Source organism: Streptomyces sp. NPDC059224 (assembly GCF_042754285.1).
Lineage (GTDB): Bacteria > Actinomycetota > Actinomycetes > Streptomycetales > Streptomycetaceae > Streptomyces.
In genome coordinates this window covers 168,845-283,298 of the sequence record NZ_JBHZAN010000001.1, presented here as the reverse complement: position 1 = coordinate 283,298, position 114,454 = coordinate 168,845, and the positions used below count along the sequence as shown (strand labels likewise).

General features: G+C 72.7%; 99 protein-coding genes and 1 pseudogene (2 of these 100 cut by a window edge). 62 read left to right on the top strand and 38 right to left on the bottom strand.

The genetic code is table 11. The features are described 5' to 3' along the window. Positions 1-279, bottom strand: the 5' portion of a protein-coding gene (locus ACFXI4_RS01275; protein WP_362730537.1) for a GDSL-type esterase/lipase family protein. Its footprint begins 405 nt before the window's first position; the window shows 279 of its 684 coding nt (coding positions 1-279); its start codon is at positions 277-279; its stop codon lies beyond the left edge, outside the window. Positions 280-373: 94 nt separating this feature from the next. Here ACFXI4_RS01275 and ACFXI4_RS01270 point away from each other — a divergent pair, with 94 nt between their 5' ends. Both ACFXI4_RS01270 and ACFXI4_RS01265 read left to right on the top strand, forming a co-directional pair. Then, on the top strand, positions 374-1,369 hold the full coding sequence (locus ACFXI4_RS01270; RefSeq protein WP_384987091.1) for a WD40 repeat domain-containing protein: 996 nt from the start codon (positions 374-376) through the stop codon (positions 1,367-1,369). Between the two features lie 130 nt (positions 1,370-1,499). Continuing rightward, positions 1,500-2,030, top strand: coding sequence for a hypothetical protein (locus tag ACFXI4_RS01265; RefSeq protein WP_384987089.1), 531 nt, complete (start codon positions 1,500-1,502; stop codon positions 2,028-2,030). Between the two features lie 144 nt (positions 2,031-2,174). Here the strand turns inward: ACFXI4_RS01265 and serC are convergent, their stop codons facing one another. Continuing rightward, on the bottom strand, positions 2,175-3,293 hold the full coding sequence (gene serC, locus ACFXI4_RS01260; RefSeq protein WP_362730065.1) for a phosphoserine transaminase: 1,119 nt from the start codon (positions 3,291-3,293) through the stop codon (positions 2,175-2,177). A 136-nt stretch (positions 3,294-3,429) separates the two neighbouring features. Between serC and ACFXI4_RS01255 the strand changes: the two genes are divergently transcribed. The 5 genes from ACFXI4_RS01255 to ACFXI4_RS01235 all read left to right on the top strand — a co-directional run bounded on the left by ACFXI4_RS01255 (position 3,430) and on the right by ACFXI4_RS01235 (position 10,953). Further along, a complete protein-coding gene (locus ACFXI4_RS01255) occupies positions 3,430-6,330 on the top strand; it encodes an FAD-binding and (Fe-S)-binding domain-containing protein (protein ID WP_384987087.1) in 2,901 nt (966 codons plus the stop codon). Beyond that, complete coding sequence (locus ACFXI4_RS01250) at positions 6,327-7,157, top strand: metallophosphoesterase family protein (RefSeq protein WP_384987085.1); 831 nt, start codon at positions 6,327-6,329, stop codon at positions 7,155-7,157. The genes ACFXI4_RS01255 and ACFXI4_RS01250 overlap by 4 nt, the downstream gene beginning before the upstream one ends. Positions 7,158-7,215: 58 nt before the next feature. Next, positions 7,216-8,355 (top strand): lipid II:glycine glycyltransferase FemX, encoded by a 1,140-nt coding sequence (locus ACFXI4_RS01245; protein ID WP_384987083.1) that lies wholly within the window; start codon positions 7,216-7,218, stop codon positions 8,353-8,355. A gap of 462 nt (positions 8,356-8,817) precedes the next feature. Then, complete coding sequence (locus ACFXI4_RS01240) at positions 8,818-9,714, top strand: hypothetical protein (RefSeq protein ID WP_384987081.1); 897 nt, start codon at positions 8,818-8,820, stop codon at positions 9,712-9,714. A 201-nt stretch (positions 9,715-9,915) separates the two neighbouring features. Next, on the top strand, positions 9,916-10,953 hold the full coding sequence (locus ACFXI4_RS01235; protein ID WP_384987079.1) for a DMT family transporter: 1,038 nt from the start codon (positions 9,916-9,918) through the stop codon (positions 10,951-10,953). Here the strand turns inward: ACFXI4_RS01235 and ACFXI4_RS01230 are convergent. Next, a complete protein-coding gene (locus tag ACFXI4_RS01230; RefSeq protein ID WP_384987077.1) occupies positions 10,923-11,663 on the bottom strand; it encodes a TIGR03943 family putative permease subunit in 741 nt (246 codons plus the stop codon). The genes ACFXI4_RS01235 and ACFXI4_RS01230 overlap by 31 nt on opposite strands. Then, entirely contained in the window at positions 11,660-12,730 is a 1,071-nt protein-coding gene (locus tag ACFXI4_RS01225; protein WP_384987075.1) for a permease, read from the bottom strand. The genes ACFXI4_RS01230 and ACFXI4_RS01225 overlap by 4 nt, the downstream gene beginning before the upstream one ends. A 205-nt stretch (positions 12,731-12,935) precedes the next feature. On the opposite strand from ACFXI4_RS01225, the gene ACFXI4_RS01220 reads away from it, so the two are divergent. The 8 genes from ACFXI4_RS01220 to ACFXI4_RS01185 all read left to right on the top strand — a co-directional run bounded on the left by ACFXI4_RS01220 (position 12,936) and on the right by ACFXI4_RS01185 (position 23,044). After that, the gene (locus ACFXI4_RS01220; RefSeq protein ID WP_384987073.1) at positions 12,936-13,730 is read left to right on the top strand and encodes a TIGR03084 family metal-binding protein; all 795 of its coding nucleotides are present in this window, start codon (positions 12,936-12,938) and stop codon (positions 13,728-13,730) included. After that, positions 13,727-15,415, top strand: coding sequence for an acyclic terpene utilization AtuA family protein (locus ACFXI4_RS01215; protein ID WP_384987071.1), 1,689 nt, complete (start codon positions 13,727-13,729; stop codon positions 15,413-15,415). Before ACFXI4_RS01220 ends, ACFXI4_RS01215 begins: the two co-directional genes overlap by 4 nt. Next, on the top strand, positions 15,412-17,010 hold the full coding sequence (locus ACFXI4_RS01210) for an acyl-CoA carboxylase subunit beta (protein WP_384987069.1): 1,599 nt from the start codon (positions 15,412-15,414) through the stop codon (positions 17,008-17,010). The genes ACFXI4_RS01215 and ACFXI4_RS01210 overlap by 4 nt, the downstream gene beginning before the upstream one ends. Positions 17,011-17,018: 8 nt before the next feature. Further along, positions 17,019-18,860: a biotin carboxylase N-terminal domain-containing protein gene (locus ACFXI4_RS01205; protein ID WP_384987067.1), complete on the top strand. Its 1,842-nt coding sequence runs from the start codon at positions 17,019-17,021 to the stop codon at positions 18,858-18,860. Positions 18,861-18,943: 83 nt separating this feature from the next. Beyond that, positions 18,944-20,110 carry an acyl-CoA dehydrogenase family protein gene (locus tag ACFXI4_RS01200; RefSeq protein WP_384987065.1) on the top strand — a complete coding sequence of 389 codons (1,167 nt, stop codon included), beginning with the start codon at positions 18,944-18,946 and terminating at the stop codon, positions 20,108-20,110. Between the two features lie 17 nt (positions 20,111-20,127). Continuing rightward, positions 20,128-21,723: a 4-coumarate--CoA ligase family protein gene (locus ACFXI4_RS01195; protein WP_384987063.1), complete on the top strand. Its 1,596-nt coding sequence runs from the start codon at positions 20,128-20,130 to the stop codon at positions 21,721-21,723. After that, positions 21,720-22,454 (top strand): enoyl-CoA hydratase family protein, encoded by a 735-nt coding sequence (locus ACFXI4_RS01190; RefSeq protein ID WP_384987061.1) that lies wholly within the window; start codon positions 21,720-21,722, stop codon positions 22,452-22,454. The genes ACFXI4_RS01195 and ACFXI4_RS01190 overlap by 4 nt, the downstream gene beginning before the upstream one ends. Further along, positions 22,442-23,044, top strand: a complete 603-nt coding sequence (locus tag ACFXI4_RS01185; RefSeq protein ID WP_384987059.1) for a TetR/AcrR family transcriptional regulator — start codon at positions 22,442-22,444, stop codon at positions 23,042-23,044. Before ACFXI4_RS01190 ends, ACFXI4_RS01185 begins: the two co-directional genes overlap by 13 nt. Positions 23,045-23,136: 92 nt before the next feature. Here ACFXI4_RS01185 and ACFXI4_RS01180 read toward each other — a convergent pair whose 3' ends face one another. Beyond that, on the bottom strand, positions 23,137-24,237 hold the full coding sequence (locus ACFXI4_RS01180; RefSeq protein WP_384987057.1) for a citrate synthase 2: 1,101 nt from the start codon (positions 24,235-24,237) through the stop codon (positions 23,137-23,139). 131 nt (positions 24,238-24,368) lie between these two features. On the opposite strand from ACFXI4_RS01180, the gene pdxH reads away from it, so the two are divergent. The 3 genes from pdxH (at position 24,369) to ACFXI4_RS01165 (ending at position 27,386) form a co-directional block, all read left to right on the top strand. After that, positions 24,369-25,049, top strand: coding sequence for a pyridoxamine 5'-phosphate oxidase (pdxH, locus tag ACFXI4_RS01175; RefSeq protein WP_384987055.1), 681 nt, complete (start codon positions 24,369-24,371; stop codon positions 25,047-25,049). Between the two features lie 343 nt (positions 25,050-25,392). Then, entirely contained in the window at positions 25,393-25,842 is a 450-nt protein-coding gene (locus ACFXI4_RS01170) for a GNAT family N-acetyltransferase (RefSeq protein WP_384987053.1), read from the top strand. Between the two features lie 128 nt (positions 25,843-25,970). Continuing rightward, positions 25,971-27,386: a PAS domain S-box protein gene (locus tag ACFXI4_RS01165; RefSeq protein WP_384987051.1), complete on the top strand. Its 1,416-nt coding sequence runs from the start codon at positions 25,971-25,973 to the stop codon at positions 27,384-27,386. 7 nt (positions 27,387-27,393) lie between these two features. Here the strand turns inward: ACFXI4_RS01165 and ACFXI4_RS01160 are convergent, their stop codons facing one another. After that, positions 27,394-28,149, bottom strand: a complete 756-nt coding sequence (locus ACFXI4_RS01160) for an SIS domain-containing protein (protein ID WP_384987049.1) — start codon at positions 28,147-28,149, stop codon at positions 27,394-27,396. A gap of 238 nt (positions 28,150-28,387) precedes the next feature. Between ACFXI4_RS01160 and ACFXI4_RS01155 the strand changes: the two genes are divergently transcribed. Next, complete coding sequence (locus tag ACFXI4_RS01155; protein WP_351321325.1) at positions 28,388-29,080, top strand: metal-dependent transcriptional regulator; 693 nt, start codon at positions 28,388-28,390, stop codon at positions 29,078-29,080. Positions 29,081-29,597: 517 nt separating this feature from the next. Continuing rightward, positions 29,598-30,488, top strand: a complete 891-nt coding sequence (locus ACFXI4_RS01150) for an alpha/beta fold hydrolase (protein WP_384987047.1) — start codon at positions 29,598-29,600, stop codon at positions 30,486-30,488. Positions 30,489-30,497: 9 nt separating this feature from the next. On the opposite strand, the gene ACFXI4_RS01145 is transcribed toward ACFXI4_RS01150, so the two are convergent. The 3 genes from ACFXI4_RS01145 to ACFXI4_RS01135 form a co-directional block, all read right to left on the bottom strand. Next, on the bottom strand, positions 30,498-32,090 hold the full coding sequence (locus tag ACFXI4_RS01145; RefSeq protein ID WP_384987045.1) for a transporter: 1,593 nt from the start codon (positions 32,088-32,090) through the stop codon (positions 30,498-30,500). Beyond that, on the bottom strand, positions 32,087-32,860 hold the full coding sequence (locus ACFXI4_RS01140; RefSeq protein ID WP_384987044.1) for an ABC transporter ATP-binding protein: 774 nt from the start codon (positions 32,858-32,860) through the stop codon (positions 32,087-32,089). The genes ACFXI4_RS01145 and ACFXI4_RS01140 overlap by 4 nt, the downstream gene beginning before the upstream one ends. A gap of 124 nt (positions 32,861-32,984) precedes the next feature. Next, on the bottom strand, positions 32,985-33,647 hold the full coding sequence (locus tag ACFXI4_RS01135; protein ID WP_384987042.1) for a bifunctional DNA primase/polymerase: 663 nt from the start codon (positions 33,645-33,647) through the stop codon (positions 32,985-32,987). 274 nt (positions 33,648-33,921) lie between these two features. Here ACFXI4_RS01135 and ACFXI4_RS01130 point away from each other — a divergent pair, with 274 nt between their 5' ends. Together ACFXI4_RS01130 and ACFXI4_RS01125 are read left to right on the top strand one after the other, a co-directional pair. Continuing rightward, complete coding sequence (locus ACFXI4_RS01130; RefSeq protein ID WP_384987040.1) at positions 33,922-35,307, top strand: transcriptional regulator; 1,386 nt, start codon at positions 33,922-33,924, stop codon at positions 35,305-35,307. Between the two features lie 201 nt (positions 35,308-35,508). Beyond that, positions 35,509-37,119: a hypothetical protein gene (locus tag ACFXI4_RS01125; protein WP_384987038.1), complete on the top strand. Its 1,611-nt coding sequence runs from the start codon at positions 35,509-35,511 to the stop codon at positions 37,117-37,119. A 34-nt stretch (positions 37,120-37,153) separates the two neighbouring features. Here ACFXI4_RS01125 and ACFXI4_RS01120 read toward each other — a convergent pair whose 3' ends face one another. After that, positions 37,154-38,458, bottom strand: coding sequence for an ABC transporter substrate-binding protein (locus ACFXI4_RS01120; protein ID WP_384987036.1), 1,305 nt, complete (start codon positions 38,456-38,458; stop codon positions 37,154-37,156). A gap of 171 nt (positions 38,459-38,629) precedes the next feature. Between ACFXI4_RS01120 and ACFXI4_RS01115 the strand changes: the two genes are divergently transcribed. Together ACFXI4_RS01115 and purU are read left to right on the top strand one after the other, a co-directional pair. Further along, on the top strand, positions 38,630-39,076 hold the full coding sequence (locus ACFXI4_RS01115) for a hypothetical protein (RefSeq protein ID WP_362726855.1): 447 nt from the start codon (positions 38,630-38,632) through the stop codon (positions 39,074-39,076). 56 nt (positions 39,077-39,132) lie between these two features. Beyond that, a complete protein-coding gene (gene purU / locus ACFXI4_RS01110) occupies positions 39,133-40,017 on the top strand; it encodes a formyltetrahydrofolate deformylase (RefSeq protein ID WP_362726858.1) in 885 nt (294 codons plus the stop codon). Positions 40,018-40,031: 14 nt separating this feature from the next. On the opposite strand, the gene ACFXI4_RS01105 is transcribed toward purU, so the two are convergent. Next, positions 40,032-41,318 (bottom strand): maleylpyruvate isomerase N-terminal domain-containing protein, encoded by a 1,287-nt coding sequence (locus tag ACFXI4_RS01105; RefSeq protein ID WP_384987033.1) that lies wholly within the window; start codon positions 41,316-41,318, stop codon positions 40,032-40,034. Continuing rightward, positions 41,315-41,893 carry a sigma-70 family RNA polymerase sigma factor gene (locus tag ACFXI4_RS01100; RefSeq protein ID WP_384987031.1) on the bottom strand — a complete coding sequence of 193 codons (579 nt, stop codon included), beginning with the start codon at positions 41,891-41,893 and terminating at the stop codon, positions 41,315-41,317. Before ACFXI4_RS01100 ends, ACFXI4_RS01105 begins: the two co-directional genes overlap by 4 nt. A 428-nt stretch (positions 41,894-42,321) precedes the next feature. Here ACFXI4_RS01100 and ACFXI4_RS01095 point away from each other — a divergent pair, with 428 nt between their 5' ends. Then, complete coding sequence (locus ACFXI4_RS01095) at positions 42,322-42,696, top strand: STAS domain-containing protein (protein WP_384987029.1); 375 nt, start codon at positions 42,322-42,324, stop codon at positions 42,694-42,696. 202 nt (positions 42,697-42,898) lie between these two features. Continuing rightward, positions 42,899-43,411, top strand: a complete 513-nt coding sequence (locus ACFXI4_RS01090; RefSeq protein WP_384987027.1) for an EF-hand domain-containing protein — start codon at positions 42,899-42,901, stop codon at positions 43,409-43,411. Here the strand turns inward: ACFXI4_RS01090 and ACFXI4_RS01085 are convergent. Further along, positions 43,395-44,939, bottom strand: coding sequence for a class I adenylate-forming enzyme family protein (locus ACFXI4_RS01085; protein WP_384987025.1), 1,545 nt, complete (start codon positions 44,937-44,939; stop codon positions 43,395-43,397). The genes ACFXI4_RS01090 and ACFXI4_RS01085 overlap by 17 nt on opposite strands. A gap of 128 nt (positions 44,940-45,067) precedes the next feature. Here ACFXI4_RS01085 and ACFXI4_RS01080 point away from each other — a divergent pair, with 128 nt between their 5' ends. From ACFXI4_RS01080 to ACFXI4_RS01070, 3 genes are all read left to right on the top strand, one after another. Then, positions 45,068-46,198 (top strand): acyl-CoA dehydrogenase family protein, encoded by a 1,131-nt coding sequence (locus ACFXI4_RS01080; protein ID WP_384987023.1) that lies wholly within the window; start codon positions 45,068-45,070, stop codon positions 46,196-46,198. A 6-nt stretch (positions 46,199-46,204) separates the two neighbouring features. Further along, positions 46,205-47,074: an acyl-CoA dehydrogenase family protein gene (locus tag ACFXI4_RS01075; protein WP_384987021.1), complete on the top strand. Its 870-nt coding sequence runs from the start codon at positions 46,205-46,207 to the stop codon at positions 47,072-47,074. A gap of 552 nt (positions 47,075-47,626) precedes the next feature. Then, positions 47,627-48,103 carry an ATP-binding protein gene (locus ACFXI4_RS01070; protein ID WP_384987411.1) on the top strand — a complete coding sequence of 159 codons (477 nt, stop codon included), beginning with the start codon at positions 47,627-47,629 and terminating at the stop codon, positions 48,101-48,103. 325 nt (positions 48,104-48,428) lie between these two features. On the opposite strand, the gene ACFXI4_RS01065 is transcribed toward ACFXI4_RS01070, so the two are convergent. Beyond that, complete coding sequence (locus ACFXI4_RS01065) at positions 48,429-49,355, bottom strand: cyclase family protein (RefSeq protein WP_384987019.1); 927 nt, start codon at positions 49,353-49,355, stop codon at positions 48,429-48,431. Positions 49,356-49,440: 85 nt separating this feature from the next. Here ACFXI4_RS01065 and ACFXI4_RS01060 point away from each other — a divergent pair, with 85 nt between their 5' ends. From ACFXI4_RS01060 to ACFXI4_RS01050, 3 genes are all read left to right on the top strand, one after another. Continuing rightward, positions 49,441-50,355, top strand: coding sequence for an SDR family NAD(P)-dependent oxidoreductase (locus tag ACFXI4_RS01060; protein ID WP_384987017.1), 915 nt, complete (start codon positions 49,441-49,443; stop codon positions 50,353-50,355). 190 nt (positions 50,356-50,545) lie between these two features. Continuing rightward, positions 50,546-51,700 (top strand): acyl-CoA dehydrogenase family protein, encoded by a 1,155-nt coding sequence (locus ACFXI4_RS01055; RefSeq protein ID WP_384987015.1) that lies wholly within the window; start codon positions 50,546-50,548, stop codon positions 51,698-51,700. Continuing rightward, a complete protein-coding gene (locus ACFXI4_RS01050; RefSeq protein WP_384987013.1) occupies positions 51,700-52,749 on the top strand; it encodes a Zn-dependent alcohol dehydrogenase in 1,050 nt (349 codons plus the stop codon). The genes ACFXI4_RS01055 and ACFXI4_RS01050 overlap by 1 nt, the downstream gene beginning before the upstream one ends. A 9-nt stretch (positions 52,750-52,758) precedes the next feature. Here the strand turns inward: ACFXI4_RS01050 and ACFXI4_RS01045 are convergent, their stop codons facing one another. Next, entirely contained in the window at positions 52,759-53,754 is a 996-nt protein-coding gene (locus ACFXI4_RS01045) for a GlxA family transcriptional regulator (protein ID WP_384987010.1), read from the bottom strand. Between the two features lie 71 nt (positions 53,755-53,825). Between ACFXI4_RS01045 and ACFXI4_RS01040 the strand changes: the two genes are divergently transcribed. After that, positions 53,826-55,136 carry an MFS transporter gene (locus ACFXI4_RS01040; protein ID WP_362725987.1) on the top strand — a complete coding sequence of 437 codons (1,311 nt, stop codon included), beginning with the start codon at positions 53,826-53,828 and terminating at the stop codon, positions 55,134-55,136. A gap of 13 nt (positions 55,137-55,149) precedes the next feature. Here the strand turns inward: ACFXI4_RS01040 and ACFXI4_RS01035 are convergent, their stop codons facing one another. After that, positions 55,150-55,776: a flavin reductase family protein gene (locus ACFXI4_RS01035; RefSeq protein WP_384987008.1), complete on the bottom strand. Its 627-nt coding sequence runs from the start codon at positions 55,774-55,776 to the stop codon at positions 55,150-55,152. Between the two features lie 81 nt (positions 55,777-55,857). Here ACFXI4_RS01035 and ACFXI4_RS01030 point away from each other — a divergent pair, with 81 nt between their 5' ends. Beyond that, entirely contained in the window at positions 55,858-56,784 is a 927-nt protein-coding gene (locus ACFXI4_RS01030; protein WP_384987006.1) for a hypothetical protein, read from the top strand. 26 nt (positions 56,785-56,810) lie between these two features. Here ACFXI4_RS01030 and ACFXI4_RS01025 read toward each other — a convergent pair whose 3' ends face one another. The 3 genes from ACFXI4_RS01025 to ACFXI4_RS01015 form a co-directional block, all read right to left on the bottom strand. Continuing rightward, positions 56,811-57,596 (bottom strand): enoyl-CoA hydratase/isomerase family protein, encoded by a 786-nt coding sequence (locus tag ACFXI4_RS01025; protein WP_384987004.1) that lies wholly within the window; start codon positions 57,594-57,596, stop codon positions 56,811-56,813. Continuing rightward, the gene (locus ACFXI4_RS01020) at positions 57,596-59,824 is read right to left on the bottom strand and encodes an acetate--CoA ligase family protein (protein ID WP_384987002.1); all 2,229 of its coding nucleotides are present in this window, start codon (positions 59,822-59,824) and stop codon (positions 57,596-57,598) included. Before ACFXI4_RS01020 ends, ACFXI4_RS01025 begins: the two co-directional genes overlap by 1 nt. Positions 59,825-59,943: 119 nt before the next feature. Further along, complete coding sequence (locus tag ACFXI4_RS01015) at positions 59,944-61,101, bottom strand: flavin-containing monooxygenase (protein WP_384987000.1); 1,158 nt, start codon at positions 61,099-61,101, stop codon at positions 59,944-59,946. Positions 61,102-61,355: 254 nt separating this feature from the next. Between ACFXI4_RS01015 and ACFXI4_RS01010 the strand changes: the two genes are divergently transcribed. The 3 genes from ACFXI4_RS01010 to ACFXI4_RS01000 are packed head-to-tail and all read left to right on the top strand — an operon-like array spanning position 61,356 to position 63,460. Then, the gene (locus tag ACFXI4_RS01010) at positions 61,356-61,781 is read left to right on the top strand and encodes a Zn-ribbon domain-containing OB-fold protein (RefSeq protein WP_384986998.1); all 426 of its coding nucleotides are present in this window, start codon (positions 61,356-61,358) and stop codon (positions 61,779-61,781) included. 58 nt (positions 61,782-61,839) lie between these two features. Further along, positions 61,840-62,445 carry a GNAT family N-acetyltransferase gene (locus ACFXI4_RS01005; RefSeq protein ID WP_384986996.1) on the top strand — a complete coding sequence of 202 codons (606 nt, stop codon included), beginning with the start codon at positions 61,840-61,842 and terminating at the stop codon, positions 62,443-62,445. 40 nt (positions 62,446-62,485) lie between these two features. Beyond that, positions 62,486-63,460: a GNAT family N-acetyltransferase gene (locus ACFXI4_RS01000; protein WP_384986994.1), complete on the top strand. Its 975-nt coding sequence runs from the start codon at positions 62,486-62,488 to the stop codon at positions 63,458-63,460. 11 nt (positions 63,461-63,471) lie between these two features. Here ACFXI4_RS01000 and ACFXI4_RS00995 read toward each other — a convergent pair whose 3' ends face one another. Continuing rightward, complete coding sequence (locus ACFXI4_RS00995; RefSeq protein WP_384986992.1) at positions 63,472-64,143, bottom strand: pyridoxal 5'-phosphate synthase; 672 nt, start codon at positions 64,141-64,143, stop codon at positions 63,472-63,474. A gap of 151 nt (positions 64,144-64,294) precedes the next feature. On the opposite strand from ACFXI4_RS00995, the gene ACFXI4_RS00990 reads away from it, so the two are divergent. Further along, positions 64,295-64,762 carry a hypothetical protein gene (locus ACFXI4_RS00990; RefSeq protein WP_384986990.1) on the top strand — a complete coding sequence of 156 codons (468 nt, stop codon included), beginning with the start codon at positions 64,295-64,297 and terminating at the stop codon, positions 64,760-64,762. Between the two features lie 8 nt (positions 64,763-64,770). On the opposite strand, the gene ACFXI4_RS00985 is transcribed toward ACFXI4_RS00990, so the two are convergent. Next, a complete protein-coding gene (locus ACFXI4_RS00985; protein ID WP_384986988.1) occupies positions 64,771-65,280 on the bottom strand; it encodes an expansin EXLX1 family cellulose-binding protein in 510 nt (169 codons plus the stop codon). A gap of 551 nt (positions 65,281-65,831) precedes the next feature. After that, the gene (locus ACFXI4_RS00980; protein ID WP_384986986.1) at positions 65,832-67,001 is read right to left on the bottom strand and encodes an acetyl-CoA acetyltransferase; all 1,170 of its coding nucleotides are present in this window, start codon (positions 66,999-67,001) and stop codon (positions 65,832-65,834) included. Positions 67,002-67,100: 99 nt separating this feature from the next. Between ACFXI4_RS00980 and ACFXI4_RS00975 the strand changes: the two genes are divergently transcribed. Continuing rightward, the gene (locus ACFXI4_RS00975) at positions 67,101-68,285 is read left to right on the top strand and encodes an acyl-CoA dehydrogenase family protein (RefSeq protein ID WP_384986984.1); all 1,185 of its coding nucleotides are present in this window, start codon (positions 67,101-67,103) and stop codon (positions 68,283-68,285) included. After that, positions 68,282-68,746 (top strand): nitroreductase/quinone reductase family protein, encoded by a 465-nt coding sequence (locus tag ACFXI4_RS00970; RefSeq protein WP_384986982.1) that lies wholly within the window; start codon positions 68,282-68,284, stop codon positions 68,744-68,746. Before ACFXI4_RS00975 ends, ACFXI4_RS00970 begins: the two co-directional genes overlap by 4 nt. 71 nt (positions 68,747-68,817) lie before the next feature. Here the strand turns inward: ACFXI4_RS00970 and ACFXI4_RS00965 are convergent. Then, positions 68,818-69,419, bottom strand: a pseudogene (locus tag ACFXI4_RS00965) (LysE family translocator); the annotation flags it as partial. Between the two features lie 82 nt (positions 69,420-69,501). Here ACFXI4_RS00965 and ACFXI4_RS00960 point away from each other — a divergent pair. Beyond that, positions 69,502-69,954, top strand: coding sequence for an Lrp/AsnC family transcriptional regulator (locus ACFXI4_RS00960; RefSeq protein WP_384986980.1), 453 nt, complete (start codon positions 69,502-69,504; stop codon positions 69,952-69,954). Positions 69,955-70,029: 75 nt separating this feature from the next. Here ACFXI4_RS00960 and ACFXI4_RS00955 read toward each other — a convergent pair whose 3' ends face one another. Further along, positions 70,030-70,677, bottom strand: coding sequence for a TetR family transcriptional regulator (locus tag ACFXI4_RS00955; RefSeq protein WP_384986978.1), 648 nt, complete (start codon positions 70,675-70,677; stop codon positions 70,030-70,032). Positions 70,678-70,822: 145 nt separating this feature from the next. On the opposite strand from ACFXI4_RS00955, the gene ACFXI4_RS00950 reads away from it, so the two are divergent. Both ACFXI4_RS00950 and ACFXI4_RS00945 read left to right on the top strand, forming a co-directional pair. After that, positions 70,823-71,545: a VOC family protein gene (locus ACFXI4_RS00950; RefSeq protein ID WP_384986976.1), complete on the top strand. Its 723-nt coding sequence runs from the start codon at positions 70,823-70,825 to the stop codon at positions 71,543-71,545. A gap of 199 nt (positions 71,546-71,744) precedes the next feature. Further along, positions 71,745-74,087, top strand: coding sequence for a PQQ-binding-like beta-propeller repeat protein (locus tag ACFXI4_RS00945; RefSeq protein WP_384986974.1), 2,343 nt, complete (start codon positions 71,745-71,747; stop codon positions 74,085-74,087). A 42-nt stretch (positions 74,088-74,129) separates the two neighbouring features. On the opposite strand, the gene ACFXI4_RS00940 is transcribed toward ACFXI4_RS00945, so the two are convergent. The 3 genes from ACFXI4_RS00940 to ACFXI4_RS00930 are packed head-to-tail and all read right to left on the bottom strand — an operon-like array spanning position 74,130 to position 76,469. After that, entirely contained in the window at positions 74,130-74,903 is a 774-nt protein-coding gene (locus ACFXI4_RS00940) for an enoyl-CoA hydratase/isomerase family protein (protein WP_384986972.1), read from the bottom strand. Continuing rightward, positions 74,900-75,313: a Zn-ribbon domain-containing OB-fold protein gene (locus tag ACFXI4_RS00935; protein ID WP_384986970.1), complete on the bottom strand. Its 414-nt coding sequence runs from the start codon at positions 75,311-75,313 to the stop codon at positions 74,900-74,902. Before ACFXI4_RS00935 ends, ACFXI4_RS00940 begins: the two co-directional genes overlap by 4 nt. Position 75,314: 1 nt before the next feature. Then, entirely contained in the window at positions 75,315-76,469 is a 1,155-nt protein-coding gene (locus ACFXI4_RS00930; protein ID WP_384986968.1) for a lipid-transfer protein, read from the bottom strand. 120 nt (positions 76,470-76,589) lie between these two features. On the opposite strand from ACFXI4_RS00930, the gene ACFXI4_RS00925 reads away from it, so the two are divergent. Continuing rightward, positions 76,590-78,167, top strand: a complete 1,578-nt coding sequence (locus ACFXI4_RS00925) for a FadD3 family acyl-CoA ligase (protein ID WP_384987410.1) — start codon at positions 76,590-76,592, stop codon at positions 78,165-78,167. Between the two features lie 214 nt (positions 78,168-78,381). Here ACFXI4_RS00925 and ACFXI4_RS00920 read toward each other — a convergent pair whose 3' ends face one another. Both ACFXI4_RS00920 and ACFXI4_RS00915 read right to left on the bottom strand, forming a co-directional pair. Further along, positions 78,382-78,642, bottom strand: a complete 261-nt coding sequence (locus ACFXI4_RS00920) for a hypothetical protein (RefSeq protein WP_362715798.1) — start codon at positions 78,640-78,642, stop codon at positions 78,382-78,384. Between the two features lie 212 nt (positions 78,643-78,854). Continuing rightward, entirely contained in the window at positions 78,855-81,824 is a 2,970-nt protein-coding gene (locus ACFXI4_RS00915; RefSeq protein ID WP_384986966.1) for a BTAD domain-containing putative transcriptional regulator, read from the bottom strand. A gap of 322 nt (positions 81,825-82,146) precedes the next feature. Between ACFXI4_RS00915 and ACFXI4_RS00910 the strand changes: the two genes are divergently transcribed. The 7 genes from ACFXI4_RS00910 to ACFXI4_RS00880 all read left to right on the top strand — a co-directional run bounded on the left by ACFXI4_RS00910 (position 82,147) and on the right by ACFXI4_RS00880 (position 90,595). Next, complete coding sequence (locus ACFXI4_RS00910) at positions 82,147-83,382, top strand: amidohydrolase family protein (RefSeq protein ID WP_384986964.1); 1,236 nt, start codon at positions 82,147-82,149, stop codon at positions 83,380-83,382. Further along, positions 83,364-84,299, top strand: a complete 936-nt coding sequence (locus ACFXI4_RS00905) for an LLM class F420-dependent oxidoreductase (protein WP_384986962.1) — start codon at positions 83,364-83,366, stop codon at positions 84,297-84,299. Before ACFXI4_RS00910 ends, ACFXI4_RS00905 begins: the two co-directional genes overlap by 19 nt. Positions 84,300-84,312: 13 nt before the next feature. Continuing rightward, a complete protein-coding gene (locus ACFXI4_RS00900) occupies positions 84,313-85,083 on the top strand; it encodes an SDR family NAD(P)-dependent oxidoreductase (RefSeq protein ID WP_384986960.1) in 771 nt (256 codons plus the stop codon). A 98-nt stretch (positions 85,084-85,181) separates the two neighbouring features. After that, the gene (locus tag ACFXI4_RS00895; protein ID WP_352220443.1) at positions 85,182-86,300 is read left to right on the top strand and encodes an LLM class flavin-dependent oxidoreductase; all 1,119 of its coding nucleotides are present in this window, start codon (positions 85,182-85,184) and stop codon (positions 86,298-86,300) included. A gap of 86 nt (positions 86,301-86,386) precedes the next feature. Next, the gene (locus ACFXI4_RS00890) at positions 86,387-88,108 is read left to right on the top strand and encodes an amidohydrolase family protein (RefSeq protein WP_384986957.1); all 1,722 of its coding nucleotides are present in this window, start codon (positions 86,387-86,389) and stop codon (positions 88,106-88,108) included. After that, a complete protein-coding gene (locus ACFXI4_RS00885; protein ID WP_384986955.1) occupies positions 88,105-89,574 on the top strand; it encodes an aldehyde dehydrogenase family protein in 1,470 nt (489 codons plus the stop codon). The genes ACFXI4_RS00890 and ACFXI4_RS00885 overlap by 4 nt, the downstream gene beginning before the upstream one ends. Before the next feature lie 109 nt (positions 89,575-89,683). Beyond that, the gene (locus ACFXI4_RS00880; RefSeq protein ID WP_384986953.1) at positions 89,684-90,595 is read left to right on the top strand and encodes an NAD(P)H-binding protein; all 912 of its coding nucleotides are present in this window, start codon (positions 89,684-89,686) and stop codon (positions 90,593-90,595) included. Between the two features lie 7 nt (positions 90,596-90,602). On the opposite strand, the gene ACFXI4_RS00875 is transcribed toward ACFXI4_RS00880, so the two are convergent. Further along, on the bottom strand, positions 90,603-90,998 hold the full coding sequence (locus tag ACFXI4_RS00875) for a nitroreductase/quinone reductase family protein (protein WP_384986951.1): 396 nt from the start codon (positions 90,996-90,998) through the stop codon (positions 90,603-90,605). A 49-nt stretch (positions 90,999-91,047) separates the two neighbouring features. Further along, the gene (locus ACFXI4_RS00870) at positions 91,048-92,559 is read right to left on the bottom strand and encodes a CehA/McbA family metallohydrolase (protein ID WP_384986949.1); all 1,512 of its coding nucleotides are present in this window, start codon (positions 92,557-92,559) and stop codon (positions 91,048-91,050) included. Between the two features lie 154 nt (positions 92,560-92,713). On the opposite strand from ACFXI4_RS00870, the gene ACFXI4_RS00865 reads away from it, so the two are divergent. The 3 genes from ACFXI4_RS00865 to ACFXI4_RS00855 all read left to right on the top strand — a co-directional run bounded on the left by ACFXI4_RS00865 (position 92,714) and on the right by ACFXI4_RS00855 (position 97,027). After that, a complete protein-coding gene (locus ACFXI4_RS00865; RefSeq protein WP_384986947.1) occupies positions 92,714-93,559 on the top strand; it encodes an LLM class F420-dependent oxidoreductase in 846 nt (281 codons plus the stop codon). 185 nt (positions 93,560-93,744) lie between these two features. Further along, positions 93,745-96,330, top strand: a complete 2,586-nt coding sequence (locus tag ACFXI4_RS00860) for a bifunctional FO biosynthesis protein CofGH (protein ID WP_384986945.1) — start codon at positions 93,745-93,747, stop codon at positions 96,328-96,330. A gap of 127 nt (positions 96,331-96,457) precedes the next feature. Further along, complete coding sequence (locus ACFXI4_RS00855; RefSeq protein WP_384986943.1) at positions 96,458-97,027, top strand: hypothetical protein; 570 nt, start codon at positions 96,458-96,460, stop codon at positions 97,025-97,027. On the opposite strand, the gene ACFXI4_RS00850 is transcribed toward ACFXI4_RS00855, so the two are convergent. Further along, positions 97,020-97,520, bottom strand: a complete 501-nt coding sequence (locus ACFXI4_RS00850) for a DUF2165 domain-containing protein (RefSeq protein WP_384986941.1) — start codon at positions 97,518-97,520, stop codon at positions 97,020-97,022. The two genes, ACFXI4_RS00855 and ACFXI4_RS00850, sit on opposite strands and share 8 nt — an antisense overlap. A gap of 118 nt (positions 97,521-97,638) precedes the next feature. On the opposite strand from ACFXI4_RS00850, the gene ACFXI4_RS00845 reads away from it, so the two are divergent. From ACFXI4_RS00845 to ACFXI4_RS00830, 4 genes are all read left to right on the top strand, one after another. After that, positions 97,639-98,094, top strand: a complete 456-nt coding sequence (locus ACFXI4_RS00845) for a hypothetical protein (RefSeq protein ID WP_384986939.1) — start codon at positions 97,639-97,641, stop codon at positions 98,092-98,094. Positions 98,095-98,101: 7 nt separating this feature from the next. Further along, complete coding sequence (locus ACFXI4_RS00840; protein ID WP_384986937.1) at positions 98,102-98,545, top strand: hypothetical protein; 444 nt, start codon at positions 98,102-98,104, stop codon at positions 98,543-98,545. A 114-nt stretch (positions 98,546-98,659) separates the two neighbouring features. After that, positions 98,660-101,056 carry a tetratricopeptide repeat protein gene (locus ACFXI4_RS00835; RefSeq protein ID WP_384986935.1) on the top strand — a complete coding sequence of 799 codons (2,397 nt, stop codon included), beginning with the start codon at positions 98,660-98,662 and terminating at the stop codon, positions 101,054-101,056. 133 nt (positions 101,057-101,189) lie between these two features. After that, on the top strand, positions 101,190-102,302 hold the full coding sequence (locus ACFXI4_RS00830) for an ADP-ribosylglycohydrolase family protein (RefSeq protein ID WP_384986933.1): 1,113 nt from the start codon (positions 101,190-101,192) through the stop codon (positions 102,300-102,302). A 440-nt stretch (positions 102,303-102,742) separates the two neighbouring features. Here ACFXI4_RS00830 and ACFXI4_RS00825 read toward each other — a convergent pair whose 3' ends face one another. Next, complete coding sequence (locus tag ACFXI4_RS00825) at positions 102,743-104,317, bottom strand: sodium:solute symporter family protein (RefSeq protein ID WP_384986931.1); 1,575 nt, start codon at positions 104,315-104,317, stop codon at positions 102,743-102,745. Between the two features lie 230 nt (positions 104,318-104,547). Then, entirely contained in the window at positions 104,548-105,333 is a 786-nt protein-coding gene (locus ACFXI4_RS00820) for an SDR family oxidoreductase (protein ID WP_384986929.1), read from the bottom strand. An 80-nt stretch (positions 105,334-105,413) separates the two neighbouring features. On the opposite strand from ACFXI4_RS00820, the gene ACFXI4_RS00815 reads away from it, so the two are divergent. Then, positions 105,414-106,262: a hypothetical protein gene (locus ACFXI4_RS00815; RefSeq protein WP_362720380.1), complete on the top strand. Its 849-nt coding sequence runs from the start codon at positions 105,414-105,416 to the stop codon at positions 106,260-106,262. A 1-nt stretch (position 106,263) separates the two neighbouring features. Here ACFXI4_RS00815 and ACFXI4_RS00810 read toward each other — a convergent pair whose 3' ends face one another. Both ACFXI4_RS00810 and ACFXI4_RS00805 read right to left on the bottom strand, forming a co-directional pair. Then, on the bottom strand, positions 106,264-108,129 hold the full coding sequence (locus ACFXI4_RS00810) for an MFS transporter (protein WP_384986927.1): 1,866 nt from the start codon (positions 108,127-108,129) through the stop codon (positions 106,264-106,266). 197 nt (positions 108,130-108,326) lie between these two features. Next, positions 108,327-110,708: a serine hydrolase gene (locus tag ACFXI4_RS00805; RefSeq protein WP_384986925.1), complete on the bottom strand. Its 2,382-nt coding sequence runs from the start codon at positions 110,706-110,708 to the stop codon at positions 108,327-108,329. Positions 110,709-110,852: 144 nt separating this feature from the next. Between ACFXI4_RS00805 and ACFXI4_RS00800 the strand changes: the two genes are divergently transcribed. From ACFXI4_RS00800 to ACFXI4_RS00790, 3 genes are all read left to right on the top strand, one after another. After that, the gene (locus ACFXI4_RS00800) at positions 110,853-111,620 is read left to right on the top strand and encodes a GPP34 family phosphoprotein (RefSeq protein ID WP_362720374.1); all 768 of its coding nucleotides are present in this window, start codon (positions 110,853-110,855) and stop codon (positions 111,618-111,620) included. 262 nt (positions 111,621-111,882) lie between these two features. Beyond that, entirely contained in the window at positions 111,883-112,740 is an 858-nt protein-coding gene (locus ACFXI4_RS00795) for a helix-turn-helix transcriptional regulator (RefSeq protein WP_362722648.1), read from the top strand. A 212-nt stretch (positions 112,741-112,952) separates the two neighbouring features. Next, the gene (locus ACFXI4_RS00790; protein ID WP_358916720.1) at positions 112,953-113,144 is read left to right on the top strand and encodes a DUF397 domain-containing protein; all 192 of its coding nucleotides are present in this window, start codon (positions 112,953-112,955) and stop codon (positions 113,142-113,144) included. A 167-nt stretch (positions 113,145-113,311) separates the two neighbouring features. On the opposite strand, the gene ACFXI4_RS00785 is transcribed toward ACFXI4_RS00790, so the two are convergent. Both ACFXI4_RS00785 and ACFXI4_RS00780 read right to left on the bottom strand, forming a co-directional pair. Further along, positions 113,312-114,238 (bottom strand): MerR family transcriptional regulator, encoded by a 927-nt coding sequence (locus tag ACFXI4_RS00785; RefSeq protein WP_384986922.1) that lies wholly within the window; start codon positions 114,236-114,238, stop codon positions 113,312-113,314. A gap of 130 nt (positions 114,239-114,368) precedes the next feature. Next, positions 114,369-114,454, bottom strand: the 3' portion of a protein-coding gene (locus tag ACFXI4_RS00780; RefSeq protein WP_384986920.1) for a glutathione peroxidase. It continues 421 nt past the right edge of the window; only the last 86 of its 507 coding nucleotides appear in the window; its start codon lies off the right edge, out of view — the gene reads right to left on this strand; it ends in the stop codon at positions 114,369-114,371.

Below are 114,454 nucleotides of genomic sequence, written 5' to 3'. Positions count from 1 at the left end.
GTCGGCGCGGCAGGACCGCACCGCTTCCTCGATCAGCGGCGCCATGTGCAGCCAGCCCTCGCCCCAGCCGGCCAGGTGGGCGCGGGGGAAGTCCGGGTCGGCGTAGGAGTACGACACGGGCGCCTCGGCGAGCTTGTCGTACAGCGTCTCGCGCGGGCCGACCAGCCTGAACGGGCCGCCGTAGGTCGCGCACAGGTGCTGCCACATGCGGTACCGCCATGTGTGTTCGCCCGTGCTGCCGATGGTCATCGAGTCGCCGACGGGCATGAACCTGAGCATCCGCTCATGATGGACGATCAGGAGGAGGGGTGGGGTGTGAGGACCGACACGTCCGCCGCGGCCGGACACAGGGCGGGATGGCAGGCTTGGGCCCATGCGTCCACGCTCGCTCGCCCTTCTCGCCGGGATCCTGCTCACGGGTGCCCTCGCCGCCGCACCCGCCTCCGCCGCCGACGGCACCGGCGACAAGGGGTTCACGATCACGGACCCGCGGATCACCGAGTCCAGCGGTCTCGCCGCCTCCCACCTGCACCCCGGCATCTACTGGACGCACAACGACAGCGACGACGGCCCCTACGTCTACGCCGTCGACAGCGCGACCGGGAAGACCGTCGCGACCGTCACGCTCAGTGGTATCGGCAGGCCCCGTGACGTCGAGGCCATCTCCATCGGCCCCGACAACCAGATCTACGTCGGTGACATCGGCGACAACCTCGACGGGAGCTGGCCGTACGTGTGGATCTACCGGCTGCCCGAGCCGAAGGTCCTTCGGAACCAGACGATCAGGGCCACCCAGTACGTCGTCAAGTACGCGAACGGCGCCCGGAACGCCGAGTCGCTGATCGTCCACCCCGAGACCGGCCGCGTGTACATCATCGACAAGAAGGAGGACGGCGGGCATCTCTACGAGGGCCCGGCGACCCTGTCCTCCTCCGGCACCAACGTCTTCAGGCCCGTCGCCCCCGTCGACCTCTGGGCCACCGACGCCGCCTTCTCGCCCGACGGGAAGCAGCTCGCCGTACGCGGCTACTTCGGCGGCATCTACTACGACTGGAACGGCGGGAAGATCAAGCGCGAGGGACGGCTCGACGTGCCGCTGCAGAAACAGGGCGAGTCGGTCAGCTACTCCGCCGACGGGACCAGGCTGATGTACGGCAGCGAGGGCTCCGAAAGCCCTGTGCAGGCCGAGGACGTGCCGGGCGGGCCGGCCGGGAAGGCGCCGTCCGCCGACGGGAGTTCGGCCGCCTCCGGGGACGGCGGCAGTCCGGCGGGCGGCAAGGTCGAGGCCGGCGCGATCGCCGTCGGCGTCGTCGTGCTCGCCCTCTTCGGGCTGCGCCGGATGCGGCGCACGCCCACCCGCCGGCACTGACCCCGGCGGACGTCACCCTTTCGGGTCACCGGAGGGGCGGCCGGGCGCCGGTCCGCGCAGGCTGGGAAGGTCCCGCGGGTCGGGGGCGGAGGTACGCGACCGGTCCCGCCCCACGGAATCTGGAGCACCCATGCGCCGCAACGCCCTGCGCCTGGCCGGGAAGGTCTGCCTGCTCACGGCCGCCCTGGGTCCGACCGTCCCCGCCACCGCCGCCACCGCCGAGCCCACCCGGACCGCACGGGCCGCGGCCGCCCTCCCGCAGTTCCGTACGGTCCGCCTGCCGGTCAGCGGCACGTTCGCCGGCCCGGCCGAGAAGATCCGTGTCACGGGCACCCTCGACGTCACCGTCCTCACCCTCCCCGCCGCCGCCGGCGGCGGCACCGCCCAGATCATCAGCAGCCTGGACGGCACCGGCGGCACCGGCGGGTCCAGCGGCGGTGCGTACGACCTGGTCGGCGCGGGCCGGGACAGCCTGCCCTTCTCCGCGGGGGCCACCACGACCCTCAAGACCCGCCCCTCCTTCGTGCTGGTCTCTCCCGTCGTCCCGCCCCACCCGGTCGTCCCGCCGAACCCGATCCGGCCCGTCACGGTCTCGGTCACCGTGAGCAGCACCGGCGTGATCGGCGCCGTCACCGCCACGGTCGGCACCCCGGCACCCTGAGAAGGGCCGACGGCGGGGCCGGGGAGGACGCGGGGACGGGACCGGGGAGGACGCGGGGGAGACGTCGTACGTCTTGACGTGATGACGGTGTCAGTTTCCTGGGAGGTGCGCGGCGCCTGGCTTGTCGCGGGAGTCGCTACGCCGTCACAGCTTCTCGATGACGTAGTCGACGCACTTCGTCAGCGCCTCGACGTCGGCCGGGTCGATCGCCGGGAACATCGCGACGCGGAGCTGGTTGCGGCCGAGCTTGCGGTACGGCTCGGTGTCGACGATCCCGTTGGCGCGCAGCACCTTCGCGACGGCCGCCGCGTCGATCTCGTCGGCGAAGTCGATCGTGCCGATGACCTGGGAGCGCTGGGCCGGGTCGGCGACGAACGGGGTGGCGTACTTGCTCTCCTCGGCCCAGGTGTACAGGCGGGTCGAGGAGTCCTTGGTACGGGCCGTCGACCAGGCCAGGCCGCCCTGGCCGTTCAGCCACTTCAGCTGCTGGTCGAGCAGGAACAGGGTGGCGAGGGCGGGGGTGTTGTACGTCTGGTTCTTGCGGGAGTTGTCGATCGCCGTGGGCAGGCTGAAGAACTCCGGCACGTGGCGGCCGGACGCGTGGACGCGCTCGGCGCGCTCGATCGCCGCCGGGGAGAAGATGCCGATCCACAGGCCGCCGTCGGAGGCGAAGGACTTCTGCGGCGCGAAGTAGTAGACGTCGGTCTCGCTGACGTCGACGGGCAGGCCGCCCGCGCCGGAGGTGGCGTCCACGAGCACCAGCGCGCCCGGGTCGGCCCCGGCGACCCGCTCGATCGGCATCGCGACACCGGTCGAGGTCTCGTTGTGGGTGAACGCGTACACGTCCACGCCCGCCTCGGCCCGCGGTGCCGGGTGGGTGCCCGGGTCGGCGGCGATGACGGTGGGGTCGGCCAGCCACGGGGCGAGCCGCGCGGCCTTGGCGAACTTGGACGAGAACTCACCGAAGTTCAGGTGCTGCGACTTGGCGTCGATCAGACCGTGGGTGGCGACGTCCCAGAAGGCGGTGGACCCGCCGTTGCCGAGGACCACCTCGTAGCCGTCAGGGAGGGAGAACAGGGCGCTGATGCCTTCGCGGACCTGGCCGACCAGGTTCTTCACCGGGGCCTGGCGGTGGGAGGTGCCCATGAGGGAGGTGCCGGTGGCGGCGAGCGCGTCCAGCGCCTCCGTCCGCACCTTGGAGGGGCCCGCGCCGAAGCGTCCGTCGGCGGGCTTGATGTCAGCGGGGATCTGGATGTCAGCCACGGGGCGAGCGTAGTGGCTGGAGGAAACGCGGTCGAAATGTAGTCCGTCGGGTGAGACGGGCGGGTGTGCGCCGTCGCCGTGGTTCCCGGGCTCGCGTCCCGCGTCACCGCCGGTGCCGGCGGGCAGACTGGGAGGCATGGTCGATCTGGAGGCTGAGCTGCGCAGGGCCGTCCGGGGCGAGGTGGGGTTCGACGTCACGTCCCGGGCGCTGGTCACCATGGACGCGTCCAACTACCGGCGGGTTCCGGCGGGGGTGGTGGCCCCCAGGGACGCGGACGACGTGGCGGCCGTCCTCGAGGTGTGCCGCGCCCACGGGGTGCCGGTGGTCGCCCGGGGCGGCGGCACCTCGATCGCCGGGCAGGCCACCGGCACGGGCGTGGTGCTGGACTTCACCCGCCACATGAACCGCCTGATCGGCCTGGACCCGGCCACCCGTACGGCCGTCGTCCAGCCGGGTCTGGTGCTGGACCGTCTCCAGGAGGCCGCCGCCCCGCACGGCCTGCGCTTCGGCCCCGACCCCTCCACGCACAGCCGCTGCACGCTCGGCGGGATGATCGGCAACAACTCGTGCGGCTCGCACAGCGTGGCCTGGGGCACCACCGCGGACAGCGTCCGGGAACTGGACGTGATCACCGCGCGGGGCGGCAGGCTGCGGCTGGGCCAGGACTGGGCCGGGGCCCCGCGGGGCCTGCGCGAGCTGGCGGCCGGGGAGCTGGCCCGCCTGCGCACCGGCTTCCCCGACCTGCCCCGCCGGATCTCCGGGTACGCCCTGGACGCGCTGCTCCCCGAGCGGGGCGCCGACGTGGCCCGCGCCTTCTGCGGCAGCGAGGGCACGCTGGGGATCCTCACGGAGGCGACCGTCGGCCTCGTCGCGGCACCCCGCGCGCGTGCCCTCGCGGTCCTCGGGTACGCCGACGAGAGCGCGGCCGCGGAGGCGGCGGCCGGGCTGCTCGCCGCCGCCCCGCTGACGGTGGAGGGCATGGCCGCCGACCTGGTGCGCTCCCCGGCCGGGCTGCCGCGTGGCGGCGCCTGGCTGTTCGTGGAGACGGGCGGCGAGTCGGCCGCGCAGGCCCGCGCGCGTGCGGAGTCGGTGGTCCGCGCGGCGGACGCCCTCGACGGGCTGGTCGTCACCGACCCGGCCGGGCAGCGCGCGCTCTGGCGCATCCGTGAGGACGCCTCCGGTACGGCGACCCGGATGCCGGACGGCAGCGAGGCCTGGCCCGGCTGGGAGGACTGCGCGGTACCGCCGGCCCGGCTGGGCGCGTATCTGCGGGACTTCAGGCGCCTGCTGGCCGAGCACGCGTTGCGCGGCACCCCGTACGGCCACTTCGGGGACGGCTGCATCCACGTCCGTATCGACTTCGACCTGCTCGGCGCGGCCGGTGTGGCCCGCTTCCGCCGTTTCTCGCAGGAGCTGGCCGACCTCGTCGTCGCCCACGGCGGCTCGCTTTCCGGGGAGCACGGGGACGGCCAGGCGAGGGCGGAACTGCTGCCGAGGATGTACGGCACGGAGATGGTGGCGCTGTTCGAGCGCGCCAAGGGGATCTGGGACCCGGACGACCTCCTGAACCCGGGGATGCTGGTCCGGCCGGCCCCGCTGGACTCGAACCTCCGCTTCGCCGTCCTCCCCCGCGAACCGCTCCCGGTGGCCTTCGCCTACCCGGCCGACAACGGCGACTTCTCGGCGGCCGTCCGCCGCTGCGTCGGTGTGGCGAAGTGCCGTACGGCCGAGGTGTCCGGCACCTCCGTGATGTGCCCGTCCTTCCGGGCCACGGGTGAGGAGGAGCACTCGACCCGCGGCCGGGCCCGGCTGCTGCACGAGATGCTGGCGGGCGAACTGGTGACGGACGGCTGGCGGTCGGCCGAGGTACGGGACGCGCTGGACCTGTGCCTGTCCTGCAAGGGCTGCCGGTCGGACTGCCCGGTGGGGGTGGACATGGCGACGTACAAGGCGGAGTTCCTGCACCACCACTACGCGGGGCGGCGCCGTCCTCGGTCGCACTACAGCATGGGCCGGCTGCCGCGCTGGCTGCGCCTGGTGGCCGGCACGCGTACCGCGGGGCTGGTCAACGCGCTCACCGCCGTACGCCCGTTCGCGGCGCTGGCCGCACGCGTGGGCGGCATCGCTCCGGAGCGGGCCTTCCCGCGCCTGGCGAGGGAGCCGTTCAGCCGGTGGCTGCGGCGACGGCGGCGCGGACGCCTGCGGGACCGGGTGGCGCAGCCGCGGGCGGGCCGCCGGCCGAAGGTTCCGGCGCGGACGGCCTTCCTGTGGCCCGACACGTTCACCGAGCACCTGTCACCGTCCGTGGGCCGGGCGGCGGTACGCGTCCTGGAGGCGGCGGGAGTGGGGGTGGCGGAGCTTCCGACGCGGCCGTGGCCGTTCCGGGCCTCCCGCGTGTGCTGCGGGCTGACCTACCTCTCGACGGGGCAACTGGACCAGGCGCGGGCGGTGTTGCGCGGCACGCTCGACCTCCTGAGCCCTCTCGTGCTGCCGGAACCGGCCGATCCGGAGCCGGCCGACGGGGAGGACGCGCCCGTGTTCGTGGTCCTGGAGCCCAGCTGTGCCGCCGCCCTGCGCACGGACCTGCCGGAACTCCTCCCGGACGACCCGCGGGCGGCCCGTCTGGCGGCGTCGGTGGTCACCTTCGCGGAGGCCCTGCAACGGCTGGCCCCCGAGTGGGCCCCGCCCCGCCTGGACCGCCGGGTCACCGGCCAGACCCACTGCCACCAGCACGCGGTCCTCGGCGACACCGCCGACCGCCGTCTCCGCGAGGCCGCCGCCCTCACCGGAGACCTGGTCGGCGGCTGCTGCGGGCTGGCCGGCAACTTCGGTTTCGAGCAGGGGCACTTCGAGGTGTCGAAGGCCTGTGCGCAGGAGCAGTTGCTGCCGGCGGTGGCCGGGGCGCCGCGGGGCACGGTGGTCCTGGCGGACGGCTTCTCCTGCCGGACACAGCTGGAACAGCTGGCGGGGGTGCGGGGGAGGCACCTGGCGGAGGTGCTCGCCGAGGCGCTGGAGGCGGGGGAGGACGGGAAGTGACCGGGCCGGAGACCGAATGGAACCGGGTGGCGGTCCTCTCCGACATCCACGGGGTGCTGCCCGCGCTGGAGGCGGTCCTCGCCGAACCGGACGTGTCCGCGGCCGACCGCGTCGTGCTCACCGGTGACATCACGGCGGGTCCGCAACCGGGCCCGGTCATGGAGGCGTTGCGCGAGCTGGGCGAGCGGGTGCTGTGGCTGTCGGGCAACGCGGACCGGGAACTGGTGGAGTACCGCAGGGGCGCGCGCACCGGGATCCCGGACCCGATCGGCCCGTTCGCGGCTGACGCGCTCACCGACGCACAGGTCGACTTCCTAGCCGCGCTCCCCAGGACCGCCACCCTGACGGTGCGCGGCCTGGGCCGGGTGCTGTTCTGTCACGCGACGCCCCGCGACGACGAGGAGATCGTCCTGGCCGACTCCGCACCGGAGCGCTGGGCGGAGGTGCTCAGCGGTGTCGCCCCCGACGTCGCGACCGTCGTCTGCGGTCACACCCACATGCCGTACACCCGCCTCACCCACGGCCGTCTGGTCGTCAACCCCGGCAGCGTGGGCATGCCCTACGGCCGCCCGGGCGCCCACTGGTGCCTCCTGGGCCCCGGGACCGACCTGCGGGTGACGTCGTACGACATCCCGGCGGCGGTCGCCCGGCTGCGTGCCGAGTGCGCGTACCCGGACATCGCGCGGTGGGCGGACTGCTACCTCAACGCACGGGTGACCGACACGGAGGCACTGGCAACGTTCGGCCCCGGCGACGGCAGGGCCCGACACGCCCGCACCGACCTGCGTGGAAACGATTCTGGCCAGGGGTGCGTCTGTTCTGCTTGATGCCGTCGCCACCGATCCGCCGGCCGCCCGTCCAGGAAGAATCCGAGGAGCCTCGCCCATGACATCAGCCTCCGCAGTCCTCTGTCTCCGGCCCGTCTCCCGTGCCGAACACCTCGCCTTCGCCGGCTCGCGCCGCCCCTCCCCGAGCCATATGCAGCTGCCGTCCTGGGGGGACGTGAAGCCGGACTGGCGGGCGGAGAGCCTGGGGTGGTTCGACTCGGAGGGGCGGATGGTCGGGGCCGGGCTGGTGCTGTTGCGGGCGCTGCCCAAGGTGAAGCGGTATCTCGCCTATCTGCCGGAGGGGCCGGTCATCGACTGGCACGATCCGGACCTGGACCGCTGGCTCGATCCGCTGCTGGCGTACCTGAAGGGGCTCGGGGCGTTCGCGGTGAAGATGGGGCCGCCCGTCGTCGTACGGCGGTGGAGCGCGGAGGCGGTCAAGGAGGCGATCGCCGATCCCGCCGCCCGGCGGCTGCGGGACGCCGAGGCGACCTCGCAGGAGCCTCGTGCCCTCGAACTCGGCGAGCGGCTGCGCCGGCTGGGGTGGCGGCAGGCGGAGGCGGGCGGGGAGGACGGGTTCGCGGCCGGGCAGCCCCGGTATGTGTTCCAGGTTCCCTTCGAGGGGCGTTCGTTGGACGACATCCAGCGCGGGCTCAACCAGCAGTGGCGGCGCAACGTGAAGAAGGCGGAGAAGGCCGGGGTCAAGGTCGTCCGTGGCGGTTACGAGGACCTGCCGGCCTTCTACACGCTGTACGCCGAGACCGCCGAGCGCGACCGCTTCATCCCGCGTCCCCTCCCCTACTTCCAGCGCATGTGGACCGCCCTCACCGCCGAACACCCCGACCGCATGCGCCTGTATCTCGCCCACCACGAGGGTGAGATCCTCGCCGCCGCGACCATGCTGACCGTCGGCGGACACGTCTGGTACTCCTACGGCGCCTCCACCAGCCGCAGGCGCGAGGTCCAGCCCAACAACGCCGTCCAGTGGCGGATGATGTGCGACGCACACGAACTCGGCGCCGCCGTGTACGACTTCAGGGGCATCACCGACACCCTGGAGGAGTCCAACCACCTGCTGGGGCTGCTCCGCTTCAAGGTCGGCGCGGGCGGGGAGGCCGTCGAGTACCTGGGGGAGTGGGACTTCCCGCTCAACAAACTGCTCCACAAGGCGTTCGACGTGTACATGGCCCGCCGCTGAGTCCCTCGCGGCGGCGCGGGAGGGCCGGTTTCATGAGCCGGCTCTCGGGTTCGTAGGAGAACCCTCAGGTTCGGTCTCGTTGTACAGCTGTCACCCAGGTGTTCACAGCACCTGTTCGCCTTTCGCGCCACGACTCCGACCACTCCTACGGCTACGACGTGCACGCGGCAGCGGGGCTGTGGCCCCCACCCGTGTACGTACGGGTGAAGATCCGAGAGCCGCCGTTGCGGAGATCCTTGAAAGGGGCGGCTTCTCGGGCGTCCCCCGGCGATCCGGCGCTACGGGACCGCCGTCCACGCATGACGTGGCTCCGTGCGTGAGCGACCGTCAGTTCGATTCTGTTACAGGCCTATTGCACAGAAAATCTTCAAGAGTTCTCCACGTGATCCGTACGCTGCGTACGCCAACGGGCCCGGCCGGGAGTCATCCCGGCGGGCCTCTCGCGATCCCAGGGGGATACACATGCGTATACGCGTCGCGGCCACCGTCATCTCCGGCGCGGCCGTGCTGTCCGCGCTCGTCGTTCCGGTGGCCGCCCAGGCGGCGCAGGGTCCGGACGCGCGGGCGCGGCTCAGCTCGCTCTCCGCGCACTCCGTCGGCACCGCGAAGTCCGCGAACGCGGCGAGCACCGCGAAGACCGTCCGTCCGATGGACGCGGTGGGCGACATCTCCTTCTCGAAGGGCGTCGTCAACGGCGGCAAGGACATCGTCCTCTCCACCACCACCAGGCAGTCCGTGACCGCCACCTACACCGCGACCAGTGCGAACGGTGTCGCGCTCACGGAGGCCTTCCTCTGGCAGGGCACCGACCCCTCCAGCGTGGACACCATCACCGGCGCCCTGGGCACCGACGACGACCCCGTCTGCACGGAGTCGACGACCCGGACCGGCGTCTACAGCTGCAAGGCCGTCTTCCACATCAGCGCGGCCACCGACATGAAGTACAACGGCGCCGCCGGCACCTGGAAGCTCGCCCTGGGCGGTTACGACCTCTCCGTGAACGCCAGCTTCGACGACAACGTGACCACCGCCAAGATCAAGAAGGCGTCCAAGCTGACCGTCAACGCCGCGCCGGAGCCGGTGAAGAAGGGCAAGACCGTCACCGTCACCGGCAAGCTGACGCGCGCCAACTGGGACACCGGCACGTACGGCGGCTACGCGGGCCAGAAGGTGGTGTTGCAGTTCCGCAAGAAGACCAGCAGCACGTACACCAACGTGAAGGGCATCACCGCCGGCGCCGGCGGCGCGCTCAAGACCACGACCAAGGCCACGGTCGACGGGTACTACCGCTTCTCCTTCGCGACCAACACCACCACCGGCGCCTCGACGGCGGCCGGCGACTACGTCGACGTGAAGTAGCCTCCGCGGCTCACGGTCCGGCGGCGCGGCGGTCGGCCGCCGGGCTTCACCTCCGCGCGGCCCGCGAGCGACCCGTTCGGAGGGGGCGCCGGGACGGCCGGCGGCCCGGACAGTTCCATGGGGGCTTCACGCGCCTGTCTGAGTCCATTACCCTGGACTGGACAGTGCACCGCAATGAACAACGAGCTTCCTGGACCGCCCGTGACCACCCCCAGCACCTCACAGCCGACGCCCGCACCCGTGTCCGCGCCCGCCGCCGGTGGTTCACCGGCGGGCCGCCTCGGCTCGCTCGGTCCCGTCGGTCTGGTGCTGGCCGGCGGGATCTCCGTGCAGTTCGGCGCCGCCGTCGCGGTCACCCTGATGCCCAGGGCGGGCGCGCTCGGCGTGGTCTGCCTGCGGCTGTTCGCCGCCGCCGTGATCCTGCTCGTCGTCTGCCGGCCCCGGCTGCGCGGTCACTCCCGCACCGACTGGGGCACGGTGATCGTCTTCGGCGTCACCATGGGCGCGATGAACGGCCTGTTCTACGAGGCCGTCGCCCGCATCCCGCTGGGCCTCGCCGTCACTCTCGAGGTGCTCGGACCGCTCGCCCTGTCCGTGCTGGCCTCCCGGCGGCTGATCAACGCCCTGTGGGCGGCCCTGGCGCTGGCCGGTGTCTTCCTGCTCGGCGGCGGCAACTTCAGCGGCCTCGACCCCGTGGGTGTGGGCCTGGCCCTGGGCGCCGGAGCCATGTGGGCCACCTACATCATCTTCAGTGCCCGTACCGGCCGCCGCTTCCCGCAGGCCGACGGTCTCGCCCTCGCCATGGCGGTCGCCGCCCTGCTCTTCCTCCCGCTGGGCATCGCCGAGGCGGGCGGAAAGCTTCTGGACCCGACCACCGTCGCGCTCGGCTCGTCGGTCGCGGTCCTCTCCTCGGTGCTGCCCTACACCCTCGAACTCCTCGCCCTGCGCCGGCTGCCCGCCCACACCTTCGCCGTCCTCATGAGCCTGGAACCGGCGATCGCGGCGACGGCCGGCTTCCTCATCCTGGACCAGGCCCTGTCGGCCGCCCAGGCGGCCGCCGTCGCCCTCGTCATCGCGGCCAGCATCGGCGCGGTCCGCACCCAGGTGGGCCGCGACCGGAAACCGGAGGGCGGCACCCAGCCGGGGCCGGCGGTCATGATCCAGCCGGAGCCGGTGGTCGTGGCCCGGCCGGAGCCGGCCGTAGGCGCTCAGCCGGAGGGGAACGGCAGCGCGTCCTGATAGCCGTTGGACGGCCGCTGGATCTTCTTCACGGTCTGGGCGTCCACGGCGACCGGCGCGGACGCCGTGCCCAGCTTTCCGCCGGGATGCCAGTTCCCGGTGACCGACACCCAGGTGTCGGCGGGCGGGACGCTGCTGCCGTAGATCCGTACCTTCACCGACTGCGCGTCGGCGGCGCAGCACGAGATGACGATCCGGGTCAGATCCCAGCTGCCGCCGCCCGCGACGGGCGTGACCAGCCCGCTCATCTGCACGGTCCGCCCCTTGATGGCCAGCGAGCGGTCCTGCTGCACCCGCGTGGTGAAGTCCGTGAGGGTGATGGGCAGCGGTGAGGTCCTGGGCAGCGCGACGAAGTCGTCCTGCTCCGCGACGGCCTTGGCGGGCTGCCGGGAAGCCGTGTACGCGCCGAGCGCCGGCGGGGCGTAGAAGAGCAGGCTCAGCGCGGGCAGCAGGAGCAGCCAGGCGACCCGGGGAACGGCGGAGTGGTCGTGGCCGTGGTGTCCGGCGCCATGCGGTTCGTCGACGTGTGCGTGGGTGTCCCGCGTCGCCGCCTCCGCGATGCCCAGTACCAGCAGCACGAATCCGGACACGATCAGCAGCGGGCGCATCCCGGGCTTGACGTAGCGCAGGCACACGTCGGTGAAGAGGGAGGCGTGCAGCAGGCCGAGGCCGCTGAGCACCAGCAGGGTCACCTGAAGCGGACGTCTCACAGCAGCACCCCTGCGACCAGCACACTGCACAGGATCGCGACGACCGTCGTGGCGGCCGAGAAACGGGCCGCGAAGGCCCGGCCGAACGTGCCCGTCTGCAACGCGATCAGCTTGAGGTCGACCATGGGCCCGACCACCATGAACGCCAGCCGGGCAGTGGGCGAGAAGCCTGTGAGCGAGGACGCCACGAACGCGTCCGCCTCCGAACACACCGCGAGGATGATCGCCAGCGCGGCCAGGAACAGCACCGACAGCCAGGGCGAACCGGAGAAGGTGTCGAGCACCGAGCGCGGTACCGCCACATTGAAGGTGGCCGCGGCCATGGCGCCGACCACCAGGAAGCCGCCCGCCTGCAGGAAGTCGTGCTGGAAGGCGCGCCGGAACTCCGTCCAGCGGCTGTGCCCCCCCTGGTGCCCGCTGTGCCGCACGGCGGGCCGCAGCCACTCCTCGCGGCCCAGCCAGAGCCACAGCCAGCCCATCACGGCGGCGGTCACCAGCGAGGCGAGCAGCCGGGCCAGCACCATGAGGGGGGTGCCGGGGAAGGCGATGGCGGTGGCCGTGAGCACGACCGGGTTGATGGCGGGCGCGGAGAGCAGGAACGCGAAGGCGGCGGCCGGCGTGACCCCGCGCCCGATCAGACTGTTCGCCACCGGCACCGACGCGCACTCGCAACCCGGCAGCACCACTCCGGCCAGCCCGGCGACCGGCACGGCCAGCGCGGGCCGCCTCGGCAGCAGCCGGGTGAACACCCGCTCCGGCACGAACGCGTTGATCGCCCCCGAGAGCGCCGTACCGAGCAGCAGGAACGGCGTCGCCTGCACCACGACCGCGAGGCACACCGTCTGCCAGGCCTGGAGCGCGGCCTTGCTGACGCCCTGTCCGAGCAGGAAGAGGGCGGTACCCGGGAGGACGGCGGCGGCCACGAGCAGGAGCGGCCAGTGGCGGGGGAGTTCAGGTGAGGGCGGCTCCGCGGCCGCCTCGGCGGCCGTACCGCCGCGGCCGTCTGCCGTGGGCTCCACGACGGCTGTCGCCTTCGCCCCGACGACGAGTTCCTCTGTCCTCCGCATGCCCCGCTCGCCCCACACGTCAGTTCATCGCCGGATGTTCGCATCGAACATAGGCCATGCGCGCACCGCCACCGCGACGAGACGTCCCAAGGAATGCCCCAGGAACCGCCACGAACGCTCCACGGGGAAGCCCCGTCCGGCCGCGGACGGCAAATTCATGCAAGCGTGCTTGATTGTTTCCTGGGTCGCTGCCATGCTCCTCCCCATGTCCGAGCCGACGCCCGTCATCGACGACCTGCGTGAGGAGAGCACGGAACTCGACCGGCTGGTAGCCGGGTTGGGAACCGAGCGGTGGACTCTCGCCACCCCCGCGCCCCGCTGGACCATCGCCCACCAGATCGCCCACCTGTACTGGACCGACCGCGCGGCCCTGCTCGCCGTGACGGACGAGGACGGTTTCCGCGCGGAGGCCGAGAAGGCACTCGGCGCCCCCGACACCTTCGTCGACGAGGGTGCCGAGGACGGCGCCCGGCTCCCGCCCGCCGAACTGCTCTCCCGCTGGCGCGAGGGCCGCACGGCGCTGGACCGGGCCCTGCGGGAAGCCCCGCCCGGCACCCGCTTCCCCTGGTTCGGGCCACCCATGTCCGCCGCCTCCATGGCCACCGGCCGGCTCATGGAGACCTGGGCCCACGGCCAGGACATCGCCGACGCCCTGGGTGTGGTCCGCACCCCCACCGCCCGGCTCGCACATGTGGTCCGCATCGGGGTACGGGCAAGGGACTTCGCCCACCTGGTCCACGGCCTCACTCCGCCCGCCGAGGAGTTCCGGGTGGAGATCACCGGCCCGGACGGCACGCTGTGGGCCTACGGCCCCGAGGACGCCCCGCAGCGCGTCACCGGTCCCGCGGTCGACTTCTGCCTCCTGGTCACCCAGCGCGCCCACCGGGCCGACCTCGCCGTGACCGCCGTCGGCGCCGACGCCGACCGCTGGCTCGACATCGCCCAGGCCTTCGCGGGCCCGCCCGGCGCCGGCCGCACCCCGAAGGAGGGCAGCGAGTGACCCTGCGCATAGGCAACGCCTCCGGCTTCTACGGCGACCGCTTCGACGCCCTGCGCGAGATGCTCACCGGCGGCGAACTCGACGTCCTCACCGGCGACTACCTCGCCGAGCTGACCATGCTCATCCTGGGCCGCGACCGGCTGAAGGACCCCGGCGCCGGATACGCCCGCACCTTCCTGCGCCAGCTGGAGGACTGCCTGGGCCTCGCCCGGGAGAGCGGCGTAAGGATCGTCACCAACGCCGGCGGGCTCAATCCGGCCGGACTCGCCGACGCGGTGCGGCAACTGGCCGACCGGCTCGGCATCCCGGTACGCGTTGCCCACGTGGAGGGCGACGACCTCACCGCCGCCCACCCCGGCAGTCTCGCCGCCCACGCCTACCTCGGCGGCTTCGGGATCGCCGAGTGCCTGCGGGCCGGCGCCGACATCGTGGTCACCGGCCGGGTCACCGACGCCGCCCTCGTCACCGGCCCCGCCGCCGCCCACTTCGGCTGGGGGCCCGGGGAGTACGACCGGCTCGCGGGCGCCGTCGTCGCCGGACACGTCCTGGAGTGCGGAACCCAGGCCACCGGCGGCAACTACGCCTTCTTCGCGGAAGCCGGAGCGGCCGGCCGGGACCTGCGGCGGCCCGGCTTCCCGCTGGCCGAACTCCACGAGGACGGCAGCTGCGTCATCACCAAGCACCCCGGCACCGGCGGCCTCGTCGACGTGGGCACGGTGACCGCCCAGCTCCTGTACGAGACCGGCGGCGCCCGGTACGCGGGCCCCGACGTCACCGCCCGCCTCGACACCGTACGGCTGAGCGAGGACGGCCCGGACCGGGTGCGGATCGAGGGCGTGCGGGGCGAGGCGCCGCCCCCGGCCCTCAAGGTCGGCCGCAACCGGCTGGGCGGCTTCCGCAACGAGGTCGTCTTCGTCCTCACCGGCCTCGACATCGAGGCCAAGGCGGCCCTGGTGCGGGAGCAGATGGCCGAGGCCCTCGCCAAGTCGCCCCCGCAGGAGACGCGGTGGGAGCTGGTGCGCACCGACCGGCCCGACGCGGACACCGAGGAGACGGCCAGCGCGCTGCTGCGGCTCGTCGTACGGGACCGGGACCAGGAGGCCGTCGGCCGGGCGCTGAGCGGAGCCGCCGTGGAACTGGCGCTCGCCAGCTACCCCGGCTTCCACGTGCTCGCGCCACCCGGGAAGGGTTCGCCCTATGGGGTCTTCGAGGATGTGTACGTCCCACAGGGCGACGTGCCCCATGTGGCCGTCCTCCACGACGGGCGACGGATTCCCGTGCCGCCGGCCCGGGACACCCTCGTACTCCAGGATCCGCCGCAGCCGGCGCTGCCCGAGCCGCTGCCGGCCGGACCCGTCCGGCGGGCGCCCCTCGGGCTCGTCGCCGGGGCACGCAGCGGCGACAAGGGCGGTAACGCCAACGTCGGCGTGTGGGCGCGCTCGGACGAGGCATGGCGCTGGGTCGCGCACACCCTGACCGTCGACGCCTTCCGGCACCTGCTGCCCGAGAGCCGTGAGCTGGCCGTCACCCGGCACCTCCTGCCCAACCTGCGCGCCGTCAACTTCACCGTCGCGGGCATCCTCGGCCGGGGTGTGGCCGCCCAACACCGTTTCGACCCCCAGGCCAAGGCCCTCGGCGAATGGCTTCGCTCCCGCCACCTGGACATCCCGGAGGCCCTGCTGTGACGGTCATCGAGACCACGCTCGACACCCACCACCCCGACTACCGGGCGAACCGCGACACCATGCTCGCCAAGCTCGCCGACCTGGAGGCCGAGCACGCCAAGGCCCTCGCGGGCGGCGGCGAGAAGTACATCGCCCGGCACCGGGCGCGCGGCAGACTCCTCGCCCGCGAGCGCATCGAACTCCTCCTCGACCCCGACACCCCCTTCCTGGAACTGTCGCCGCTGGCCGCCTGGGGCAGCGAGTACGCGGTCGGCGCCTCGCTCGTCACCGGGATCGGCGTCGTCGAGGGCGTGGAGTGCCTGATCACCGCCAACGACCCGACCGTGCGCGGTGGGGCCAGCAACCCCTGGTCGCTGAAGAAGGCCCTGCGCGCCAACGACATCGCCCTCGCCAACCGGCTGCCCTGCATCAGCCTGGTCGAGTCCGGCGGCGCCGACCTGCCCTCGCAGAAGGAGATCTTCATCCCGGGCGGGGCCGTCTTCCGCGACCTGACCCGGCTCTCGGCCGCCGGGATCCCGACCGTCGCCGTCGTCTTCGGCAACTCCACCGCGGGCGGCGCCTACATCCCCGGCATGTCCGACCACGTGATCATGGTCAAGGAGCGCGCGAAGGTCTTCCTCGGCGGACCGCCGCTCGTGAAGATGGCCACCGGCGAGGAGAGCGACGACGAGTCCCTGGGCGGCGCCGAGATGCACGCGCGCGTGTCGGGTCTCGCCGACTACTTCGCCGTCGACGAACCGGACGCGCTGCGGCAGGCACGCCGCGTGGTCGCCCGCCTCAACCACCGCAAGGCACACCGGGATCCGGGCCCGGCCGAGCCCCCCAAGTACTCCGCCGACGAACTCCTCGGCGTCGTCCCCGGCGACCTCAAGATCCCCTTCGACCCGCGCGAGGTGATCGCCCGGATCGTCGACGCCTCCGACTTCGACGAGTTCAAGCCGCTGTACGGCACCAGCCTGACGACCGGCTGGGCCACCCTGCACGGCTATCCCGTCGGCGTGCTGGCCAACGCCCAGGGCGTCCTGTTCTCCGCGGAGTCGCAGAAGGCCGCCCAGTTCATCCAGCTCGCCAACCAGCGCGACATCCCGCTCCTGTTCCTGCACAACACCACCGGCTACATGGTCGGCAAGGAGTACGAGCAGGGCGGGATCATCAAGCACGGCGCGATGATGATCAACGCGGTCAGCAACAGCCGCGTACCGCACCTGTCCGTCCTCATGGGCGCCTCCTACGGTGCCGGGCACTACGGCATGTGCGGCCGCGCCTACGACCCCCGTTTCCTGTTCGCCTGGCCCAGCGCCAAGTCGGCCGTCATGGGCCCGCAGCAGCTCGCCGGCGTCCTCTCGATCGTCGCCCGCCAGTCGGCCGCCGCGAAGGGACAGCCCTACGACGAGGACGGCGACGCCGCCCTGCGGGCCATGGTCGAGCAGCAGATCGAGTCCGAGTCGCTGCCGATGTTCCTTTCCGGGCGGCTGTACGACGACGGCGTCATCGACCCGCGCGACACCCGTACCGTCCTCGGCCTGTGCCTGTCCGCCCTCCACACCGCCCCCTACGAGGGCGCGCGGGGCGGCTTCGGCGTCTTCCGGATGTGAGGCATCACATGATTTCGACTCTGCTGGTCGCCAACCGGGGCGAGATCGCCTGCCGGATCTTCCGGACCTGCGCCGAACTCGGCATCAAGACCGTCGCCGTGCACTCGGACGCCGACGAGAACGCGCTGCACGCGCGCGTGGCCGACACCGCGGTACGGCTGCCGGGCGCCACGCCCGCGGACACCTACCTCCGCGGCGACCTGGTGGTGAAGGCCGCCGTGAGCGCCGGCGCGGACGCCGTGCACCCCGGCTACGGCTTCCTGTCCGAGAACGCCGACTTCGCCCGTGCCGTCCTCGACGCCGGCCTGGTCTGGATCGGGCCGCCGCCGGAGGCGATCGAGGCGATGGCGTCCAAGACGCGCGCCAAGGAGCTGATGGGGATCGCGCCGCTCGGCGAGGTCACCGAGTCCGACCTGCCGGTGCTGGTGAAGGCGGCGGCGGGCGGCGGCGGGCGCGGGATGCGCATCGTGCGCCGCCTCGACGAGCTGAGCGCCGCGCTGGAGGGCGCCCGCGCCGAGGCCGCCAGCGCCTTCGGCGACGGCGAGGTCTTCGTCGAGCCCTACATCGAACGCGGCCGCCACGTCGAGGTGCAGGTCCTCGCCGACGCGCACGGCACCGTCTGGCCGCTGGGCACCCGCGACTGCTCACTCCAGCGCCGACACCAGAAGGTGATCGAGGAGGCGCCCGCGCCCGGTCTCCCCGAAGGGCTCACGAAGGAGCTGTACGCGCTGGCCGTACGCGCTGCCCGCGCCGTCTCCTACGTGGGCGCCGGCACCGTCGAGTTCCTCGTCGCCGGAACCGAGGCGTACTTCCTGGAGATGAACACCCGCCTCCAGGTGGAACACCCCGTGACCGAGGCCGTCTTCGGCCTCGACCTGGTCGCCGAACAGATCCGCGTCGCCGAGGGCCACGCCCTTGCGCCCGAAGCCCCGCGCCCGCACGGCCACGCCGTCGAGGCGCGCCTGTACGCCGAGGACCCCGCCCGCGACTGGGCCCCGCAGACCGGCACCCTGCACCGCCTCGCCGTCCCCGGCAGCGTCCGCCTGGACACCGGCTACACCGACGGCGACGAGATCGGCGTGCACTACGACGCCATGCTCGCGAAGGCGGTCGCGCACGCCCCCACCCGCGCGGAGGCCCTGCGCAAACTGGCCCACGCCCTGGAACAGGCCACCCTGCACGGGCCCACCACCAACCGCGACCTCCTGGTCCGCTCCCTGCGCCACGAGGAGTTCACCGCGGCCCGCATGGACACGGGCTTCTACGACCGCGCCCTCACCACCCTCACAGCGCCCGCCGCCGACCCGTACGCCCCCCTCGCCGCCGCCCTGGCGGACGCCCACGGCCGCTCCCGCTTCGGCGGCTGGCGCAACGTCCACGCCCATCCGCAGACCAAGCGCTACCTGATGGCCGGCGAGGAGCACGAGGTCCACTACCGGCACACCCGCGAGGGCCTCACGGCGGACGGTGTGCGGGTCGTGCACGCCGGCGCGCGTCTGGTCGTACTCGACGTCGACGGCGTGCACCGCAAGTTCGAGGTGTCGGCCTACGGAGACCAGGTCCACGTCAACAGCACCGCCCTCACCGCCCTCCCGCGCTTCCCCGACCCGAAGGCCCAGCTGGCACCGGGTTCGCTGCTGGCCCCGATGCCGGGGACGGTGGTACGGATCGCGGAGGGGCTGGCGGAAGGCGCCTCGGTGGAGTCCGGACAGCCGCTGATGTGGCTGGAGGCGATGAAGATGCAGCACCAGATCACCGCCCCGGTCACCGGCACGCTGAGCGAGCTGCGCGTGGCGGTCGGGCGACAGGTGGAGCCCGGCGCCCTGCTGGCGGTGGTGCAAGCGCCCTAGGGGCGCTGGGGGCACCCCCGGCCGAGGGCCGGGGGAGGAACTGCGCGAGCAACCACATACGACCCGCACGCGAAGGAGCCACGTTGACCAGCCAGATCGAAACAGACGAGCACAAGGCACTCCGCGAAGCGGTGGCCACCCTCGGCAAGAAGTACGGCCGCGACTACATCACCCGGACCGTCGCGGAGGGCCGCGCCCCCACCGAGCTCTGGCAGGAGGCCGGAAAACTCGGCTACCTCGGCGTCAACCTCCCCGAGGAGTACGGCGGCGGAGGCGGCGGCATCACGGATCTCTCCATCGTCCTCGAAGAGCTCGGCGCCGCGGGCTCCCCGCTCCTCATGCTCGTGGTCTCGCCCGCCATCTGCGGAACCGTCATCTCACGCTTCGGCACCGAGGAACAGAAGCGGGCCTGGCTCCCGGGACTCTCCGACGGCTCCCGCCTGATGGCCTTCGGCATCACCGAACCCGACGCCGGCTCCAACTCCCACCGCATCACCACCACCGCCCGCCGCGACCCCGACACCGGCGACTGGCTGCTCACCGGCCGCAAGGTCTTCATCTCCGGCGTCGACATCGCCGACGCGGTCCTGATCGTCGGCCGCACCGAGGACGCCCGCACCGGACGGCTCAAGCCCTGCCTGTTCATCGTCCCCACCGACGCCGGGGGCTTCCACAAGCAGCCCATCGACATGGAACTGAGCGCCGCCGAGAAACAGTTCGAACTCGTCCTCGACGACGTACGGCTGCCCGCCGACGCGCTCGTCGGCGACGAGGACGCCGGCCTCCTGCAACTCTTCGCCGGACTCAACCCGGAGCGGATCATGACAGCCGCCTTCGCGATCGGCATGGGACGCTACGCGCTGTCCAAAGCCATCGAGTACGCGCGCGACCGCACCGTCTGGAAGACCCCCATCGGCGCCCACCAGGCCATCGCGCACCCCCTCGCCCAGGCGCACATCGACCTCGAACTGGCGCGCCTGATGATGCAGAAAGCGGCCCTCCTCTACGACGCCGGGGACGACATCGGCGCGGGCGAGGCCGCCAACATGGCCAAGTACGCGGCGGGCGAGGCGTGCGTGCGCGCGGTCGACCAGTCCGTGCACACCCTCGGCGGCAACGGACTCACCCGGGAATTCGGGCTCGCCTCGTTGATAACAGCCGCGCGCGTGGCTCGTATTGCTCCGGTGAGCAGGGAGATGATTCTCAACTACGTCTCCCACCAGACCCTGGGCCTGCCCAAGTCGTACTAGGCCGCCTTGGAGGAACCGTGTTCCGCAGCGTGTACGCAGACGTTCCACCCGTAGAACTCCCCATCCACGAGGCCGTGCTGGGCCGGGCCGCCGCGTTCGGGAACACGCCCGCCCTGATCGACGGCACCGACGGCACCACCCTCAGCTACGAACAACTGGACCGGTTCCACCGCAGGATCGCCGCCAAACTCGCCGACGCAGGCGTCCGCAAGGGCGACGTACTCGCCCTGCACAGCCCCAACACGGTCGCCTACCCGACCGCGTTCTACGCGGCCACGCGCGCGGGTGCCGCCGTCACCACCGTGCACCCCCTCGCCACCCCCGAGGAGTTCGCCAAACAGCTCCGGGACTCCGCGGCCCGCTGGATCGTCACCGTCTCACCCCTGCTGGAGGCCGCCCGCCGGGCCGCCGAACTCGCCGGCGGCGTGGCGGAGATATTCGTCTGCGACAGCGCACCCGGCCACCGCTCGCTGATCGACATGCTCGCCGGCGACGCCCCCGAACCACAGGTCGACATCGACCCCGCCGAGGACGTCGCCGCACTGCCGTACTCCTCGGGCACCACCGGCGTCCCCAAGGGCGTGATGCTCACCCACCGGCAGATCGCCACCAACCTCGCCCAGCTGGAACCCGCCGTCCCCACCGGCCCCGGCGACCGCATCCTCGCCGTCCTCCCGCTCTTCCACATCTACGGCCTCACCGCGCTCATGAACGCGCCCCTGCGCATGGGCGCCACCGTCGTCGTACTGCCCCGCTTCGACCTGGAGACCTTCCTCGCCGCCATCCAGAACCACCGCATCACCGGCCTGTACGTCGCCCCGCCGATCGTCCTCGCCCTCGCCAAGCACCCGCTGGTCGAGCAGTACGACCTGTCCTCCCTGAAGTACGTCATGAGCGCCGCGGCGCCCCTGGACGCCCGCCTGGCCGCCGCCTGCTCCGAGCGACTCGGCCTGCCGCCCGTCGGACAGGCCTACGGCATGACGGAACTCTCGCCCGGCACCCACGTCGTCCCGCTCGACGCCATGCACCACGCACCGCCCGGCACCGTCGGCAGGCTCATCGCCGGCACCGAGATGCGGATCGTCTCCCTCGACGACCCGCACAAGGACCTCGGCACCGACGAACCCGGCGAGATCCTCATCCGCGGCCCCCAGGTCATGAAGGGTTACCTCGGCCGCCCCGACGCCACCGCCGCGATGATCGACACCGACGGCTGGCTGCACACCGGGGACGTCGGTCACGCCGACGCCGACGGCTGGCTGTTCGTCGTCGACCGGGTCAAGGAACTCATCAAGTACAAGGGGTTCCAGGTGGCCCCCGCCGAACTGGAGGCACTCCTGCTCACCCACCCCGGCATCGCCGACGCCGCCGTCATCGGCGCCTACAACGAGGACGGCAACGAGATCCCGCACGCCTTCGTCGTCCGCCAGCCCACCGCCACCGACCTCACCGAGAACGAGGCCATGCTGTACGTCGCCGAACGCGTCGCACCCTACAAACGCGTCCGCAAGGTCAGCTTCGTCGCCGGCGTGCCCCGCGCGGCCTCCGGGAAAATACTCCGCCGCGAACTGCGCGCGCTCGCGAAGGCCGCGGAACCCGAGGAGGGCTCATGACACTGATCGGACAGACACGCGCGCGTGCCGTCGCCACCCTCAGCCTCGACTCCGTGCCCACCCGCAACGCCCTGTCCGCCGCCCTCGTCGGCGAACTCGCCGAGGCCCTCACGGACTGCGCCAAGGACCCCGACGTCCGCGCGGTGGTCCTCACCCACACCGGGACGACCTTCTGCGCCGGCGCCGACCTGCGCGACCCGCCCCACCCCGACGCCCTCGTCCAGCTCTTGCGCCAGATCGTCGAGCTGCCGAAACCGGTCGTCGCCCGGATCTCCGGCCACGTACGCGCGGGCGGCCTCGGTCTCCTCGCCGCCTGCGACATCGCCGCCGCGTCCGCCGAGTCCACCTTCGCCTTCACCGAGGTGCGGATCGGCGTCGCCCCCGCGGTGATCTCCCTGACCCTCCTGCCGCGCGCCGACCCCCGCGTCCTGGCCCGCTACTACCTCACCGGGGAACGCTTCGGCCCGCCCGAGGCCGTCCGACTGGGCCTCCTCACCGCCGCGGCCGACGACGTGGACACGGCCCTCCAACCCGTCCTCGACGGACTGCGCCGCGCCGCCCCCGGGGCCCTGGCCGAGACGAAACAGCTGCTCACGGCTAGGGTGCTGGAGACATTCGACCGGGACGCGGCCACCCTGACCGCACTCTCGGCCCGGCTGTTCTCCTCCGAGCAGGCCCGCGAGGGGATGACTGCCTTCCTCGAACGACGGGACGCGGCGTGGGTGGTGTGAGTACGGCGGAACGCGCGCCGAAGCAGGACCGCAGCCGGGCCACCCGGCAACGGCTCCTGGAAGCCGCGGTGGCCTGCCTCGCCGAACACGGCTGGGCGGGCTCCACGGTCGCCGTCGTCGCCGAACGCGCGGGCGTCTCCCGGGGCGCCGCCCAGCACCACTTCCCCACCCGCGAGGTCCTCTTCACGGCGGCCGTCGAATACGTCGCCGAGGAACGCTCGACCGCGATCCGGGGCCTCTTTCCCGATGGCGCCTCGGCCGACCGCACAGCCGTCGTCTCGGCCCTGGTCGACCTCTTCACCGGCCCGCTCTTCCGCGCCGCCCTCCACCTGTGGGTCGCCGCCTCCGACGAGGACCAGCTCCGCCCCCGCGTCACCGAACTGGAAGCCCGTGTCGGCCGCGAGACCCACCGCATCGCCGTGGACCTGCTGGGCGCCGACGAATCCCGCCCCGGCACCCGGGAGACGGTCCAGGGACTCCTGGACATGGCGAGAGGCCTCGGCCTCGCCAACCTCCTGACGGACGACAAGGCGAGACGGGAGCGGGTGGTGGCGCAGTGGGCGCGCCTCCTGGACGAGGCGCTGGGCTGAAGAGCAGGGCCCGAAGGGCCGCTCTTCAGGGGCGCTGGGGGGACGCCCGGCCGAAGGGCCGGGGGAGGAACTGCGCCACCGGCCCCCACGGCTCAGTGGGCGATGTCCGAGAACCCCTCGATGTCCTCCGGCTTCCTGACCCCCGGCCCGACGTACTCCGCCGACGGCCGCACCAGCCGCCCCGTCCGCTTCTGCTCAAGAATGTGCGCCGACCACCCGGCGGTGCGCGCACACGTGAACATCGACGTGAACATGTGCGCCGGCACCTCCGCGAAGTCCAGCATGATCGCCGCCCAGAACTCCACATTGGTGGCGAGCACACGATCCGGCCGACGGTTGTGGAGTTCCTCCAGCGCCGCCTTCTCCAACGCCTCCGCGATCTCGAACCGCGGCGCCCCCAGCTCCCGCGCCGTCCGCCGCAGCACCCGCGCCCGCGGATCCTCCGCCCGGTACACCCGGTGCCCGAACCCCATCAGCCGCTCGCCGCGGTCCAGCGCACCCTTGACGTAGGCCTCGGCGTCCCCGGTCCGCTCGATCTCCTCGATCATCCCGAGCACCCGGGACGGCGCGCCCCCGTGCAACGGCCCCGACATGGCCCCCACCGCACCCGACAGCGCGGCGGCGACGTCCGCGCCCGTGGAGGCGATGACCCGCGCGGTGAAGGTCGACGCGTTCATCCCGTGCTCGGCGGCCGACGTCCAGTACGCGTCCACGGCCGCCACATGCTTGGGATCCGGCTCCCCCCGCCAGCGGATCATGAACCGCTCCACCACCGAGTTCGCCTTGTCGATCTCCCGCTGCGGCACCATCGCAAGACCCTGCCCGCGGGCGGACTGGGCGACGTACGACAGCGCCATGACCGCGGCCCGCGCCAGGTCGTCCCGGGCCTGCTCCGCGTCGATGTCGAGGAGCGGCTTCAGCCCCCACACGGGGGCGAGCATGGCGAGCGCGGACTGGACGTCCACCCGGATGTCACCCGAATGGACCGGGATCGGGAAGGGCTCGGCGGGCGGCAGACCGGGATTGAAGGCGCCGTCGACCAGCAGCCCCCAGACGTTCCCGAACGAGACGTGCCCGACCAGATCCTCGATGTCGACGCCCCGGTACCGCAGAGCGCCCCCCTCCTTGTCCGGTTCGGCGATCTCCGTCTCGAACGCGACGACTCCTTCGAGCCCAGGTACGAAGTCGGACATGGGGCGGCTCCTCGGTGAGGTGTACGGCGGAGGCATCTGCACCATAACTCCGAGTGCCAGAATTGGGGAGTCCAGCGGCACTCAGTGCCACCGTGAGGTCTGCGCCACCTGGAGCCCGCCCCCCTGTGCGCATGCGGCAGGATGACCGCGTGACCGACCGTGACCCCGCTGCGATGCGCCAGCACTACCGGGCCGAGGGCCTCGACGAGAGCGACCTGCCCGCACACCCCATGGACCAGTTCACCCACTGGTTCGAACAGGCCGCGCGGGCCGCCGACGACGGCGTGGTCTACGAACCCAACGCGATGGTCGTCTCCACCGCCGACGCCGACGGCCGCCCGAGCTCACGCACGGTCCTGATGAAGCGGTACGACGCCCAGGGCTTCGTCTTCTACACCAACTACGACTCCCGTAAGGCCCGGGACCTCGCCGCGAACCCGCATGTCTCGGTGCTCTTCCCCTGGCACGCCATGGCCCGCCAGGTCATCGTCACCGGCACCGCCCGCCGCACCGGCCGCGACGAGACGACCGCCTACTTCCGCACCCGCCCGCACGGCTCCCAGCTCGGCGCCTGGGCCAGCGCCCAGTCCTCGGTCATCCGGTCGCGCACCGAACTCGAGACCGCCTACGCCGACCTGAGCGCCCGCTACCCCGAGGGCGAACAGGTCCCGGTGCCGCCGCACTGGGGCGGCTTCCGCGTCGAACCCCGCACGATCGAGTTCTGGCAGGGCCGCCACAACCGACTCCACGACCGCCTGCGCTACGTGGCCGCCCCCGACGGCACCTGGCACGTGGAACGCCTCAGCCCCTGACCCCGGGAACGCAGACGACCCGCGAGCTCGGGTCCCTCCGCCTGCAGACGGAGAAGCCGGCCGGACGTACCGGCGAGCTCGCGGGTCGGGTGACTGCGTTGGATTGGCCGGCTGCGTACATCTCGTGCACGCGGGTCCGGCACCGCACTGGTGTGGTGACGGGCGCTAGCCCGCAGCCACCTCCGACGTCCGGTGTGCATACATGCTCCGAACCACCTCCTTTCCTCGGTACCCCACACCTTACGAAGCGGACCGGCGGTGCTCAAGGGATTTTCGGTGGATGCCGTGCCACCGGCCTGGCTAGCGTTTCCGCCCGACCGGACGCCAGGAGAGGCGGGGACGCATGGGTGGGGACCTGAGGGTCGTCGTGGTGGGCGCGGACGACGCGGCGGCGTTGGAGGAGTGGCGGTATGCGCACAACCTCGTCGTGCCGCCGGCCGCGATGTCGGCCGAGGAGGCGCGGGAGCGGCTGGTGCGGGGGTATCGCCTGGAGAACGCGTACCTGGGGGACGTGCTCGTGGGGTGTTCGACCGTGCGGCCGGCGGTCGACGGGGCGGTGACGGTGATCGCGCGGGTGCTGCCGGGGTTTCGTCGGCGGGGGTTCGGCAAGGCGTTGTACGAGCGTGGGCTCGCGCACGCGCGTGGGCAGGGTGCCGAGGCCGTCGAGACGTGTGTGCTCGCGGTCAACGAGGACGGGCTGCGGTTCGCCGGACGACACGGGTTCGTCGAGGTGGAGCGGTATGTGCTCGACGGAGGGGACGATGAGTGGGTGGATCTTCGGCTCGGGTTGTGAGCGCCGGCTCGCAACGATTCCTTCAATCTTGCGGGAACACGGTGTGGGCTGCGTCACGTTCGAGTTGAATGAAGGGCAGCGGGAAACCGGCGCGCCGTGCGTGCGGACGCAGCCTGATGGGGGTCCAGGTGAGTGCTTCTCGGCGTAGTGGGACCACCGACGAGCTGGGGCCCGACGAGCCCGAGCCGGAGCCGGAGCGGGAAGGTCCGGAGGACTCGGGCGGGTCCGATCTGCTCGCCGCGCTCCTCGACGGCATGGACGCGGCCTTGTGCGCGTTCGACGTGGACGGCTTCGTCACGCACTGGAACCGCGAGGCCGAGCGGATCCTCGGGTGGACAGCGGCCGAGGCGGTGGGCCGGCACGGGTTCGCCGGGTGGGCGGTGCGCGAGGCCGACGCCGACGAGGTCGAGGGGCGGCTGCTGTCGGTCATGCACGCCCCGGGGCGCCAGGTGCACGAGTTCGCGCTGCTCACCAAGGACGGCGGGCGGGTGCTGGTGCGGACGCAGTCGGCGGCCGTGCGCGGCCCGGACGGGAAGCCGGCGGGCGTGTACTGCGCGTTCAGCGAGGTGCACACGCAGATCGACCTGGAGCGGTCGATCGCGCTGAGCGAGGCGCTCTTCGAGGACGCGGCCTGGGGCGTCGTGCTCGTGGACGCGGATCTGCGGCCCGCCGTCGTCAACGCGTACGCCGCGCGCGCGCTCGGGACCGGGCGTACGCCGGCACTGGGGCGCCCGCTCGGGGAACTGCTCGCGCAGGGCGTGGAGGACCTGGAGGGTGCGCTCACGCATGTGCTGGCCGAGGGCGCGCCGCCCGCGCCCGCCGAGATGTGGGTGAGTGTCCGGACGGCGGAGGGCGAGCAGCGGCGCTGCTGGCGGTCCGGGTTCCTGCGGCTGGCGTCGCCGCTCGCGGAGGAGCCGGTGCCGCTCGGGGTCGGCTGGCTCTTCCAGGACGTCACGGAGGCCAAGCAGGCCGAGCAGGAGGCGGCCATGCTGCGCTTCCGCGCCAACCAGCTGCATCGTGCGGGCCGCGCGGCCTGTGAGTGCGAGGACCCGGTGGAGGCGGCCGCCCTCCATCTGGACTTCGCGCTGGCCGGGTTCGCCGATCACGCGGTGGTCGACCGCGTGGTGGGCGGCGCCCGGGCGGACGGGGAGATCGGACCGGTACGGCTGGTGCGGATCGCGGCCACACCCTCCGGGGCGCCGGGGCCGAGCCTGCTCACGGGCGCGGCGGGGCTGCCGGTGCGCTACGAGGACGGGCATCCGGCGCTGCAGTGCGTGGCGCGCGCCGGAAGCGTGCGGGCGGACGCCGGGAACGTGCCGGCGGACCGCGCGCGGGAGTGGGCGCTGGAGCGGCAGTGGCCGGGGGACGCGGTGCACGCGTTGTGCGCGGTGCTGCGCAGCCGGGGCCGGACGCTGGGTGTGCTGACCTTCCTGCGCGCGTCGGGGCGCAGCCGCTTCGAGCGCGTGGACGCGACGTACGCCGAGGACGTGGCGGTGCGGATCGCCACGGCGCTGGATCTGGCCCAGCTGGCGAAGGAGCGGTAGCGGCGCCTCAGTGCTGGTAGAAGATCCGGTCGCGGTACTCCTCGAAGACGCGGGCGTTCCACTCGTGGCCCCCGTCGACGTTGCCGGAGCGCAGCAGCGGGGGTTCGATGCCGCGGTCGGCCAGGGTGGCCGCGGTGGTGGCCAGGACCGCCTGGAGCAGGGCGCTGGTGACGACCGTGGAGGCGGGCGCGAAGGGGGCCGGGATGGTGTCGAGGGTGAGCTCGGCGTCCCCGATGGCGATCTTCGAGTCGAGTACGACGTCGCAGTGGTCCTTGAGGTACGTGCCGGAGGAGTGCCGGGAGGCGGTCTGCGTCGCGTACGCCACGGAGGTCACGCCGACGACCTTGGCGCCGCGGGTGCGGGCGCTGACGGCCATCTCGACGGGCAGGGCGTTGCGGCCGGACAGGGAGATGATCACGAGGGCGTCGCCGGCGCGCAGGGGCGAGGTGTCGAGGACGGCGGTGGCGAGTCCGTCGACACGTTCCAGGCGGGAGCCGAGGGTCGCGGGCATCACGTCGACGCCGACCAGGCCGGGGGCGGCCAGCAGGTTCATGAGGGCGAGGCCGCCCGCGCGGTAGACGACGTCCTGGGCGGCGAGCGAGGAGTGCCCGGCACCGAAGGCGAACAGCCGGCCGCCGGCCGCGACGGTGTCGGCGAGCAGGGTGCCGGCGGCGGTGATGGCCTCGGCCTCCTCGTCGCGGACGCGTTGCAGGAGTCCGATCGCGGCGTCGAAGAACAGGTCGGCGGGTGTGCCGTCGCTCATGCGGTGCCCCTTTGCGCGGTCGACGCCATGGTCCGTGTCACGGAAGTCTGTGTCGCGGATCACCCTCCGGTCTGGACCATCTCGGTGTCAATACGGCCGGGGCGGCAGCGGCGGGCCGATATGCCCGGCTCCTGTTTTCCCCGCGTCCCCCGCTTGTCAGTGGGATCCGGCAGAATTGGTGACAGGGCCAGCGCACGCACGCGGCCGGGCTTCCGGCAGAGGTAATCGAGGGGCACGTATGTCCGGACTGATCGACACCACGGAGATGTATCTCCGCACCATCCTCGAGCTCGAAGAGGAAGGCGTGGTCCCCATGCGCGCTCGCATCGCGGAGCGGCTCGACCAGAGCGGGCCGACGGTGAGCCAGACGGTGGCGCGGATGGAGCGGGACGGCCTGGTGTCCGTCGCCAGCGACCGCCATCTGGAGCTGACCGACGAGGGCCGTCGGCTGGCGACGCGCGTGATGCGCAAGCACCGGCTCGCCGAGTGCCTGCTGGTCGACGTGATCGGCCTGGAGTGGGAGCAGGTGCACGCCGAGGCGTGCCGCTGGGAGCACGTGATGAGCGAGGCGGTGGAGCGGCGGGTGCTGGAGCTGCTGCGCCACCCGACCGAGTCGCCGTACGGCAACCCGATCCCGGGCCTGGAGGAGCTGGGCGAGAAGGACGGCGCGGACCCGTTCCTCGACGAGGGCATGGTGTCGCTGGCCGACCTGGACCCGGGTGCGGACGGCAAGACCGTGGTCGTACGCCGGATCGGTGAGCCCATCCAGACCGACGCGCAGTTGATGTACACCCTGCGGCGGGCGGGTGTGCAGCCCGGTTCGGTGGTGAGCGTGACGGAGGCGGCCGGCGGGGTGCTGGTGGGCAGCGGCGGCGAGGCCGCCGAGCTGGAGGCGGACGTCGCCTCCCACGTGTTCGTCGCCAAGCGCTGACCGCGGGCGGACCCGAGGGGTTTTTGAACTCCCGCTGTTCAGACGGGAGTTGACGGCTCCTTCTGGTGGGCCCGCGGGGTCCGTCGAACGTGTCGAATCCAAGATTCAGTGCTCCGAATCGCAGCGCAGAGACGTTTCGCGTGCGAGGCTGTCGCGAGAGGCATATGACCTGAGGGGGGCGGGGAGGATGTGCCGAAGGCGTCGAAGCGGGCCTGGGGGTGGCCCCGGCACCTTTCGGTGCCGGGGCCTGTCCTCCCCAGAGCTGACCCGGAGCCCCGAGCTCCCAGGGTCATCCCCTCGGACCGTCTTCCCCGAGCGGTCCGCCCCCCCGCAGAAGAAATCCCCCTGGTGGCGCCGATCATGCCTGGGGAGGGGTCACTCGAACGAGGGGTGTTGCCCACTGCGGCCCAATTTTCGAATAGGTATTCGATAGTCTGGCGGTACCGAAGCATCACGAAGCGCCGCAAGGCGCTACGAGGCGACAGCAGGCACGCGGAGCTAGGGGGGTGCCAGGCTCATGGCACGACGCATCGACGTGACAGGAGCCGGCGGCGTGCACCTCGCCGCCTGGGAGTTCGCGGACCCGCCCAAGACGGAGGATTCGGCGCGGCCGCACGGTGACCGTTCCGCCCCGGACCGGTCGTTCCCCGGCGTGCTGTTACTGCACGGCCTGATGGGCCGTGCCTCGCACTGGGCCTCCACCGCCCGCTGGCTCTCCGAGCGGCACCGCGCCGTCGCACTCGACCGGCGCGGCCACGGCCAGAGCGACAAGCCCCCGCAGGCGGCGTACACCCGTGAGGCGTACGTCGAGGACGCCGCGGCCGCCATCGAGCAGCTGGACCTCGGCCCGGCCGTGCTCGTCGGCCATGCCATGGGCGCACTGACCGCCTGGCAGCTCGCCGCGAAGCGCCCCGAACTGGTCCGGGGCCTGGTCATCTGCGACATGCGGGCCTCCGCGCTGGGCGCGGCCTCGCAGCGCGAGTGGGCCGACTGGTTCAGGTCCTGGCCCCTCCCCTTCGCCACGCTCGCCGACGTGCGCAAGTGGTTCGGCGAGGACGATCCCTGGGTGGAGCGGCCGAACCCGGCACGCGGGGAGTTCTACGCCGAGGTGATGCACGAGCACACCGACGGCTGGCGGCCCGTGTTCGACCCCGACCAGATGCTGAAGTCCCGGGAGACCTGGGTGTACGACGCCCACTGGGAGGAACTGGCCCAGGTGCCGTGTCCCACGCTGGTCGTGCGCGGGGTGGACGGGGAACTGGGGCGGGCGGAGGCACAGGAGATGGTGCGGGTCCTCTCCAGGGGAGAGTACGCCGAGGTGGCCGAGGCGGGGCATCTGCTGCCGTACGACCGGCCGGAGGCCTGGCGGGCGGCTGTGGAGCCGTTTCTCGACCGGGTGGGGGAGTGAGGGGCGGCCCTAGCCCTTGCTGACAGCGGTCAGGATCTCCGGGAGACTGGCCGCCGTCCGCGGTGCCGCCGCCCGTAGCCCCGCCCAGGTGACCGCCGCCCCGTAGGCCGCTCCCACCGGCAGCAGCACCCAGGTCCACTCCCGGCCCCCCGCGCTCACGTTCAGCGCGATCGTCAGGGCGATCACCGGGGCGCACAGCAGGGCCGCCGAGACCATGCCGCCGAAGATCGCGATCCAGGCCAGGCCGGCCTGCCCCGCGGCGACGTTCTTGTGGCCCTCCTGGGGGATGGAGTAGGGGAAGCGCGCCGAGGTCCAGGCGCCGGTCGCCAGCATCGCACCGAGCAGGGCGAGGGACAGACCGAGCACCTCGGGCAGCCGGGGCCAGTCGCCCAGCATGGCCGTGGTCAGGACGGTCACCAGCGTCGCGTACGGCAGGGTGATCACCAGCAGCGCCAGCGCCCGCCCGCGCAGTTCGGCATAGGCGTCCCGCGGGGACGAGATGGTCAGCGCGACCATCCAGAAGGCGGAGGTGTCCTGTCCGAACTGGTTGTACATCTGGATGCCGAGCATCCCGGCGGCGAAGCACGCGAAGTAGATCGACCCGGTGCCCTGGAGGGCGTTGAAGACGGGCACGATCAGGCCGATGGCCAGCGAGGTCACCCACGCGGCCTTGGTCTTGGGGTCGCGCCAGACGTAGCGCAGGCTGCGCGCCATGACCGTCCCGGTGCGGCCGGCCGGCAGCAGGCGCCCCAGGACCGCGCCGTCGGAGGCACGGGTCCGGCCGGCCGGGTCGGGTGCCTGGAGCGTCGAGCCGTCCGGTGTGGTCATCAGCCGGGTCAGCGTCCGCGCCCAGGCACCGATCAGCAACGCCGACGCGACTGCGGTCAGGCCCAGTTGCGCGGCGGCCGTGCCGTACGACCCCTCGCTCGCCGAGTGCACAGCGCCGATCGCCGCGGCCGGCGGCAGCCAGCGCACCACGTCGGCCACCGGCGCGAGCTCCCCGAGCCCCGCCGAACCGAGGCTGCGGGCGCCGAAGTTGACCAGCTGCGCGCCGATCGCGATGACCAGCCCGCTCAGCACCGCCAGGTCACGGCCCTTGCGGCTGCTGAGCAGGCGTACGTTCGCGGCGGCCACGGCCCGTGCGAGGGCCACGCAGACCAGCAGTGCGAGGGCCACGGCGACGACCGCGACGCCGTAGCCCGCAGGCCCGTACGCCACGGACACCGCGCAGCCCGCCAGGAGCATCAGCGAGAACAGCGGGCCGACGCCGACCAGGGAGGCGGTCAGCAGGGCCCGCACCAGCGGCCCGGGCCGCAGCGGGAGCATCACCAGGCGGGTCGGGTCCAGGGTCTCGTCGCCGCTCGGGAAGAACAGCGGCATCACCGTCCACCCCAGTGCCAGCACGGCCGTCGCCGGCACGGCAACGGCCTCCGCGTGCGGATGGCCGCGCAGCAGGATCAGGCCCATCAGCTGCACCGCCCCGAACAGCAGCGCGAGCACCGCCGACACGACGAACGCGGCCCGCCGGCCGCCGGACTGCCGCAGTCCGTTGCGCAGCAGCGACAGCTTCAGCCGTACGACGGTGGCGGTCACGTCCGTCATCGGACCGCACCGCCGCCCAGCCAGTCCAGGTCCGACCCGGCGTCCCGGCCGCCGGCCCCGACCAGTTCGAGGAAGGCGGCCTGGAGGGTGCCGTGCGCCCCGCGCACGTCCTCCAGAGGGCCCGTCGCGCGGATCCGCCCGGCCGCCATCACCGCCACCCAGTCGCACAGCGACTCGACGAGTTCCATGACGTGGGAGGAGAAGACGACGGTCGCGCCGGAGGCCGTGTAGCGCTCCAGGACGCCCCGGATGGTCTGCGCGGACACCGGGTCGACCCCCTCGAACGGCTCGTCCAGGAAGAGGACCTCGGGGTTGTGGAGGAGAGCCGCCGCGAGCCCGATCTTCTTGCGCATGCCGGTCGAGTAGTCCACGACGAGCTTGTGCTGGGAGCCGGAGAGGTCGAGCACGTCCAGGAGCTGGGTGGCCCGCTTGTCGACCTCGGCGCCGGGCAGCCCGCGCAGCCGGCCGCTGTAGCCGAGCAGTTCACGTCCGGAGAGCCGCTCGAACAGCCGCAGCCCCTCGGGCAGTACGCCGATCCGGGCCTTCACCGCCACCGGGTCCCGCCACACGTCGTGGCCGACCACCTCGACGCTCCCCTGGTCCGGCCGGAGCAGCCCGGTCGCCATGGAGAGGGTGGTGGTCTTCCCGGCCCCGTTGGGCCCGACCAGCCCGACGAACTTCCCGGCGGGCAGCGACAGATCGATCCCGCCGACGGCCACCTGCTGCCCAAACCGCTTCCAGAGCCCACGAACACGAACGGCATCGGTCATGCCAGCACCCTACGGTGCGTGGACGCCCCCTTCAGGGGCGCGGGGAACCGCGCGGCCGGCCACCGCGCACCCGCACCCGCGGCCGCACCGCCTCGACCACGGCACCCCGGCACCTCCGTGGGCGCTACCTGTCCCGCCCGCACGCATAGGCCAGCGCCGAGATCAGCTCCTCCGCGTCCGGCAGCCACCGGTTCGCCGGTGTCGGCCGGCACGCCCACTGCACCGCTCCCCGAGAACCCAGCCGCGTCGGCGGCGCCGGCACGTACGCGCCCTCGCCCAGTGCCGTGAGGTCCAGTGACGCCGGTGCCCAGCCCAGCCTCCGCACCAGGTCGGCCACCTTCACCGCGCCGCCCGGCAGCACGAAGAACTGCATCCGGCCGTCCGGCGTGAGCGTCACCGGACCGAGCGTCAGCTCCATCCGTTCCATCCGGGCCAGCGCGAGGAAACCGGCCGTCTCCGTGACGGACAACGCGTCGAAGGTCCGCCCCGTCGGCAGCAGGATCGACGCGGTCGGCTGCTTCTGCCACATCCGGCGCGCCACCGTCGCGCTGCCGGTCGCGTGCGACGCCCAGTCCGGGCGCGCCGCGTGTGCGCCGGGCACCGCGCACGCGGCCTGCCCGCAGGAACAGCACTGCACCCCCTCGACCGCTTCCAGCCAGGTGCCGGGGAAGACGTCCCAGTGGCGCTCCTCGGCGTAGCGTACGGCGGTCTCCAGCAGCGATTCCCCGCGCTGCTTCGGAATCTGAGCGGCTTCGGTGCCGACGATCGTCTCTTCCACGTTCATCACAACTCCCGCGTCCACCTGGAGTTACGGGCGTAGCGCGCGCGGGGGAGGAGCATCCTTTCCGCAACTGGGGCGCATGGATGCACGTGTGGGGGCGCGCAGGGGGAACCGGGGCGTGAGCGGGTAGTCACATGTGGGGGGTTGGCGGCGGTCCTGTCCGCGATGCCGCTGCTTTTACCCGGCAATCCTCGCATGTCCCGCATTTTCGGTATGTCCGCTGGGCAGTGATCGTCAAGGCCGGATCTTTTCCCTACAGGGAGTTCGCAGGGGGTACGCCATGGCCGCAAGGCCGCTTGTCGCGCGGCAGCCGAACGAACGGTTGCAGGCGCTCATCCAGGAGGCAGGGTGCTCGAACGCCGGGCTGGCCCGCCGGGTCAACATGTGCGGCGCCGAGCACGGTCTCGACCTCCGGTACGACAAGACGTCCGTGGCCCGCTGGCTGCGCGGACAGCAGCCGCGGGGCCGCGCGCCCGCGATCATCGCCGAGGCGCTGGGACGCAAGCTGGGCCGTACGGTCACGATCGACGAGATCGGCATGGCCAACGGCAAGAACCTCGCCTCGGGTGTCGGCCTCCAGTTCTCGCCGACGGTGCCGGGGGCCATCGAGCAGGTCTGCGAGCTGTGGCGCAGTGACGTGGGCCGCCGGGACTTCCTGTCCGGCTCCTCCGTCGCCGCGTCCGCGCTGGTCGAGCCCAGCCGGGACTGGCTGATCTCGGCGCCCGACGCACAGGTGGCGCGGCAGGCCGGGCCACGGGTCGGGCCGTCGGACGTGGCGGCGGTGAAGGCGATGACCCAGGCGCTCACCGACCTGGACCACCAGTTCGGCAGCGGGCACGTGCGCCCGGTCGTCGTGCACTACCTCAACAGCGTGGTCTCCGGGCTGCTCGCCGGGTCCTACCGGGAATCCGTGGGGCGGGAGCTGTTCGCGGCCGTCGCGCGGCTCACCGAGCTCGCCGGATACATGGCCGTCGACACCGGGCAGCCCGGTCTCGCCCAGCGGTACTACATCCAGTCGCTGCGTCTCGCGCAGGCGGCCGGCGACCGCGGCTACGGCGGCTACGTGCTGGCCGCCTCCATGAGCCACCTCGCCGCCCAGCTCGGAAACCCGCGGGAGATCGCCCAGTTGGCGCGAGCGGCGCAGGAGGGGGCGCGTGGACGCGTGACGCCACGCGCGGAGGCCATGTTCTACGCGGCCGAGGCCCGCGGGCACGCGCTGCTGGGTGACGCGCGCTCCGCGCAGCTGGCGTCGGGGCGCGCGATGTCGGCGATGGAGGCGGCCGATCCGTCGTCCGGGGACGACCCGGCGTGGATCGCGCACTTCGACGAGGCCTATCTCGCCGACGAGTTGGCGCACTGCCACCGTGACCTGGGCCAGGCCGAGGCGGCCGCGCGGAGCGCGGAGCAGTCGCTGGCCGGGCACCCGGCGACGCGGGCGCGGCGCCGCGCGATCGGCTATGTGCTCCTCGCCACGGCGCAGGTGCAGCAGCGTGAGATCGAACAGGCCTGTGCCACGGGGCTCAAGGCGGTGGAACTCCTTGAGACGGTCCGTTCCAACCGGGGTGCCGAGTACCTGGAGGACTTCCAGCAGCGCCTGGAGCCGTTCCGGGACGAACCGGTCGTCAGGGAGTTCGGCGCCCGGCTGGATCTGCAGGCAGCCGCATGAATTCATGCTCCGCGGTTGCGTGAACGTGTGGGAAACCACACCTTGCCGTGCGACAGGCGGCATATACAGCGCACCGCGGGGCGGTTTTGTTACTGCTGTCACAGGGAAGGAGGTTGCGCCACCGGGTGCGTGGCACCCGGATCGGGGGACCCGGTAGCGTGAGCCGACGATTCACAAGGTCCCCCATTAGTAGGAGTCCCGGTGACGCAGAGTGGACAGGGCGAGCCCGCGCGCGAAGGCATCGTGCTGCCCTCCGACGGTGGCGAGCCGCTGCTGCCGGGCATGACGGGCGTTCCCGCCCCTCCCGCACAGCCGACCGCGCCCGCCCCGGCCACCGCGCCCACCGAGGGCCAGGCCTGGGGACAGCCGTGGGGGCCCGGCCATCAGCAGGGCGCGCCGCAGCCCGAGCAGAGCTGGCCGCAGGCGGCCGGCCAGGAGTGGACCGCCCAGGAGCCGCCGCCCGAGCTGCCGCCCGCCTGGAACGCGCAGTCGCACGCCGCGCAGGCCCGGGCCGCGCAGTCCCACGCCGGCCAGTACCGGTCGCCCGGCGCCGGCCCGCTGCCCCCGGAGGGGGCGTCCACCCCGTCGTACGGCGGCGGCTACGAGCAGCCGTACGGCTACGGCGGCCAGCCCCAGCAGCCGTACGGCGGCCAGGACCCCTACGGCGCCCAGGGCGCGGCGCTGCCGCCCGCCGTCCCGCACGGCGGCCACGGCGGGTACCCCGGGGCCCTGCCCTCCGCCGACGACGGCGCGACCCAGTACATCCCGCCGGTGCCCGCCGCGCCGGTGGACGAGGGCGCCACGCAGTACATCCCGCCGGTGGCGGCCGCTCCCGAAGGTGCCACCCAGCTGATACCGCCGATAGGTCCGGGCGCCCTGCCGCCCGAGCAGACCGGTTTCGGGGGCGGACAGTCCGCCCCCGGCGCGCACTCCGACGCCGACGCCACGCAGTACATCCCGCCCTACCAGGCCGGCGCCGAGCAGGGCGGGGACCGGCAGCCGCCCGCCGAGTTCGACAATCTCTTCCGCAGCACGCCCGGTGGCGGGCACCAGGCCGCGTCCACGGCCCAGCTGCCGCGCTTCCCGCAGCAGCCGCAGGGTTTCCAGCAGCAGCCGGCGTACACGCCGCCCCCGTCCTCCTACGACCAGGGCCACGACGATGACGGCGGTGGCCGTGGCGGTCGCGGCGGCAGGTCGAAGGTGCCGCTGATCGCGGCTGTCGGGATCGGGATCGCCGTCCTCGGGATCGGGGCCGGTGCCCTGTTCAGCGGAGGCGGCGGGGACTCGGACGACCCCGGCCAGACGGTCGCCGCGTCCGCGCCCGCCACCGGCGGGTCCTCCTCGGCCGCGGCCGACCAGGGGAAGGCGCAGGCCGCCGCCCTGGACAAGCTGCTCGCCGACAGCGGCAGCAGCCGGGCCTCGGTGATCAGTGCCGTGGCCAACGTGAAGCAGTGCAAGAACCTGGACGGCTCCGCCTCCGACCTGCGCAATGCCGCCACGCAGCGGGCCGCGCTGGTCACCCGCCTGTCCAAGCTGTCCGTCGACAAGCTGCCGGACAACGCCGCGCTGACCACGGCCCTCACCAAGGCCTGGCAGGCCTCCGCGAACGCCGACAACCACTACGCGGCCTGGGCCGACCAGGTCAAGGGCAAGCACGGCTGCCACAAGGGCCAGGCCCGCGGCACCGGCCAGACCGCGGCCGGCAACGCGGAGAGCGGTACCGCCAGCTCCCAGAAGGTGAAGGCGGCCGCGCTGTGGAACTCGATCGCGAGCAAGTACGGGCTGACCCAGCGGCAGCCGACCCAGCTGTGAGCGCGGGCCGGCCGTGGGCGGCCGGCCCGGCCGGTCAGGTGAGGTTCGCGCTTTCCAGGATCTTGGTCATGTCCAGCGCGTTCTTGTTCGCCGACCGGAGCAGGCCGGCCTTGACCGTCTGGACGTTCACGTCGGTGTTGACCAGCCGGGAGAAGCCGGCCGAGGCCAGCTTGCCCTGGTAGGGCCAGGACAGCGACGGGGTGAGGCCGCCGGTGGTGACCGTCAGCCCGTCGTTGAGGGTGCGGCGCACACTGTCGGCGCTGACCTCGCCCGCGCCGATCTTCTTCAGGGTCGCCATCAGCACCTGGTAGGCGACCCAGGTCGTCTGCACCCCGGCGTCGGCGGGGTCGATCCGGTTGTCGCCGAAGGCTTCCTTGCTGATGACCTTCTTCATCTGGTTCCAGCGGGCGTCCGAGGCCACCGGGTACCAGCCGGTGATGTACGACCCCTCGTACGGGCCGGAAGCGCCGCCGGTGGAGTTGATCACCGTCTGGTCGACGCTGCCGACCTCGGCGGCCGTCTTCACCTTCGGGTAGTCCTGGCGGGCGCGCTGGAAGTTGTCCATGAAGGTGGCCGTGTGGTCACCGAGCTCAGGCACCACACAGCCCGTCTTCTGCGGGTTCGAGGTGGAGTTCTCCAGGGCCTGCTGCGACTGCTTGTCGTACTCGGTGAGGTCCTCGGCCGCCAGCTGGTCGATCGACTTGGCGTGGCCGCCGGCCTGCAGGCCCGAGTCGAGCAGCTGGGGCAGCTGGTCGCCGGCGATGCTGTCCGGGCGGACCAGGGTGACCGGGCCGCAGGACCCTGCCAGCGCCTCCCCGAGACCGGCCAGCAGGGTGAGCTGACCGCCGTTGACCGGGTACGAGACGGGGCTGGTGAACTCCTCGTTCGACGCCCCGTAGCCGCCTATGTAGGGGATGGCGGCGCCTTCCAGCGCGGCGAAGTAGGAGTCGCCGAACTGGCTGTAGGAGCCGACGACGGCGACGACGTTCTCGTTGACCGCCTTCTGGGCGCAGTTCGCGGCGCCCACGGTGCTGTTGTGGTCGTTGCAGGTCAGCAGCTTGAGTTTGCGGCCGTCGATGCCGCCCTGGGAGTTGACCCAGCGGACGATGGCCGACGCCATGGCGGGCATGCCGGCCTTGTTGGTGGCGCCCGTCTTCTGCGGCGCCCAGGTCATCACCTTGATCTCGTCGTCCCCTGAGCCCGACAGTCCCGGGATGACCCCGCAGCCGGCGGCGAGGGACGCACAGGCGGTCATGGCCACCGCGGACAGCGCGGTCGCTCTGACGCGCCGGTGGGTGGCGGGAAGGACGGTGCTGGATGTGGGACGCCTGCCGGTCATGGACACGCACGATTCCCCCACATCAATAACCCGCGAGTGACCCATGGTCAACCAAAGGTGACGCGCAGGTGAATTACGGGGGCCTGTGACGGGCGTGTGACGAGGAACGTACGATCGACGACCGTGCAAGGTTCGGAGAACTCTTCCCGTCGTGGCCGTCGCTCCTCCACCATGGGCGGCATGCCACTCAATGACATGCCGTGGTGGCGCTGGCGCAGCAATGTGCGCTCCGCGCTGCACATGCTCTCGGACCCGGACTTCCAGCGGAACGTCTGGCTGGCCGGTCAGGACGGGTTCGGTGACGTGACCGACGCCGTCTACCGGCTGGTCGAGGACACCTGGCTGGACAACTGGTCCGCGGAGAAATACGTCGGGACGATATTCCGCGACTCGCAGGAGGCGGCGCTCGTCGACACCGCCGTGCTGCGGGTCCTGCGGATCATGCACCAGGTCGGGCCGGACGCCCCGGTCTCCGCGTACCTCGACCACCAGGCGTGGCCGGACGCCGTCCGGGCGGCCCGGGACGCGCACATGCGGCTGGCGGCGAGCGACGGCGACGACCCGGACATCCCGCCGCGGAGCCTCGAAGTGCTGCGGATCATGACACGGGCGGCGTGAGTCCGCGGAACGGACGCTGACGGCCGGGGACGGCCGGGCATGAGATTCTGTGGTGCATGACAGACCAGCCCACCCGAGCCCAGGCCACCCTGGCCGACCAGTACGTCCTCACCCTCTCCTGCCCGGACAAGCAGGGCATCGTGCACGCCGTGTCGAGCTACCTGTTCATGACCGGCTGCAACATCGAGGACAGCCAGCAGTTCGGGGACCACGACACGGGTCTGTTCTTCATGCGCGTGCACTTCTCGGCCGAGGCGCCGGTGACGGTCGACAAGCTGCGGGCCAGTTTCGCGGCGGTCGGTGACTCCTTCCACATGGACTGGCAGATCAACCGGGCCGACCAGCGGATGCGCGTCGTCCTCATGGTCAGCAAGTTCGGGCACTGCCTGAACGACCTGCTCTTCCGCGCGCGGATCGGCGCGCTGCCCGTGGACATCGCCGCGGTGGTCTCCAACCACACCGAGTTCGCGGAGCTGGTGGAGTCGTATCACATCCCCTTCCGCCACATTCCGGTGACGAAGGAGACGAAGGCCGACGCGGAGGCCCAGCTCCTCGCGCTGGTCCGCGAGGAGAACGTCGAACTGGTGGTCCTGGCCCGGTACATGCAGGTCCTCTCGGACGACCTGTGCAAGCAGCTCAGCGGGCGGATCATCAACATCCACCACTCGTTCCTGCCGAGCTTCAAGGGCGCGAAGCCGTACCACCAGGCGCATGCCCGGGGCGTCAAGCTGATCGGGGCGACGGCGCACTACGTCACGGCGGACCTCGACGAGGGGCCGATCATCGAGCAGGAGGTCGAGCGGGTGGGTCACGGTGTCACCCCGGACCAACTGGTCGCGATCGGACGGGACGTGGAGTGCCAGGCGCTGGCGCGGGCGGTGAAGTGGCACGCGGAGCGCCGCATCCTGCTCAACGGGCGGCGGACGGTCGTCTTCGCCTGACGTCGGGACCGCCCCTACATCCGGCTCAGGCTCGCCGCCGCGAACAGTACGTCCCTGATCGCCGTCCGGTCCCCCAACTGCCCCGCCGCCGCGTCCTCCGGAGGAACGTGGCCCGCGGCCAGCCTGCAGAACTCCACGTCGTCCAGCGCCACGTGCGCCACCTCGAACTCCTCCGAGCCCACCGCCCCCGGCGAGTCCAGCGGGATCAGCCACTCGCCGCCCCCGTTGCCCTCGATCTCCAGCCGCAGGCTGCGGCCGGGCCGTCCCGCGGGGACCAGGTGCGGGGTCGGTCCGGGCGTCGCCAGCCCCGCCTGCCGCCGCGCCGCCAGCGCGACGGGCAGCATCCGCGCCGCGAGGTCGATCATCCGGTGCAGAAACCTCGGGGCCGGCGGCTCGTAGGGGTAGTCCACGGCCACCGCGATGTCCTCCGCGTGCACCCAGCACTCGAAGGCGCGGTCCAGCATCGCGTCGTGCAGCGGCAGCGCGAAGTCGCCGTACGAGACCCCGAGCCGTCCGGCGCCGCCGCCGGTGAAGGAGACGGTCTGCACGAGCCGGTGGCTCTGCTCGCGCCAGGGTTTCCGCACCGCACGGGTCGGCGGGAAGTGGGAGGCCTGCCAGAAGGTCTCGGTGCGCGCCGCGGGGCCCTGACCCGTCGCCTCCCCCAGGGGGTCGGCCAGACCGAGCGCGGCCGCCACCAGGCCGTCGACGGACAGCAGGTGCGCGATGACCCCGGCGACCGTCGTACGACGGCTCGTGGGCGCCGAGCCGTCGAACCAGCGCAGCCGTACCGGGGCGTGCCACTCCGCGTCGCCGATGTCCTGGAGCAGGGCGTCCAGACGGGCCGTCTCGGCGTCGTACGGTGCCGCCCACGCGGGGATCGGGACGCGCGGCGGCCGGCGGTCCAGGCAGGCCTCCAGGACGCGGGTGCGCAGACCGGGGTCGAGGTCCAGGCTCTCCGGCTGGTGCAGCAGCCCGACCGCCTCGCGCAGCCGCCGTGCCTCGTCCGCACAGGCCCCGCAGTCGCCGAGGTGGATCTCGACGGTGAGGGCCTCCGCCGTCGAGCAGGCGGCCAACGCCCAGGCACCCAGCAGCGACTTCAGGACGTCGTGCGGCAGCTCCAGCGGCACCGGCGCCGGGTCGTCGAGTCCGGGCAGCGACCGGCCGCCGTCCTCGACGGAGGACCTGGGCAGCGGGATGCGCGGCGGGCCGCCCGGCTCGCCGCGGCCGTCCCCGGGCACGTCACCGGCTCCGTGGCCGGAGCCCGCGCCGTCGTGCGCGTCGAACGGGTCGGCGCCGGTCACACCGCACCTCCGTACCCGGGCGGTCTCCCGGCATCATGTGCGGTGGCGAGCAGTTGCAGGCCGAGGCGCAGCCGGCGGCGGGCCTCGTCCTCGGTGACGTCGAGGTCCACCGCGGTCTGGCGGTAGTCACGGCGCTGGAAGTAGGCGAGGTCCAGGGCGGCGCGCAGCGGGGTCGGCATGGAGTGCACGATGTAGTCCGCACGGGCCGCGACGGAGGCGCGCCGCACCTTGCGCTCCAGCTCCTCGGCGGCCTCCGCGCCGGTGTCGCCCGGGGTGAGCGCGGCGGTCTCGGTGGCCCTGAGGCACTGCACGGCGAGCCGGTGGGTCAGCGCGGCGACCCAGGAGCGCAGCGGACCCTGCCGGGGGTCGTAGGCGTCCGGGTGCTCCCAGACATGGGCGAAGACCTCGCGGGTTATGGAGTCGGCGGCCCGCTCGTCCCCGAGGACGCGGTGGGCCAGGCCGTGCACGAGCGAGGCGAAGCGGTCGTAGAGCTCGCCGAGGGCGGCGGCCTCGCCGCGCGCCAGCCGCTGCTGCATCGTGCGGTCCCAGCGAGGCGGTACGTCCCTCTTCACCATGCGGCCCCCTCCCCGTGCCTGCGTCCAGCCTGTCTCCACCGTCTCCTCGAATGTAGTCGGCACGTCGGACGACGCACGCCCCTTTGTGGCAATGCGCGCCCCCTGCGGTCCCGTGACTGGTAGGGACCCCTGGTCTTCCCGGTTGTTCCTCGGTGCGCTTCTCCGCACGCCCGCCGGTGCGCTTCTCCGCACGCCCGCCGGTGCGCCCCTCCGGGCGCCCGCGCGGTGTCACAGTCAGGTCCCGGGCGAACCCTCCGCTTCTGATCGAACAGGATCGTCGGTGACCGAAACAAGACCCTTGCCGATCGTCGCTCGTTTGTCATCCGGGGTTTCGGGGAACGGCCGCTGGGCAGCCGCGCGAAAAGAAGCGAAGGAACTGGCTCCGTTTCCGGGCGGTTCCGGAGATCCGGCAAGCGAAGGGCTGAGCCGTGGCTTTCAAGGTGACCGACGTCGAACTGGGTGAGTGGGCCGTGCTCGGGGTGTCGGGCGAACTGGACCTGGTGACCTCGCCGGTGCTGCGCCAGCGGGTGCACGACGCGGTCGCCGAGGGTCACCACAGCGTGGTCCTCGACCTCTCCGACGTCTTCTTCTGCGACTCCAGCGGGGTCGGCGTCCTCATCGCGGCCCGCCGCCTGATCCGCTCCTGCCAGGGCCGGCTGCGGCTGATACTGCCCGCCCAGGGCGCGAGTGACGGTTCTCACGTCAACCGGGTGCTCGGCGCCCTCGGCGTGCGACGGCTGTTCGACGTGTATCCCGACGTGGACAGCGCGGTCAGCGACGAGGAGGGCCCGCTCTCGGCGTAGCGGACCGCGCATCCACCGAGGCCGGGCGGCCGGCGGCGGTGGCGTGCCCGCCATGACCGACGATCACGGCGGTGCCACGTTGTTGTCGCAGAATTCCCCCGGTCTTGGCACAAGGGTTGTTTTCCCGCTCCCCGGCCGCCGCCCGCGTCGTACGCTCCCTGCGAGAGGAACCCCCACGTCACGTAAGGCGGCCCGAACACACATGGTCAGCACCGAGTACGAGCGACGGATCGCCGCCCGGTTCGCAACCTTCGACCAGGACGGCAACGGCTGGATCGACCGCGAGGACTTCAACTCGGCGGCCAAGGCACTGCTCGCCGAGTTCGGCCTCCCGGCCCGCTCCGACAAGGGTCAGGCCCTGTACGCCGGTGCGGAGGCCTTCTGGCAGGGCATGGCCGCCATGGCGGACCGGGACGGCGACCAGCGGATCACCCGCGAGGAGTTCGTGAGCGGCGCGGTCAAGCGGCTGCACGACAACCCCGACCGGTTCGGCGAGATCGCCCGCCCCTTCCTGCACGCGGCCCTCGCCCTCGCGGACACCGCCGACGACGGCACGGCGACGGTCCCGGACACCGTGCGCGTGCTGCGCGTCCTCGGGGTCCCCCCGGAGCTCGCCCGGGCGGTGGCGTCCGGTCTCGACATCGACGGCGACGGCAAGGTCGCGGAGACGGAGATCGTCCCGGCGTTCGCCCGCTACTTCACGATCCCGGAGTAGCGCCGCCCGGTGCCAACGGGGCCGAGAACCGCTCGCGCAGCCGGTACTTGAGCACCTTGCGCAGGGTCTCGTTGCGCGGAAGGGCGTCCACCACCTCCAGCCGTTCCGGCAGCTTGTGCACCGAGAGCCCTTCCGCGCGCAGGTACGCCACCACCTCCGCGAGCGTCAGCACGGCGCTTCCCGGCGGCTGTTCGACCACCGCGCAGACCAGTTCCCCGCGCTCCGCGTCCGGCAGGCCGACCACCGCCGCGTCGCCCACCGCCGGATGCGCGGCGAGCAGGTCCTCGATCTCCTTCGCCGAGATGTTCTCGCCCTTGCGGATGATCACGTCCTTGAGGCGGCCGGTGAGCACGAGGTGACCGCTCGCGGTCAGCCGCCCGAGGTCACCGGTCCGCAGGAACCCGTCCTCGTCGAAGGCCTCGGCGGTCTGCGCCGGATCCAGATACCCCTGGCACACCGCCTCCCCGCGCAACCGCACCTCACCACTGCCGGCGACCCGAATCTCCATCCCCTCCGGAGGCCTGCCCTCGGTCGTCGCCAGGTTCTCCGTCGTGTCGTCCGGTGCCCCCATCGTGATCATCGGCACTTCGGTCATGCCGTACCCGTGGGTCAGCTGCACCCCCATCTCGCGCACCACCGCGTGGTAGACCTCCGGGGGCTTGGGCGCCCCGCCGCCGGCCAGCAGGCGCAGCGAGGGGATCACCGGAACGTCCGGCTGCTTGCGCTGCTCCGCCAGGAACATCGAGTAGAACGCCGTCGAACCGCCCGCCACCGTCACCCCGTGCCTGCGGTACTCCGGGAGTGCGTCAGGCAGCGCGAACTGCTCGAACATGACGGCCGGGAAGCCGTACAGCAGCAGCATCACCGTGTAGTCGGGGCCCGCGATGTGCGCGTACGGGAAGGCCATCGAACCCACGTCGTCCGCCGTCAGCCGCAGGGCGTGCGCCAGGCACGAACCGCCCGCGATCAGTGAACGGTCCGTGTGGAGAACGCCCTTGGGATCCGAGGTGGTTCCCGACGTCCAGTAGATCCACCGGACGGAGGTGCCCTCGGCGGGCGGGGCGGGCAGCACCGCCGGATCGCCGTCGGGCAGCTCGTCGTACGCCTCGAAGATCCCCTTCGCGCCCAGCCGCCGGGCCAGCTCCGTGTGGTCGAAGCCGCGCCACACGCCCGGTACGGCGAAGAACTCGGCCCGCGACTCGCGCAGCGCGAAGCCGACCTCGCGGTCCCGGTAGAAGGGGATGACGGGGCTCTGTACGGCGCCCAGGCGGGCCAGCGCGAAGGACAGCACGGCCGTCTCGATGCGGGTGGGCAGCTGCCAGGCGACGACCGTGCCGGGGCGCACCCCCATGGCGTACAGCCCGGCCGCCGCGCGCTCGGCACGCGCGCGCAGGCCGCCGAAGGACAGGGTGCGCTCGCCCTGGAGGAACACCGGGCGCTCCGGGGTGAGTTCGGCGCGGCGGGCGACCAGGTCCCAGAGGGTGCGGGAGCCGCCCAGGTCACGCGCCACGGCGTTCGCTTCGTTCATGGCCGTACCCCCTGTCCGCCACATCTGACGAGTCGTCAGATCGTAGGTCCTGGCGCCTTGTCGGTCCAGGGGTGCGGGGCTAGCCTGCGAGATCTGACGAACCATCAGTCGCGTGGGGGTGTCTGCCGGTGGACCTGTCGTACACGCCCGAGGAGGAGGACTTCCGGGCCCGGCTGCGGGAGTGGCTCGCCAAGGTGCTCCCGGGCCTGCCGCCGAAGCCGCGGCCCGAGGACTGGCCGGGCCGCCGCGCCTACGACCTCGGCTGGCAGCGGACGCTGTACGACGCCGGGTACGCCGACGTGCACTGGGACGCGTCGCCCACCGTGCGGCTGATCTTCCTGGAGGAGACCGAGCGGGCCGGCGCGCCCTACGTGGGCGCCAACTTCGTGGGCCTGCTGCACGCGGGCCCCACCATCGCCGCCGAGGGTACCGAGGAGCAGCGGGCCCGCTGGCTGGCGCCGATCCTGCGCGGGGACGAGGCCTGGTGCCAGGGCTTCAGCGAACCGGGCGCCGGCTCCGACCTGGCGGCGCTGCGCACGCGCGCGTGGCGCGACGGGGACGACTACGTGGTGAGCGGCTCCAAGATCTGGACCTCGCACGCGGAGGTCGCCGACTGGTGCGAGCTGCTGGTGCGCACGGACCCAAAGGCGCCCCGGCACCGGGGCATCAGCTGGCTGGCCATGCCCATGACCGCGCCGGGCATCACCGTACGGCCGCTGCGCACGCTCGCCGGGTCGGCAGAGTTCGCCGAGGTGTTCCTCGACGAGGTGCGGGTGCCGGTGGCGAACCGGGTGGGCGCCGAGAACGACGGGTGGCGCGTCACCATGGTGACGCTCTCCTTCGAACGCGGCACCGCCTTCGTCGGCGAGGTCGTCGCCTGCCGCCGCGTGCTCGGCGACCTCGCGCGCGTGGCGCGTGCGAACGGCACCTGGGACGACCCGGTGCTGCGCCGCCGGCTCGGCCGGCTGAACGCCGAGTTCCGGGCACTGTGGCGGCTGACCCAGTGGAATGTCAGCGAGGCCGAGGACAGGGGTGTGCCCGGCGTCGGCGGCTCGGTCTTCAAACTGCGCTACTCGCACGCGCGGCAGGAGCTCTACGACGCGGCCGCCGCCGTGCTCGGCCCGGACGCCCTCGACCTGGACCGGCCATGGGTCCTCGACCGGCTCTCCGCCCTCTCGTACACCATCGCGGCCGGGACCTCCCAGATCCAGCGGAACATCGTGGCCGAGCGGATCCTCGGGCTGCCGAAGGGACGGTGAGCGGGCGTGCGCTTCCAACTGAGCGACGATCAGCGGGCGTTGCGGGACGGGATGCGAGAGCTGCTCGCACGCCGGTTCGACGGCGAGGCGCTGCGGGCGGCGGTCGGCGCACCCGGCCCCGACCGGGGCCTGTGGCGGGAGCTGGGGGCGGCCGGGTTCTTCGCGCTGCGTCTGCCGGAGGCGGACGGCGGGGTCGGACTCGGGCTGCCCGAGGCGGTGTTGGTCTTCGAGGAGGCGGGGCGGGCCCTGCTGACCGGCCCGCTGGTGGCCACCCATCTGGCCGCCGCCGACGTCCCCGGCGCGGCCACCGGGGAGGCCGTGGTGGCCCGTACGGACGGCGGCCTGGTGGAGTGGCTGGCCGAGGCCGACGCCGTACGGGGGGACGTGTCCGGCGCCGTCCCGCTGCGCTCCGTGGACCCGCTGACGCCGCTGCACCGGGTACCTGGGGCCGAGCGCGCGGCGCCCGACCCGGTCGCCGTGCTGCTCACCGCAGCCGAGCAGCTCGGCACCGCAACGCGCGCATGCGAACTCGCCGTGCAACACGCGCGGACCCGCGAACAGTTCGGGCGGCCGATCGGGGCCTTCCAGGCGGTCAAGCATCTGTGCGCCGAGATGCTGGTGCGTGCCGAGACCGCGCGTGCGGCCGTCTACGCGGCCGCGGTGACCGCCGACCCGGTGGACATCGCGGCGGCACGGCTGCTCGCCGACGAGGCCGCCGTGCGCGGTGCCGGGGACTGTCTCCAGGTGCACGGCGGGACGGGCTTCACCTGGGAGGCGGAGGTGCACCTGCACGTGAAGCGGGCGTGGGTGCGGGCCCAGCGTGGCGGGGGAGGCACGGAGAGTGAGGAGAGGCTCGCCGCCGACCTGGTCGGGTGAGTGTTCGAAACGCTGCTCATCTGCGGAATCAGGGGCACAGGTGGCCGAGTGTCGCGGATCGTGGCACGCCGCAGTCACGGAGTGTTGATACCGGGTTGTGTCCAACGCGTGACTCGTCACAGCCTGGAGTCGGGGGTCCCCTCGGGTACCTTCTGTGGGATGCGAGTGGTTCCGAGGACGAGCCATGCCGGCGGTGCCGTCGAAGCGGCCCCGCGGCTCGTGGTGCGTACCGCCGCTCGCAGGGCGGTAAGGGCTTGCGCCCCCGCCTGTTCGACTCCCCGCAGCGAGCGTCGCACAGTATGGCGTACCGGTACTCCTTCGCGTTGGAATATGCCCGAAGCGCTTGTTGGGGTGACTGTACGTCAACCATGCTGTCTCGTAAGGGAATCACGTTCCGTGACCCTTGCTCTGGCCGTTGTTCTGGCCATGCAGAAAATGGCTACGATCGTGGCCCTGGTCGTCCTTGCCGTCGCGGTCCTGGTCGTGGCGCTCGCTCGGCGCGGGTTCATGTGTCCGCCGGTTCGGATGGTGTGAGCGGTGCAGGTGCTTCAAGTGCAGCTGGAGATCCGGCCCGACCCGGCGGAGGTGGGACGGGCCAGGAGGTGGGCGCGCTCGCGCCTGGCCGGGTCCGGTATAGCGGCGGACGAGCCGCTGGCCGAGACGCTGATCCTGCTCGTCTCCGAGCTGGTCACCAACGCCGTGGTGCACACGGGTTGTCCGGCCGTGCTGCGGCTGTCGCTGCCGGGCGCGGACCGCGAGGGCGCCGAGGGCTCGGTCACCGTACGGCTGGAGGTCGCCGACAGCAGCGACCGTGCGCCGGTGCCGCGGTGCGTCGGCAGCGACGCGACCGGCGGCCGGGGTCTCGCTCTCGTCGACGGGCTCGCCGACCGCTGGGGCTGGAGCCCCGAAGGCGGCGGCAAGCGCATCTGGTGTGAGCTCGACCGGTGTTCGGAGCCCCGGCAGGGCGCGGCGGTGGCGTACGGAGGCGGCCTGGCCTCGTTCGAGGGGCTGGCGTTCGAGGCGGTGTGATCCCGGTGTGCGGTGATGCGCCGGGCGGTGCATCCGTGCGCGCCCATGACGAACCGGGGCATAGGCCCTAAAGCCGCGAACGGGTGTTGACGCCCCGTGACCATGTGCTCACCCTTGAGGTCTGCGATTCGCCGCGAGGGGACGGCGAGGGGTCTGGCGGACGCCCTCGCCGAGCGTGGGTCGAGCCGGACGGAGGCGTGCGGGACCGGGCTCGGGGCGGGCCGGTGCGCGCCGCCGTCCGGATTCCAGGGGGGACGGGGGAAGGGCGGTGTCACGCCGGCCCCGGCGTGACACCGGCCTCGGGCGGCGACGGGCGCGCGGACCGTCAGAGCACGGCGACCGGGGCGACCGGGGTGCCCGTCGCCCCGACGAACGGCTCCGGCATCGCGGACAGCAGGAACGCGTACCGGCCTGTTTCTCCACAGGCTGTGGACAACTCTTCGAGATTCCAGTTCTGGCCCTGCAGCATCCCCATCTCCACCAGGTCCAGGGCGTGCACGGGCAGCCACAGGTCCTCGATCTCGGGCGGGAAGATCTCGAACGTCAGCGTGTCGTTGGCGACGGCGGCCACGTCGCGCGCGTGGAACCACTCCGGGGTGCGCACCGAGAGGCCCGGGGACGGATAGCCGTACCCGTGCTGGTCACCGGCGAGATACACCTGCACCTGCCCGGTCCGCACCAGCACGATGTCACCGCTGCGGACCCGCGTCCCGGCCAGTTCCTGCGCCGCCTCCAGGTCCTCGGGTGTGACCGCGTGGCCCCCCGCCAGCCGGTCCACGCCCCGCGCGCGTGCCACGTCCAGCAGGACCCCGCGCGAGACGATGTGCCGCGCCTTGTCGATCCCGCCGAACTCGGCACCGCCGTGCGCGGTCACGGTGTGCGCCGGGCGGCCGTTGTACACCTTCCCCGAGTGCGAGACGTGGGTGAGCGCGTCCCAGTGGGTGCCGGCCTGCAGGCCCATGGTCACCGCGTCGTCGCTGCACGCGACCGTCCCCGGCCCGAAGAGCTCCTGGTTGATCTGCACCATGACGTGCAGCGGGTTGACCCGTCCCGGGATCATGCCGGTCTGCACGCCGTCCTGCCGCAGGGGGAGGGCGAGCGGGACGCGGCGGCCGGTCCGGACGGTCGCCGCCGCCGTCCGCACCACCTCGTCGGTGATCAGGTTCAGTGTGCCGATCTCGTCGTCGGCGCCCCAGCGGCCCCAGTTGCTGACGCGCTTGGCGATGTCGTGGAACTCGGCAGGCAGTGACATCGGTTCCTCCCCGGGGCTTGTGTCCACGTATCCGACGCGCCATAAAATCTAACGGTCCGTCAGAAATCGCGGGAAGGGGCCGGGCGTGGGGAACTTCTTGGCAGGCAAGGTCGTCGCCGTGACGGGTGCGGGACGCGGCATCGGGCGGGCCGTCGCGCTGGGGGCGGCGGCCGAGGGGGCCAAGGTCGTCGTCAACGACCACGGCGTCTCGGTCGACGGCGGATCGCCCACCAGCGAGGTCGCCGAGGCCGTCGTCAAGGAGATCGAGGCGGCGGGCGGGGACGCGGTCGCGGTCGCCGACGACATCTCCACGATGGCGGGCGGCCGGCGGGTCGTGGACACGGCGGTGTCGTCGTACGGCCGCCTCGACGGGGTCGTGTGCGTGGCCGGGATCCTGCGCGAGCGGATGCTGTTCAACATGACCGAGGAGGAGTGGGACCCGGTGGTCGCCACCCACCTCAAGGGCACGTTCACGGTGTTCCGGGCGGCCTCGGCGGTGATGCGTGCCCAGCGCGCCGGCACGCTGATCGGCTTCACCAGCGGCAACCACCAGGGCTCGGTCTCGCAGGCCAACTACAGCGCGGCCAAGGGCGGGATCATCTCACTGGTGCGCAGTGCCGCGCTGGGCCTGCACAAGTACGGGGTGACCGCGAACGCGGTGGCGCCGGTGGCCCGGACCCGGATGTCGGCGGGGGTGCCGACGGAACTCGCGGAGATCGGCGAACCGGAGGACGTGGCGGCGTTCGTGGTCTACCTGCTGTCGGACGCCGCGCGGGACGCGGACGTCACCGGGCAGGTGTACACGGTGGCCGGGCCGAAGATCGCCGTCTGGGCCCAGCCGAGGGAGCTGCGCGCCGCGTACGCGTCGGAAGGTGCCTGGACGCCGGAGCGGATCGCGCGGGTGCTGCCGGGGAGCGTGGGGACGGATCCGATGCCGTTGCTGGCGCGGCTGACGGCGATGGAGTCCGCGGCGCGGGCGGGCGAGCGGCCGAACGCGTGAGGGGAGCGGGCCGTGCGCCGACTCACCGTTGAGGGTGCGGTGGGTGCGCGGGTGCGGCGCCGCCGTGGCCGTTCGCGCAGTTCCTCCCCCAGCCTTCGGCCGGGGGTGCCCCCAGCGCCCCCCGGGGCGGTTGTCCGCGCCCGCGTTCCTTTGTACGACCGTAGCTCCGAGGCATCATCTGGAGGTCACCGTGGAGTTCGGCTTCGCGCCGGAGGACGAGGCGTTTCGCGGCGAGGTCCGCGCCTGGCTCGACGCGCACGTCGGCGCCGGCGCGGACCGGCGCGGCTGGGAGCGTGCCCTCGGGGCCGCCGGATGGATCGGGCTCGGGTGGGCGGAGGGCGGGTACGGGAACCGGACCGCCACTCTCACCCAGCAGGTCGCCTGGGCCGAGGAGTACGCCCGGTCGGCCGCGCCGCCGCGTTCCGGGCACATCGGGGAGAACCTGCTCGCCCCGACGCTCCTCGCCCACGGCAGCGCCGAGCAGAAGGCACGCTTCCTGCCCGCCGTCGCCGCCGGCGAGGAGCTGTGGTGTCAGGGGTACAGCGAGCCCGGCGCCGGGTCCGACCTCGCCGGCGTGCGGACCGCCGCCGTACGCGAGCCGGACGGCTACCGCGTCACCGGGCAGAAGATCTGGACCTCGCTCGCGCACGAGGCCGACTGGTGTTTCGTGCTCGCCCGGACCGAGCCCGGCTCCCGGCGCCACCACGGACTGAGCTTCCTGCTCGTCCCCATGGACCAGCCGGGCCGCGTAGAGGTCCGCCCCATCCGCCAGATGACCGGCACCAGCGACTTCAACGAGGTCTTCTTCGACGGGGCGCACGCGCGCGCGGAGCACGTCGTCGGCGGCGAGGGCAACGGCTGGCGGGTGGCCATGAGCCTGCTCGGCTTCGAGCGCGGGGTGTCGACCCTCGCCCAGCAGATCGGGTTCGCCGAGGAACTGGGACGGGTGGTGCGGGACGCCGTGGCCACCGGCGCGGCCGACGATCCCCTCGTACGGGCGCGGCTCGTGCGGCAGTGGGCCGAGCTGCGGGTCATGCGCTGGAACGCGCTGCGCACGCTGGGCGGTCCGGCCGCCGAACCCGGTGCGCCCAGCGTGGCCAAGCTGCTGTGGGCCGGCTGGCACCAGCGGCTCGGGGAGCTGGCCGTGCTGGTGCGGGGCGCCGGCGCGAGCGTCGGCCCGGCCGACTGGTCGGCCGCGGCGCCGTACGAACTGGACGCCGCCCAGCACCTGTTCCTCTTCTCCCGGGCCGACACCGTCTACGGCGGCTCGGACCAGGTGCAGCGCACGATCATCGCCGAGCGCGTGCTCGGTCTGCCGAGGGAACCGAAGGGGGTCGAGTCGTGATGCGCGCAGTGCTGTTCGACGGGAGACAGGTGCAGGTCGTCGACGATCTGGACGTACGGGAGCCGGGCGCCGGGGAGGTGCTGGTCTCCGTGGCGGCGGCTGGGCTGTGCCACAGCGATCTGTCCGTGGTGGACGGGACCATACCTTTCCCCGTTCCTGTGGTGCTCGGACATGAGGGTGCCGGGGTGGTGGAGGCGATCGGTGTGGGAGTCACCCATGTGGCGCCCGGCGACCATGTCGCGCTGTCCACGCTCGCCAACTGCGGTGCCTGCGCCGACTGCGACCGCGGGCGGCCCACCATGTGCCGCAAGGCCATAGGGCGGCCGCAGAAGCCGTTCACGCGCGGCGGCCGGGCCGTCTACCAGTTCGCCTCCAACTCGGCCTTCGCGGAGCGCACGGTCGTCAGGGCCGTGCAGGCGGTACGGATTCCGAAGGACATCCCGCTGACCTCGGCCGCCCTGATCGGCTGCGGCGTCCTGACCGGGGTGGGCGCCGTGCTGAACCGCGCCCGCGTCGACCGCGGCGACACCGTGCTGGTCATCGGCACCGGAGGGATCGGGCTCAACGTCATCCAGGGCGCCCGGATCGCGGGCGCGCTGCGGATCGTGGCCGTGGACGCCAACCCGGCCAAGGAGGAGGCGGCCCGGCAGTTCGGCGCGACCGACTTCCTGACCTCGACGGACGGCGTCAGGGACCTGCTGCCGACGGGGGTGGACCACGCGTTCGAGTGCGTCGGCCGCACCGAACTGGTCCGGCAGGCCGTCGACCTCCTGGACCGGCACGGCCAGGCCGTCCTCCTCGGCACCCCCGCCGCCACCGCCGAGGCGTCCTTCGTCGTCGCCTCGATGTTCCTCGACAAGTCCATCCTCGGCTGCCGTTACGGCTCCTCCCGCCCCCAGCGGGACATCGCCCTGTACGCCGAGCTGTACCGCCAGGGGCGCCTGATGCTCGACGAACTGGTCACCGCGACCTACCCGGTGGAGGACTTCGAGAAGGCCCGCGCCGACGCGGAGGCGGGGCGGGTGGCCCGGGGGGTGCTCACCTTCTAGCGCTACGCCCTAGCGGACCGCGCCGGTCCGGAAGGTCCGGCGGTAGGCGGTCGGGGTGACGCCGAGCGCCGTCTGCAGGTGCTGCCGCATCGACTGGGCCGTGCCGAAGCCGGCGTCCCGGGCCACCTGGTCCATCGAGAGCTCGGTGGACTCCAGGAGGTGCCGGGCACGTTCGACGCGCTGCTGGGTGAGCCACTGGCCGGGGCTGATGCCGGTCTCCTCGCGGAAGCGGCGCGTGAAGGTGCGTACCGACATGGCCTCCTGCTCGGCCATGTCCCGCAGCTGGATCGGCTCGTGCAGGCGGCCCAGGGCCCAGGCGCGGGCGGACGTGGTGCCGGCGACCTGCGGGTCGGGGACCGGCCGGTGGATGTACTGGGCCTGTCCGCCGTCCCGGTGCGGGGGTACGACGGTGCGGCGGGCCACCTCGTTGGCGACGGCGGTGCCGTGGTCGCGGCGGACCATGTGCAGGCACAGGTCGATCCCGGCCGCCACCCCGGCGGAGGTCAGCACGTCCCCGTCGTCGATGAACAGGACGTCCGCGTCCACCGCGACCCGCGGGAACAGCCGCTGGAGATGATCCGCCTCGGCCCAGTGCGTGGTCGCCGGGCGGCCGTCGAGGTACCCGGCGGCGGCCAGTACGTAGACACCGGTGCAGATGGAGGCGAGCCGGGTGCCGGGGCGGATACGGGCGAGGGCGGCGGCCAGTTCGGGGGTGAGGACGCCCTGCTCGAAGACCGGGCCCAGCTCGTACGACGCCGGGATGACCACCGTGTCGGCGGTGGCCAGCGCCTCCGGGCCGTTCGGCACGTGGACCGCGAAGTCGGCGTCGGTCCCGACCGGCCCCGGCGGCCGGACCGAGCAGGTCACGACCTCGTACAGGTGCCGTCCCCGGGCGTCCTTGGGCCGGCCGAAGATGCGGTGCGGGATGCCCAGTTCGAAGGGGAGCAGACCGTCCAGGGCGAGGACGACGACTCGGTGCGGGCGGAACCCGGGGTCACTGCTCATGGCCCGATCCTAGCGAATACTGTCCTCCGGGCCACTCGATGGAGTGAAGCCGGTGGCCGAAGCTTTATGGCGTGACCCAGACAAGCGAAGCCGCAGCACCCGTCGAGGACGCGAAGCCGTCCCGCTCGCCGCGCATCAACCGTGCCTGGTTCGTCGCCGCCGTCACCTTCGTCACGATCGTCGGCGCGGCCGCCTTCCGCTCCCTGCCCGGCCTGCTCATCGACCCCCTGCACCAGGAGTTCGGCTGGTCGCGCGGCACGATCGGCGCGGCCGTCTCCGTCAACCTCGCGCTGTACGGGCTCACCGCGCCGTTCGCGGCCGCCCTGATGGACCGTTTCGGCATCCGTCGGGTGGTGGCCGTGGCCCTGACCGTGATCGCGGTCGGCTCGGGGCTGACCGTGTGGATGACGGCCGCCTGGCAGCTGATGCTGTGCTGGGGCCTGCTGGTGGGCCTCGGCTCCGGCTCCATGGCCCTCGCCTTCGCCGCCACGGTCACCAACCGCTGGTTCACCACGCGGCGCGGCCTGGTCAGCGGCATCCTCACCGCCGGCTCCGCCTCCGGCCAGCTGATCTTCCTGCCGCTGCTGTCCTGGATGGTCGAGCGGTACGACTGGCGCCCGGCCGCCGTCACGGTCGCCCTCGCCGCCCTCGCGGTCGTCCCCTTCGTCTGGCTGCTGCTGCGCGACCACCCGGCCGACGTGGGCCTGAAGCCGTACGGCGCGGCGGACTTCGTACCGAAGCCGGCGCCGGTCACCGGAGCCGCCCGCCGCACGATCGGGGTGCTGCTCGCCGCCGTCCGCACCGGCCCCTTCTGGCTGCTGGCCGGCACCTTCGCGATCTGCGGCGCCTCCACCAACGGCCTGGTCCAGACCCACTTCGTGCCCGCCGCCCACGACCACGGCCTGCCGGTCACCACGGCGGCCTCGCTGCTCGCGGTCATCGGTGTCTTCGACGTCGTCGGCACGATCGCCTCCGGCTGGTTCACCGACCGCTTCGAGGCCCGCCGGCTGCTCGCCGTCTACTACGCCCTGCGCGGCATCTCGCTCCTCTTCCTGCCGATGCTGCTGGGCCCCGCCATCCATCCCCCGATGATCTTCTTCATCGTCTTCTACGGCCTCGACTGGGTGGCCACCGTCCCGCCCACGCTGGCCCTGTGCCGGGAGCACTACGGCGAGGACAGCGCCATCGTCTTCGGCTGGGTCCTCGCCTCCCACCAGATCGGCGCGGCCCTGGTCGCCTTCCTCGGCGGCGTCGCCCGCGACGTCTTCGGCACCTACGACATGGTCTGGTACGCCTCCGGAGCCCTGTGCGCCGCGGCGGCCCTGATGGCCCTCGTGATCCGGCGCCGCCCGGCGGCCCTGGCGCCCGCCCTGGGCGTGTAGGGGGAGGAGACCGCTAGCCGACCGGTCCCAGCGCCGTGAACCGCCCCCGGTGGAACAGCAGCGGTCCGTCGGGGGATTCGCCCGCGCCCAGCGCGTTCACCCGGCCCACCACGATCAGGTGGTCGCCGCCCGTGTGGACGGCGTGGATCGAGCAGTCGATCCAGGCGGCGGCGCCGGTCAGGCGGGGCGCGCCCGACACCGGGGACGGGGTGTGGGCGACACCCGCGAACTTGTCCGCGCCGCTCACCGCGAAGGCGCGGCACAGCGCGCCCTGGCCCGCGCCGAGGACGTTGACGCAGAAGACACCCGCGCGGGCGATGCGCGGCCAGGTGGCCGACGTACGGCCGACCATGAAACAGACCAGGGGCGGGTCGAGGGAGAGGGAGGAGAAGGACTGGCAGGCGAAACCGGCGGGGGCGGGTTCGCCCTCGGCGGCCGGTGCGGTGACGACGGTCACCCCGGTAGCGAAGTTCCCCAGCACGCGCCGGAACTCCGCCGGGTCGACCGGTGCCCGCTCGTCCGGGCGCACACACCGCAACTCCGGGCGCGGCAGGGCGTCCACGGGCCGCGGAGCGGGTCCCGGCGCGGGAGCCGACCTGAGGTAGCGAACGGCGGCGGCGGCCGCCCCAGCGTGTCCCATCACGGACTCATTGAAGCTGACGGGGCATCAGATGGGAAGGGCGGTGCGGGACGTCCTGCCAACGCTTCGTACCCTGCGCACATGGGGTGGGAAAAAGCGCCGGGACGGGGCGGGACACCAGAACGGGCCGGTGAGCGGCGGCCGGTCTGGTCCGGCGGCGATCTGGGCGCGGCGGTCGCGCTGGCCCTCGCCCAGCTGCCGGTGGCCGCACTGCTGACGTTCATCGACCTCTCCGGCCGTGACGACCACGGCGCGGGGAACGGCGGTGCGCTGGGCGCGGTGTTCCTGTTGTTCCTGGCGCCGTTCCTGCTGCCGCTGCTGGGCGTCGCGCAGGCGTACCTGCTGACCCTGCCGTCCGTGGTGGCGGCCCGGGTCACCGGCCGGCGCCTGGGCGGCCCTTCCTGGCCCTGGTACCTGGCGGCGCCGGTGGCGCCGGCCGCCTTCTGGAGCGTCCTCGTCGCGTCGCTCGGGTCCTGGCCGTTCACCACGACGCTCGCGGTCCTGGCCGGGCTGGGCGTGCTGCCCACACTCGGCGTCGGCTGGGTCCGGCATCGCGCCCTGCGGCCTTGGGGCGTCTGGTGGCGGGCCGCCGCCGGCTCGTTCGGGCTGGCCGTTCTCACCCTTGTCGGCGGGGTGCTGGCGTCCGAGGCGGGCCTGTTCCCGCAGTACGAGCCACCCCGGCTGACCGCCGCCCAGCTGACCGGTGTCTGGGGGGACGGAAGCGGCGCCGAGCTGCGGCTGCGTGCCGACGGCAGCGCCGAGGCCGTCGGGCTGCCCACCGAACCGGCTCCCTTCACGGACCACTTCTCCGGTGACTACGTCGTGTGCGCGGGCCCGGGCACCTGGACGCCCCGGAGGACCTGGCGCGACGGTGTGCTGCTCAAGCTGGACGGCGACTGCGGCGAGGACACCCAGTGGTCGGTCGGCGGCAGCGAGGACGCGCCCCAGCTGTTCGTGCTCTTCGGCGACCCCGACGCGGGCACCCTGCGGATCCTCGAAAGGGCCTGACGGCTCGGCGGTCGCCGTCGCCGGTCTCACCTGCCGAGGAACCGTGGGGTTCTGCGGTCCACGAAGGCATGGAGGCCCTCCTGGGCGTCCCGGGTCGTCATGTTGATCTCCTGGGCGGCGGACTCGGCCGCGAAGGCCGCCGCGCGGTCGCCGTCCAGGGACGCGTTGACCAGCTGCTTGGTGAGGGCGAGGGTGCGGGTCGGGCCGGCCGCCAGGCGGGTGGCCCAGTCCCGTGCCGTCCTGGCCAGGTCCTCGTCCGGCACGACCCGGTTGACCAGGCCGAGGCGTGCCGCCTCCGGGGCGGAGAGGGCGTCGCCGAAGAACATCAGCTCCTTGGCGCGGTGCGGGCCGACCAGACGGGGCAGGAGATAGGCGCCGCCCCCGTCGGGGACCAGGGCACGGCGGACGAAGACCTCGATGAAACGGGCGGACTCCGCGGCCAGGACCAGGTCGCAGGCGAGCGCGAGATGGGCGCCGAGGCCGGCGGCGGTGCCGTTGACCGCCGCGATCACCGGCTTCTCGCAGTCCAGGACGGCGGCGATCAGACGCTGGGCGCCCAGCCGGATGGTGCGGGCCACGTCGCCGGGGAGGCGCTCGGCCGTGGTGGCGCCGCCGCGCAGGTCGGCACCCGCGCAGAACCCGCGGCCGGTGCCCGTGACGACCACCGCCCCGGTCCCCGGGTCCGCGGAGGCCTCGTCGAGGAGCCGGATGACGTGGTCCCGCTGGTCGGGGGTGAGGGCGTTGAGCGCGTCGGGGCGGTCGAGGGTGAGGTGGGCCACCCGCCCCTGCGTCACGTACCGGACGGTGTCCATCAGCGGCACACCGCCAGCGCGTCCAGCGCCACCGCGCCCTGGCCCTCGGGCAGCACCATCAGCGGGTTGATGTCGAGTTCGGCGAGCTGGTCGCCGAGCTCCAGCGCCATCCGCTGGACCCGGAGGATCACCTCGACGAGCGCTTCCACGTCGGCCGGCGGCCGACCCCGGACCCCGTCCAGCAGGGCCCGCCCGCGCAGCTCGGCGAGCATGTCCCGGGCCTGCTCCTCACCGAACGGCGGCACCCGTACGGCGGCGTCGTGCAGGACCTCGACCAGCACCCCGCCGAGCCCGACGGTCACCGTCGGCCCGAACAGGGCGTCGTGCGTGACCCCGACGACCATCTCGACGCCCCGCTCGACCATCTGGCAGACCAGCACACCGTCGAGGGCGACGCCCTCGTAGCGGGCGATGTCGGTCAGTTCCCGGTAGGCGTCCCGGACCTGGCTGGCGGAGGTCAGCCCGACCTTCACCAGGCCCAGCTCGGTCTTGTGGGCGATCTGCGCGCCGGACGCCTTCATCACCACCGGGTAGCCGACCAGCCCCGCCGCGCGCACGGCGGCGGCCGCGCTGGTCACCAGCTGCTCACGCGGCACCCGTATGCCGTACGCGCGCAGCAGCTGCTTCGCCGCGTGCTCGCTCAGCTGCTGCCCCGGCCGCATCAGCGCGAGCGCCTTGCGGGACGAGGGCGACGGCGTGCGCGGGGCCTCGTCGAAGGGAGAGCGATAGGCGCGGACGAAGCGGTGGTGGTCGAGGTAGGCGCGGACGGCGGTGAGGCAGTTGCCGGCCGTACGGAAGGTGGCCACCCGGGAGGAGCCCAGCAGGACCTCGCGGTAGGCGGGTTCGGTGCCGACCGGCGAACCCCACACCACGCACACCAGTTTGTCGCTCGCCTCGGCCGCGTCGACCAGGTCCCGCACGAGCCGGTCGCTGAGCGGGGGGAAGGGACCGGTGATCGGGCAGATCAGCACCCCGACCTCCGGGTCGGCGAGGATCGAGTCGATGATCTTCCGGCCGCGCCAGTCGCCCACCGGGTGACCGCCGTTGTCGACCGGGTTGGCCACGCTCAGGTACTCCGGTATCCACTGGTGCAGCTCGGCCTGCCGCGCCCCGGACAGCACCGGCAGCCTCAGCCCCAGGCCGGCGGCCAGGTCGGCGACGTGGGCCCCGGTGCCGCCCGAGATCGAGTAGACGACCACCCCGTCGGCGCGCGGCGCCCGCGCCCGGGCCAGCAGGGCGGCGGTGTCCTGGAGTTCGTCCAGGCCGTCGACGCGGATCACCCCGTACTGCCGCAGCGCCGCGTCGATCACGTCGTCCGCGCCGGTCAGCTTGCCGGTGTGGGAGGCGGCGGTGCGGGCGCCGGCCTCGGTGCGGCCGACCTTCACGGCGACCACCGGCACCTTGCGGCGGGCCGCGCGGTCGGCGGCCAGCAGGAAGGCGCGGCCGTCCTTGAGGCCCTCGACGTAGCAGGCGATGGCGCCGACCTCGGGGCGTTCGGCGAAGTAGGAGATGAAGTCGGCGGTCTCCAGGTCGGCCTCGTTGCCGGTGGGTGCCCAGTGCGAGAGGCGGATGCCGAGTTCCTGGGCGGCGAAGACGGGCCGGCCCTGGTGCCCGGACTGGGTGATCAGCGCGATCGCCGGTCCGTCCAGGTCGTCCCGGAACCGCTCGAAGGCGTTCAGGTTGGTGTTCGGGCCGAGCAGCCGCAGCCCGGAGCGGCGCACGGCGGCGGCGAGCCGGACCTGGGCCGCCGCGCCCTCCTCGCCGGTCTCGGCGAACCCGGAGGCGAAGGCCACGGCGAACCGCACCTTGGCCTCGGTCAGTTCCTCGATCACCGGAAGGGGGTCGGCGACCAGGAGCACGGCGAGGTCGACCTGTTCGGGCAGGTCGGCGACGGAGGGGACGCAGGCGATGCCGAAGACCGCCTCGCGGGCCGGATGCACCGGGTGCACCCGGGCCCCGACCCGCTCCGCCCAGTCGAGGATCTGCCGGGTGATACCGGTGTTGGGCCGCCCCTCGGCGTCCGAGGCGCCGATCACGGCGACGGACTCGGGCCGGAAGAACCTGTCGAGATCCGGTACGTCCGCGTACAGCGGCCGTCCGCTGACGTCCTGCTCGTCCGTGTCGGCCGTCCGGCCGTGGACGGCGGGTCCGGGTCGCGGCTCACCGCAGGCGATGACCCGGGCCCGGCGGGAGTCGGTGGTGAGGGTGCCGTGGGTTGATCCAAGCATCGTTCCGCCCGCTCCTGTGTGACAGCACAATTAACTGACGCTATGTCAGATTACTGAACTGACGCAGCGTCAGGAACTGGTCTGCACGCAAAGTTGAGACGGAAAGTGCTTCTTGCCCCCTACTTCGTCCGCTGTCGCCCGGCCACGGCCCTCGCGATCTTCTCCGCGTCGATCGCCATCTCCCGGAACATGCCGCTGATGGGGTTGGTGTAGCCGATGAAGTGGAGGCCGGGGGCGTCCTTCGGGGTGCGGGGCCCGTGGGCGACCGGCCGGCCGCCTTCGTCGAGGACGTCGAGGTGGCCGACCAGGCCCTCCAGTGCCCGCTCGTATCCGGTCGCGGCGATCACCGCGTCGGGGGAGACGAGGGTGCCGTCCGCGAGGGCGACCTTGCCGTCCTCGAAGCGGTCGACGGCGGCCACGATCTCGACCCTGCCCTCCCGTACCGCGTCGAGGAGACCGACGTCCAGCACCGGGATGGCGCCCTGTCCGACCCGGCTGAAGAGGCCGGAGTCGGGGCGGGGCAGGCCCTGGGCGGCCAGGTCGGGCACGCTCGCCTTGGCCATCGTGCGGGCCAGCCGGTCCACGAGGGGCACCGGCAGGCGCCGTACCAGGATCGCGTTGTACTGGGCGGCCCAGCCGGCGGTGGACCGGCGCACGATGTGCGGGACCGTGCGGACGGCGAGCCGTACCCGGGAGGCACCGCCCTCCACCAGGTCGACGGCGATCTCGGCACCGGTGTTGCCGGCGCCGACGACCAGGACGTCCTGGCCGGCGAACGGCTCGGCGTTGCGGTACTCGCCCGCGTGCAGGAACCGGCCGGTGTAGCCGTCCAGGCCGGGCCAGCCGGGGACGCGCGGGGTGTGGTTGAAGCCGGTGGCGACCACCACCGCGGAGCCGGTCAGCTCCCGGCCGCCGGAGGCGTGCAGCAGCCAGCCGTCGCCCTCGGGCGAACGCTCCACCCGGGAGACCTCGACACCGGTGACGATCTCCAGCTCGTGGTGCTCGGCGTACTTCTCCAGATAGCGCACGACGTCGTCGCGGGCGACCCAGCGGCCGAAGCGGCGCGGCATGGGCAGGCCGGGCAGCGCGGAGAGGCGCCGGGTGGTGTGCAGCCGGAGGCGGTCGTAGTGCCCGCGCCAGGACGCGCCTACGTCCTCGGACTTCTCCAGGACGACGGCGCGGACGCCCCGGGCCCGCAGCGCGTACGCGGCGGCGAGACCTCCGGGGCCGGCGCCGATGACGTAGACGGGCGAGACGGTGGGGGGGAACACGACCATGGGCGCGAGCGTAATCACGCGTCACGTTGATGGGTCTCGGTCAAGACCGGAATTGGTTGCGGATTGATCACACCCGTAGGAGATGTGGGTGGGACTTGTGGCGTAGCCCACTTGGTCCGAACGGAATCTGAACGGAAAGGGACACCGCGTCCGGGGAAGCTGTCGCGGGGGTGAGGCGCCTGTCTCGATGGTGAGAGGTTCCCGCTTCCGCGGACCTCTGGGCCGCGGCCGTCGTCTGACATACCGTCAGATGCATGGATGCGACGAGTGCACCGACCGTACGGCGGTACGACCTTCCCGAGCCGGACGCCTTCACCCGCCCGTACTGGGAGGCGGCGGCCGAGGGCCGGCTCCTGCTCCGCCGCTGCCGCGCCTGCGGCCGGGCCCACCACTACCCCCGGGAGTTCTGCCCGCACTGCTGGAGCGAGGACGTCACCTGGGAGCCCGCGACCGGCCGCGCGGCCCTGTACACCTGGTCCGTCGTGCACCGCAACGATCTCCCGCCCTTCGGTGACCGTGTCCCCTACGTCGCCGCCGTGGTCGACCTGGCGGAGGGTCCGCGCATGATGACCGAGCTGGTGGACACGCCCGAGCCGAGCGCCGGACTCGAACTGGAGGTGGTCTTCCGGGCGGGTGTGCCGGTGTTCCGCCCCGCGACCCGCCGGGACGGGAGCCGGTGAGAACAGGGGGCGCCGGTACGGGCTGGGCCACACCCGGCACAGCGGCTTCAATGACCTCATGGCCCAGATCGACGAACAGCCCGCCGCCCACCGCCCCGACATCACCCCGCACGGTCACGGCCTGCGCCTCGACCACTGGGACCCGGACTCGCGGGACCACGTCGAGGCCTGGCTGCGCGGCCGTACCGACCTGGACTTCCTGCGCTGGAACACCCCCCTCCAGCCGGACATCGACCTCGCCGGGGCCCGTGCCGCCCTGCTGAGGCAACGGGAGCAGGCGGCCGGCGGCGGCTGCGCGCCGTTCCGGATCGCGGACGCGGAGAGCGGCACGACCCTCGGGCACATCGGCGTCAACATGATCGACCGGGTGTCACGCTCGGCCCGGGTCGGCTACTGGGTGCTCCCGGAGGCGCGCGGCCGCCGGGTCGCCACCCACGCCCTGACCCTGGCCGCCCGCTGGACCTTCGCCGGACTGGGCCTGCACCGCCTGGAGCTGGGGCACGCCCTCGGCCACGAGGCGTCCTGCCGGATAGCGCAGACATGCGGGTTCCCGTACGAGGGGACACTGCGGGACTCGATGTTCGAGGCGGGCCGGCCGAACGCGTTCCGCGACGCCCACCTGCACGCCCGCCTCGCCTCGGACCCGGAGCCGGCCCTCGGATAATTCACGTGCGGGGTACGGCAGCCCGGCGCGACCATCGACCATGGACCCCGAGACAGCCCCCGAGGCACCCGCGGCCGGACTGGCCGGAGCTGCCGACGCGCCCCACCCCTCCGACGCATCCGACGCATCCGACCCCTTCGGCCTCTCCGACACGTCCGAGTGGCACTTCACCTCCGACGTGGGCGAACTACTCGCCCACGCGGGGGACTTCCTCGCCTCCCGCCCGGACCTGCACACCGTCCACCTGACGGTGACCCGGCAGCTGCGGCACAGCGGCCCGTCGGCGTACGGCGACCCGACGCCGTTCCTCGGCTACCTGACCAGGGAGGACGGCAGTGTGGGCGCGGCGCTGCTGCACACCCCGCCCTACGCCCTGCGCACCACCCGCCTCACGGCCCGGGAGGCCGGGGCGCTGGCCTCCCGGCTGCTCGCCCTCGGCCACCCGGTGTCCGGATTCGCCGCCGAACGCGCCACGGCGGAGGCGTTCGTGGCGGCCTGGGAGCGGCGGACCGGGACGCCCGGGAAGCTCCGCGACCTCGAACGGCTCTACCGGCTCGAGGAGTTGACGGTCCCCGTCCCGGTGCCCGAGGGCCGGGCGAGGGTGGCAGGTCCCGCGGACCGGGACCTGCTGATCCGCTGGTACGACGGCTTCGTCACCGACGCGGGCGTGCCGGGCGGCCGGGACGCCGGGGACTGGGCCGACTTCCGGCTCTCCTACGACGGCGTCACGCTCTGGGAGACCCCCGACGGCACCCCGGTGTCCATGGCCGGCGTGACCCCGACGGTCGCAGGCCAGGCCCGGGTCGCGCCCGTCTACACCCCGCGCGAGCTGCGCGGCCGCGGCTACGCAGGCGCGGTGACGGCGGAGGTCAGCCGGGCGGCCCTGGCGCGGGGCGTCGGCGAGGTCCTCCTCTTCACGGACCTGGCGAACCCGACGAGCAACGCGCTCTACCAGCGCATCGGCTACCGGCGGGTGGCCGACTGGGCGGTGTACGACGTCGAGGGGCGGGCGTAGCGGGGAGGCGCTCACGGCCACAGCAGTTGCCGCCGCCACGTTCCGTCGCCCTGGCCGGTGTACCGGAGCCGGACGTGCCGGCGTTCCGGGTCGCCCTGGAAGAACTCGGCCTCCTGCGGACGCAGCCGGTAGAGGGTCCAGGTGGGGGAGGGGGCGGCCGGGTCGGCGCGGGCCCGCTCCCAGGCCGCCTCCGACTCCTCGCGCAACTCCTCCAGCGAGGACAGGACCCCGCTCTGCCGGCCGGTGAGCGCCGCCGCGAGCGCGCCCGTCGAGCGGGCGTGCAGGTCCGCCTGGCCCTCCTCCCACGGGGCCGCGGTGACCGGCCCGCGCAGCCGGACCTGGCGGCCCAGCACCGGCCAGTAGAAGGCCAGCGCCGCGTACGGGCGGTCGCTGAGCTGATGCCCCTTGCGGCTGGTCAGGTGCGACGCGAAGGACCAGCCGTCCGGGTCCGCGCCGTGCAGCATCACGATCCGTACGTCGGCCCGGCCCTCTTCGTCCGCCGTCGCCAGCGACACGGTGTGCGGCTCCGGCTGCCCGGCCGCCACCGCCTCCGCGAACCACGTGGTGAACAGGGAGAGCGGAGCGTCGGGTGCCGACGCGGGGTCGAACGGCCGTAGCTCCGTGGTCTCGGGGGACCAGACCCGGAGCGACTTCAGGAGCGCGTGGAGATCCGTTGCTGCCATGTGCCGAGTATCACTCGGGGCCGCGCCCGGCCGCCCCGGCGGCACGTCGGGGGACGGCCCGGCGTGCCCGGAGGTACCCGGAGCCCGGACTCCCGGGCACAACCGAGCGAATCCCTGCGCATACCTGTGCCCCGGCCCCACACTGTCCGGCATGAGGGGACCCAGGACCGTGAGAGTGGGCGTACGTCATGTGCTCGGCGACGGCGGGCGGCCCACGGCGCGGACCGTCACCTGGGCCGCGCGTGACTTCCGGCTGGTCCGGCCGGCGGTGGGCCGGGACCGGGTCGAGCTGGAGTGCCCGGTCTGCTCGGCCGCGCTGCTCGCCGAGGTCCGCGACCACGTCCGTACCCGGCGGGTCCGCCTGACCTGGGCCGCGGTCTTCGTGCTCGCGCTGGCGCTGTGCGCCGCCTCGCTGGCCTACGCCCTCCACGAGGGCGCCCGGGCCCTCCCGGCCGGGCAGTCGCCGCCCCTGCTCCTCCCGGTCAGCGTGGCCGCGGCCGTCCTCGCCCTGATCGCCGCCCCCGTGGCCTGGGTGATCGCCCGCAACCACGTCGGCGTCAGCCTCGTCGACACCCCGGGCCCGCGCCGCGGCCACCGGATCGTGCCGGTGCGCGGCTGAGGCGCCCCTCAGCGCCGGGCGAACTGGACCCCGGTCCGCTGGACCGTGTCCGGGCGCACCGGGAGGGCGGGCACGGTGAGCGGTTCGCCGTAGATGTCGGTGAGCCGGAGTTCGCCGCCGCAGCCGGCGCCCTGTTCGGAGAGGAAGTAGTTGTACTCGGTGCGGCTCAGCGCCAGCCGGCCGCCGCCGCTGCGGACCTCCAGGCGGACCGGCGGGTTGCGGTGACCGATCGCCTGGATCCCGCACCAGTAGCGGGTGGAGCCCGTCCTGCAGCGGATCCCGACCGTGTCGGAGGCGGCCGGGCTCAGCAGCCTCCAGGTGATCGCGACCCGGCCCGCCGAGAGCGGCGCGCAGGGTGCGGGGCATTCGTTGGTGATGCGTACGGTGACGGATGTGCCGCCCGCCGCGCGGACCGAGACGTACGCGCCGCACGCCTGCGCCGTCTCGTAGTCCGCGGTGTTCATCGCCGCGGTCAGCACGTCGTCGGTCGGGCCGAACGAGCAGGCGCCGTCGCCCACGTCGTAGGAGGTGGCGACCCCCTGGTAGGAGGCACCGGGGCGGATCCGGCCGTCGCGGGGGCGGTGCCGGTCGCCGTGCGCCGGGCCGGGGCGGCGGCAGCGGATCTCGTCGGCGTGGCCCGTGCGCCCGCCGCGGGCTTCGCCGAGGCCCCCTTCGCGGGCGCCGGCGATGCCGTCGCCGTCGCGCTTCCCGCGGCCTCCGGCGAGGAGGACGACGAGGCCGAGGCCGCGGACACCGCCCGGTCCGCGGCGTCCCGCCCGGTGCCGGGCGCGCCGCCGGGGCGGAAGGCCACGACCAGGGTGGCCACCAGGGCGACGGCGGCGACGGCGGCCACCGCGAGCAGCGGCCCGCGGACCGGGCGCCGAGCGGACGCACGCTCCGTACGCGGGCGTCGGCGACGTGAGGAGGAGACCACGGAGCGATCCTTACGCGGTTCGGCGGTGCAGGTCCTTCGGACGTCCGCTTCCGATGCCTGCGAACGTCGAAGCTTCCGGCACCCGGTCGCCGCCACGGCCCGGAAGGTTGCCGCCGTCCTTCCCCGCCCCCGGTGTCACCCCCGTCCCAGCACCACCGTCCCCGAGGAGCAGAACCAGCCGCCCGTCCCCGACGCCACCCCCAGCTCCGGCAGCCCTCCGTCCGCCCGGCGCACCTGCCGGTCACCGGCCTCGCCGCGCAGTTGCCGTACCGCTTCCACCAGCAGGAACAGCCCGCGCATCCCGGGGTGTTGGGCGGAAAGGCCGCCCCCGTCCGTGTTCACCGGAAGCCCGCCGCCCGCCACCCGCAGCCGCCCCTTCTCCACGAACGCCCCGCCCTCGCCCTTGGCACAGAAGCCGAGGTCCTCCAGCGTGACCAGCGTCATGTAGGTGAAGGCGTCGTAGATCTCCGCGAAGTCCACCTCCGCCGGCCGGACGCCCGCCCGCCGGAAGGCCAGTCGGCCGCTCACCGCCGCCGGGGACACCGTGAAGTCGGCCCACTCCGACATGGCGGCGTGCGAGACGCACTCGCCCGTGCCGAGCACCCAGACCGGCGCGGTACGGCAGTCCCGTACGTACTCCTCGGCCGCCAGCAGCACCGCCGCGCCGCCGTCGGAGCGGATGCAGCAGTGCAGCTTGGTGAAGGGGTCGGCGATCATCGGGCCGGACAGGACCTCGTCGACGGTGACGGGGGTGCGGAACATCGCCTCCGGGTTGAGGGCCGCGTTCGCCCGTGCCTGGACGGCCACCTCCGCCAGCTGCTCGATCGTGGTGCCGTGTTCGATCATGTGACGGCGGGCCGCCATCGCGTACTTGGCGATGAGCGTGTGGCCGTAGGGGACCTCGAACTGGAGGGGGCCCCCGCCGCCGAAGGACAGGTTGCCGGTCCTGCGGCCCGCCTTGATGTCGGCGCGGGCCGTCGAGCCGTACACGAGCAGGACGGCGTTGGCATGGCCGGCCGCGATCGCGTCCGCCGCGTGGGCCGCCATGACCTCCCAGGTCGAGCCGCCGACCGAGGTGGAGTCGGCCCAGGTGGGCCGCAGGCCCAGGTACTCGGCCACCTCCACCGGGGCCAGCGTGCCCAGGCCCGCCGACGCGAAGCCGTCGACCACCTCCCGGCCCAGCCCCGCGTCGGCGAGCGCGCGGCGGGCCGCCTGGGCGTGCAGGGCGTAGGCGGTGGCGTCGTCCACGCGGCCGCAGTCGGACAGGGCCACGCCGACCACGGCGACCTTGCGGGGTCCGGTCATGAATCTGACGGTACATCAGATCAGCGTCCCTTCACCCCTGTGCATCTGCGTCCACTGCCCCTAGCATGACGGGCCGTCAGATCGTCAGGAGGTCCGGTCATGGACGCCCGCTTCACCGACGAGCAGGACGAGATCCGGCGCGCCCTGCGTGAACTGCTCCGCAAGCGCTGCGGGACGGAGGACGTACGGGCCGCCGTCGACCGGCCGGAGGGACACGACCCCGCCCTGTGGACCGCTCTCGGCGAACAACTCGGCCTGCCCGGACTCGCGTTGCCCGCCGCCTACGGCGGAGCGGGCTGCTCCGGCACGGAAGTCGCACTCGCCGCAGAGGAGTTGGGGCGCGTTCTGGCCCCTTCCCCCTTCCTCGCCACCGCCGTCCTCGCCGCCCCGCTGCTGCTCGCCCTCGGCACCGACACCCAGCGCGCCGAACTGCTCCCGAGGATCGCCGACGGCCGGCTCACCGCCGCCCTGGCCGTCCCCGGCACCCGGCTCGGCACCGCCCTCGCGCTCACCGGGACGGGCAGCGGCGACTGGGCCGGCGGCGGACGGGCCGGCGGCGTCCAGGCGCGGCACCGGGGGGACCGGTGGCAGCTGTACGGAGAGGCCGACCAGGTGCTGGACGGGCACAGCGCCGGGCTGCTCCTCGTCCCCGCGCACGCCGGCGGGTACGCCCGCTCGCGCGTCCTGCTCTTCCTGGTGGCGGGGGACGCCGACGGCGTCGTACGGACCCGGCGCACCGCCCTCGACCCGACCCGCCCCCAGGCCCGGGTCCAGCTGCGCCACGTGACCGCGGAACCGCTGGGCGACGCGGACACCGACGTCCGGCCGGTGCTCGCCGCCCTCGGCGACTCCGTGGCCGCGGTGCTCGCGGGCGAGGCCGTGGGGGCCGCGGACCGGGCGCTGGAGCGGACCGTGGAGTACGTCAGGCAGCGGGAGCAGTTCGGGCGGCCGATCGGGTCGTTCCAGGCCGTCAAGCACCGGCTGGCCGACGTGCACGTGGCGGTACGCGCGGCCCGGTCGGCCGCCTACTACGCGGCCTGGGCGACCGCCCAGGGGGAGCCGGCCGGCGGACTGGCCCTCGCCCAGGCGCTCCAGGCGCTGCGGACGGCCGCCGCGGAGGGGATCCAGCTGCATGGCGGGATCGGGTTCACCTGGGAGCACGAGGCGCACCTGTTCTTCAAGCGGGCCGCCGGGGACGAGCTGCTCTTCGGGCCCGTCCACCGGCTGCGCGCGCGGGCCGCCGACGCGGCGGGGCTGTTCGGGGGACGGGGGGTGGCGGTGTGATCGGCGAAGGGCTGGTGCAGAAGGTCTCCGCCACCCGCGCGTTCGCCAAGGTGGCCCCGCACGTGGTTCCCGCCCTGGACCGGGCCGTGCACCGGCTCACCGGGGGCCGGGTGCTGCTCAGCGCCCGGATGCTGCCCGGGGTGATCCTCACCTCCACCGGCGCGCGCAGCGGGCGGCCCCGCCGTACGCCGCTGGCGTGCATGCCCGAGGGGGACGGCTGGTTCCTCGTCGGGTCCAACTTCGGGCGCACCGGCCATCCCGCCTGGACGTACAACCTCCTCGGGCATCCCGCCGCCGGGATCAGCTGGAAGGGGCGGGACATCCCGGTCACGGCCCGGCTGCTCGAAGGGGCGGAACGGGCGGAGGCCTGGCGGCTGCTGCTGGTGTTCTGGCCGCCGTACGCCGCCTACCAGGAGAGGGTGGACCGGGAGATCCGGATCTTCCGGCTCACGAGGTCGTAGTCCCCGGGCGTGGTCAGGGAGCCTGCCGGGCGGTGGCCACAGCGCCTGCCGGGCGGTGGCCACAGAGCGTGCTGGGCGAGCAGGAGCGCCCCGACGCCCACCATCGCCGCCCCCGAGGTGCGGGTGACCGCCCTGGCGGCCGTCGGGCGGGCCGAGAGCAGGCGGCGGGCGAGGACGCCGACGGTCAGGTGGACGGCGGTGCAGCAGGCCATGTGGACGCCGCCGAGCACGGCGGTCTGGAGGGCCACGGGCGGGTGGTCTTTCCGGGTGACCAGGAACTGGGGGAGTACGGAGAGATACAGCAGCAGCGCCTTGGGGTTGAGGCCGCTGATCGCCGCGCCCCGCCGGAAGCCGCCCGCTCCGGCGTCCGCCCCCGGGCCGGCTTCCCGCGGCACCGCCGGGTGGCGCAGTACGCCCCAGCCCAGCAGGACCAGACAGCCGGCGCCGGCCGCCGTCAGGGCCGTGAGCAGCGCGGGCGAGCCCGCCACCAGCACCGCGAGGCCGGCCACCGCCGGCGCCGTGTGCAGCGCGTACCCCGCCATCAGGCCGGCCACCGCCCGTCCCACCGAGCGCCCGCGCGTCCCGGCGGCGATCAGAACGCCCAGTCGGCGCCCGGCACGCACACCAGCAACAGGTCCACGGCGAGGAAGGAGATCAGGGGTCCGGTGTCCATGCCAGGGACATTAGGCGCGAACAGCCCGAAAGTGGTGTCGTAATGTGCTCAGTACCGGCCGTTCCGGGGGAGAATCCGCCCCATGGACGACGTGGACCGGAAAATTCTTGCCGAGCTTCAGCAGGACGGGCGGCTGACCGTGACCGAGCTGGCCGGACGGGTGCGGCTGAGCGTCTCGCCGTGCCACCGGCGGCTGCGCGAACTGGAGCGGTCGGGGGCGATCAGCGGGTACCGGGCGATGGTGGACCCGGCGTCCGTGGGGCTGTTCTTCGAGGCGCTGGTCTTCGTCTCCATGCGGCAGGAGGACCGGGACACGGTCGCCGACTTCGAGCGGGCGCTCGCGGAGATCCCCCATGTGCTGGACGCGCAGCGGCTGTTCGGCGAACCCGACTACCTGCTGCGGGTGGCCACCGCCGACCTCGCCGCCTTCCAGCGGCTCTACGACGAACGGCTCGCGACCTTGCCGGGCGTGCAGCGCCTCACCTCGACCCTGGTGATGAAGCACGTGGTCCGGGACCGCCCGCTGCCGGCGTGACGGGGCGGGTAGCGCAACAGGCGGTGGTCCACCCCCGGTGAACCGCCGCCTGCCAGACAGGACCCGGAGTGCGGGTTACTTCGTGGGCTTCTTCCCGGTCACGCCCAGGTGTACCAACAGTGCCAGGTTGGGCTTGAGTTCGGCCTGCTTCACGCCCCAGGACTGGAAGCCCTTCTGGTGCGAGGCGACCGCCGCGAGCATCGCGACCAGTGAACCGGCCACGGCCGCCGGGTTCACGTCCTTGTCGACCTTGCCCTTGGACTGCAACTCCGTGATGGAGTCGGTCAGGGAGTTGTTCACCGAGTTGAGGATCTTCATACGGATCTTGTAGAACCGTTTGTCCCCTTCGGCCGCGCCGAGGTCGACCACGCGCAGAATCGCGTCGTTCCTGCGCCAGAACTCCAGGAAACCGTCGACGAGTTCCTGCGCGGTCGTCCAGCCGGCCTTGCCGACCCAGGAGCGCCCGGCCAGCAGCTCGGTCAACTGACCGCCCTCGGTGGCCATTTCCTCGGCGATCTCCAGGACGGCGCCTTCGACGTCCGGGAAGTACTGGTAGAAGGTCGCGGGCGAAGTGCCCGCCTTCCGGGCGACATCGATGACCTTGACGTCCCGGTAAGGGGAGGAGCTGAGCATCTCGCTGAGGCAGTCGAGCAGCTTCTGCCGGGTCGCCTGCCCACGCCGGCCGGCCACGCGGCCGTCGACGGTACGCACTTGTCCTGTCATGCCGTCAGCTTACCGAGGGGTGATCGGAGCGCGATTCGGCCGACTGCAAATGGGGTGCGCGGGTGTATGGGGGGTGGGTGAGGGGCGCCGCCCCAGGTGGTGCGGCTGGTCTGCGGGGTGCGAGCCGGGCGGTTACTTTGACGACATGGCCGAAAACAGGACATCCGAATACACAGAGGGCGTCCCGTGCTGGGTGGACGTGCAGCTCCCCGACGTCGAGGCGGGCAAGCGGTTCTACGGCGGGCTCTTCGGGTGGACCTTCGACGACGCCGGGGGAGGCGCCGTGTGGGCCCGCCTCGACGGCGTGGCCGTCGCCCGGCTGGCGCGGAAGCGGGACGGCCGGATGCCCACCGTCTGGACGGTGTACTTCGCGACCCCGGACGTCCGGGACCTCGCCCGCCGGATCCTGGCCGTCGGGGGCCGGATCGTGAACGATCCGGTCCCCGTCGGTGACCTCGGCACCGCAGCCCTGGCCGCCGACCCCACGGGCGCCGTCTTCGGCCTCTGGCAGGCGGCGGGCCACCCGGGCTTCGGCGTCCGGCACGCCCCCGGCGGCTTCGCCTGGGCGCAGCTCTACACCAGCGACCCCGACACGGCCGACGCCTTCTACGGCCACCTCTTCACCGCCGCCCTGTTCGGCGCCGGCGCCGAACCGGACGTCGGCCGCGCCCCCGTCACCGAGGTGTTCGCGGCGGGGATGCCCTCGCAGTTCGTCGTCCACTTCCGCACCGGGGACGTGGGGGCCGCCGTCGGGGCCGTTCTGGAGCTGGGCGGCCGGGTCCAGGCGCCGCCCTTTGAGACGTCGTACGGAAAAGTGGCCGTCGTGACCGACAATCAGGGGGCGACGTTCGCGCTGCTGCAACGCTGAGGCCGGAAACGGACGGCTCTCGGTGGAAATATGTCTCACTTTGTCACGTGACACCCCGATTGGTCGCCGGGTTCGCAACCTGTGCCCGGGCCAGGAAGAATCGGGGTGCGTGCCGCCACGGCGGTGCGGTGGTGAGACGCTGCACGGGGTCGCGTACATATGTGGGTGGACGTGGCCCGTACGGGGAGGTGGCAGGCAAGTGGTGGATCAGCTGACGCAGCACGACCCGCGGCGGATCGGGCCGTTCGAGGTGCTGGGACGGCTGGGGGCCGGCGGCATGGGGCTGGTCTATCTCGCGCGTTCGGCGTCCGGGCGGCGCGTGGCGATCAAGACGGTCCGGACCGAACTCGCCGAGGACCAGCTGTTCCGGGTCCGCTTCACCCGTGAGGTCGAGGCGGCCCGCGCGGTCTCCGGTTTCTACACGGCGGCCGTGGTCGACGCCGACCCGCGTGCCGCGGTCCCGTGGCTGGCGACCGCGTACGTCCCCGCGCCCTCCCTCGAAGAGATAGTGAACGACTGCGGGCCGCTCCCGGCCCAGGCGGTCCGCTGGCTCGCGGCGGGCGTCGCGGAGGCGCTCCAGTCCATCCACGGCGCGGGCCTGGTCCACCGGGACCTCAAGCCCTCCAACGTCCTCGTCGTCGAGGACGGCCCCCGGGTCATCGACTTCGGTATCGCCTCCGGTGTCTCGAACACCCGTTTGACGATGACGAACGTCGCGGTGGGCACGCCCGCGTACATGTCCCCGGAGCAGGCGAAGGACTCCCGGTCCGTGACCGGCGCGAGCGACGTCTTCTCCCTCGGCTCCATGCTCGTCTTCGCCGCCACCGGCCACCCGCCCTTCCACGGTGCCAACCCGGTCGAGACCGTCTTCATGCTGCTGCGTGAGGGCCCGGACCTGGAAGGTCTTCCCGAGGAACTGCGCCCCCTCATCGAGTCCTGCATGCAGATGGAGGCCACCGGCCGCCCCAACCCGGCCGACCTCCAGGCCCAGCTGGCCCCCCACCTCTTCGGCTCCGGCTCCGACGACAGCGGTACGGCGTCCGCGTGGCTGCCCGAGAAGGCGGTCGCGCTGATCGAGTCCCGCCGCGGCGGCCGCCCGGCCGTGAAACCTTCCGCCACCCCGTCCGGCGCCCGCAGCGGTGGCCGGCTCGCCGTCCCCCCGCCGCCCTCCTACGACCCGGTCGTCCCGGCCCCGGTCCCGGTCGGCGCCCCCGACGCCGGCCCGGTCCGGCTGGCCGGCGGCAAGGTGCCGATCGGTCCCGGCCCGCGGGTCGCCGACGCCCGCGCCGCCGCCGTCAAGGCGCCCCCGCCGGAGGCCGGCCTGGTGGCCAACTGGTCCCGGCCGCGCCCCGGCGTCAACGGCGTCGACCCCGTCGTACCGGCGGTACCCGCCCTGCCCCCGGAGACGGCGTCCGGCTGGCGCCCCTGGCGGTTCCGGATGTCGAACGACGTCTGGGGCACCCCGGCCGTCGACGGCGACCTCGTCTACGTCACCTCCTTCGAGGTGCACGCCCTCGACGTGGCCACCGGCCGGCGCCGCTTCAAGACGAGGGACGTCGCCTGGTCCATGGCGGTGGCCGAGGGCCGTATCCACGCCTCCGACGGCCCCACCCTGTTCGCGCTGGAGGCCCGCGAGGGCGGCGACCTGTGGCGGCTGTCCACCGACGCCTGGGTGTACGCCCTCAGGGCCGACCGCGGCACCCTCGTCACCGGCACCCGGGGTGGCGGCGTCCAGGCCTGGGAGGCCTCCACCGGGCAGAAACTCTGGGAGCTGTCCGGCGCGCAGACCGACTTCGAGGCCCCCGAGTCCGGGCCGTCCCTGCACGAGGGCACGGTGTTCGTCTGGCAGGACGCCCGCCTGCGCGCGCTGGACGCCCGTTCCGGCGAGGAGCGCTGGTCCTACCCCATCGGCGACGCGGCCTCCTGCGGCGGCGTCCCGGTCCGCCTCACCCATGCCCCCGACGGCTTCGTGTACGCCTCGGCGGGCAGCCGCGTCATCGCCCTGGACGCCGCGACGGGGCGTGTCCGCTGGCACTTCGAGGCACCGGCCGTCTTCCTCGCCCCGCCGGCCTTCGTGCCCGGCCCCGCGGTCACCGGCGGCGGCGTCTACCTCGCCGACTACCTCGGCACGGTGTACGCCCTCGACGCCACCGACGGCCGCGACCGCTGGCGCATCGCGACGGAGGCCCGCTCCTCGATCGAGCCGGTGCTGGTGGCCGCCGGGCACGTGCACGTCGGCAGCGGCAAGGGGCTGTACACCCTGGACGCGGTGACCGGAACGCCCAAGTGGCGCTTCCAGGCGGGCGGCGACGTGGTGGGCGCGCCGGCGGTGGCGGAGGGCCGGATCCACTTCGGCTCCACCGACCACCTCCTCTACACCCTGAAGGCCGACGACGGCCGGCTGCGCTGGAAGCTGGCGACCGGCGGTGAGATCACCGGGTCGCCGGTGGTGCGGGACGGGGTGGTGTACGCGTGCAGCAAGGACCGGTGCGTGTACGCGCTGGACGCGGAGAAGGGAACGGGGACGGCACGTACGGCGTGAGTGCGGGTGCGGGTGCGGGTGCGTGGGGGCCGCGGTGGAGTCTCAGCGGATTCGGGGCGTGGCCCGGGATCGGTTCGCGAACAGTTCGGACTGGCCGGCGGCCGGCAGGTTCCCCAGCGCGATGAGATGCGGCGCCAGCCCGTACCCCCGCTCCCGTGCCGCCTCCTTCGCCGCCCACAGCGCCCGCACGCTCCCCTGCACCCCCTCGGCCGGATACCCGGCGATGACGGTCGCGCACCGTACGGCCGCCGCCAAGGCCCGCCCCGGTTCGGTCACTTCGGACACCAGCCCCACCTCGTGGGCCCGCCGTGCGGAGACCCGTTCGGCGTTGCCCATGAGGACCAGCCGGGCCACCTCCCCGTACGGCATCCGCTGCGCCATCAGCACCGACTCGTAGGCGCTGACCATGCCGTAGGAGGTGTGCGGGTCGAAGAAGACGGCCGTCTCGTCGGCGACGACGAAGTCCGACTCGCCGAGCAGGTAGAACGCGCCCCCGCAGGCCATCCCGGCCACGGCGGCGATCACCGGCTTCCACAGGTCGTTCGACTTCGGGCCGACGGCGATCAGCGGATCGTCCTGCATGTACGGCGAGGACGGCTGCGGCACGACCGCGTCCCGGTCGAGCCCGGTGCTGAAGGCGCGTCCGCCGGCGCCGGTGAGGACGACGGCCCGTACGGCGTCGTCGAAGCGCAGCGCCCGCCAGGTGGACGTGAGTTCGGCGGCGGTGGCGAGGTCGATGGCGTTGAGCCGCTCGGGACGGTCGAGGGTGACGACGGCGACCCCGGTCTCCTTGTCCGTGTCCAGGCGCAGGCTCACGGCCGCTCCAGGACCCACTGCGGAAGACCGTCCGCGAAGACCGCCTGTACCCGGGCGCCGATCCGGATCCGGTCCGGCGGGAAGGAGCCGAGGGGTGCCCCCGCCGCGCTGACCAGGTTCCCCACCAGCCGGATCCGCGGTGCGTCCGCCAGCTCCACGACCACGACGTTGTACGGGGCCTGGGCCGCGTAGTCCGGGAGCAGCGGCGGGTGCGGGACGACGTACGACCAGATCCGGCCCCGGCCGCTCGTCGGCAGCCACCGGCTCGCGAAGGACTGGCAGTGCGGGCAGCACGGGCGGGGCGGGAAGCGGGGTTCGTGGCAGTCGGCGCAGGCCTGGACGCGGAGTTCGCCGAGCGCCGCGTACTCCCAGAAAGGGGCGCCGTCGGCATCGATGGCCGGTCGCAGCATCTCAGCTCCTGTTGGTGAGGAGGAGGGCGGAGGTCGGCACGCCCTCGCCCGCGGTGACCAGGCAGGTGGCGGCGCCGGGGACCTGGGCGGTACTGGTGCCGCGCAGCTGTTTGACGCCTTCGGTGATGAGGTTGAACCCGTGGACGTAGGCCTCGCTCAGGCCGCCGCCCCCGGTGTTGACGGGCAGCCGCCCGCCGATCTCCAGCGCCCCCTGCTCGGTGAAGGCGCCGCCTTCCCCTCTGCCGCAGAAGCCGTACCCCTCCAGGGAGAGCGGGATCAGGGCGCTGAAGGCGTCGTAGATCTGGGCGACGTCGACGTCCTCGGGGGTGAAGTCCGCGTGCTTCCACAGGTGCCGGGCGGCGGTCCAGGCGGGGCCGGTGAGCGGGTCGTCGTTCCAGTAGTTGACCATGCCGTGGTGCTGGGCGGGCAGGCCCTGGGCGGCGGAGTGGACGTAGACGGGTGTGCGGGCGCAGTCGCGGGCGCGCTCCCGGCTGACCACCACGCAGGCCAGCGCGCCGTCCGTCTCCAGGCAGTTGTCGAAGAGGCAGAGAGGTTCGCTGATCCACCGGGAGGTCATGTACATCTCGCGGGTCAGGGGGCGGTCGTACATGACGGCGGCGGGGTTCTGGTTGGCGCGGTTGCGGCAGGCGAGGGCGACGTTGAAGAGGTGGTCGCGGGTGGCGCCGTACTCGTGCATGTAGCGGCGGGTGAGCATGGCTATCTCGTCGGCGGGCCGGAGCAGGCCGAAGGGCCGGGTCCACTGGGCCGGGGTGGGCAGCTGGACGGTGGTGTTGGTCCAGGGCCGGGGCCCGCTGCCCCGTTTCCGCGACCGCCAGGCCACCCCGACCGAGGCCTGCCCGGAGGCGATGGCGGATGCGAGGTGGGCGACGGTCGCACAGGAGCCCCCGCCCCCGTACCCCACCTTGCTGAAGAAGGTCAGGTCCCCGAACCCGGCCGCCTTGGCCAGTTCCACCTCGTCGGTCTCCTCCATGGTGAAGGAGGCGAGGGCGTCGACCTCGCCGGGGGCGATGCCGGCGTCGTCGAGGGCGGCGAGGACGGCACGGCAGGCGAGGGTCTTCTCGTCCTCGTCGAGCCGTCTGGCGAAGAGAGTCTGTCCGATCCCGACGATGGCGGTGGCGTCCCGGATCCCGGCCATGTGCACACCTCCGCTAGCTGCTGAAGGGCTGCTGACAGTCCGTCAGGCTACAGCTAATCTGACGTACCGTCAGCTATGCGTTCTGTGCTCTCGCCTGGGGAGGCCGTTGTGCGCGGTGACATGGAGTGGGGGACCGTTCCGGGACTGGTGCGGTCGGCGGCCCGGCGGTACGCGGACACCGAGGCGGTGGTGGACGGCCGTACCCGGGTCACCTATGCGGAGCTGGGCGCCCGGGTGGAACGGGCGTCGGCCGCGTGCCTGGCGGCCGGCGTCGGGGCCGGCGACCGGGTGGCCGTCTGGGCGCCCAACTCCCTGGACTGGATCGTCGCGGCACTGGGCGCGGTCTCCGCGGGCGGGGTGCTGGTGCCGCTGAACACCCGCTTCAAGGGCACCGAGGCCGCGGACGTGCTGCGCCGCAGCGGGGCGCGCCTGCTGTTCGTGACGGGGACGTTCCTCGGGACGTCGTACGTGGCGTCGCTCCGCAGGGCGGCCGGGCAGGGCGACTTGCCGGGCCCGCTGCCGGGGCTGCCGCTGCTGCGGGACGTGGTGGTACTGGGGGAGGACGCGCCGGCCGGCTTCCGCACCTGGAAGGAGTTCCTGGCGGCCGGGGACGGCGTGACGGCGCAGGAGACGGCGGCCCGGGCAGCCGGGCTGGACGGCGGCTCGCTCTCCGACATCGTCTTCACCTCCGGCACCACGGGCCGCCCCAAGGGCGCGATGATCACGCACGCGCAGACCCTGCGGGCGTACGAGGTGTGGGCCGACCTGGCCGGTCTGCGTGCGGACGACCGGTACCTGATCGTGAACCCCTTCTTCCACACGTTCGGCTACAAGGCCGGGGTGATCGCCTGCCTGATGCGGGGCGCGACGATGATCCCGCAGCCGGTGTTCGACGTGGAGACGGTGCTGGCGAACGTCGCGGCGGAACGGGTCTCGGTACTGCCCGGCCCCCCGACCCTCCACCAGTCGCTCCTCGACCACCCGGCGCGCGACGCCCATGACCTCTCGGCGCTGCGGCTGGTGGTGACCGGAGCGGCGGTCGTACCGCTGCTCCTCGTCGAGCGCCTGCGCGGCGAGCTGGGCGTCGAGACGGTCCTGACGGCGTACGGCCTCTCCGAGGCGAGCGGCATCGTGACCATGTGCCGTCGTACGGACGCGCCCTCGGTGATCGCGTCCACGTCCGGGCGGGCGATCCCCGGCACGGAGGTACGGGTGGACGCGGCGCCGGGCGAACCGGGCGAGGTGCTGGTGCGGGGCTTCAACGTGATGCGCGGTTACTACGAGGACGCGACCGCGACCGCCGGGACCCTGACGGCGGACGGCTGGCTGCGCACGGGCGACATCGGCGTCCTGGACCCGGCGGGGAACCTTCGGATCACCGACCGGCTGAAGGACATGTTCATCGTCGGCGGCTTCAACGCCTACCCGGCGGAGATAGAGCAACTGCTGGGCCTGCACCCGGATGTGGCGGACGTGGCGGTGATCGGCGTACCGGACGGACGGCTGGGCGAGGTCGGCCGCGCGTTCGTGGTGCGCCGCCGGGGCTCGGTGCTCACCGGGGACGACCTGATCGCCTGGGCGCGCCGCGAGATGGCCAACTACAAGGTGCCCCGCTCGGTGGAGTTCGTGAGCGAACTCCCTCGCAACGCGAGCGGCAAGGTCCTGAAGGGCGGCCTGCGCGGCCACCGGCCGTCCTAGGCCGTGTCCGGCGCATCATGCGGCGGACACGGGGTCTGCCACGACCTCCCCGGAGGGGAGACCCCCGCGGCGTTCTCGTCGGTCGTCGACGTGATGCGCCGTCGGTGTCCCGCGACCTGATCCGCCGGACGGGCCCCGGCGGCGACGGACACGCGCGGGCCGCGGCGGCTCCCCTCCGCGCCGCCGCGGCCGTCCCCGTCCGGGTGTGGTCTGATCAGGCCTTCTCGTCCGTCGCGTGGAAGTCGTCGGGCGAGTTCAGGGGCTCCGACGTGGCGTGGAAGTCCTTGCTGGCGATGTCACCCTCGCCGGCGGCCGGGGCGGTCGCGGTGTCCGTGACCGGCTTCGTGGCGGCGGCCGGGGCGGCCGCCGGGTCGAAGTCCGGCTTCGGGTCGACGATGAGAGCGGAGGCGGCGTCGGCCGGCTCGCTCGTGGCGTGGAAGTCGTCGGGCTTGACGGTCCCGGTGTTGTCGGCCATGGGTGACTCCTAGAGCACAGGAAGGTTCGGTTTGGGGATGCCCGCCCGGTCACTCCCCCGAGTGTCACCGGGCGGGCATCGCACGGCCGTTCACCCTAGTGGTGCGGCCGTCGCACCGAGCCGTCTGCCCCCCGACGCGACGGTCCGGCACCACTGAGAGTGCCGGGCTTCGATAAACGAATGATGAACGCGGGCAGGGGCCCTGGAACGGCTTAGGGGGACCCCTGGCGGACCGGGGCGGATTCCAGGAGCCGACGTACGTCCGCCGCCTCCGGTGACTTTGACGCCTCGAACACCGAGAGCGCCTCCTGCCAGCAGACCTTCGCGCGGTCGGTCTGGCCGATGCCGTGCAGAGCGCGGCCCAGGGCCGTGAGGATGTTGGCGCGGCGCCACTCCCCGCCGATGCCGTGCAGCACGGCCAGCGCCTGTTCCGCGCACGCCGCGGCCTGTGCGGGGCTGTGGTCGGACAGATGGAGTTCGGCGATCCGGAAGAGCGTCATGCCGTGCCACAGCTGCTGTCGGGCGTCCTGGAACATGCCCAGGGCGCCGGTGAGGGTCTCCAGGGCCAGCCGAGTCTCTCCCGCGCTGGTCAGGGCGAGCCCCAGCGCGTACTTGCCGTTGGCCAGACGCAGGGCCATGCCGCTGTCGTCGCGTTCGTAGATGGCGATCCCCTGGCGGGCCAGGGAGACCGCGCTCTCGGTTCGGCCGGTCGCCAGATGGACCCGGGACAGATTGCACAGGGCGCTGGCCTCACCGGGCGTGTTGCCGTCCGCCCGGAATGCGGCCAGGGCCTGGGTGAGGTGCTGCTCTGCCTCGGCGTGCCGCACGTTGTAGAGGGCGATGATGCCCTGCTGGTTGGGTGCCTGGGCACACACCACGGGATCCCCGGCGGCCAGACCGAGCCGGAGCGCTTCGCCCGCCTCCCGGTCCGACTCCGCGAACTGGCCCGATACGCCGAGGAGATGGCTGTGCATGAGGCGGGCGCGGCCCTCGGCGTAGGCGTCGCCGTACTGCTGGGCCGCGGAGACCACCGCGGTGGCGGCCTGGACGTACTGGCGGGCGCCGATACCGGACTCGCCGAGATCCACGGCCGCGACGAGGAGATCGGCCGCCCGGCGCAGCCGGCCCGTGGTGCCGCCGGCCTGCTGCACGGCTGCCAGCAGACCGCTCGCCTCGGTGAACAGCCAGTCCAGCGCCCTGTCCCGGTCGGTGAAGGAGAGACCCGGGTAGGTGCTGCGGATCAGGTGGTCCAGGACGCGTTCCCCGGGCCGCTCGATCGCGTACACCCCCGCCGCCGTGGCCAGGTAGAAGTCCAGGAGGCGGGACATCGCCGCCTCTCTTTCGCTCGGCGGCCTCTCGTCGCGTTCCGCGCACGCACGCGCGTAGAGGCGGACCAGGTCGTGGAAGCGGTAGCGGCCGGGGGCCGCCGACTCCACGAGGGACGTGTCGACCAGGGCCTCCAGGAGGTCCTCGGTGTCCTCCGCCGGGAGGTCCAGGACCGCCGCGGCCGCCGCCAGCGAGATGTCCGGGCCGTCGGCCAGGCCCAGCAGCCGGAAGGCGCGGGCCTGGGCCGGTTCCAGCTGGCCGTAGCCGAGTTCGAAGGTCGCCTTCACCGCCAGGTCGCCTGCCTGGAGCTCGTCCAGGCGGCGGCGCTCGTCCGCGAGCTTCGCCGCCAGCACCGAGACCGTCCAGGTGCGGCGGGCCGCGAGCCGGGACGCCGCGATGCGGATCGCGAGGGGGAGGAAGCCGCACGCGGCCACCACGTCGAGGGCCGCCTTCCGCTCCGCGGCCACCCGCTCCGCGCCCACGATCCTCGTGAAGAGCTGGAGCGCCTCGTCGGGGGACATCACGTCCAGGTCCACCAGGTGCGCCCCCGCCAGGTCGACCATCCGCACCCGGGAGGTGACCAGCGCCGCACATCCCTCGGTGCCCGGCAGCAGTGGACGGACCTGGGCCGCGTCCTTCGCGTTGTCCAGCAGCACCAGCACCCGGCGGCCGTCCAGGACCGAGCGGTACAGGGCCGCCCGGTCGTCCAGGGTGTCCGGGATGGCGGAGTCGGCGGTGCCCAGGGCGCGCAGGAAGGAGCCCAGGACCGTCTCCGGTTCCGCGGCCCGGGGTCCCGCTCCTTGCAGGTCGACGTACAACTGGCCGTCCGGGAAGGCCGAACGGGCCTGGTGGGCCACATGGACGGCCAGCGTGGTCTTGCCCACGCCGCCGATGCCGGCCAGCGCCGAAACGGCCATCACACGGCCGTCCGCCGACGCCAGCACCTCGCCCAGCTCGGTGACACAGGCGGACCGGCCGGTGAAGTCGGGCACGGTGGCGGGCAGCTGGGCGGGGCGGACGAGGACGGCCGGAGGGTCCGCGGCGGGCGAGGAGGGTTCCGCCAGGGCCGGGTCGGCCTGGAGGATGCGCTGCTGGAGGTCGCGCAGGCCCGGGCGCGGGTCGACGCCCAGCTCCTCGGCCAGCAGGCGGCGGGTGTCCGCGTACACCGCGAGGGCCTCGGCCTGCCGGCCGCTGCGGTACAGGGCCAGCATCAGCAGCTCGCGCAGCCGCTCGCGCAGCGGGTGGGCCGCGGTCAGCGCCGTCAGCTCCGACACCGCCTCGGCGTGGCTGCCCTGCTCCAGGTCCATGTCCAGGCGGGTCTCGAGGAGTTGCAGCCGCCACTCGTCCAGCCGGACCCGGTGGGCGTCGGCGTACGGGCCGGGGACACCGGCCAGCGCCTCGCCGTCCCACCGGGCCAGGGCCCGGTTCAGCAGGTCCCGGGAGTGGCCCAGATCACCGGCGCTCCGCGCCTTCTCCGCCTCCGCCGCCAGGTCCTGCACCGCCGCCAGGTCCAGGGCGCCCTCGCCGAGACCGCGGACGGCGTAGCCGCCGGACTCGCTGACCAGGACGCCCGGATCCAGGATCTTGCGCAGCCGGGACGCGTACGTCCGGACCGCCGCCAGCGCCTGCGACGGCGGCTCGGGGCCCCACAGCGCGTCGATCAGCTCGGCCGCGGTCGCCGTGCGGCCCTCGCGCAGCAACAGGGCCGCGAGCAGCGCGCGTTGCTGAGGGGAGCCGGTGTTGAGCGGCTGCCCCTCGCGCCAGGCGCGCACCGGACCGAGCACGCTGAAACGCAACGCCGCCTCCGACGAGGAGGAGGGGCGCCGCTGCTCCGGTACCCGCGGTCCACCGTCCATGCCCGTCCCCCTAGACATCCCGATCCACCCCGTCAGTCTGCCTTGTCCACGGGAGCCGCGTCAGCCTGGCGAGACCCCGATCACAGGCCGACGTGGGGTAGTCCACACAGCCTTCACATCGAAGTGGCCCCGCGAACGGGTCCGGTTCGCGACGGAACGCTTCCGCCGGTGGCTCCGGACCACGCGGACGGTAAGGCCCGGATGCCGGCCCCCGGTGGCCCGGAAGCCGCCGCCGGTGCGCCGGGCGGGTTGTCACCGTCTGGCTGACGAACCGTCATCACGGTAGCTGACGGTTCGTCAGATCGGCGCTACCGTGAGCGCCATGGACACCCAGGACGGCACCTTTCCGCTGATCATCTCCGTCGACGACCACACCGTGGAGCCGCCGGACGTCTGGCAGTCCCGCCTCCCGAAGAAGTACCTGGACACCGGGCCGCGCATCGTCCGTGCCCCGCTGCGCGAGATGAGCTTCCTCGGCGGCCGTTTCAAGCCGGTCATGGGCAGCCCCGGCGAGGACGGCCCGATCGGGGACTGGTGGATCTACGAGGACCTGCACCGCCCCCTCACCCGCCTCGACACCGCGGTGGGCTACAGCCGGGACGAGATCAAGCTGGAGGTGATCACGTACGAGCAGATGCGGGCCGGTTCGTACGACGTCCCGCGGCGGCTCGCCGACATGGACGTCAACCACGTCCAGTCCGCCCTCTGCTTCCCGACCTTCCCCCGCTTCTGCGGGCAGACCTTCACCGAGGCCCAGGACCGCGAACTGGCCCTGCTCTGCGTCCAGGCCTACAACGACTGGATGGTGGAGGAGTGGTGCGGCCCGCCGGCGCAGGGCCGGCTGATACCCCTGACCCTCATCCCCCTCTGGGACGCCGGCCTGGCCGCCGCCGAGGTCCGCCGCAACGCGGCCCGCGGGGTCCGCGCCGTCGCCTTCTCCGAGATCCCCCCGCACCTCGGGCTGCCCTCCGTCCACACCGACGACTGGGACCCCTTCCTCGCCGCCTGCGACGAGACCGGCACGGTCGTCGCCATGCACATCGGCTCCAGCAGCCGGATGCCGTCCACCTCCGCCGACGCGCCGCCGGCCGTCGGCTCCACGATCACCTTCGCCAACTGCTGCTTCTCGATGGTGGACTGGCTGATGAGCGGCAAGTTCGAGCGTTTCCCGAACCTGAAGGTGATGTACGCGGAGGGCCAGATCGGCTGGATCCCCTACATCCTGGAACGCGCGGACGTGGTCTGGGAGGAGAACCGCGCCTGGGGCGGCGTCGCCGACAAGGTCACCCGCCCGCCCTCCGAACTCTTCGCCGAGCACGTCCACGGCTGCTTCTTCGACGACGCGTTCGGCCTGAGGAACCTCGACGCCATCGGCCTCGGCAACGTCCTCTACGAGACCGACTACCCGCACTCCGACTCCACCTGGCCGAAGTCCCGCGAGGTCGGCGAGGCCCAGATGGGCCACCTGGCCCCGGACGTGATCGAACGCATTGTCCGCGGCAACGCGATCGACCTGCTGGGGCTGACCCCGGAGGGTCTGTGGGGCGGTACGAGGTGACCGACTTCGGCATCCAGCTCCCCGTCCAGTCCCAGTCCACGATCTACGCCGAGAAGTGGGAGGCGGAGGCCGGCGCCGCGGACCTGGTGGAGATCGCCCGGGCCGTGGAGCTGGCCGGCTTCGCCTACCTCGCGGTCTGCGACCACGTGGCGATCCCGCACCGGCTCGCCGACGCGATGAGCACGGTCTGGTACGACCCGGTCGCCACCCTCGCCCACCTGGCCGCCGTCACCGAGCGGATACGCCTGCTCAGCCACGTCGCGGTCGTCGGCCTGCGGCACCCCCTGCTCTCCGCCAAGCAGTACGCGACCCTCGACCACCTCTCCGGCGGCCGGCTGGTCCTCGGGGTCGGGGCGGGGCACGTGCGGGAGGAGTTCGAGGTGCTCGGGGTGGACTTCGGGCAGCGGGGCGCGCTCCTGGACGAGGCGGTCGACGCGTTGCGGGCCGCTCTCGGGCCGGACGAGTTCCCCGTCCACCACGGCAAGTTCTACGACTTCGAGGGGCTCGGGCAGCGGCCCCGGCCCGCGCAGCGCCGGGTGCCGATCTGGGTCGGCGGCTCGTCCCCGGCCGCGGTGCGGCGGGCCGCGCTCAAGGGCGACGGCTGGCTGCCGCAGGGCGACCCGAGGGACCGGCTGCCCGCCCAGATCGCCCGGCTGCGGCGGCTGCGCGAGGAGGCGGGGGTGACGGAGCCCCTCGTGGTCGGTGCGATAGCCGAGCCGCTGTACCTCGGCACCCCCCGGTGGGAGGTCGGCCGGCGCACCGTCAGCGGTACCCCGGAGGCCGTCGCCGAGTCGCTGCGGGCCTACGGCGAGATGGGCGCGCACCAGGTACAGGTGCGGTTCCGCAGCCGGAACCGGGCCGAACTCATCGACCAGATAAGCGCGTTCGGGGCGGACGTCGCGCCCCGGCTGAACTGAGGAGCGGGTGGCCATGGGCAAGCTGGACGGGCGGGTCGTCATCGTCACCGGGGCGGCGCGCGGACAGGGTGAGCAGGAGGCGCGGCTCTTCGCCGAGGAGGGCGCGAGCGTGGTCGTGGCGGACGTGCTGGACGACCAGGGGGAGGCCCTCGCCAAGGAGATCGGGGCCCGCTACGTCCACCTGGACGTGGGCGTGGAGGCCGAGTGGCAGGCCGCCGTCGCCGCCGTCAAGCAGGCGTACGGCCGGCTCGACGGGCTGGTGAACAACGCGGGCATCCTGCGGTTCAACGCGCTCGTGGACACGCCCCTCGACGAGTTCATGCAGGTCGTCCAGGTCAACCAGGTCGGTTGCTTCCTGGGTATGAAGACGGTGGCGCCCGAACTGGCCGACGGCGGGACCATCGTCAACACGGCGTCCTACACCGCGCTGACGGGGATGGCCGCGGTGGGGACGTACGCCGCCACCAAACACGCGGTGCTCGGGCTCACCCGGGTCGCCGCGCTGGAACTGGCCGGCCGGCGCATACGCGTCAACGCGATCTGCCCGGGTGCCGTCGACACGGCGATGTCCAACCCGGCGCGGCTCGACCCCACCGCCGACCCGGAGGAGATGAGCCGGGCCCTGGACGAGCTGTACCGCAAGCTGGTGCCGCTGGGCCGGATCGGGCGGGCGGAGGAGGTGGCCAGGCTGGCGCTGTTCCTGACCTCGGACGACTCCTCGTACATCACCGGGCAGCCGTTCGTGATCGACGGGGGCTGGCTGGCCGGGGTCTCGGTAATCTGACGGTCCATCAGCTATTGACGGTGGCGGCGGCCGGTGCGACAGTCGGCCGACGAACGGTATCTGACTGAACGTCAGACAACTTGGGACGGTGAACCGCCTTGGAATTCGGGCTCTTTGTACAGGGATACGTGGGCAAGCGCGCCGAGACCGACCCGCTGGCCGAGCACAAGGCACTGATGGAGGAGACCGAGTACGTCATCCAGGCGGACAAGTCCGGTTTCAAGTACGCCTGGGCCTCCGAGCACCACTTCCTCGACGAGTACTCGCACCTGTCGGCGAACGACGTCTTCCTGGGGTACCTCGCGCACGCGACCGAGCGCATCCACCTCGGCTCCGGGATCTTCAACCCGCTCGCCCAGGTCAACCACCCGGTGAAGGTCGCCGAGAAGGTCGCCATGCTCGACCACCTCACCGGCAACCGCTTCGAGTTCGGCAGCGGACGCGGCGCCGGCTCCCACGAGATCCTCGGGTTCCTGCCGGGCATCACCGACATGAACTACACGAAGGAGATCTGGGAGGAGACCATCGCCGAGTTCCCCAAGATGTGGCTCCAGGACGAGTACGCCGGGTTCCAGGGCAAGCACTGGCAGCTGCCGCCGCGCAAGGTGCTGCCGAAGCCGTACGGCAGGTCCCACCCCGCGATGTGGTACGCGGCCGGGTCGCCGCCGTCGTACGCCATGGCCGCGAAGAAGGGGCTCGGCGTCCTCGGGTTCAGCATCCAGAAGGTTTCCGACATGGAGTGGGTGCTGGAGCAGTACAAGACGGCGATCGTGAACGCGGAGCCGGTGGGCGACTTCGTCAACGACAACGTGATGGTGACCACGACGGCGATCTGCGCGCCGACCCACGACGAGGCGATCCGGATCGCCGCGTCCGGCGGGCTGCACTACCTGCCGTCGCTGGTGTTCCGCTACCACGACACGTTCCCGCGGCCCGAGGGCTTCCCGGTGTGGCCGGAGACGCTGCCCGAGTACACGCCGGAGTTCGTCGAGCTGCTCGTCGAGGAGGAACTGCTGATCTGCGGTGATCCGGACGAGGTGCTGCGGCAGTGCAAGCGGTGGGAACAGGCCGGGGCGGACCAGCTGAGCTTCGGGCTGCCGGTGGGGGTGCCGAAGGAGGAGACGCTGCAGACGATCCGGCTGATCGGGGAGCACGTGATTCCGAAGATCGACACGGATCCGGTGCACCGGACCACCCGGTTCCGGGGTGCCGCGTAGGCGCCGTCGCGGGGTGCGGGTGCGTTGTGGCCGGTTGCGCAGTTCCCCGCGCCCCTTTTCGGTAACGGAGTTGAAAAGGGAGCCCCATGCTTGACCACCTCATCAAGGGCGCGACCGTCGTCGACGGAACCGGTGCGCCCGCCCACACCGCCGACGTCGGCATCCGCGACGGCCGGATCGCCGTCGTCGGTACCGTCACCGAGGAAGCCCGTACCACCGAGGACGCCACCGGGCTCGTGCTCGCCCCCGGTTTCGTCGACCCCCACACCCACTACGACGCCCAGCTCTTCTGGGATCCGTACGCCACCCCCTCCCTCAACCACGGGGTCACGACGGTCGCCGCCGGCAACTGCGGCTTCACCCTCGCGCCCCTGAGGCCGGGGGACGCCGACTACACGCGCCGCATGATGTCCAAGGTCGAGGGCATGTCACTGGTCGCCCTGGAGGAAGGGGCGCCCTGGAGCTGGACCTCCTTCGGGGAGTACCTGGACGCGCTCGAAGGCCGGATCGCCGTCAACGCCGGGTTCATGGTCGGGCACTGTGCCCTGCGCCGGTACGTGATGGGGCCGGACGCGGTCGGCGGACAGCCCAGCGAGGACCAACTCGCCGCGATCGTCGCCCTGCTGCACGAGGCCATGGACGCGGGCGCCTGGGGCTTCTCCACCACCCAGTCGTCCACCCACTCGGACGGCGACGGACAGCCGGTCGCCTCCCGGCACGCCGGCCCGGCGGAACTGCTGGCCCTCTCGCGGGCCGTCGGGGAACACGAGGGCACGCAGATCGAGGCGATCGTCGCCGGCTGCCTCGACCAGTTCAGCGACGCCGAGATCGACCTGTTCGCCGAGATGAGCGCGGCGGCCGGCCGGCCGCTGAACTGGAACGTGCTCACCGTGGACGCCGCCGTGCCGGAGCGGGTGCCCCGCCAGCTCCAGGCGAGCGAGCGGGCCCGCAAGGCGGGCGGCCGGGTCGTGGCGCTGACCATGCCGATCCTCACGCCGATGAACATGTCCCTGGGCACCTTCTGCGCGCTGAACCTGATACCCGGGTGGGGGCCGGTCCTCGGGCTGCCCGTGCCGGAGCGGATCGAGAAGCTCCGCGACCCCGAGGTACGCGCCCGGATGCTGGAGCGCGCAAACTCGAAGGAGGCCGGTGTCTTCCGGCGGCTCGCGAACTTCGGTCGGTACGTCATCGGCGACACCTACAGCGAGGCCAACGCCGGGCTGTCGGGCCGGGTGGTCGAGGACATCGCGGCGGAGCGGGGCCTGGACCCGTTCCACTGCCTGGTCGAGATCTGCGCGGCCGACGGACTCCGCACCGTCCTGTGGCCCATGCCCACCGACAACGACCCCGCCTCCTGGGCGCTGCGCGCCGAGACCTGGCAGCACGAGGACGTACTGCTCGGCGGGTCCGACGCGGGGGCGCATCTGGACCGGATGTGCGGAGCGCCGTACACCACCCGGTTCCTCGGCGACTGTCTGCGCGGCCGCAGACTGCTCGGCCTCGAGCAGGCGGTGAAGATGCTGACCGACGATCCCGCCCGGCTCTTCGGGCTGCGGGAACGGGGCCGGATCACGGAGGGCTGGCATGCGGACCTCGTGCTCTTCGACCCGGAGCGGATCGCCGCCGGCCCGGCCACCCTGGTGCACGACCTGCCGGGCGACAGCCCCCGCCTGGACGCGAAGGCGATCGGGGTGCGGGCGGTCTGGGTGAACGGGGTCGAGGCCATCCGTGACGACGCGGTCAGCGGCGCCGTGCCCGGGAAGGTGCTGCGGTCCGGCCGCGACACCAGCACGGTGAGCACCCGGTGAGGGACGCGGCCGACGGGCAGCCGCTGTTCGTCGGGGGACGCTGGGTGGACCCCGACGGCGGCCACTACGCGGTCGTCGACCCGGCCACCGAAGAGACCGTCGGCTGGGCTCCGGAGGCCTCCGAGGAGCAGGTACTGGCCGCCTGCGCGGCCGCCCGGGAGGCGTTCGACGGCTGGTCACGCACCCCGGCGGCGGAACGGGCGGCGGTCCTCGGCCGGGCCGCCGACATCATCCGCGGCAGACTGGCGGAGTTCGCCGACCTGGCCCGGGCGGAGACCGGCGCGACGACCGGGACCGCCCGGGCGATGCAGGTGGGGGTGGCCGCAGCCCGGTTCCGCCGGTACGCCACCGTCGAGCCCGCCGAGTGGGCGATCCCGCCGCAGATCAACGAGGCCGGGCCGATGGGCAGGGCGGGGGTGATGGGCGCGCTGGCGGTGCGCCAGCCGGTGGGCGTGGTCAGCTGCATCACGTCGTACAACAACCCCTGGGCCAACCCGGCGGGCAAGGTCGCGCCCGCGCTGGCCATGGGCAACACGGTGGTGGTGAAACCTGCCCCGCAGGACCCGCTCTCCGTCTACCGCATGGCCGAGGCGCTGGAGGCGGCCGGCGCCCCGCCGGGCGTGCTGAACGTCGTCTCCGGCCGGTCGGCCGGCGTCGGCGAGGCCGCGGTGGCCTCGTCCGACGTCGACATGGTGAGCTTCACCGGGTCCACGGCCGTCGGGCAGCGCATCGCCGAGGTGTGCGGGCGGGACATGAAACGGCAGCTGATGGAGCTGGGCGGGAAGGGCGCGGCCGTCGTCCTCGCCGACGCAGACGTCGGTTCCGCGGTGGCGGGCATCGGCACCACCTTCTCCTTCTACAGCGGGCAGATCTGTACGGCACCCACGCGGGTGCTGGTGCAGCGGCCGCTGTACGACCGGCTGGTGGAGCAACTGGCCGCCTACGCGGGCCGGCTGAAGGTCGGAGACCCGGCGGCACCGGACACGGTGGTGGGGCCGCTGATCACGGCCGCGCACCGGGCGCGGGTCGAGTCCTACGTCGAACTCGCCGGGAAGGAGGGCGCGACGGTGGTGACGGGCGGCGAGCACTCCCGCTGCCCCCTGCCGGAGCGGGGTTTCTACCTCGCGCCCACCCTCCTCGCCGACTGCACCAACGAGATGCGCGCGGTCCGCGAGGAGATCTTCGGTCCGGTCGTCGCGGTCGTCCCCTTCGACGAGGAGGACGAGGGCATCGCCCTCGCCAACGACTCCGACTACGGCCTCATCGACTACGTCTGGTCGGGGGACGTGGCCCGCGCCTTCCGGGTGGCGCGGCGGCTGCGGGCGGGAGGCGTCGGGATCAACACCGTCGGGCGGAACATGGAGGCACCCTTCGGCGGGTTCAAGAAGAGCGGGGTGGGCCGGGACGTCGGCTCCTACGCCCTGCACGCCTACAGCGAGACGCAGGCGATCGTCTGGCCGGGGTGAGGGCGGACGGCGGCTGCTCCTGACGTGTGGCCCGCACGGCGGGGCGTGCCGGGAGGCGATCCGGGTGCCGTAGAAAGGCGGGGCGGATTGCCGACTTCGGGAGGACGTGTTGCCGAGTACTGATCCGGTCCTGGTCACCGGCGCCGGCGGTGGCGTCGGAGGGGTGGGCGCGAGGGTCCTCCGGGAGCTGCGCCGGCACGGGGTGCCGGTACGGGCCCTGGTGCACCACGACGACGACCGTGCCACCGCGCTGCGGGCCCTCGACGGCGTGGAGGTGGTCGTCGGCGACCTCACGCGCGGCGCGGACGTGGTCGCGGCCCTGGACGGCTGCCGCAGGGCGTACTACGGGATGAGCCCGTCGGCCGACTACCTGGAGGCCACCGCGACCGTGGCGGCGGCGGGGCTCGCGGGCGGCCGGCTCGAACTGCTGGTGCACATGTCGCAGATGACCGTCTCCCAGATGACCCTCACCAGCAGCACGGAGTCGCACCAGCAGCGGCTGCACTGGCTCTCCGAACACGTCCTCAACTGGTCCGGGCTGCCGGTCGTCCACGTCCGGCCGACGGTGTTCATGGAGAACCCGCTCTTCGGCGTGCTCGCCGTGGCCTCCGCCCGGCGTGACGGCACGATCCGCCTTCCCTTCGGCACCGCGCGCACCTCGCCGGTGGCCGCCCGCGACGTGGCCGCGGTGGTCGCCCGGCTGCTGCTGGACCCTTCGCCGCAGGCCGGCCGGGTCTACGAACTGACCGGCGCCGCCTCCCGCGACATGTCCGCGATCGCCGCCGAGTTCTCCGCCGCGCTGGGGCGCACCGTGACGTACGTCGACGTGCCCCACGACGAATGGGTCGAGCACGACCTCGGGCCGCTGTCCCTGGCGCCGCATCTCTTCGACCACATCGCCACGATGGCCCGGCTGCACCGGGAGAACCGCTACGACCGGGCGACCGACGACGTGACGCGGCTCCTGGGCCGCCCGCCCGCGGGCTTCGACGGCCTGCTCGAAGCCGCCGCCCCGGAGTGACCCACGCTCAGCCGTCCAGATCCACCCGTACCGTCAGCAGTTCGGTCCCGAGCAGCCTCACGGCCGTGCTGTTGCCCCGGGGCAGCGTGCGCAGCCGGGCCACCGGGTCGTCGTCGGGCAGGAGATGGGCCGTCCCCGTGTGCCACTTCCCCCCGACGCGGACCCGCACCCGGGGGTCGGCCTTGATGTTGCGGACGTACTGCGACCGCTCGCCGAACTCCGACACCAGCCAGAAGGACCCGCCGACCCGCCGGCCGCCCAGCGGTGTGCGGCGGGGCAGCCCGGAGGTGCGCCCGGTGGTCTCCAGGAGGGTCTGGAAGGGCATCAGCCGCGTGAGCGGGTTGGCGACATGACGCTGGAAGGCGGTGGTGGCGCGGAAACGGGCATCCGTGGGGCGGGGCATGGTCCGTGCGACTCCTTCGCTGCTGCGGTCTTCGGCCCGGGCGGCTCTCTCACCGGCCCAGGAAGACCGGGTTCGTCAGTGCCGCCAGGGCGCCGGGCAGCGGGCCCGCCGCCGTCTCGTGGCGCAGTTCCGCGCGTACGTACGCCGCGTACTGCGGGGTGGTCCGCCATTCGACCACGCCCGAGCCGGACACCGGGAACGGGTCGCTGGTCAGCAGGACCCCCTCGTCGGTGACGAAGCGGACCGTGCAGCGCGGCACCCCGGAGGCCTCCAGACGGACCGTCACCGGAGTGTCGTCGGCCACCTCCAGCCGCTCGCCGATCCCGGCCCGCTGGCCGCGGCCGCCCGTCGCCGTGAGGCTCACCTTCACGTTCTTCGACTCGGCGATGTAGGACCGGCCCGCGCGCAGGCCCTCCTGGACGGCCTCGCGGGTCAGGTCGTCGGCGAGGACGACGGTCTGGGGCGTCCCGACGGCGTCCGGGTCGCGGTGCGCGTCGCTGTTGCCCATCGCCGGCAGCCATCGTCCGCCCGCGCGCACCGACGCGACCAGCGTGGCGTCCCAGGCGGACAGGGCCACCTCGTCGTCGGGGGTGTAGGGGCCGTTCCACACCTCGACCGCGTCCGCGTCCCCGAACCCGAACTTCCAGGCGCAGCCCACACAGGTGGCGTGCGGATGCGCCGGTACGACCAGGCCGCCGGCCTTGCGGATCTGGTGGGCGAAGCGGCCGAAGCGGTTGTCGCGGGCCCGGTAGCGCCAGTCGACGAAGGTCCCGGGGTCCATGCCGAGGGCGACGACGTGGCCGTTGCGGGTGGTGACCTCCTCGCCGAGCAGGATCAGCAGGTCGTCGCCGGCCTGGTCCGCCCAGTGCGCGTGCGAGGAGTGCGTGTTGTGGTCGGAGGAGTTGATGAAGTCCAGGCCGGCGGCACGGGCGAGGGCAGCGATCTCGGCGGGGGTGCGGCGGCCGTCGGAGTACCAGGAGTGCAGGTGGCAGTCGCCCCGGTACCAGTCCCGGCCCCGGCCCTTGGCCCGCTCCGGCGGGTAGACCGGGCGGACGGGGGTGCCGGTCTCGCCGTACGTCAGCGTGATCGTCAGCTCGTAGTTCAGCCCCTGCGGGGCGACCGTGTAGGGGCCGAGGGCGACCTGCCAGGTGCCGGCGCGGACCGGGCCGGGCAGGTACCCCGGGGTGGCGTCGTCGGCGCGGATGAAGAACTCCGTGCGGGCCCCGCCCGACCAGCCCCGGAAGCCCTTGCCGCCCAGCTCGGTGCCGTGCTGGTCGAAGACGCCGATGTCGAGCGCGTTGCCCGTGGTGCCGGCCGGGACGCCCGGCCGGTCGTAGGTGTAGGAGACCTTGATCTCCCGGACGCCGGCGGGGACCTCGACCGGGACGTACACGAAGTCCGGGCAGCCGGGCGGCAGCGTGCCGCGTACCGTCCGCGTCTCCTGGGTCCCCGGGTCCTGACCGTCCGCCGCTGCGAAGCTCACGGTCCCCAACGTAAGGGCTGCCGCCGCGCCCGTCACGAACAGTGCGCGTCTGCCGATGCCGTGCGTGTCCTCACACATGCCGGTGACTCTCCCCTCTCGACGTGAACTCCCCTGGAAGGTCGGGGAATCCACAGGCATCCGTATGGCACGTGCATAGCCGTGTGAAAGACGGGACGGATGATGCCGACCAGTCGGTATGGACATATCGCGCCATCGCCGGTACAGATGGCCCATGCGCATAGCCGTCACGATCTTCCTCACCGACGAGACCATCACCCCCGTCCGGCTCGCCCGTGAGCTGGAAGCGCGCGGTTTCGCCGGCCTCTACCTGCCCGAGCACACGCACATCCCCGTCGAACGGACCACCCCGTACCCGGCCGGCGGCGACCTGCCCCGCGAGTACGGGCGCACCCTCGACCCCTTCGTCGGACTCGGCCAGGCCGCCGCGGTCACCGAGCGTCTCGGCCTCGGCACCGGCATCACCCTGGTCGCCCAGCACGATCCGATCGACCTCGCCAAGCAGATCGCCACCCTCGACCACCTGTCCGGCGGCCGCTTCACGCTCGGCGTCGGCTTCGGCTGGAACGTCGAGGAGGCCGCGGATCACGGCGTGACCTGGCGGACGCGACGGGAGCTGAGCCGGGACCGGATGGCGCTGATGCGGGCGCTGTGGACGGAGGAACCGACCGCCTACGAAGGGGAGTTCGGGAGCGTACGGGCATCGTCCGCGTATCCCAAGCCCGTCCAGAAGCCGCGCGGGCCGGTCGTCGGTCCGCGCACGCTGGTCGGCGGGGCGGCGGGGCCGAAGCTGTTCGCCCACATCGCGGAGTACGCGGACGGCTGGATGCCGATCGGAGGACGCGGGCTCACCGAGTCGCTGCCGGTCCTGCGGGGCGTGTGGACCGACGCGGGGCGGGATCCGGCGGGGCTGCAGGTCGTCCCGTACGCGGTCTTCCCGACCCCCGGCAAACTCGCGCACTATGCCGAACTGGGCGTCGAGGAGGTCGTGGTCCAGCTGCCTCCGGCGGGGGAGGCGGAGGTACTGGCGGCGTTGGACGGGTACGCGCGGCACCTCTGAGCGCATGCGTCGTCGGCCGCGGGCGCGCTGTGGCCGGTCGCGCAGTTCCCCGCACCCCTTCAGGGCGCCTGCTGCAGCCCTGCTTCGAGGGGCGCGGGGAACTGCGCGACCCCCCCCACATATCCGCAGCCGACGACGCACCGCCGCCCCACCGACCCCACCGAACCCGAACGTATGCTCAAAGAATGACGACTTCCGCGACCTCCGGAACCGGCCCGACCGAGAACTCCATGCGTCGCGCCCTCAAACGCGCCCGGGACGGCGTCGCCCTCGACGTCTCCGAGGCCGCCGTGCTCCTCCAGGCCCGCGGCGAGGCGCTCGACGACCTCGCCGCGTCCGCCGCCCGGGTGCGCGACGCGGGTCTGGAGCAGGCGGGCCGCCCGGGTGTCATCACGTACTCGAAGAGCGTCTTCATCCCCCTCACCCGCCTGTGCCGCGACAAGTGCCACTACTGCACCTTCGTCACCGTCCCCGGAAAGCTCCGCCGAGCCGGGCACGGGATGTTCATGTCCCCCGACGAGGTCCTCGACGTCGCCCGCAAGGGCGCGGCCCTCGGCTGCAAGGAAGCCCTGATCACCCTCGGCGACAAGCCGGAGGACCGCTGGCCGGAGGCGCGCGAGTGGCTCGACGCGCACGGTTACGACGACACGATCGCCTATGTCCGGGCCATCTCCGTCCGCATCCTGGAGGAGACCGGCCTGCTGCCGCACCTCAACCCGGGCGTGCTGTCGTGGACGGACTTCCAGCGCCTGAAGCCCGTCGCGCCCTCCATGGGCATGATGCTGGAGACCACGGCGACCCGCCTGTGGTCCGAGCCCGGCGGCCCGCACCACGGTTCCCCGGACAAGGAACCCGCCGTCCGGCTGCGGGTCCTGGAGGACGCGGGCCGTTCCTCGGTCCCCTTCACGTCGGGCATCCTGATCGGCATCGGCGAGACGTACGAGGAGCGGGCCGAGTCCCTCTTCGCGCTGCGCAGGGTCGCCCGCTCGTACCACGGCATCCAGGAACTGATCATCCAGAACTTCCGCGCCAAGCCGGACACGGCGATGCGCGGGATGCCGGACGCCGAGCTGGACGAACTGGTCGCGGCGGTCGCGGTGGCCCGTCTCGTGATGGGACCGGCGGGCAACATCCAGGCGCCGCCCAACCTCGTGGACAGCGAGTACGAGCGCCTGATCGCGGCCGGCATCGACGACTGGGGCGGGGTCTCCCCGCTCACCGTCGACCACGTCAACCCCGAACGCCCCTGGCCGCAGATCGAGGAACTCACCGAGCGCTCCCGGGCCGCCGGCTTCGAGCTGCGGGAACGGCTCTGCGTGTACCCGGAGTTCGTGCGCCGCGGCGAGCCCTGGCTGGACCCGCGGCTGCGTCCGCACGTGGCCGCGCTGGCGGACCCGGAGACGGGCCTGGCCGTCCCGGACGCGGTGGTCGAGGGGCACCCCTGGCAGGAGCCCGAGGAGGTCTTCGTCGCGACCGGCCGTACCGACCTGCACACCGCCATCGACACCGAGGGCCGTACCGGCGACCGCCGCGACGACTTCGACGAGGTGTACGGCGACTGGGGCGCCCTGCGGGAGGCGGCCGCCCCCGGCATGGCGCCCGAGCGCATCGACACCGACGTCCGCCAGGCCCTGGCGACCGCGGCCGACGATCCGACGAGGCTCACGGACGCCGAGGCCCTCGCCCTGTTCCACGCGGACGGCCCGGCCCTTGACGCGCTGACCCGGATCGCCGACGACGTGAGGAAGTCGGCGGTCGGCGACGACGTCACCTACATCGTCACCCGCAACATCAACTTCACCAACGTCTGTTACACCGGCTGCCGGTTCTGCGCCTTCGCCCAGCGCCGCACCGACGCCGACGCGTACACCCTCTCCCTGGACCAGGTCGCCGACCGGGCGCAGCAGGCGTGGGACGTGGGCGCGGTCGAGGTCTGCATGCAGGGCGGCATCCACCCCGACCTGCCCGGCACGGCGTACTTCGACATCGCCAAGGCGGTCAAGGAGCGGGTGCCCGGCATGCACGTGCACGCGTTCTCGCCGATGGAGGTGGTGAACGGCGCGACCCGCACCGGCATGTCGATCCGGGAGTGGCTGACCGCGGCGAAGGAGGCGGGGCTCGACACCATCCCCGGCACGGCCGCCGAGATCCTGGACGACGAGGTCCGCTGGGTCCTCACCAAGGGCAAGCTTCCCACCGCCACCTGGATCGAGGTCGTCACGACCGCCCACGAGGTCGGCATCCGCTCCTCGTCCACGATGATGTACGGCCACGTCGACCAGCCCCGGCACTGGCTGGGCCACCTGCGCACGCTGGCCGGCATCCAGCAGCGGACCGGCGGCTTCACGGAGTTCGTGACGCTCCCCTTCATCCACACCAACGCCCCCGTCTACCTGGCGGGCATCTCGCGGCCGGGCCCGACCATGCGCGACAACCGCGCGGTGACGGCCGTGGCCCGCCTCCTCCTTCACCCCCACATCCCGAACATCCAGACGAGCTGGGTGAAACTGGGCGCCGAGGGTGCGGCCGAGATGCTCCGCTCGGGCGCGAACGACCTGGGCGGCACGCTGATGGAGGAGACGATCTCGCGGATGGCCGGCTCGTCGTACGGCTCCTACAAGTCGGTGCGGGACCTGATCGCGGTGGCCGAGGCCGCGGGCCGCCCGGCGAGGCCGCGCACGACGCTGTACGGCGAGGTGTCCGAGGAGCGCCGGCGCGCGGCGGAGGCGTCCGACGGGCACCTGCCGGAGCTGCTGCCGGTACTGGACTGAACGGACCGGGCGGGCCGGACCGGGCGGGCCGGGGCCGGGGCCGGAGCGAGAGGGCAGCGCGCAGTACGATGATCCGACCCCTGTGCGATTACGTAGGGGGCCCTCATAACGGAGGAGATGCGTACCCGTGGCTGCCCGACTGCTGCCCTCCTGGGTCTGGGTCACCGGTCTGACGGCCGGGGCGACGGTGGCCGTCGTCTTCCTCGCCCTGCAGGCCGACAAGGGGCCGCATCCGACGGCCGCGGCGGTCCGCCCGTCGGCGAGCGCGTCGGCGCGCGCCCACCCCTCCGTGTCCCCGAAGCCCACGAAGGCCCCCGAGGTGCCGGCGGCCTCCGGCACGGGCCGCCGGATCGTCTACTCGCTCGGCGCCAAGCGGGTGTGGACGGTCGACGCGAGCGACAAGGCGACCCGTACCTTCACGGTGTGGCCGGGGACGGTGACCCCCGACCCCGGCACCTACACGATCTCCAAGACCCTGTCCGGCACGACCGGCTCGGACGGCGTCCAGATCGAGCACATCCTCTACTTCGCCTCGAAGTCCGGGCTGTCGATCGCCTTCTCCAACGCGGTCGACGGCTCGTCGCCGCCGCCCGCCGCCGGCAAGCAGACCAGCGGCATCCGTATGCACAAGGCGGACGGCGCGGCCCTGTGGACGTTCGGCACGGAACCGGACACCAAGGTCACGGTGGTCAAGTAGCCGGCGACCGCTCCGGCAGCCGTACGACGACGAGGGCGATCCCGGTGAGCACCAGCACCCGGGTCGCCGCGTCCAGCCCGTTCCAGGTCTTGGACTGCCACATCGAGAACCACTCCCCGCCGATCCCGATGAACCCGGCCCCGAAGAGCAGGACCAGCATCAGCAGGCCGTAGGTGGACAGACGGCGCGCACGGTCGTCGTCCCGCCAAAACCACAGCGCGGTCCCGGCGACGAGCACGAGCGCGGCGACGGTCTCCCACACGATGATGGCGACATAGGCGGTGTTCTGCAGCCCTCTGCCGGTGACGGCCCGCCACATCAGGTCGTCGTCCTTGAACGTCGTGTCCATGGCCAACACGTGCTGGACGAAAGCCTGGTTGGTGCCGAAATCGGTGATGTTCCCGAAGGCGACGAGGGTGATGTAGAGCGCGACCGTGCCGGTGAGCAGGGCGGCGGCGAGGGAGAGCGCACGAGGCGCACGGGAGGTGGACATGTCACCGTCCTTCCCGCTCTCCGCCGTTCACACCCCCGCGTCCCGAACCGGACGCAGGAGTGCCGTGAGCGAGTGCTGGGCATATCAAGGTGACCGTTGCGCCAGGCGGAGGTGGAGTATGACCGAGGACGGCCGGCTCATATGTGCCGTCGGGAAAGTGGCACAGCCCAGCTTCATGGGCCGCTTGACTCTCTCCTTCGTGGTGATTCTGATTTCCATAGGCCTTCAACTTCTCCTGAAGATCTCCTCGTCCGACAGTGCGGGCACGTCGCCGATCAACAAGGAGGATGCCGTCCTCTGGAAAGACCTGACGATATCGGCAGTCGTTTCCTTTTCGGTATACGCCGCCACTCGCGTCCAGGAGGCGCAGTTCAATCAGTACCAGTTGATGGCGCTCGTCGGCGTCATCGTCCTTTCCTGCGCGATAGTCCCCACTTATGTTCGCTGGTACGGCTACGATTCCACGACCAGTCCGCCAGTGCCGCACAGGTGGCGAGGGATCGTGATCCCGAACGTGCTCAGCGCGGTCAGCATTGTGGTGGCCATTGTGTTCGGCGTTAATTTCGCCCAGTGAGGCATAGATGCGAACACCGGCTCTCGCACCTCTTTTCCTCTGTGTTTCCTACGTCGCGGTCTGTGTTTATGCCATATCCATCTATGCGGGTGCGGTGCAGGCCGTCATGCTGATCGGCGCCACGGCTGGTCTGGCTGTGGTCTGCTCCGTCGCGTACGTGGCTCTGGTGAGGCACCACTACGTGCTCGAGTTTCTCCGCATGCGCAGGGCGGGCCGTGAATCCTCCCCCGAATGGCAGGAGGGTTACTCCCGGCGGATCCTTCAGTTCACCGGAAGCGAGAGGGTCAAGCTGATCGCCTCCATCCTCAAGAACGTCCAGGTGGCGGGACCTGAAGCCAACGAGATGGCCAGAGGCTTCCTGGCGCGCGCCGCGCGGGAGAGCGACTCTCCGCAAGAGCAGATGCGGATCGCCGTCCGGGGTCTGGTGGAACAGCTCGGCCGCCCGCGCTGACCCGGTCCGGCTTGCGGCCGCGCGACCGGCCCGACGTCGAGCGGCATGGTGGCCGCCCCCGGATGCCGGGCCCTCTGCCAGACTTGGTGCGGACCGGCTGCGGGGGTGGTGCGGATGGGGTCGACACGGCCGTCGATGCAGGAGCTGATCGGGCGGCGCCGGAGGGCCGGGTTCGTCGGACGGGCCGAGGAGCGGGCCGCGTTCCGGCACAACCTCGACCTGCCGCCGGAGGACGAGCGCCACCGGTTCCTGTTCCACGTGCACGGCGACGCGGGTGTCGGGAAGACCCGGCTGGTGCGGGAGCTGGAGCAGATCGCCCGGGAGGCCGGGGCGTTGACCGTGTACGTCGACGAGAGCGTGGCCGGCGTGCCCGAGGCCATGGCGGTGATGTGCCATCAGCTCGCGTCCCAGGGTGCGCGGTTCAGGGATCTGGAGCGGCTGCTGGCCGTGCACCGGGAGCGGCGGCACGAGGCGGAGGCCGCCCTGGCGATGGGCGGACCGCAGGACCGGGAGGGGCCGTCGGCGGGGAGCCTGGCGGTGGCGCGGGCGGCTCAGGCGGGGCTGGGGATGGTCCCGGTGGCCGGCGCCTTCGCCGGCGCCCTCGACACGGACCGCCTCGCGCAGGGCGCCGACCGGCTCCGGGCCCGCTTCCGCAGCCAGGAGGACGCCCAACTGGTGCTGTCCCCGGAGCGGGTGCTGACCCCGGTGCTGCTGAGCGAGCTGGCCGGCGCGGCCGGCAACGCCCCCTGGATCGTCCTCCTCCTCGACACCTACGAGCGCACCGGCCCGTTCCTCGACCCCTGGCTGCACGACGTGATGACCACCGACCGCTACGGCGCCCTCCCCGCCAACGTCGTCGTGGTCACCTCCGGCCAGCACCCGTTCGACACGGCCCGCTGGGGCAGCTTCGCCGACTTCAGGACGGACCTGCCGCTCGGCCCGTTCACGGAGGCGGAGGCCAGAGGACTGCTCGCGGACAAGGGAGTGCGGGACGAGCCCGTGGTCGCCGAGGTGCTGCGCCTGACGGGCGGGCTTCCGGTACTCGTCTCCACGCTGGCCGAGTCCGGGCCCGTCGGCCCCGGGGAGGTCGGGGATCCGAGCGCCACGGCGGTCGACCGGTTCCTGAAATGGGAAAGGGACCCGGTGCGCAGAGCGGCCGCGCTGGCGGGCGCGCTGCCCAGACGGCTGGACGTGGACGTGTTCCGGTCCGCCGTGGACGGCCCCGAGGACCGGGCGGACGCGCTCTTCGCGTGGCTGCGGGGCATGCCGTTCGTCAGCGAGCGCGGGGGGCGGTTGCAGTACCACGACGTCGTACGGGCGCCCATGCTCCGCCTCCAGCGGCTGCGCTCACCCCAGGGCTGGGCGGAGCGGCACGCCCGGCTCGCCGAGACGTACGGCAGGCGGCGCACGGAGGCCGAAGCCGACCTGGAACCGGACGAGTTGTGGGCGGACGAGGGATGGCGGGAACTGCGGCTCGGCGAGTCGTACCACCTGCTGTGCGCGAGACCCCGCGCCGCGCTCCCGGCCGCCCTCGCCGACGTCGTCACCGCCTGCGCCCACGGCGACGACGTCGTACGGCCCTGGGTGCGGCTGCTGGCCGAGGCGGGCGAGGCCGCCGACGCCGAGGCCGTACGGACCTGGGGCGGCGACCTCTCCGAGGCGCTCGCCGGTGCCGGGCTCGCCGAGGTGCTCCGGCTGCTGCTCGGCCGCGCCCGGGGCGACGAGCCGTGGCGGGCGGCGGCCTGGGCACTGCGCGCCGACGCGCTCGCCCGGGACGGCGCGCCCGAGCGGGCCCTGGCGGAGTACGACCACGCCCTCGCCCTGGATCCGGCTCTGGTCCGGGCCCACCGCGGGCGGGCCGTGACCCGCGGCGGGACGGGCGACTACGAAGGCGCGCTCGCGGGCCTGGACCGGGTGCTCGAACTGGAGCCGGACAACCCGTGGAACGTCATCCTGCGCGGCGAGCACCACCGGCTGGCCCGGCACCACGACGAAGCGGTCGCCGACCTGAGCGAGGGGATCGGGCGCGACCCCACCAGCGAGTTCGCCTGGGCCTCGCGCGGGGCCGCCCACGAGCGCCGGGGCGACCTCGACGCGGCCCTGGCCGACCTCGACCAGGCGCTGCGGCTCAAGCCCGACTACGCGTGGGCCCTCGCCCGCCGCGCCCGTGTCTGGCGCGGTCTCGGCGACCAGAGCCGCCGCCTCGCGGACCTGGACCGTGCTCTCGCCCTGCAACCGGACTGGGCCTGGGGCCGCTGCGAACGCGGCGACGCGCTGCGCGTCAACGGCCGTGACGAGGAGGCGCTGGCCGACTACGACCGTGCCCTCGAACTCGACCCCGGCTACGCGTCCGCGTACGCGAGCCGGGGCGTCTGTCTGGCCAACCTGAACCGCCACGGGGAAGCCCTCACCGACCTGGACCGCGCCCTCGCGCTGAATCCGGAGTATCCCTGGGCCCTGGAACAACGGGCCGCTGTCCTGCGCCGGTGCCTCCCCACCCGCCCGACCTGACCGAAATCCGGCCACGCGGGATCACATGACCCACACTTCGCACACCTGGCTGCCCCCTGAACGGACCGTTCCCGGTCGATTACAGTGCTGTGCGCTCGTATGTACGGACGGTGCCCGTGAGGAGGTCATGGTGGTGAGTGCGACGCCGGGTGCCGTCTGGGGCCGTGCCGAGCAGCAGGACTTCCGGAGCCGGGTGCGGGGCGCGTTGCTCGGGTCCGCCCTCGGGGACGCGCTCGGCGGCCCCGTGGACGGGCTGACGCTGGAGGAGATCAGGGCGGCCTACGGGCCCGAGGGGCTGGTGGATCTCGGGTTCGGGTCCGGGCGGCGCGGGACGGTGACCCATCACACCCAGCTGACCCTCTTCACCGTGGACGGCCTGATAAGAGCCCAGGTGAGGCGGGACACCGGAGCCTGGCACCCGCCGACCGACCTGCACCGGGCGTATCTGCGGTGGGCGGCCACCCAGCGGGACTGGGGGCCGGACGAGCGGCGCAAGGAGGACGGGTGGCTGGCCAGGGAGGAGTGGCTGTACGCCCGGCGGGACCCGACGCGCTCGCTGCTGATGGGGCTCGGGGACGAGACCATGGGGACCCTGGAGTCGCCGAAGAACCCCGACGACATGGGGCCGGAGGCAGTCGCCCGGTCCGCGCCGTTCGGGCTGCTGGTCGGCTGGGAGCCGCAGCTGGTCGTCCAGCTGGCCGTGGAGTGCGCGGCGCAGACCCACGGGCACCCGACCGCCTGTCTCTCGGCGGGCGGGTACGCGGTGATCGTGCACGCGCTGGCCCGGGGGGACTCGCTGGACGGGGCCGTCCAGCGGGCGCTGGCCCTGCTCGCCGCCCGGCCGGGGCACCAGCCCGTCTCGGACGCGTTGCAGCACGCGCTCGGCGCCGTACGGCAGGGGATGCCCTCCCCGGCGCGGGTCGAGGAACTGACCGGCGACGGGGCGGCGGACGGGACGCTCGCGGCCGCCGTGTACTGCGCGCTCGTGGGTGAGGACGTACGGCACGGACTGTGCCTCGCCGTCAACCAGGCCGGACCCTCCGCCGTCGCCGGGGCCCTCACCGGCGGCCTGCTGGGCGCCCTGCACGGCGAGACGGCCCTCCCACCGGCCTGGCTGGCCGAACTGGAGGGCCGTCCCACGATCCTCGAACTCGCCGACGACTTCGCGATGGAGATGACCCAGGGCCCGGCCCTGCACGGTCCGGCGGGCGCGGCCCCCGGCTGGCTGGCCCGCTACCCGCGTTAGGTGTCCGTGGGCGGAGGCGGAGTGACGTGCTGCCGACGCGGAGCGGCCTGACCCCGTCGGCTCGAAGCCACCGACGGTCCGTGGTCGCGTCCAGGCAGGAATCCACTGGTCCACCACCGGGACACTGGGCGGGAGCCACCCCGTCGAGGTGTGGATGATGCCGGGGTCCGAGGCGAGCCTCGGGTTGATCTCGAACTTGATGTCCGGCAGGTTCCCGGGGCCGCCGTGGGAGACCTTCTCGCCGGTCCGGAACTCCCGGAAACCGACCTGCCCGAGGCCGGGTACCGAGCAGGGGCGGGCACGGGAGCCGGCCCTGCCCAGCGCACGCCACGGTCCGGTGTTCGCGCCCGTCGGGGGTTCGGGCCCCACCGGTCTCTTCGCGCACGCGACGGGGGCGCGGTGTCATCGCGCCCCCGTCGCGTACGGTCGGCCGGCGCCCGTCAGTCCTGGACCGGCCTTCCCGCCTGCGCCTGCGCCTGCGGCTGTGCCTGTGCCGGGACCCTCGCGGCCGCGCTGTCCCCGTCCGTGTTCACCGTCTCGATGATCGCCAGACGATCCGGGGTGTCCTCCGGCTTCAGGTAGCCGATGAGGATGTAGAGGACCAGGGAGACGGCCAGCGGGACCGACACCTGGTACTGGAGCGGTACGCCGCCGTCGACGTTCCAGTTGATCGGGTAGTTGACCAGCCAGAAGGCCAGCAGGCCCGCCGCCCAGCTGGTGAGCGCGGCCGTCGGGCCGGAGCGGCGGAACGGGCGCAGCAGACCCAGCATCATCGGGATCGCGATCGGGCCCATCAGACCGGCCACCCACTTGATGACCACCGTGATGATGTCCTTGAACGTGGGCGAGTTGACCTGGGTGGCCACCGCCATGGACAGACCGAGGAAGACCACCGTCGTCACCCGGGCCGCGATCAGCCCGGAACGCTCGCCCCAGGTCCGGGCCCGCGACGACAGCACCGGCGCCACGTCACGGGTGAAGACGGCGGCGATCGCGTTGGCGTCGGAGGAGCACATCGCCATCGTGTGGGAGAAGAAGCCGACGACGACCAGGCCCAGCAGGCCGTGGGGGAGGAGCTGTTCGGTCATCAGGCCGTAGGAGTCGGAACCGTCCGGCTTCTGCGCGTGGACGAGCAGGGGCGACATCCACATGGGGAAGAACAGGACCACCGGCCAGATCAGCCAGAGCGCCGCGGAGAGGCGGGCGCTGCGCTCGGCCTCCTTGGGGCCGGCCGTCGCCATGTAGCGCTGGGCCTGGTTGAGCATGCCGCCGTTGTACTCGAAGAGCTTGATGAAGAGGAAGGCGAGCAGGAAGACCGTGCCGTAGGGGCCGACCAGCGGCTTGCCGTGACCGTGCAGGGCCGGCTGGTCGAAGGCGTCGAAGATGCCGATGCCCTTGTCGTTCAGCTTCAGCACGACGGCGACGAACATCGAGACGCCGGCCAGCAACTGGATGACGAACTGGCCCAGTTCGGTCAGCGCGTCCGCCCACAGGCCGCCGATCGTGCAGTAGATCGCGGTGATCGCGCCGGTGATGAGGATGCCCTGGTTGAGCGAGACACCCGTGAACACCGACAACAGGGTGGCGATCGCCGCCCACTTGGCGGCCACGTCGACGATCTTCAGCAGCATGCCGGACCAGGCCAGCGCCTGCTGCGTGGTCAGGTTGTACCGGTTCTTCAGGTACTCCAGCGGGGAGGCCACGTGGAGGCGGGACCGGAGCCGGTTGATGCGCGGGGCGAAGAGTTTCGAACCGATCGCGATGCCGAGCGCGATCGGGAAGGACCAGGTGACGAACGACGTCACGCCGTAGGTGTAGGCGATGCCCGCGTACCCGGTGAACATCACCGCGCTGTAGCCGGACATGTGGTGCGAGATGCCGGAGAGCCACCAGGGCATCTTTCCGCCGGCCGTGAAGAAGTCGCTCACGTTGTCCACGCGCTTGTGCGACCAGATGCCGATCGCGACCATCACGCCGAAGTAGCCGATGAGCACGGCCCAGTCGAGCCCGTTCATGTGCCCCCCTTCCAGGGTCCGCCTTCTGAACTCCGCTCAGCTGGCTGGCACTTCGCATAAGCGGAGTGGGGACGGGGAAGGCCGCGAAGTGCCCGCTCATCGTGGGTTCGGTCGCGAGGGCGCGACAAGCGGGCGTAAGGTCAAGGGAAAGTAAAATCGTTCGCCTTGCTGACCTTGATTCACGTCCATGAACGCCCGAGAGTGGTCCCGGATACGCCGGAACCGGTGCCTCAGCGCATCAGCTCCCCCGCGTTGACCAGCAGCGACTGGCCCGTGATGGCCCGCGCCCGGTCCGACGCCAGGAACACCGCCGCGTCCGCCACGTCCCCGTCCGTCGCCAGCTCCGGCAGCGCCATCCGCTCCGTCAGCCGTCCCAGCACCTCCTCCTCCGGCACCCCCTCGGTGTGCGCCGTGAACTGCACGTAGGCCTGCACCGGCGGCCCCCACATCCAGCCGGGCAGTACCGTGTTGACCCGGATCCGGTACGGCCCCAGCTCCCGCGCCAGCGAGTACATCGCGCTGGTCAGCGCCCCCTTCGAGGCGGCGTACGCGGCCTGCCGCACCTGCGAGGGCGCGGCCACCGCCGACTGCGTCCCGACGAAGACCACCGAGCCGCCCCTCTCCTTCATCGCCGGCAGGCACGCCCGGGTCATCCGCAGCGTCCCCAGCAGGTTGACGTCGACGACCGACGCCCAGGTCGCGAAGTCCGCGTCCTCGACCCCGCCGAAGTAGGAGTCCCACGCGGCCACGTGCACCACCGCGTCGATGCCCCCGAACCGCTCCCGGGCCAGCGCCGCCAGCGCCTCGCACTGGCCCTCGTCGGTGATGTCGGTGGGGCGGTACGCGGTCCGGCCGCCCTCGGGATCGATCCCGGCCGCGCTCTTGGCGAGGTTCGCCCCGGTCCGCGCACCGAGCACGGCGTTCCCGCCGTCCCGTACGACGGCCGCCGCGACCTGATGCCCCAGCCCGGCGCCGACCCCCGAGACGACGACCGTCTTGCCTGCGAGCAGTGACATCGATGACCTCCGGGCTCTGGCGCTTTATCTGACGGAGCGTCAGAGTATGGGCGAGCGCAGGCGGAAGGAAGGGAAGGCGCATGAGCGAGGACACGCACAGCGAGGTGTACGCGGAACTGGCAGCGGTCGGCCCCTACGGCGTCCGCCCCGGTCACGCCCTCATCACCATGGTCGAACCGCATCCCGGCCACGAGTACGCGTACAACCGCTGGTACGAGGACGACCACTACTACGCCGGCGCCATGGCCATGCCCTGGATGTACGCGGGCCGCCGCTGGGTCGCCACCCGCGACCTGCAACTCCTGCGCTACCCCGAGAAGTCGGCGATCGCCCAGCCCGTCACCGCCGGCTGCTACCTCTCCGTCTACTGGATCACCGACGGCCGCTACGCCGACCACATGAAGTGGACCGTCGCCGTCAACCGGCGGCTGAACCGGGACGCGCGCGTCTACCAGGACCGCACCCACGTCTTCACGTCGTTCCAGGACCACGAGACCACGGTGTACCGGGACGGGGCCGCCGGACCCCGCGACTTCCACGCCCTGGACCACCCGTACGCCGGGCTCGTGATGGAGGTCGTCGACAGCGAGTCGCCCGAGCAGCGGACGGAACTGCTGGAGTGGCTGCGCGGCCGCCACCTGCCCAGGCGGCTCGCCGGCTCCCCGGCGGCCATGGTCACGGTCTTCCGTCCCACGCCCCTGCCCGGCGACCGGATGACCTACGTGAAGCAGGTGGAGGGCGTCGACACCCGGCTGACCCTGCTGTGGTTCCTGGAGACGGACCCGAGGCAGTGCTGGGACGCCCGCTTCACCGGCCTGGACGAGGACGTCGCCGGATCCGGTCTGGGCAGGGTGGAACTGGTGGCACCGTTCGTACCGACCGTGCCGGGCACGGACCGTTACGTGGCGGAGCTGCGGGAGACCAGGTAGCTCACTTCAGTTCGTCGGGACACGGCGTGCCCCGGGGCAGCTGGTAGGGGGCCGCCAGCCGGTAGGTCCCCGCCTTCGGTGCCAGCAGCATCGTCCACCGGTCGCCCTTGGCGTCCTCCGGCGTCTCCAGCAGGCAGCCGCTGACGTTGACGTACGTCTTCGGCGTGCCCTCGGCGCGGTGCTTGGACGCCGGGGTCTCCTGCGGCGGCTTCAGGCTCTTGCCGTCCGCGTCGACGATGCTCAGCCACGGCGAGTACGGGATCCGGATCAGGATCCGCCCGGCCGTGCGCACCTCGATGGTCAGCTCGCCCTGCTCCGCGCTGTCGACCACCGCGTCGGGCTCGGCGAGCGGCGTCGGATCGGTCACCCGGAACAGCTGCCAGTTGGCGTCGCCCCAGACCTGCTTCAGATACGGCATCCCGCGCCGCACCAGCGCCCGCTCGCGTTCGCCGCCGTCCCCGTCGGGGTCGCCCTTCGGCAGCACCACGAAGTGCACGGCCCAGCGCTGCAGCCACTCGTGGTAGTTGGCGGAGTTGAGGGTGTCGTCGTAGAAGAGCGGGTTGCGCTCCATGTCGGCCTGACGGTTCCAGCCGCGGGCCAGGTTGACGTACGGTGCGAGCGCGGACGCCTCCCGGTGCGAGCGGGCCGGGACCACCTCGACACGGCCCTTCTCGGCGCCGACCTGCTGGAGCTGGTGGACGAGCGGAGCCAGCTCGCGGGCCCAGGACGCGGCCGGCGTCGTATGGACGATGTCGTCGACCGCCTTGAAGCCGATCCAGCCGACGAAGCCGAGGAAGGCGAGCACGGTGACGTAGTACTTGCGCGAGCGCGGCACGGTGTACGGAAGGGCCGCGATCAGGGCCGCACCCGCGAACAGCATCGGCAGCCGCGAGATGTTCGACCCGATCTGCGAACTGACCAGCCACACCAGCACGACCCCGAGGCTGTACACGGCCGCCGTCAGCCGGACCGTCTTCCACTCCTCGGGGACGAGGAAGAGGCAGAGCAGGCCGTACAGCAAGGGCATGATCACCGAGCCGAAACCCATCGGCTGGGTGCCGGAGAACGGGAACAGCAAGGCGGAGACGGCGACCACGACCGCGGGGGCGAGGCCGAGCGCCCAGGCGCCCGGCCGCCGCTTCTGCAGGAACAGCGCGACCGCGACCAGGCCGACGAAGAGCCCGGCCACCGGCGACGACATCGTGGCCAGGGCGGCGAACGGGGCGGCGACCAGCGCCTTCGCCCACCTCTTGTGGCGCCAGCGGTGCGGCCAGCAGAACACCGCCCCCACCGAGGCCAGCGCGAACACCGTGCCGAGGCCGAAGGTGACCCGCCCGGAGACCGCGTTGCAGATCAGCGCCAGCACTCCGGCGAGCGAGGCCCACAGGGGGTTCTTCACCGCGCGGCTGCGGATGAGGAGCAGGGTCAGCAGTCCGGCCGAGACCGTGCCGGCGATCATCATCGTGGTACGGACCCCGAGCACCGACATCAGGTACGGCGAGACCACGCTGTACGACACCGGGTGCATACCGCCGTACCAGGCGAGGTTGTACGCCGAGTCCGGGTGCCGCCCGACGAACTCGGCCCAGGCGTCCTGCGCCGCGAGATCGCCACCACTGTTCGCGAACGTGAACAGCCAGATGATGTGCAGCACGCCGGCGAGGGCCGTGACCGCCAGCACCGGGTGCCGCGACGGCCACTCGCGCAGCGGTTCGTCCAGATCCAGAAGGCGACGGAGCCCGCCGTTACGCTGTGTGCCGGGTCTGTCGTGCGTGCCGTGCGGCCCCGTCTTGGGCAGGGCTATTCGCGGGCCGGCTACCGGGCCCGGATCGGCGTCGTCGGCACGTGTCGGCTCCGCTGTGGCCACCTGAAGGCACTCCCCGTGTCCCGTCTTCTGTTCTCGGCCGCGTCCCACAGTGTTACCGGCCGCTTCTCGTCCAGTTCGCGGCCGTGTCCCGGCGGCCTGCGACCTGCCCCGTTTCGTGACGCTAGCACGCACCCCGCCGCGGGGCCCTGGGATGGGCCGCCATCAGCGGGGTGCGGGTACGGAATGCGTGTCTTGTGTCAGCCGAGGCGGGTCAGCTTGCTCGTGAACCCGGGCTCGGCCAGATCCCCCTGCAGGGCCACCGGGACCTGGACCGCGGACCCGGAGCCGTCACCCACGGTGAGCGCGCCGACCTTGGTGCCGGCCTTCGCGGTGTGCGGCACGTCGTCGGCCTGGAAGGTCAGCTTCACCTTCAGCCCCGACCAGCCGACCGCGGTGACGTCCTCGGTCGCCACGACCGGGGTACGGCCGCCGAGGCCGTCGTCGACATACCCGACGACGGCACCCTTCTTGTAGATCGTCGCCGACTTCAGCGCGCCCTGGGCGGCCCGGATCAGCTTGTCGCCGCCGTTGAGCGCGGCGGTGAGGATGCTGTTGTCCGAGGCGGCGCTGGCCGGCTGCCGGAGCACGGCGCCGATGATCGTGCGCGTCTCGCCGTTCACGTCCTTCTTCGCGGCGAAGACCAGGTTGCCGAGGGCGGAGGTGGTGGTGCCGGTCTTGATGCCGACGACGTCGTTGTGGCCGACCAGCTGGTTCCAGTTGCCATGGTTGGCGCCCTTGTAGTCGTCGTACGACATCATCGCGGCGACCTCACGGAACGACGGCTCGCTCGACATGGCCGCCTTCGCCAGCTTCACCTGGTCGACGGCCGTGGAGACGGTCGAGTCGGTGAGGCCGGAGGGGTCGGTGTACGTCGTGTCGGTCATGCCGAGCTTCTTCGCGGTGGTGTTCATCTTCGCCACGAACGCCTTCTCGGAACCGGCGTCCCAGCGGGCCAGCAGCCGGGCCACGTTGTTGGCGGAGGCGATGAGGATGCTCTCCAGGGCCTCGCGCTGGGTGATCGAGTCGCCGGCCGTCACGTCGACGGTGGACTCCTGCCCGGCGTTCGACTGGTCCTGGGCCGCCTGGTCGATCTTGATCTTGGGGCCGGCGGCGCCGCTCTTCAGGGGGTGGTCGCGCAGCACGATGTACGCGGTCATCACCTTGGCGACGCTGGCGATCGGCACGGCCTTCTGCTCGCCGGAGGAACCGAACGAGCCGATGCCCTGGACGTCGAGGGCGGCCTGGCCGTCGGCCGGCCACGGGATGTCGGCCTTGCTGCCGCCGAAGGTGTAGCTGTCCTTCGCGGTGAGGTCGAGGGTGGGCTGCGGGAGCGGACGGAAGGTCTGTACGACCGCAAAGACGATCAGCAGGAGTATGACCAGGGGCGTCCAGATCTTGACCCGCCGGACAGCCGTTCTGACCGGAGTCTGCGGCGGCGGAGGCGTGTTGGTCAGCTCGGCGAGCAGGTCCAGCGGGGGCTTCGGGGGCAGCGGCACCTGGGTGGTGCGCTCCGGGCCGACCTGGGGGATGACGGTGGTGCGGGTGGTGGAGGCGGTGCCGGGCTTGGCGTCCGGCTCGGCGCCCGGTTTGGTCCCCGGCTTGAGGTCCGACCTGAGGGCGACGAACTTGCTGGTGCGCTCGGGTTCGGACTCGGGGGTCTTGGGCCTGGGGCCGAGCTTGAGCGTGGTGGTGGGCTGGTCGACCTGCACCGGGCGGGGTGCCTTGAGCATGGTGGTGGGCTGATCGACGGCGTCCCCGGCTTCGCCTTCGCCGGCCGTCGTCTTCCCGCCCGCACCATCCGTGCGGGCATCGTTGTCGGGTGCGGGTGCCCCCTGCGGGTCGTCCTCGCCGCCGGCGTCCTCGGGTGCCGCGTCTTCCGGCGCCGCGTCCTCGGGTGCCGCGTCTTCCGGCGCCGCGTCCTCGGGTTCGGCCCCGTCCTCGGGGTCGCCCTCGGGCGCCGCGTCCTCGGGTGCCGCGTCCTCGGGTTCGTCGGCCGCCTCGGGCTCGTCCTCCGGTGCCGCGTCCTCGGGTTCGGCGGCGTCCTCCGGCCCGGCGGGGGTCCGCGGGTCGGCGGGCTGGGGGGCCGCCTTCGCGTCCGCCGTCGCCTCAGGCTTCGTAACGGCCTTGTCGGCGTTCTCCGATGGCCCGGGGGTTCCCTGGGGCTCCTCGGCGTCCTCGGGGCCCCCCACGGGCTCCGTGGCCGCCTCGGGCCGCTCGGGCTCCTGCGGGGTGTCGTGTTCCTCCGCGTCCTCCGCGTCCTCGCCGGATTCCCCGGCCTTCTCCGCCGGCGTACCCGTGCGTACCCACGCGGCCACCGCCTGACGGAGCTTCGTGTCGTCTTCGCCGTCCGTCTTCAGGTCCCGTACCGAGAAGATCCGGGTCGCGGTGTCCCCACCGGACGTATCCGTCTCGTCCTCGGCGGTCGCCGCCAGCCGTGGGTCGCGTGGTTCGGGAACCGTTCCCGCACCCCCCGACGTCGGTTCTGCCGACGACTCGCGCTGCTTCGACCTGTCGGGGGACTCGCCCGCCACCGATGCCTCCTCCACGCTCCGCACGTCTCCGTGCGCTGTCCGAACCATGTACCAGTGTCCTGTGTGCGGGCTTAGCCCCTGTGGTAGACGAGAACGACATACCTTCCGGTTCCCTTACAAACCGGTCACGCACCCTCGACAGACCAATGTGAGAGGGGTCACCCTGTCATTCATCCACGCGGGGAGGCATGGATGGGCAGGAGCCGCAGAACACTTCCGGAGGAGCTTCTGCTGCTCGCACTGGACCCGACCACGGGTACCACTGCGCAGCCGCAGTCGCTCGACCTCGGTCTGGCCGGAGCACAGCTAGTGGAGCTGGCGCTGGCCGGACGGATAGCCCCAGACGGGGATCGTATCGCCGTGGTGCAACCACGGCCGACTGGAGATCCGACTTTGGACTGCGCGTTGGAGTTGCTGCGAAGGCGCGGCGCTCCCGTGCGGGCTGTGCACTGGATCGGTGGGCCACGTCTGGGACTTCGCCAGACGTACCTCTCGCATCTGGAGCGGTGCGGCATGGTGCATGCCGTGGCGGGCCAGATGTGCGGGGTGCTGCCGACGACCCGGTACCAGGCGACGGACAACGAGATCTGCCGGGACATCCGTGCCCGGCTGGATTCGGCGATCCGTACCGGCGTACCACCGGACCCGCGGACCGCGGCGCTCGCCGCCCTGGCCCACGCGGTCGGTCTCGGCAAGCACCTGTATCCGGGGAACGAGGGACGCTCCTCGCGTTCCCGGCTGCGGGACCTGATCCGGCACGACCCGATGGGCGGGCTCGTGGCCCACGCCGTCATGGACGTGCAGAACGGCGCGGGTGCCCAGCCGCGCCGCGGCCCGGCCGCCCCGGCCGGGCGTCAGGCCGGACCTGGCAACAGGCCCGGTGCGCCGGAACCCGCCCGCGGAGTTCCGATGCAACCGCGCCGAGGTGCGGGCGCGATGGCGCGGGCCGTGGTGCACTGAGCCGCAGTCCCACGGCAGCGACAGCCGGCAACACAGCATCCCTGAGACCCGGTTCGGGAGCCGCCGGTCCGAGCGGGGCGGTGAGGCGCACGCGGTACGCGCCCCACCGTCCCGCTCGGCTTTTCCGGAACGTGCCCGAACCGACGCGTACGCGCCGCATAAACACGGTTTCCCAGCGGTAGGAACCACCTTGGTGGCAGTCTGCTCAACAGCAGATACGCAAAGTGGTAGCAGCAGGCAGGCAGCCGGAGGTGCACGTCCCGTGGCGTCCAATGTCAATCCAACCGTCAGGCGACGCCGGCTCGGCCAGGAGCTGCGCAGGCTCCGCGAGCTCAAGGGCATGACGGCGGAGGAAGTGGCGGAGCGGCTGCTCGTTTCGCAGTCGAAGATCAGCCGGCTGGAGAACGGGCGCCGGAGCATCAGCCAGCGCGATGTCCGCGACCTGTGCGGGGTCTACGAGGTCGAGGACCAGCGGGTCGTCGAGTCCCTGATGGAGATGGCCAGGGATTCACGGCAGCAGGGCTGGTGGCATGCGTTCGGAGACATCCCGTACAGCGTCTACATCGGCCTGGAGACCGACGCCGAGTCGCTGCGGGTGTACGAACCCCAGCTGGTCACCGGGCTGTTGCAGACCCGGGCGTACGCCGAGGCCCTGGTGCAGGGGGCGTTGCCGGAGACGTCGGCCGCCGACATCGAGAAGCGGGTCCAGGTCCGCATGCGGCGACAGGAACGTATCACCGCCGAGCTCAACCCCCTTCGGCTCTGGGTGGTACTCGACGAGGCCGCGCTGCGCCGGCTCGTCGGCAACCGGCTCGTGATGCGTGAGCAGCTGGAGTACCTGATCGAGATGTCCCAGCAGCCGCACATCACCGTCCAGGTGCTGCCCTTCGAGGTGGGCGCGCATCCCGGCCTCAACGGCCAGTACGCGATCCTGGAGTTCGCCGACGCGGCCGACTCCAGCGTCGTCTACCTGGAGGGCGTGACCAGCGACCTGTACCTGGAGAAGGCCCACGACGTGCAGAAGTACGCGGTGATGTACGAGCACCTGCGGGCCCAGTCGCTCAACGTCGAGCAGTCCCGGCAGTTCATCGCCGACGCGGCCAAGGAGTACGCCCGCTGAGCCGCCGATGAGCCCTCCCGGGCGGCGGGCGCCGGATCTTACACCGGTGCCACGCTCCGGCGGAAGTCTCCCCTGGAATATGCCATCCGGTCGAGTGAACGAGTGCTCCAGGCGAGGGAGTTGGCTAGTAGCGTCGATCACGCCAACCAGTCAGAAGGTTGGCGTGATTCGCACTACAGCAAGCACCGCAGCAACTCGCTACAGGAGTGGACATGGCACTGCTTCAGGGCGCCACGGAGACGTGGACGAAGTCCTCCTATTCCGCAGGGAACGGGGCGTGCGTCGAGGTCAAGTCGCCGACGACCGCTGGACTCGCCGTACGCGACTCCAAGGTCGAGGAGGGCCCGGTCCTCGCGTTCCCGACCGGCGCATGGAACGCGTTCGTGGCTTCGGTCAAGGCGTAGGGGCACTCGCTGACCCATCCGGCCACGCTCCAGACGACGACAACCACAACTGCACAAGCGTCACCTCAAGAGCCCTCTCGACTAGCTCGCCGTCCTTGCCGAGGGGGCTCGGCTTGTGCCCTCCGGTCCGGCCTCCGGTCCGCCCGTCGGATCGGTCGCCGGTCCGGTCACCGCGCAACCTGGCGGACGGGGAAGGCCACATCGCACACCGGGTCCAACGGGCCCGCCGCGTCCCAGTCCGCGAAGTAGACCTCCCGGCACGGACCGTCGTACTCCAGGACGGCCGCCGAACCCTTCCCCGGGCCGCCCCGCCGGGCCACCCACCCCTCCACCGCCTCGAAGGCCGCCAGGATCTGCGGATGGGCCACCTGCGCCTTGCTGATCCGCGTGTACGCCAGCGTGCGCGCCGGCTCGATGCGCACCTTCGTCTCCCAGGCCCGCCCGTGCCGCTCCGCCCAGGCCCTGGCCGCCGCCTCGTCCGCCACCGGGACACAGGCCTCGGCCGGCCCGTCGCTCTCCATGGACACCTCCGCGTAGTACACGACGAACGGCACCCCGGTCACACCCCCGCACTCGCGGGCCGCCGCCTCCAGCCGGCCCAGCGCGGCGCCGATCCAGGCGGGCAGCTCGTCCGCCAGGGTGTGCCGCGTCTCGGTGATCACCACCTGCGCCGGCACCTCCACCGTCTCCACCGCGAACGTCTCGTGCATCTCCGAACTCCTTCCCGACAGCCGTCCACGGAGATACGCGGCCAGGGTCCGCTGCCCGGCGACCCGCTGCTCGACATCCGCCCAGTAGGCGGCCAGCAGCCGAGCGGCCGTGTCGCCGTGCGCCGCCTCGACCACCTCGGCGACGCGCGCCAGCGGCATGTCCAGCCGGCGCAGCAGCGCCACCAGCCGGGCGCGCTCCACCTGCCCGGCCCGGTAGTAGCGGTAGCCGGTCGCCTCGTCGACGTGCGCCGGCGCCAGCAGCCCCAGCCGGTCGTACAGGCGCAGCGCCTTCGCCGAGAGCCGGGACCGCGCCGCGAACGCGCCGATCGTGAGCAGTCCCTCGTCCACAGCGTCAGCGTCCTCCACGGCCACATCCTCCGTCACCGGGCACCCGTGGCCCGGCTGAACCGACGCTCGTCCCTGCCCCAGGGGCAAGGTCAAGCGGCGGGAACGGGAAACGCCGACGGCGGTCACGGGACCGTCTCCCGTGACCGCCGTCGCAAGACCCCGTACGTCAGCCGATGGCCTTCTCCACCGCGGCCACGACCTCCGCCGACTCCGGCTCGGTCTGCGGTGCGAACCGGGCGACGACCTGGCCGT

Coding starts and splice junctions, on each gene's coding strand:
- ACFXI4_RS01270 (WP_384987091.1), top strand. CDS start 374: ATGCGTCCACGCTCGCTCGCCCTTCTCGCCGGGATCCTGCTCACGGGT.
- ACFXI4_RS01265 (WP_384987089.1), top strand. CDS start 1,500: ATGCGCCGCAACGCCCTGCGCCTGGCCGGGAAGGTCTGCCTGCTCACG.
- ACFXI4_RS01255 (WP_384987087.1), top strand. CDS start 3,430: ATGGTCGATCTGGAGGCTGAGCTGCGCAGGGCCGTCCGGGGCGAGGTG.
- ACFXI4_RS01245 (WP_384987083.1), top strand. CDS start 7,216: ATGACATCAGCCTCCGCAGTCCTCTGTCTCCGGCCCGTCTCCCGTGCC.
- ACFXI4_RS01240 (WP_384987081.1), top strand. CDS start 8,818: ATGCGTATACGCGTCGCGGCCACCGTCATCTCCGGCGCGGCCGTGCTG.
- ACFXI4_RS01225 (WP_384987075.1), bottom strand. CDS start 12,730: ATGCGGAGGACAGAGGAACTCGTCGTCGGGGCGAAGGCGACAGCCGTC.
- ACFXI4_RS01220 (WP_384987073.1), top strand. CDS start 12,936: ATGTCCGAGCCGACGCCCGTCATCGACGACCTGCGTGAGGAGAGCACG.
- ACFXI4_RS01205 (WP_384987067.1), top strand. CDS start 17,019: ATGATTTCGACTCTGCTGGTCGCCAACCGGGGCGAGATCGCCTGCCGG.
- ACFXI4_RS01190 (WP_384987061.1), top strand. CDS start 21,720: ATGACACTGATCGGACAGACACGCGCGCGTGCCGTCGCCACCCTCAGC.
- ACFXI4_RS01180 (WP_384987057.1), bottom strand. CDS start 24,237: ATGTCCGACTTCGTACCTGGGCTCGAAGGAGTCGTCGCGTTCGAGACG.
- pdxH (WP_384987055.1), top strand. CDS start 24,369: ATGCGGCAGGATGACCGCGTGACCGACCGTGACCCCGCTGCGATGCGC.
- ACFXI4_RS01170 (WP_384987053.1), top strand. CDS start 25,393: ATGGGTGGGGACCTGAGGGTCGTCGTGGTGGGCGCGGACGACGCGGCG.
- ACFXI4_RS01160 (WP_384987049.1), bottom strand. CDS start 28,149: ATGAGCGACGGCACACCCGCCGACCTGTTCTTCGACGCCGCGATCGGA.
- ACFXI4_RS01155 (WP_351321325.1), top strand. CDS start 28,388: ATGTCCGGACTGATCGACACCACGGAGATGTATCTCCGCACCATCCTC.
- ACFXI4_RS01150 (WP_384987047.1), top strand. CDS start 29,598: ATGGCACGACGCATCGACGTGACAGGAGCCGGCGGCGTGCACCTCGCC.
- ACFXI4_RS01145 (WP_384987045.1), bottom strand. CDS start 32,090: ATGACGGACGTGACCGCCACCGTCGTACGGCTGAAGCTGTCGCTGCTG.
- ACFXI4_RS01140 (WP_384987044.1), bottom strand. CDS start 32,860: ATGACCGATGCCGTTCGTGTTCGTGGGCTCTGGAAGCGGTTTGGGCAG.
- ACFXI4_RS01130 (WP_384987040.1), top strand. CDS start 33,922: ATGGCCGCAAGGCCGCTTGTCGCGCGGCAGCCGAACGAACGGTTGCAG.
- ACFXI4_RS01120 (WP_384987036.1), bottom strand. CDS start 38,458: ATGACCGGCAGGCGTCCCACATCCAGCACCGTCCTTCCCGCCACCCAC.
- ACFXI4_RS01115 (WP_362726855.1), top strand. CDS start 38,630: ATGGGCGGCATGCCACTCAATGACATGCCGTGGTGGCGCTGGCGCAGC.
- purU (WP_362726858.1), top strand. CDS start 39,133: ATGACAGACCAGCCCACCCGAGCCCAGGCCACCCTGGCCGACCAGTAC.
- ACFXI4_RS01100 (WP_384987031.1), bottom strand. CDS start 41,893: ATGGTGAAGAGGGACGTACCGCCTCGCTGGGACCGCACGATGCAGCAG.
- ACFXI4_RS01090 (WP_384987027.1), top strand. CDS start 42,899: ATGGTCAGCACCGAGTACGAGCGACGGATCGCCGCCCGGTTCGCAACC.
- ACFXI4_RS01085 (WP_384987025.1), bottom strand. CDS start 44,939: ATGAACGAAGCGAACGCCGTGGCGCGTGACCTGGGCGGCTCCCGCACC.
- ACFXI4_RS01065 (WP_384987019.1), bottom strand. CDS start 49,355: ATGTCACTGCCTGCCGAGTTCCACGACATCGCCAAGCGCGTCAGCAAC.
- ACFXI4_RS01050 (WP_384987013.1), top strand. CDS start 51,700: ATGCGCGCAGTGCTGTTCGACGGGAGACAGGTGCAGGTCGTCGACGAT.
- ACFXI4_RS01045 (WP_384987010.1), bottom strand. CDS start 53,754: ATGAGCAGTGACCCCGGGTTCCGCCCGCACCGAGTCGTCGTCCTCGCC.
- ACFXI4_RS01035 (WP_384987008.1), bottom strand. CDS start 55,776: ATGGGACACGCTGGGGCGGCCGCCGCCGCCGTTCGCTACCTCAGGTCG.
- ACFXI4_RS01030 (WP_384987006.1), top strand. CDS start 55,858: ATGGGGTGGGAAAAAGCGCCGGGACGGGGCGGGACACCAGAACGGGCC.
- ACFXI4_RS01025 (WP_384987004.1), bottom strand. CDS start 57,596: ATGGACACCGTCCGGTACGTGACGCAGGGGCGGGTGGCCCACCTCACC.
- ACFXI4_RS01020 (WP_384987002.1), bottom strand. CDS start 59,824: ATGCTTGGATCAACCCACGGCACCCTCACCACCGACTCCCGCCGGGCC.
- ACFXI4_RS01015 (WP_384987000.1), bottom strand. CDS start 61,101: ATGGTCGTGTTCCCCCCCACCGTCTCGCCCGTCTACGTCATCGGCGCC.
- ACFXI4_RS01010 (WP_384986998.1), top strand. CDS start 61,356: ATGGATGCGACGAGTGCACCGACCGTACGGCGGTACGACCTTCCCGAG.
- ACFXI4_RS01005 (WP_384986996.1), top strand. CDS start 61,840: ATGGCCCAGATCGACGAACAGCCCGCCGCCCACCGCCCCGACATCACC.
- ACFXI4_RS01000 (WP_384986994.1), top strand. CDS start 62,486: ATGGACCCCGAGACAGCCCCCGAGGCACCCGCGGCCGGACTGGCCGGA.
- ACFXI4_RS00995 (WP_384986992.1), bottom strand. CDS start 64,143: ATGGCAGCAACGGATCTCCACGCGCTCCTGAAGTCGCTCCGGGTCTGG.
- ACFXI4_RS00990 (WP_384986990.1), top strand. CDS start 64,295: ATGAGGGGACCCAGGACCGTGAGAGTGGGCGTACGTCATGTGCTCGGC.
- ACFXI4_RS00980 (WP_384986986.1), bottom strand. CDS start 67,001: ATGACCGGACCCCGCAAGGTCGCCGTGGTCGGCGTGGCCCTGTCCGAC.
- ACFXI4_RS00975 (WP_384986984.1), top strand. CDS start 67,101: ATGGACGCCCGCTTCACCGACGAGCAGGACGAGATCCGGCGCGCCCTG.
- ACFXI4_RS00960 (WP_384986980.1), top strand. CDS start 69,502: ATGGACGACGTGGACCGGAAAATTCTTGCCGAGCTTCAGCAGGACGGG.
- ACFXI4_RS00955 (WP_384986978.1), bottom strand. CDS start 70,677: ATGACAGGACAAGTGCGTACCGTCGACGGCCGCGTGGCCGGCCGGCGT.
- ACFXI4_RS00950 (WP_384986976.1), top strand. CDS start 70,823: ATGGCCGAAAACAGGACATCCGAATACACAGAGGGCGTCCCGTGCTGG.
- ACFXI4_RS00935 (WP_384986970.1), bottom strand. CDS start 75,313: ATGCTGCGACCGGCCATCGATGCCGACGGCGCCCCTTTCTGGGAGTAC.
- ACFXI4_RS00930 (WP_384986968.1), bottom strand. CDS start 76,469: ATGGCCGGGATCCGGGACGCCACCGCCATCGTCGGGATCGGACAGACT.
- ACFXI4_RS00925 (WP_384987410.1), top strand. CDS start 76,590: ATGGAGTGGGGGACCGTTCCGGGACTGGTGCGGTCGGCGGCCCGGCGG.
- ACFXI4_RS00920 (WP_362715798.1), bottom strand. CDS start 78,642: ATGGCCGACAACACCGGGACCGTCAAGCCCGACGACTTCCACGCCACG.
- ACFXI4_RS00915 (WP_384986966.1), bottom strand. CDS start 81,824: ATGGACGGTGGACCGCGGGTACCGGAGCAGCGGCGCCCCTCCTCCTCG.
- ACFXI4_RS00910 (WP_384986964.1), top strand. CDS start 82,147: ATGGACACCCAGGACGGCACCTTTCCGCTGATCATCTCCGTCGACGAC.
- ACFXI4_RS00900 (WP_384986960.1), top strand. CDS start 84,313: ATGGGCAAGCTGGACGGGCGGGTCGTCATCGTCACCGGGGCGGCGCGC.
- ACFXI4_RS00890 (WP_384986957.1), top strand. CDS start 86,387: ATGCTTGACCACCTCATCAAGGGCGCGACCGTCGTCGACGGAACCGGT.
- ACFXI4_RS00875 (WP_384986951.1), bottom strand. CDS start 90,998: ATGCCCCGCCCCACGGATGCCCGTTTCCGCGCCACCACCGCCTTCCAG.
- ACFXI4_RS00870 (WP_384986949.1), bottom strand. CDS start 92,559: ATGTGTGAGGACACGCACGGCATCGGCAGACGCGCACTGTTCGTGACG.
- ACFXI4_RS00865 (WP_384986947.1), top strand. CDS start 92,714: ATGCGCATAGCCGTCACGATCTTCCTCACCGACGAGACCATCACCCCC.
- ACFXI4_RS00860 (WP_384986945.1), top strand. CDS start 93,745: ATGACGACTTCCGCGACCTCCGGAACCGGCCCGACCGAGAACTCCATG.
- ACFXI4_RS00850 (WP_384986941.1), bottom strand. CDS start 97,520: ATGTCCACCTCCCGTGCGCCTCGTGCGCTCTCCCTCGCCGCCGCCCTG.
- ACFXI4_RS00845 (WP_384986939.1), top strand. CDS start 97,639: ATGACCGAGGACGGCCGGCTCATATGTGCCGTCGGGAAAGTGGCACAG.
- ACFXI4_RS00840 (WP_384986937.1), top strand. CDS start 98,102: ATGCGAACACCGGCTCTCGCACCTCTTTTCCTCTGTGTTTCCTACGTC.
- ACFXI4_RS00835 (WP_384986935.1), top strand. CDS start 98,660: ATGGGGTCGACACGGCCGTCGATGCAGGAGCTGATCGGGCGGCGCCGG.
- ACFXI4_RS00825 (WP_384986931.1), bottom strand. CDS start 104,317: ATGAACGGGCTCGACTGGGCCGTGCTCATCGGCTACTTCGGCGTGATG.
- ACFXI4_RS00820 (WP_384986929.1), bottom strand. CDS start 105,333: ATGTCACTGCTCGCAGGCAAGACGGTCGTCGTCTCGGGGGTCGGCGCC.
- ACFXI4_RS00815 (WP_362720380.1), top strand. CDS start 105,414: ATGAGCGAGGACACGCACAGCGAGGTGTACGCGGAACTGGCAGCGGTC.
- ACFXI4_RS00805 (WP_384986925.1), bottom strand. CDS start 110,708: ATGGTTCGGACAGCGCACGGAGACGTGCGGAGCGTGGAGGAGGCATCG.
- ACFXI4_RS00800 (WP_362720374.1), top strand. CDS start 110,853: ATGGGCAGGAGCCGCAGAACACTTCCGGAGGAGCTTCTGCTGCTCGCA.
- ACFXI4_RS00790 (WP_358916720.1), top strand. CDS start 112,953: ATGGCACTGCTTCAGGGCGCCACGGAGACGTGGACGAAGTCCTCCTAT.